The 110,958-nt window shown below is 65.2% G+C and carries 108 protein-coding genes and 3 tRNA genes (1 of these 111 only partly in view); 48 read left to right on the forward strand and 63 right to left on the reverse strand.

The features are described 5' to 3' along the window. Positions 1–190: 190 nt before the first annotated feature. The 3 genes from ACXAJV_RS01685 to ACXAJV_RS01695 form a co-directional block, all read right to left on the reverse strand. The gene (locus tag ACXAJV_RS01685) at positions 191–700 is read right to left on the reverse strand and encodes an invasion associated locus B family protein (protein WP_475081201.1); all 510 of its coding nucleotides are present in this window, start codon (positions 698–700) and stop codon (positions 191–193) included. Positions 701–805: 105 nt separating this feature from the next. Beyond that, positions 806–1,327 carry an RNA methyltransferase gene (locus tag ACXAJV_RS01690; protein ID WP_475081204.1) on the reverse strand — a complete coding sequence of 174 codons (522 nt, stop codon included), beginning with the start codon at positions 1,325–1,327 and terminating at the stop codon, positions 806–808. A 34-nt stretch (positions 1,328–1,361) separates the two neighbouring features. Further along, positions 1,362–2,225: an isoaspartyl peptidase/L-asparaginase family protein gene (locus ACXAJV_RS01695; RefSeq protein WP_475081207.1), complete on the reverse strand. Its 864-nt coding sequence runs from the start codon at positions 2,223–2,225 to the stop codon at positions 1,362–1,364. Between the two features lie 150 nt (positions 2,226–2,375). Here ACXAJV_RS01695 and ACXAJV_RS01700 point away from each other — a divergent pair, with 150 nt between their 5' ends. Beyond that, positions 2,376–3,158, forward strand: a complete 783-nt coding sequence (locus tag ACXAJV_RS01700; RefSeq protein ID WP_348508849.1) for an SDR family NAD(P)-dependent oxidoreductase — start codon at positions 2,376–2,378, stop codon at positions 3,156–3,158. A gap of 76 nt (positions 3,159–3,234) precedes the next feature. Here the strand turns inward: ACXAJV_RS01700 and ACXAJV_RS01705 are convergent, their stop codons facing one another. Continuing rightward, on the reverse strand, positions 3,235–3,762 hold the full coding sequence (locus ACXAJV_RS01705) for a CC0125/CC1285 family lipoprotein (protein ID WP_475081210.1): 528 nt from the start codon (positions 3,760–3,762) through the stop codon (positions 3,235–3,237). A 147-nt stretch (positions 3,763–3,909) separates the two neighbouring features. Here ACXAJV_RS01705 and ACXAJV_RS01710 point away from each other — a divergent pair, with 147 nt between their 5' ends. Then, the gene (locus tag ACXAJV_RS01710) at positions 3,910–4,263 is read left to right on the forward strand and encodes a hypothetical protein (protein WP_475081213.1); all 354 of its coding nucleotides are present in this window, start codon (positions 3,910–3,912) and stop codon (positions 4,261–4,263) included. 59 nt (positions 4,264–4,322) lie between these two features. Here ACXAJV_RS01710 and ACXAJV_RS01715 read toward each other — a convergent pair whose 3' ends face one another. Both ACXAJV_RS01715 and dapF read right to left on the reverse strand, forming a co-directional pair. After that, a complete protein-coding gene (locus tag ACXAJV_RS01715) occupies positions 4,323–5,624 on the reverse strand; it encodes a hypothetical protein (RefSeq protein ID WP_475081216.1) in 1,302 nt (433 codons plus the stop codon). A 141-nt stretch (positions 5,625–5,765) separates the two neighbouring features. Continuing rightward, entirely contained in the window at positions 5,766–6,590 is an 825-nt protein-coding gene (gene dapF, locus ACXAJV_RS01720) for a diaminopimelate epimerase (protein ID WP_475081219.1), read from the reverse strand. A gap of 86 nt (positions 6,591–6,676) precedes the next feature. On the opposite strand from dapF, the gene ACXAJV_RS01725 reads away from it, so the two are divergent. Further along, entirely contained in the window at positions 6,677–8,902 is a 2,226-nt protein-coding gene (locus ACXAJV_RS01725; RefSeq protein WP_475081222.1) for a prolyl oligopeptidase family serine peptidase, read from the forward strand. Between the two features lie 79 nt (positions 8,903–8,981). Here the strand turns inward: ACXAJV_RS01725 and ACXAJV_RS01730 are convergent, their stop codons facing one another. The 4 genes from ACXAJV_RS01730 to ACXAJV_RS01745 are packed head-to-tail and all read right to left on the reverse strand — an operon-like array spanning position 8,982 to position 12,422. Continuing rightward, entirely contained in the window at positions 8,982–9,485 is a 504-nt protein-coding gene (locus ACXAJV_RS01730; RefSeq protein WP_475081224.1) for a nuclear transport factor 2 family protein, read from the reverse strand. Between the two features lie 55 nt (positions 9,486–9,540). After that, positions 9,541–10,104 carry a DUF1254 domain-containing protein gene (locus tag ACXAJV_RS01735; RefSeq protein ID WP_475081227.1) on the reverse strand — a complete coding sequence of 188 codons (564 nt, stop codon included), beginning with the start codon at positions 10,102–10,104 and terminating at the stop codon, positions 9,541–9,543. Continuing rightward, positions 10,104–10,676: a DUF1214 domain-containing protein gene (locus ACXAJV_RS01740; protein ID WP_475081230.1), complete on the reverse strand. Its 573-nt coding sequence runs from the start codon at positions 10,674–10,676 to the stop codon at positions 10,104–10,106. Before ACXAJV_RS01740 ends, ACXAJV_RS01735 begins: the two co-directional genes overlap by 1 nt. A gap of 45 nt (positions 10,677–10,721) precedes the next feature. Beyond that, complete coding sequence (locus ACXAJV_RS01745; protein WP_475081233.1) at positions 10,722–12,422, reverse strand: hypothetical protein; 1,701 nt, start codon at positions 12,420–12,422, stop codon at positions 10,722–10,724. 169 nt (positions 12,423–12,591) lie between these two features. On the opposite strand from ACXAJV_RS01745, the gene ACXAJV_RS01750 reads away from it, so the two are divergent. The 4 genes from ACXAJV_RS01750 to ACXAJV_RS01765 all read left to right on the forward strand — a co-directional run bounded on the left by ACXAJV_RS01750 (position 12,592) and on the right by ACXAJV_RS01765 (position 15,681). After that, positions 12,592–13,302 (forward strand): response regulator transcription factor, encoded by a 711-nt coding sequence (locus ACXAJV_RS01750; RefSeq protein WP_271187482.1) that lies wholly within the window; start codon positions 12,592–12,594, stop codon positions 13,300–13,302. A 22-nt stretch (positions 13,303–13,324) separates the two neighbouring features. Continuing rightward, on the forward strand, positions 13,325–14,935 hold the full coding sequence (locus ACXAJV_RS01755; protein ID WP_475081237.1) for a stimulus-sensing domain-containing protein: 1,611 nt from the start codon (positions 13,325–13,327) through the stop codon (positions 14,933–14,935). Between the two features lie 66 nt (positions 14,936–15,001). Beyond that, positions 15,002–15,409, forward strand: coding sequence for a PTS sugar transporter subunit IIA (locus ACXAJV_RS01760; RefSeq protein WP_271187484.1), 408 nt, complete (start codon positions 15,002–15,004; stop codon positions 15,407–15,409). Further along, on the forward strand, positions 15,406–15,681 hold the full coding sequence (locus ACXAJV_RS01765; RefSeq protein ID WP_475081240.1) for an HPr family phosphocarrier protein: 276 nt from the start codon (positions 15,406–15,408) through the stop codon (positions 15,679–15,681). The genes ACXAJV_RS01760 and ACXAJV_RS01765 overlap by 4 nt, the downstream gene beginning before the upstream one ends. A gap of 77 nt (positions 15,682–15,758) precedes the next feature. Here ACXAJV_RS01765 and ACXAJV_RS01770 read toward each other — a convergent pair whose 3' ends face one another. Next, positions 15,759–17,765: a hypothetical protein gene (locus ACXAJV_RS01770; RefSeq protein ID WP_475081243.1), complete on the reverse strand. Its 2,007-nt coding sequence runs from the start codon at positions 17,763–17,765 to the stop codon at positions 15,759–15,761. 209 nt (positions 17,766–17,974) lie between these two features. Between ACXAJV_RS01770 and ACXAJV_RS01775 the strand changes: the two genes are divergently transcribed. The 3 genes from ACXAJV_RS01775 to ACXAJV_RS01785 all read left to right on the forward strand — a co-directional run bounded on the left by ACXAJV_RS01775 (position 17,975) and on the right by ACXAJV_RS01785 (position 21,558). Then, entirely contained in the window at positions 17,975–18,424 is a 450-nt protein-coding gene (locus ACXAJV_RS01775) for an energy transducer TonB (protein WP_475081246.1), read from the forward strand. Positions 18,425–18,557: 133 nt separating this feature from the next. Continuing rightward, positions 18,558–21,026: a sensor histidine kinase gene (locus tag ACXAJV_RS01780; protein WP_475081248.1), complete on the forward strand. Its 2,469-nt coding sequence runs from the start codon at positions 18,558–18,560 to the stop codon at positions 21,024–21,026. 10 nt (positions 21,027–21,036) lie between these two features. Next, positions 21,037–21,558: a hypothetical protein gene (locus tag ACXAJV_RS01785; protein WP_475081250.1), complete on the forward strand. Its 522-nt coding sequence runs from the start codon at positions 21,037–21,039 to the stop codon at positions 21,556–21,558. Here ACXAJV_RS01785 and ACXAJV_RS01790 read toward each other — a convergent pair. Next, a complete protein-coding gene (locus tag ACXAJV_RS01790; RefSeq protein WP_475081253.1) occupies positions 21,555–22,079 on the reverse strand; it encodes a MarR family winged helix-turn-helix transcriptional regulator in 525 nt (174 codons plus the stop codon). The two genes, ACXAJV_RS01785 and ACXAJV_RS01790, sit on opposite strands and share 4 nt — an antisense overlap. Before the next feature lie 68 nt (positions 22,080–22,147). Between ACXAJV_RS01790 and ACXAJV_RS01795 the strand changes: the two genes are divergently transcribed. Then, positions 22,148–22,504, forward strand: coding sequence for a DUF1801 domain-containing protein (locus tag ACXAJV_RS01795; protein ID WP_475081256.1), 357 nt, complete (start codon positions 22,148–22,150; stop codon positions 22,502–22,504). A 26-nt stretch (positions 22,505–22,530) separates the two neighbouring features. Continuing rightward, positions 22,531–22,941 (forward strand): DoxX family protein, encoded by a 411-nt coding sequence (locus ACXAJV_RS01800; RefSeq protein WP_475081258.1) that lies wholly within the window; start codon positions 22,531–22,533, stop codon positions 22,939–22,941. Positions 22,942–22,957: 16 nt separating this feature from the next. Here the strand turns inward: ACXAJV_RS01800 and ACXAJV_RS01805 are convergent, their stop codons facing one another. After that, complete coding sequence (locus tag ACXAJV_RS01805; RefSeq protein ID WP_475081260.1) at positions 22,958–23,278, reverse strand: 2Fe-2S iron-sulfur cluster-binding protein; 321 nt, start codon at positions 23,276–23,278, stop codon at positions 22,958–22,960. A gap of 103 nt (positions 23,279–23,381) precedes the next feature. On the opposite strand from ACXAJV_RS01805, the gene tsaE reads away from it, so the two are divergent. The 6 genes from tsaE to trxA all read left to right on the forward strand — a co-directional run bounded on the left by tsaE (position 23,382) and on the right by trxA (position 32,664). After that, positions 23,382–23,849, forward strand: a complete 468-nt coding sequence (tsaE, locus tag ACXAJV_RS01810) for a tRNA (adenosine(37)-N6)-threonylcarbamoyltransferase complex ATPase subunit type 1 TsaE (RefSeq protein WP_475081263.1) — start codon at positions 23,382–23,384, stop codon at positions 23,847–23,849. Then, positions 23,839–24,936, forward strand: coding sequence for an aminoglycoside phosphotransferase family protein (locus ACXAJV_RS01815; protein WP_475081265.1), 1,098 nt, complete (start codon positions 23,839–23,841; stop codon positions 24,934–24,936). The genes tsaE and ACXAJV_RS01815 overlap by 11 nt, the downstream gene beginning before the upstream one ends. Further along, complete coding sequence (locus ACXAJV_RS01820) at positions 24,933–25,646, forward strand: nucleotidyltransferase family protein (protein WP_475081268.1); 714 nt, start codon at positions 24,933–24,935, stop codon at positions 25,644–25,646. The genes ACXAJV_RS01815 and ACXAJV_RS01820 overlap by 4 nt, the downstream gene beginning before the upstream one ends. After that, complete coding sequence (gene addB, locus ACXAJV_RS01825; RefSeq protein ID WP_475081270.1) at positions 25,643–28,693, forward strand: double-strand break repair protein AddB; 3,051 nt, start codon at positions 25,643–25,645, stop codon at positions 28,691–28,693. Before ACXAJV_RS01820 ends, addB begins: the two co-directional genes overlap by 4 nt. Then, positions 28,690–32,250 carry a double-strand break repair helicase AddA gene (gene addA, locus ACXAJV_RS01830; RefSeq protein WP_475081273.1) on the forward strand — a complete coding sequence of 1,187 codons (3,561 nt, stop codon included), beginning with the start codon at positions 28,690–28,692 and terminating at the stop codon, positions 32,248–32,250. The genes addB and addA overlap by 4 nt, the downstream gene beginning before the upstream one ends. Positions 32,251–32,343: 93 nt before the next feature. Further along, complete coding sequence (gene trxA / locus ACXAJV_RS01835) at positions 32,344–32,664, forward strand: thioredoxin TrxA (RefSeq protein ID WP_475081275.1); 321 nt, start codon at positions 32,344–32,346, stop codon at positions 32,662–32,664. An 81-nt stretch (positions 32,665–32,745) separates the two neighbouring features. On the opposite strand, the gene ACXAJV_RS01840 is transcribed toward trxA, so the two are convergent. The 7 genes from ACXAJV_RS01840 to ACXAJV_RS01870 form a co-directional block, all read right to left on the reverse strand. Then, the gene (locus ACXAJV_RS01840) at positions 32,746–33,759 is read right to left on the reverse strand and encodes a S41 family peptidase (protein ID WP_475081278.1); all 1,014 of its coding nucleotides are present in this window, start codon (positions 33,757–33,759) and stop codon (positions 32,746–32,748) included. 80 nt (positions 33,760–33,839) lie between these two features. Then, on the reverse strand, positions 33,840–35,186 hold the full coding sequence (locus tag ACXAJV_RS01845) for a bifunctional folylpolyglutamate synthase/dihydrofolate synthase (RefSeq protein WP_475081281.1): 1,347 nt from the start codon (positions 35,184–35,186) through the stop codon (positions 33,840–33,842). Further along, positions 35,158–36,072: an acetyl-CoA carboxylase, carboxyltransferase subunit beta gene (gene accD, locus ACXAJV_RS01850; RefSeq protein ID WP_475083271.1), complete on the reverse strand. Its 915-nt coding sequence runs from the start codon at positions 36,070–36,072 to the stop codon at positions 35,158–35,160. The genes ACXAJV_RS01845 and accD overlap by 29 nt, the downstream gene beginning before the upstream one ends. A gap of 34 nt (positions 36,073–36,106) precedes the next feature. Next, positions 36,107–36,895 (reverse strand): tryptophan synthase subunit alpha, encoded by a 789-nt coding sequence (gene trpA / locus ACXAJV_RS01855; RefSeq protein ID WP_475081283.1) that lies wholly within the window; start codon positions 36,893–36,895, stop codon positions 36,107–36,109. Next, positions 36,896–38,128 carry a tryptophan synthase subunit beta gene (gene trpB, locus ACXAJV_RS01860; protein WP_475081286.1) on the reverse strand — a complete coding sequence of 411 codons (1,233 nt, stop codon included), beginning with the start codon at positions 38,126–38,128 and terminating at the stop codon, positions 36,896–36,898. It lies immediately after the preceding gene. A gap of 34 nt (positions 38,129–38,162) precedes the next feature. Further along, positions 38,163–38,795 (reverse strand): phosphoribosylanthranilate isomerase, encoded by a 633-nt coding sequence (locus tag ACXAJV_RS01865; protein ID WP_475081288.1) that lies wholly within the window; start codon positions 38,793–38,795, stop codon positions 38,163–38,165. Positions 38,796–38,849: 54 nt separating this feature from the next. Further along, complete coding sequence (locus ACXAJV_RS01870; protein ID WP_475081291.1) at positions 38,850–39,791, reverse strand: LysR substrate-binding domain-containing protein; 942 nt, start codon at positions 39,789–39,791, stop codon at positions 38,850–38,852. Positions 39,792–39,881: 90 nt separating this feature from the next. On the opposite strand from ACXAJV_RS01870, the gene ACXAJV_RS01875 reads away from it, so the two are divergent. Beyond that, positions 39,882–40,031: a hypothetical protein gene (locus ACXAJV_RS01875; RefSeq protein WP_475081293.1), complete on the forward strand. Its 150-nt coding sequence runs from the start codon at positions 39,882–39,884 to the stop codon at positions 40,029–40,031. 243 nt (positions 40,032–40,274) lie between these two features. On the opposite strand, the gene ACXAJV_RS01880 is transcribed toward ACXAJV_RS01875, so the two are convergent. The 4 genes from ACXAJV_RS01880 to aroA form a co-directional block, all read right to left on the reverse strand. Further along, positions 40,275–40,583 (reverse strand): integration host factor subunit beta, encoded by a 309-nt coding sequence (locus tag ACXAJV_RS01880; protein ID WP_271187504.1) that lies wholly within the window; start codon positions 40,581–40,583, stop codon positions 40,275–40,277. 121 nt (positions 40,584–40,704) lie between these two features. Next, positions 40,705–42,537: a 30S ribosomal protein S1 gene (gene rpsA, locus ACXAJV_RS01885; protein WP_475081296.1), complete on the reverse strand. Its 1,833-nt coding sequence runs from the start codon at positions 42,535–42,537 to the stop codon at positions 40,705–40,707. Positions 42,538–42,589: 52 nt separating this feature from the next. Next, a complete protein-coding gene (gene cmk / locus ACXAJV_RS01890) occupies positions 42,590–43,216 on the reverse strand; it encodes a (d)CMP kinase (protein WP_475081299.1) in 627 nt (208 codons plus the stop codon). A gap of 1 nt (position 43,217) precedes the next feature. Continuing rightward, positions 43,218–44,558, reverse strand: coding sequence for a 3-phosphoshikimate 1-carboxyvinyltransferase (aroA, locus tag ACXAJV_RS01895; RefSeq protein ID WP_475081301.1), 1,341 nt, complete (start codon positions 44,556–44,558; stop codon positions 43,218–43,220). Positions 44,559–44,669: 111 nt separating this feature from the next. On the opposite strand from aroA, the gene ACXAJV_RS01900 reads away from it, so the two are divergent. Next, positions 44,670–45,116, forward strand: coding sequence for a TIGR02300 family protein (locus ACXAJV_RS01900; RefSeq protein WP_475081303.1), 447 nt, complete (start codon positions 44,670–44,672; stop codon positions 45,114–45,116). A gap of 107 nt (positions 45,117–45,223) precedes the next feature. Next, positions 45,224–45,299: transfer RNA gene (locus tag ACXAJV_RS01905), tRNA-Ala, on the forward strand. A 238-nt stretch (positions 45,300–45,537) separates the two neighbouring features. Here the strand turns inward: ACXAJV_RS01905 and ptsN are convergent. The 9 genes from ptsN to ACXAJV_RS01950 all read right to left on the reverse strand — a co-directional run bounded on the left by ptsN (position 45,538) and on the right by ACXAJV_RS01950 (position 53,931). Beyond that, on the reverse strand, positions 45,538–46,002 hold the full coding sequence (ptsN, locus tag ACXAJV_RS01910; protein WP_475081306.1) for a PTS IIA-like nitrogen regulatory protein PtsN: 465 nt from the start codon (positions 46,000–46,002) through the stop codon (positions 45,538–45,540). A gap of 28 nt (positions 46,003–46,030) precedes the next feature. Beyond that, the gene (gene hpf, locus ACXAJV_RS01915; protein WP_475081308.1) at positions 46,031–46,660 is read right to left on the reverse strand and encodes a ribosome hibernation-promoting factor, HPF/YfiA family; all 630 of its coding nucleotides are present in this window, start codon (positions 46,658–46,660) and stop codon (positions 46,031–46,033) included. A gap of 186 nt (positions 46,661–46,846) precedes the next feature. Continuing rightward, a complete protein-coding gene (gene rpoN, locus ACXAJV_RS01920; RefSeq protein ID WP_475081311.1) occupies positions 46,847–48,358 on the reverse strand; it encodes an RNA polymerase factor sigma-54 in 1,512 nt (503 codons plus the stop codon). Between the two features lie 37 nt (positions 48,359–48,395). Then, the gene (gene lptB / locus ACXAJV_RS01925) at positions 48,396–49,163 is read right to left on the reverse strand and encodes an LPS export ABC transporter ATP-binding protein (protein ID WP_475081314.1); all 768 of its coding nucleotides are present in this window, start codon (positions 49,161–49,163) and stop codon (positions 48,396–48,398) included. A 7-nt stretch (positions 49,164–49,170) separates the two neighbouring features. Further along, on the reverse strand, positions 49,171–49,767 hold the full coding sequence (locus tag ACXAJV_RS01930; RefSeq protein ID WP_475081317.1) for an LptA/OstA family protein: 597 nt from the start codon (positions 49,765–49,767) through the stop codon (positions 49,171–49,173). Beyond that, positions 49,764–50,465 carry an LPS export ABC transporter periplasmic protein LptC gene (lptC, locus tag ACXAJV_RS01935; RefSeq protein ID WP_475081319.1) on the reverse strand — a complete coding sequence of 234 codons (702 nt, stop codon included), beginning with the start codon at positions 50,463–50,465 and terminating at the stop codon, positions 49,764–49,766. The genes ACXAJV_RS01930 and lptC overlap by 4 nt, the downstream gene beginning before the upstream one ends. An 89-nt stretch (positions 50,466–50,554) precedes the next feature. Then, entirely contained in the window at positions 50,555–51,169 is a 615-nt protein-coding gene (locus ACXAJV_RS01940) for a ribonuclease D (RefSeq protein ID WP_475081321.1), read from the reverse strand. A gap of 31 nt (positions 51,170–51,200) precedes the next feature. Further along, on the reverse strand, positions 51,201–52,469 hold the full coding sequence (locus ACXAJV_RS01945) for a hypothetical protein (protein WP_475081323.1): 1,269 nt from the start codon (positions 52,467–52,469) through the stop codon (positions 51,201–51,203). Between the two features lie 10 nt (positions 52,470–52,479). After that, positions 52,480–53,931 carry an MBOAT family O-acyltransferase gene (locus tag ACXAJV_RS01950; protein ID WP_475081325.1) on the reverse strand — a complete coding sequence of 484 codons (1,452 nt, stop codon included), beginning with the start codon at positions 53,929–53,931 and terminating at the stop codon, positions 52,480–52,482. A gap of 322 nt (positions 53,932–54,253) precedes the next feature. Between ACXAJV_RS01950 and ACXAJV_RS01955 the strand changes: the two genes are divergently transcribed. After that, a complete protein-coding gene (locus ACXAJV_RS01955) occupies positions 54,254–54,676 on the forward strand; it encodes a hypothetical protein (RefSeq protein WP_475081327.1) in 423 nt (140 codons plus the stop codon). 110 nt (positions 54,677–54,786) lie between these two features. On the opposite strand, the gene ACXAJV_RS01960 is transcribed toward ACXAJV_RS01955, so the two are convergent. From ACXAJV_RS01960 to ACXAJV_RS01985, 6 genes are all read right to left on the reverse strand, one after another. Then, entirely contained in the window at positions 54,787–56,814 is a 2,028-nt protein-coding gene (locus tag ACXAJV_RS01960) for a TonB-dependent receptor domain-containing protein (protein ID WP_475081329.1), read from the reverse strand. 108 nt (positions 56,815–56,922) lie between these two features. Then, positions 56,923–57,786, reverse strand: a complete 864-nt coding sequence (locus ACXAJV_RS01965; RefSeq protein ID WP_475081331.1) for an FAD:protein FMN transferase — start codon at positions 57,784–57,786, stop codon at positions 56,923–56,925. A 107-nt stretch (positions 57,787–57,893) separates the two neighbouring features. After that, positions 57,894–58,718: a DUF4198 domain-containing protein gene (locus ACXAJV_RS01970; protein WP_475081334.1), complete on the reverse strand. Its 825-nt coding sequence runs from the start codon at positions 58,716–58,718 to the stop codon at positions 57,894–57,896. Positions 58,719–58,733: 15 nt separating this feature from the next. Beyond that, positions 58,734–59,252: a DUF2271 domain-containing protein gene (locus ACXAJV_RS01975; RefSeq protein WP_475081337.1), complete on the reverse strand. Its 519-nt coding sequence runs from the start codon at positions 59,250–59,252 to the stop codon at positions 58,734–58,736. Positions 59,253–59,259: 7 nt separating this feature from the next. Beyond that, entirely contained in the window at positions 59,260–59,892 is a 633-nt protein-coding gene (locus ACXAJV_RS01980) for a PepSY-associated TM helix domain-containing protein (protein ID WP_475081339.1), read from the reverse strand. Between the two features lie 166 nt (positions 59,893–60,058). Next, positions 60,059–60,145, reverse strand: a tRNA-Leu gene (locus tag ACXAJV_RS01985). A gap of 297 nt (positions 60,146–60,442) precedes the next feature. On the opposite strand from ACXAJV_RS01985, the gene ACXAJV_RS01990 reads away from it, so the two are divergent. Continuing rightward, a complete protein-coding gene (locus tag ACXAJV_RS01990; protein WP_475081340.1) occupies positions 60,443–61,411 on the forward strand; it encodes a complex I NDUFA9 subunit family protein in 969 nt (322 codons plus the stop codon). A 4-nt stretch (positions 61,412–61,415) separates the two neighbouring features. On the opposite strand, the gene ACXAJV_RS01995 is transcribed toward ACXAJV_RS01990, so the two are convergent. Beyond that, positions 61,416–62,276, reverse strand: a complete 861-nt coding sequence (locus ACXAJV_RS01995; protein ID WP_475081343.1) for a CPBP family intramembrane glutamic endopeptidase — start codon at positions 62,274–62,276, stop codon at positions 61,416–61,418. Between the two features lie 41 nt (positions 62,277–62,317). Beyond that, complete coding sequence (locus ACXAJV_RS02000; protein WP_475081345.1) at positions 62,318–63,121, reverse strand: undecaprenyl-diphosphate phosphatase; 804 nt, start codon at positions 63,119–63,121, stop codon at positions 62,318–62,320. A gap of 136 nt (positions 63,122–63,257) precedes the next feature. On the opposite strand from ACXAJV_RS02000, the gene ACXAJV_RS02005 reads away from it, so the two are divergent. The 5 genes from ACXAJV_RS02005 (at position 63,258) to ACXAJV_RS02025 (ending at position 68,511) form a co-directional block, all read left to right on the forward strand. Beyond that, a complete protein-coding gene (locus ACXAJV_RS02005; RefSeq protein WP_475081347.1) occupies positions 63,258–64,235 on the forward strand; it encodes a cation diffusion facilitator family transporter in 978 nt (325 codons plus the stop codon). A gap of 31 nt (positions 64,236–64,266) precedes the next feature. Next, entirely contained in the window at positions 64,267–64,944 is a 678-nt protein-coding gene (gene fzlA, locus ACXAJV_RS02010) for an FtsZ-binding protein FzlA (protein ID WP_475081348.1), read from the forward strand. A gap of 217 nt (positions 64,945–65,161) precedes the next feature. Beyond that, on the forward strand, positions 65,162–66,193 hold the full coding sequence (locus ACXAJV_RS02015) for a serine hydrolase domain-containing protein (RefSeq protein WP_475081350.1): 1,032 nt from the start codon (positions 65,162–65,164) through the stop codon (positions 66,191–66,193). Positions 66,194–66,328: 135 nt separating this feature from the next. Beyond that, positions 66,329–67,453: a tRNA epoxyqueuosine(34) reductase QueG gene (gene queG / locus ACXAJV_RS02020; RefSeq protein WP_475081353.1), complete on the forward strand. Its 1,125-nt coding sequence runs from the start codon at positions 66,329–66,331 to the stop codon at positions 67,451–67,453. A gap of 71 nt (positions 67,454–67,524) precedes the next feature. After that, positions 67,525–68,511 carry a GGDEF domain-containing protein gene (locus ACXAJV_RS02025; protein WP_475081355.1) on the forward strand — a complete coding sequence of 329 codons (987 nt, stop codon included), beginning with the start codon at positions 67,525–67,527 and terminating at the stop codon, positions 68,509–68,511. A 3-nt stretch (positions 68,512–68,514) separates the two neighbouring features. On the opposite strand, the gene ACXAJV_RS02030 is transcribed toward ACXAJV_RS02025, so the two are convergent. The 3 genes from ACXAJV_RS02030 to ACXAJV_RS02040 all read right to left on the reverse strand — a co-directional run bounded on the left by ACXAJV_RS02030 (position 68,515) and on the right by ACXAJV_RS02040 (position 70,897). Continuing rightward, complete coding sequence (locus ACXAJV_RS02030; protein ID WP_475081358.1) at positions 68,515–69,186, reverse strand: tetratricopeptide repeat protein; 672 nt, start codon at positions 69,184–69,186, stop codon at positions 68,515–68,517. A gap of 81 nt (positions 69,187–69,267) precedes the next feature. Next, positions 69,268–70,101, reverse strand: coding sequence for an SAM-dependent methyltransferase (locus ACXAJV_RS02035; protein WP_475081360.1), 834 nt, complete (start codon positions 70,099–70,101; stop codon positions 69,268–69,270). Next, positions 70,091–70,897 (reverse strand): glycine/sarcosine N-methyltransferase, encoded by an 807-nt coding sequence (locus ACXAJV_RS02040; RefSeq protein ID WP_475081362.1) that lies wholly within the window; start codon positions 70,895–70,897, stop codon positions 70,091–70,093. Before ACXAJV_RS02040 ends, ACXAJV_RS02035 begins: the two co-directional genes overlap by 11 nt. 444 nt (positions 70,898–71,341) lie before the next feature. On the opposite strand from ACXAJV_RS02040, the gene ACXAJV_RS02045 reads away from it, so the two are divergent. The 3 genes from ACXAJV_RS02045 to infC all read left to right on the forward strand — a co-directional run bounded on the left by ACXAJV_RS02045 (position 71,342) and on the right by infC (position 74,248). Beyond that, positions 71,342–72,490, forward strand: a complete 1,149-nt coding sequence (locus ACXAJV_RS02045) for a glycosyltransferase family 4 protein (protein WP_475081365.1) — start codon at positions 71,342–71,344, stop codon at positions 72,488–72,490. Beyond that, the gene (locus ACXAJV_RS02050) at positions 72,487–73,470 is read left to right on the forward strand and encodes a glycosyltransferase family 9 protein (protein ID WP_475081368.1); all 984 of its coding nucleotides are present in this window, start codon (positions 72,487–72,489) and stop codon (positions 73,468–73,470) included. The genes ACXAJV_RS02045 and ACXAJV_RS02050 overlap by 4 nt, the downstream gene beginning before the upstream one ends. Before the next feature lie 157 nt (positions 73,471–73,627). Further along, positions 73,628–74,248, forward strand: a complete 621-nt coding sequence (infC, locus tag ACXAJV_RS02055) for a translation initiation factor IF-3 (protein WP_475081370.1) — start codon at positions 73,628–73,630, stop codon at positions 74,246–74,248. A 67-nt stretch (positions 74,249–74,315) separates the two neighbouring features. On the opposite strand, the gene ACXAJV_RS02060 is transcribed toward infC, so the two are convergent. Next, complete coding sequence (locus ACXAJV_RS02060; protein WP_475081373.1) at positions 74,316–75,647, reverse strand: MFS transporter; 1,332 nt, start codon at positions 75,645–75,647, stop codon at positions 74,316–74,318. Positions 75,648–75,843: 196 nt separating this feature from the next. Between ACXAJV_RS02060 and ACXAJV_RS02065 the strand changes: the two genes are divergently transcribed. The 10 genes from ACXAJV_RS02065 to ACXAJV_RS02110 all read left to right on the forward strand — a co-directional run bounded on the left by ACXAJV_RS02065 (position 75,844) and on the right by ACXAJV_RS02110 (position 86,221). Beyond that, the gene (locus ACXAJV_RS02065; protein ID WP_475081375.1) at positions 75,844–77,607 is read left to right on the forward strand and encodes a hypothetical protein; all 1,764 of its coding nucleotides are present in this window, start codon (positions 75,844–75,846) and stop codon (positions 77,605–77,607) included. A gap of 165 nt (positions 77,608–77,772) precedes the next feature. After that, positions 77,773–78,213 (forward strand): MerC domain-containing protein, encoded by a 441-nt coding sequence (locus ACXAJV_RS02070; protein ID WP_475081377.1) that lies wholly within the window; start codon positions 77,773–77,775, stop codon positions 78,211–78,213. Between the two features lie 144 nt (positions 78,214–78,357). After that, positions 78,358–78,558, forward strand: a complete 201-nt coding sequence (gene rpmI, locus ACXAJV_RS02075) for a 50S ribosomal protein L35 (protein WP_291887004.1) — start codon at positions 78,358–78,360, stop codon at positions 78,556–78,558. Between the two features lie 29 nt (positions 78,559–78,587). Beyond that, positions 78,588–78,944, forward strand: coding sequence for a 50S ribosomal protein L20 (gene rplT / locus ACXAJV_RS02080; RefSeq protein WP_271187543.1), 357 nt, complete (start codon positions 78,588–78,590; stop codon positions 78,942–78,944). A 289-nt stretch (positions 78,945–79,233) separates the two neighbouring features. Next, positions 79,234–80,316: a phenylalanine--tRNA ligase subunit alpha gene (gene pheS, locus ACXAJV_RS02085; protein ID WP_475081380.1), complete on the forward strand. Its 1,083-nt coding sequence runs from the start codon at positions 79,234–79,236 to the stop codon at positions 80,314–80,316. 7 nt (positions 80,317–80,323) lie between these two features. Next, positions 80,324–80,896, forward strand: a complete 573-nt coding sequence (locus ACXAJV_RS02090; protein WP_475081382.1) for a hypothetical protein — start codon at positions 80,324–80,326, stop codon at positions 80,894–80,896. Further along, positions 80,896–81,513 carry a hypothetical protein gene (locus ACXAJV_RS02095; protein WP_475081384.1) on the forward strand — a complete coding sequence of 206 codons (618 nt, stop codon included), beginning with the start codon at positions 80,896–80,898 and terminating at the stop codon, positions 81,511–81,513. The genes ACXAJV_RS02090 and ACXAJV_RS02095 overlap by 1 nt, the downstream gene beginning before the upstream one ends. A 26-nt stretch (positions 81,514–81,539) precedes the next feature. Further along, entirely contained in the window at positions 81,540–83,939 is a 2,400-nt protein-coding gene (pheT, locus tag ACXAJV_RS02100) for a phenylalanine--tRNA ligase subunit beta (protein ID WP_475081386.1), read from the forward strand. A gap of 201 nt (positions 83,940–84,140) precedes the next feature. Then, positions 84,141–85,556: a peptidoglycan-binding protein gene (locus ACXAJV_RS02105; RefSeq protein ID WP_475081389.1), complete on the forward strand. Its 1,416-nt coding sequence runs from the start codon at positions 84,141–84,143 to the stop codon at positions 85,554–85,556. Positions 85,557–85,591: 35 nt separating this feature from the next. Next, positions 85,592–86,221, forward strand: a complete 630-nt coding sequence (locus ACXAJV_RS02110; RefSeq protein ID WP_475081392.1) for a hypothetical protein — start codon at positions 85,592–85,594, stop codon at positions 86,219–86,221. A 77-nt stretch (positions 86,222–86,298) separates the two neighbouring features. Here the strand turns inward: ACXAJV_RS02110 and ACXAJV_RS02115 are convergent, their stop codons facing one another. After that, positions 86,299–86,934, reverse strand: coding sequence for a cation efflux transmembrane domain-containing protein (locus ACXAJV_RS02115; protein WP_475081395.1), 636 nt, complete (start codon positions 86,932–86,934; stop codon positions 86,299–86,301). Positions 86,935–87,005: 71 nt separating this feature from the next. Here ACXAJV_RS02115 and ACXAJV_RS02120 point away from each other — a divergent pair, with 71 nt between their 5' ends. Together ACXAJV_RS02120 and ACXAJV_RS02125 are read left to right on the forward strand one after the other, a co-directional pair. Further along, entirely contained in the window at positions 87,006–87,458 is a 453-nt protein-coding gene (locus ACXAJV_RS02120; RefSeq protein WP_475081396.1) for a MerR family transcriptional regulator, read from the forward strand. Between the two features lie 70 nt (positions 87,459–87,528). Next, positions 87,529–88,026, forward strand: coding sequence for a nuclear transport factor 2 family protein (locus ACXAJV_RS02125; protein ID WP_475081398.1), 498 nt, complete (start codon positions 87,529–87,531; stop codon positions 88,024–88,026). 6 nt (positions 88,027–88,032) lie between these two features. On the opposite strand, the gene ACXAJV_RS02130 is transcribed toward ACXAJV_RS02125, so the two are convergent. After that, positions 88,033–88,557: a GNAT family N-acetyltransferase gene (locus ACXAJV_RS02130; RefSeq protein ID WP_475081400.1), complete on the reverse strand. Its 525-nt coding sequence runs from the start codon at positions 88,555–88,557 to the stop codon at positions 88,033–88,035. 14 nt (positions 88,558–88,571) lie between these two features. Further along, positions 88,572–89,162: a DUF1134 domain-containing protein gene (locus ACXAJV_RS02135; RefSeq protein ID WP_475081402.1), complete on the reverse strand. Its 591-nt coding sequence runs from the start codon at positions 89,160–89,162 to the stop codon at positions 88,572–88,574. A gap of 233 nt (positions 89,163–89,395) precedes the next feature. Between ACXAJV_RS02135 and ACXAJV_RS02140 the strand changes: the two genes are divergently transcribed. Then, positions 89,396–91,621: a M3 family metallopeptidase gene (locus ACXAJV_RS02140; RefSeq protein ID WP_475081404.1), complete on the forward strand. Its 2,226-nt coding sequence runs from the start codon at positions 89,396–89,398 to the stop codon at positions 91,619–91,621. 774 nt (positions 91,622–92,395) lie between these two features. Here the strand turns inward: ACXAJV_RS02140 and ACXAJV_RS02145 are convergent. The 9 genes from ACXAJV_RS02145 to obgE form a co-directional block, all read right to left on the reverse strand. Further along, on the reverse strand, positions 92,396–92,902 hold the full coding sequence (locus ACXAJV_RS02145) for an RNA pyrophosphohydrolase (RefSeq protein WP_475081406.1): 507 nt from the start codon (positions 92,900–92,902) through the stop codon (positions 92,396–92,398). Continuing rightward, the gene (locus tag ACXAJV_RS02150) at positions 92,902–94,239 is read right to left on the reverse strand and encodes a divergent polysaccharide deacetylase family protein (protein ID WP_475081407.1); all 1,338 of its coding nucleotides are present in this window, start codon (positions 94,237–94,239) and stop codon (positions 92,902–92,904) included. The genes ACXAJV_RS02145 and ACXAJV_RS02150 overlap by 1 nt, the downstream gene beginning before the upstream one ends. Before the next feature lie 151 nt (positions 94,240–94,390). Further along, complete coding sequence (locus tag ACXAJV_RS02155) at positions 94,391–95,701, reverse strand: S41 family peptidase (protein WP_475081410.1); 1,311 nt, start codon at positions 95,699–95,701, stop codon at positions 94,391–94,393. Positions 95,702–95,745: 44 nt separating this feature from the next. After that, positions 95,746–96,957 (reverse strand): murein hydrolase activator EnvC family protein, encoded by a 1,212-nt coding sequence (locus ACXAJV_RS02160; RefSeq protein ID WP_475081412.1) that lies wholly within the window; start codon positions 96,955–96,957, stop codon positions 95,746–95,748. Between the two features lie 30 nt (positions 96,958–96,987). Next, on the reverse strand, positions 96,988–97,458 hold the full coding sequence (gene rlmH, locus ACXAJV_RS02165; protein WP_475081415.1) for a 23S rRNA (pseudouridine(1915)-N(3))-methyltransferase RlmH: 471 nt from the start codon (positions 97,456–97,458) through the stop codon (positions 96,988–96,990). Further along, the gene (gene rsfS / locus ACXAJV_RS02170; RefSeq protein ID WP_348508874.1) at positions 97,459–97,908 is read right to left on the reverse strand and encodes a ribosome silencing factor; all 450 of its coding nucleotides are present in this window, start codon (positions 97,906–97,908) and stop codon (positions 97,459–97,461) included. A 72-nt stretch (positions 97,909–97,980) separates the two neighbouring features. Further along, positions 97,981–98,586, reverse strand: coding sequence for a nicotinate-nucleotide adenylyltransferase (locus ACXAJV_RS02175; RefSeq protein WP_475081417.1), 606 nt, complete (start codon positions 98,584–98,586; stop codon positions 97,981–97,983). Continuing rightward, positions 98,583–99,701: a glutamate 5-kinase gene (proB, locus tag ACXAJV_RS02180; protein WP_475081419.1), complete on the reverse strand. Its 1,119-nt coding sequence runs from the start codon at positions 99,699–99,701 to the stop codon at positions 98,583–98,585. The genes ACXAJV_RS02175 and proB overlap by 4 nt, the downstream gene beginning before the upstream one ends. Further along, positions 99,698–100,744: a GTPase ObgE gene (gene obgE / locus ACXAJV_RS02185; protein ID WP_475081422.1), complete on the reverse strand. Its 1,047-nt coding sequence runs from the start codon at positions 100,742–100,744 to the stop codon at positions 99,698–99,700. The genes proB and obgE overlap by 4 nt, the downstream gene beginning before the upstream one ends. A gap of 227 nt (positions 100,745–100,971) precedes the next feature. Between obgE and ACXAJV_RS02190 the strand changes: the two genes are divergently transcribed. Continuing rightward, positions 100,972–101,529 carry an energy transducer TonB gene (locus tag ACXAJV_RS02190; RefSeq protein ID WP_475081424.1) on the forward strand — a complete coding sequence of 186 codons (558 nt, stop codon included), beginning with the start codon at positions 100,972–100,974 and terminating at the stop codon, positions 101,527–101,529. Positions 101,530–101,630: 101 nt separating this feature from the next. Next, a complete protein-coding gene (locus tag ACXAJV_RS02195) occupies positions 101,631–102,635 on the forward strand; it encodes an EF-hand domain-containing protein (RefSeq protein ID WP_475081427.1) in 1,005 nt (334 codons plus the stop codon). Positions 102,636–102,661: 26 nt separating this feature from the next. On the opposite strand, the gene ACXAJV_RS02200 is transcribed toward ACXAJV_RS02195, so the two are convergent. The 3 genes from ACXAJV_RS02200 to ACXAJV_RS02210 all read right to left on the reverse strand — a co-directional run bounded on the left by ACXAJV_RS02200 (position 102,662) and on the right by ACXAJV_RS02210 (position 104,293). Then, positions 102,662–103,189, reverse strand: a complete 528-nt coding sequence (locus ACXAJV_RS02200; RefSeq protein ID WP_475081429.1) for a GNAT family N-acetyltransferase — start codon at positions 103,187–103,189, stop codon at positions 102,662–102,664. A 118-nt stretch (positions 103,190–103,307) separates the two neighbouring features. Beyond that, positions 103,308–103,577, reverse strand: coding sequence for a 50S ribosomal protein L27 (rpmA, locus tag ACXAJV_RS02205; RefSeq protein ID WP_138510969.1), 270 nt, complete (start codon positions 103,575–103,577; stop codon positions 103,308–103,310). Between the two features lie 20 nt (positions 103,578–103,597). Then, a complete protein-coding gene (locus tag ACXAJV_RS02210) occupies positions 103,598–104,293 on the reverse strand; it encodes a 50S ribosomal protein L21 (protein WP_475081431.1) in 696 nt (231 codons plus the stop codon). 362 nt (positions 104,294–104,655) lie between these two features. Here ACXAJV_RS02210 and ACXAJV_RS02215 point away from each other — a divergent pair. Together ACXAJV_RS02215 and ACXAJV_RS02220 are read left to right on the forward strand one after the other, a co-directional pair. Then, positions 104,656–104,745, forward strand: a tRNA-Ser gene (locus tag ACXAJV_RS02215). 321 nt (positions 104,746–105,066) lie between these two features. Continuing rightward, positions 105,067–108,147, forward strand: a complete 3,081-nt coding sequence (locus tag ACXAJV_RS02220; protein WP_475081433.1) for a TonB-dependent receptor domain-containing protein — start codon at positions 105,067–105,069, stop codon at positions 108,145–108,147. A gap of 159 nt (positions 108,148–108,306) precedes the next feature. Here the strand turns inward: ACXAJV_RS02220 and ACXAJV_RS02225 are convergent, their stop codons facing one another. The 3 genes from ACXAJV_RS02225 to ACXAJV_RS02235 all read right to left on the reverse strand — a co-directional run. Further along, positions 108,307–110,055, reverse strand: coding sequence for an arylsulfatase (locus tag ACXAJV_RS02225; protein ID WP_475081434.1), 1,749 nt, complete (start codon positions 110,053–110,055; stop codon positions 108,307–108,309). Positions 110,056–110,135: 80 nt separating this feature from the next. Continuing rightward, positions 110,136–110,756, reverse strand: coding sequence for a TetR/AcrR family transcriptional regulator (locus tag ACXAJV_RS02230; protein WP_475081436.1), 621 nt, complete (start codon positions 110,754–110,756; stop codon positions 110,136–110,138). Beyond that, positions 110,753–110,958: the 3' portion of a hypothetical protein gene (locus tag ACXAJV_RS02235; protein WP_475081437.1), read on the reverse strand. 187 nt of this gene lie beyond the right edge of the window; only the last 206 of its 393 coding nucleotides appear in the window; its start codon lies beyond the right edge, outside the window; the stop codon is at positions 110,753–110,755. The genes ACXAJV_RS02230 and ACXAJV_RS02235 overlap by 4 nt, the downstream gene beginning before the upstream one ends.

Raw genomic sequence — 110,958 nt, forward strand, 5'->3', positions numbered from 1 at the left:
ATTTCCCTTGTCATCCCGGCTGAATGCCCCGCGCAGGCGGGGCGCAGAGCCGGGACCCGTACGCTCGCTTTTGGCCGGAAGCAGGCACGATATCGAGGCGGCTTTTCCAGCACTGCGATTATGGGTCCCGGACTTGCGCCCGGCCCAAGGCCGGGCCTCCATCCGGGATGACAATGTTTTGGGAAACGAGCTACCCGCAGAGCGCTTCGACGCGTTGCAGGGCCGCCGTCACGCCGGAGAGCGAGAACTCGTAGGCCGTGGCGACGCCGGCGGCGGTGGTGGCGGTCACGTTCATGGCCGAGCCGCGGCGCATCTGGCGCACCAGATCGCTCTCGTCCGACAGGTCGTCCAGGAAGGCTTCGCTGCCATCGGTGAAGGTGTCGAAACGCGACGAGCCGACCCGCACTTCCGGCGGGCTGGTGGGGCGCAGATCATAGCCGGTCAGCAGGTTGGGCTGTTCGTTGACGGCGCCGTTCTGCCAAGAGGCGACGATGAAATACACCGTGCCGTGGTCGAAGGTGCGCGGGGCGCTGTCGGTGGGCCGGCTGAGCGCATAGCAGACCAGCCCGGCCTCGGTCGGCCGGGTGAAGACGCGCCAGTCGGAATATTCGCCGCGGAATTCCGGCTCGTCCTGGGCGAGAGCCGGGGCGGCGCTGGCGAAGGTGAGGGTCAGGGCGGCAAGGCAGGGTCGCAGGAACACGGTTGAGGTCATCCTCTGTTCGGTAGCCAATCGGACTGTGCGCGTCGAAACCGGTAAGGCGGTGAGGGTTAAATCCCCCCTAATCTGGCATGCCTGTGGCCGCGATCAACGATGCATGCCGAACTTCTTTTCCGCATCGTCCGGTGCGGTCTGCGGACCGCCCGGCATCAGCGGCCGTTCGGGAAATCCGCCGAAGTTCAGCGTGCGGTCGTAGAGCGTGATCGCGCAAGCAACCGAAACATTGACGCAGAATTTCGTCGGGATCTTGACGATGTGCTGGCAGCGCGCCTGCATCTCCTCGGTCAGCGAGCCGCGCTCGCGTCCGAACACATAGGCGGCGCATAACGGGTGGCGGAAGGCCGGCAGGTCGACGGCCTCCTCGGTCAGTTCGACGCCGACCAGCTGGCAATTGTCCGGCAGGGTCATGGCATCGATATCGGCCCATTCATAATAGGGCACATGGCTGACGGATTTGGCGGTATCGGCCTGGTAGACATCGCGGACCCGGTGACTGGCATTCACCGAAAAGGCAAAACTGGCGCCGAAAGCGTGCGCCGTGCGCAGGATCGCGCCCATATTCATCGGTTTGGAAATGCCTTCCGCTCCGACCGCAAAATATCCGCGCATTCCCGCTCCTGCCCTGCTGCGTGATCCCTGTCGCTCAGTCGACCTCTACAGTGATCCGCCCATTGGGGTATACCGCGGCGCGCTTCATGCCGGGCGAGTTGAAGGGCTGGGCCAGATTGCCGTCGCGATCGACACAGATCACGCCGCCCTCGCCGCCCAGGCTGCCGACATCGCCGATCGCGCCAGCGGCGGCTTCGGCAAGCGTCTGGCGGCCATAGGCCATGCGGGCGGAGATATCCTTGGCGGTGGCTTGGCGCAGGAAGAACTCGCCCTGACCGGTACAGGAGACCGCGACATGGCCGTCCGCCCAGCAGCCGGCCCCGAGGATGGGGCTGTCGCCGACCCGGCCTTCCAGCTTGTTCAGCGTGCCGCCGGTCGAGGTCGCCGCGGCGAGGCGGCCGGACATATCCAGCGCCACGCAGCCCACCGTACCCGTCGCGATCTCGCGATCATCCGGAGCCGCGGCGGGGGTGTAGTAGTCGTTGACGCTTTCCACCCGCTCGAGGCCCTGCAGGCCGGCGAAGCGTTCCGCGCCGCGCCCGGCGAGCATGACATGCCGGGTCTCCTCCATCACGGCGCGGGCCGCATGAACCGGGCTGATGAAGCCGGTCAGGCCGGCGACCGACCCGGCGCGCCGGTCCGAACCGTCCATGATCGCGGCATCGAGCTCATAGCGGCCGGCCTGGTTCGGCGAGGCGCCTTTGCCCGCGACGTAGAGGCCGGAGGCCTCCAGGCGGCGCACGATCTCTGTCACCACGTCCAGCGCCGCGTCGCCGGCTTCCAGCATCGCCTTGCCGGCCTCGGCCAACTCGCGCATGTGGGTGCGTTCGGGATCATAGCTGCGCGGTGCAAGCACGCCGGCGCCGCCGTGCAGGAGAAGGGCGTAGGTCTGGCTCATCGGATCGTCCGTCGGTGGGGTTGCAGTGCCAGCTCTAGCACCGGGCAGGGGCTGCACCCAACCGGGATTTCCAGCCGCGACGATGCGGGCGATTTTCTTTTTTGCGCCGACGCGCTATGCCGCAGGGCAAGTCGATAAAGGGGAAGACACATGAAAATTGACAATTCCATCGCTGCAATCGTCACCGGCGGCGCTTCCGGTCTTGGCGAAGGCACAGCCCGCCGCCTGGCCGCCGATGGTGCCAAGGTCGCGATTTTCGACATGAATGCCGAGAAGGGCGAAGCGGTCGCCAAGGAGATCGGTGGCGTGTTCTGCCAGGTCAATGTGGCCGAGGAAGACAGCGTGGATGCGGGTTTCGCCAAGGCGCGCGAGGCCCATGGCCAGGAACGTGTACTGGTGAATTGCGCCGGTATCGGCTGGGCCGAGAAGACAGCACGCCGGTCCTCCTCGACCGGCGAGATCAGCCCCCACTCGGCCAAGGGTTTCCAGACCGTCATCGCGATCAACCTGGTCGGTTCCTTCCTGTGCGCTTCCAAGGCGGCGGCCGGCATGATGGCGCTCGACCCGGCCGGCGACAGCGGCCGCGGTGTGATCGTCAACACCGCTTCGGTGGCAGCGCAGGACGGTCAGATCGGCCAGCTGGCCTATTCGGCTTCCAAGGGCGGTATCTACGGCATGACCCTGCCGATGGCGCGCGACCTGGCCCGCGAAGGCATTCGCGTCAACACCATCCTGCCGGGCTTCTTCGAGACGCCGATCTATCAGCAGATGCCGCCGGAAGTGAAAACCTCCCTGGCCTCGCACCTGCAATTCCCGCAGCGCTTCGGCACCCCGGCCGAATATGCCGATCTGGTCGCCTTCATGGTGACCAATGACTACATCAACGCCGAATGCGTCCGCCTCGACGCCGGCGCCCGCATGCCTCCGAAATAGGCATCGGGAAACACCAGAACGGAAAAGGGCCGGCGCATGCGCCGGCCCTTTGTTTTTCTTGCATCTGTCGCGCCGGTCAGCCCGCTTCGGGCCGGACGATGTCGTCCGACAGGTTGGCGATCACGTCGCGGGCGTCGAACGCACTGGGATCGTCGGGCTTGGTGCCGCGCCCCAGGAATATCTCGGCGCTCGCCTCATAGCGGGTCGTTTCGCGATAGCGCGTGTCATCCCAGAACGGATCCCGCCAGCCATGCCAGCCCCAGCGGGGATGGTAGTAGGAATAGTGCACCGGGAAGGCGGAATAATGGGACGAACCAAAACCGCTCGCCGTGACGCGCGTGTCCTCGTCGGTCGCGCGGGTGACCACGGTGAAATAGTCATAACCCTGTTCCACCGTCAGTTCGGCGGCGCGGTAGAGCAGGTAGGTCTCCACGGTTTCGCGGTCGGTCAGCGAATTCCCTTCGAAGGAGAGCCGGAACCGGTTGGTCTCGATCTGCTGTTCTTCGAAGCCCCGGCGGCTGCCATCGGCGGCTTGATAGGGGGTGGGCGATGCACAGGCGGCCAGCATCGAAATGGCTGCCAGTGAAAATAGTACGCGCCTCATGTCGGGCTCCTTGGGACTCGTGTTACCCTCGCTGTTTGAATTATGACTCGTCTGTCCCCGGTTTAAAGGGGCATCGTCGCAATCGGGGCAAGATTTGATCGGCAGTATCGCGGAACAGCGAGCCGGTAGCACCGGGGGTGGAGCAGGATGACCGGTATCATGCAGGGGGCAGGACTGGTTGCAGCGCTGTTGTTGACGGCGCAATCCGGCCCGGACCCCGAGCCCGTTCGGGGGGCGCTGATCGAGGCCTGCGAGGCGGCTGGAGGATCGCCCGGCGCCTGTGCCTGTGTATCCCGCGAGGCCGGCTCGCGCTTCAATGAGCGCCAGATGCGCGTGATTGTGGCGGCTATGCCGGACATGCAACGGGTCGGCGAACCGCAGGCCCTGGCCGACGAACTCGGCTTTTCCTTCGACCAGATCCTCAATCTGCGCCAGCGCGCCCTGCGGGCCGATACCGTTATCCGCTCGGCCTGCGGCGCAGGGCTGTCGCGCGCCGACTGAGCCGGACCGTCCTCGCCGAGCGACACCTCAAAAGTCGCACATCGCAGGACAGACGGGCGTCAGGGCAGATCTATTTCCAGGATCACGGTGGCTGGCTGTTCGCCGTCCGGGGTTTCGCCCTCCGCCGGGAAACGCGGCCAGGCTGCGTTTGCGACCAGCCAGGCGCGGCCGTCTGCCGGGTCGATCAGCGTGGGTTCGGCCAGCTCGCCGGTCATCGCCGGATGGCCGCGCAGCAGGACTTCGGTGCTCGTCACGGCATGACCGTCTGCATCGAGATCGATCGCCATGACCTGGTGGGGCCGCGTGCCGTTGCGCACGGCCAGGATCCGGCCGTCGCGAGTCTGGCGCAGCCCGTCAATGCCGATCAGGCTTTCCGTCCCGCTGCGCACCAGCGAGACCGACCGGTCGCCCAGATCGATCCGCCACAGGCCCATCGCATAATCGGCGACGAAGAGCGCGCCCCGCGCCAGCGCGATCCCCTGCAGGCTGACAAAGCGCGGATCCTCTGCCAGGACTTCCAGTTCGCCGGAGACGCTGTCGAGCACATAGACCCGCGGCGCCTGGCTGTCGGAGGCATAGACAGTGCCGTCGCGCACGGTGAAGTCGGCAATCTGCACGGCGTCGTCGATCTGGTAGCGGCGATAGAGGTCGCCGGTAACCAGGTCGAAGGCGAACAGGGCGGTGCCCCCGGTCTCGCCGTCTTCCAGCGGTGTCTGTTCGATCGCCGCCGATCCGGCCCAGACGACGCGCGTGCGGTCATCGACCGCAAGGCCGAACACCGACCACAGCCCGTCTTCCCGGTCGGCAAAGACCTGGGGGGCGTTGCGGGCGAAGGGTTCAAGCAACAGGATTTCCCGCCCGGTGACCGAGGAGACAAAGAGGCGGTCTGTCTCGATATCGATCGCAACACCCTCGATCAGCGCGCCGGGCCGGTCGATTCGTGCGGCGATTTCCGCCTGTCCGACCTGGGCATTGTTGGCAGCGAGTTGCCCGGCGACCGCCTCGAAGCGCGCCGTGTTGGCCGTGCGCAGCAGATCTTCCAGGGGCTCCGGGTCAAAGGCGATGCCGGCCCGGGCCATGCGTTCCAGGGCCCGGAAACCGTCTTCGGGGTTTTCCGCCCTCAGGGCGACGATGGCGAGGCCGCGCAGGATGGCGGGGTGGGCGGGTTTGAGGTCGAGGGCGGCTTCCAGCAGGCGCCGCGCCGCTTCGTAATCCGCATTGCCGATGGCGGTGTTCGCCTCGGCGAACATCTGCTGGGCCAGCGCTTGCGGCGTGGTCGCGGTTTGCGAAGCGCCGGGCTGGGCCGCAGCCGGAGCAGCGAGCAGGGCAAGTGGCAGCGCAAGGCGCAGGATCGTGTTCATGGACATGTCCCCCAATCTGTCCCCCCCAACCGTGTCACGATCACGGCATCAAACGGATTATTATGGGAAATCTCACAGGCGAAAAGATGGCTTTGCGGTGCAAGGCGCCGGCGGTTCAAATCTGCGGATCAGATCTGCGGTTCAGATCTTCAGGGCGAGATCGACCTCGCCCTCGTCTTCCACGGGGCCGGTCAGGATCACGTGATCGTCGGCGATGCGCCATTCCACATGCAGTTCGCCGCCATCGGCCATGATCGAGGCCGAACGATCTGCCAGCCCGCGCCGGTGTGCGGCAACGAGCGCGGCGCAGGCGCCGGTCCCGCAGGCGGCGGTGATGCCGGCGCCGCGTTCCCAGACGCGCAGGCGGATATGGGTCTCGTCATGGATCTGGGCAAATCCGGCATTGACCCGTTCGGGAAACAGCGGGTCGAATTCCACTTCCGGCCCCAGCCGGGCGATCGGCAAAGCCTCAACCTCGCTGACGAAGAAGACGGCGTGAGGATTGCCCATGCTCACCGCGCCCGGGCGCTCGATGCGGATGCCACCCGCTTCGGCGACATAGTCCAGCGCGACCGTGTCCATGTCGCGCGCCAGCGGGATATCCTGCCAATCCAGCCGCGGTTTTCCCATGTCGACGCTGATGGTCAGCGCGCCGGCGCGCACCGCCCGCAGCAAGCCGCTGGCCGTGCCGATGCTCACCGCCGGCTGCCCGCTTTCCTCCATCAGGAACCAGCCTGCCGCCCGCGTTCCATTGCCGCAGGCACCGACCTCATCGCCATCGGCATTCCAGATCCGCATGAAGGCGTCGGCACTGTCGCTGTGTTCGAGCACGAGCAGCTGATCGAAATGCAGCTGGTCCGCCCAGTCCCGCACGGTATTGCGGGACAGGCCGAGGAAGCCGGCGTGCGCGCGCGCGTCCGCGAGGACGAACTTGTTGCCGGCACCATTCATCAGTCGGGCTTTCATGCTGTCCCGATAGCGCTGTGACGCCTTTACGTCCAGCACCAGTCCGGGCTTAACTGCGCGCGACACAAGTCAAAGGGGTGACTGACATGACGTTTAAGAAGCAGTTCTGGGCGTTGAGCGCAGGGGCGCTCGCGCTCGCCGCCTGCTCCCAGCCCGCGAGCGAAGAGAGCGATACCGTGACGACCCAGACACCGGACACCACCAGCGAGCGCCAGATCGTCCAGATCGATCCGGAAAACGATCCGCGCGTCTGGCTCGAAGAGGTCGAAGGTGAGCGGGCGCTGGAATGGGTCGAGGGCCAGAATGAGCGCACGTTCGACCGCCTGCGCGGCGATGCGCGCTATCAGGAACTCTACGACCAGGCGCTGGCCATTTATCAGAGCGAGGACCGGATCCCCTATGGCGCCTATTATGGCGGCTATGTCTGGAATTTCTGGCAGGACGCCGACAATACCCACGGCCTGTGGCGCCGCACCTCGCTGGCGAGCTATCTCTCCGAGGCGCCGGAATGGGATGTGATCCTCGATCTCGACGCGCTGTCCGAAGCGGAAGACCGCAACTGGGTCTGGCGCGGCGCCAACTGCCTGGCCCCGGATTATGACCGCTGCATGCTGACCCTGTCGGACGGCGGCTCCGACGCGGCGGTGCGCCGTGAGTTCGACGTCTCCGACCGCGCTTTCGTCGAGGGCGGTTTCGAAACCCCGAATGCCAAGGGCGGTGTCAGCTGGGTCGACGAGAACACGCTGCTGGTCGGTCTGGCCACCAGCGAGGAAGATTCCACCGACAGCGGCTATCCCTCGGTCTCCTACCGCTGGCAACGCGGCACCGACCTGTCCGAAGCGACCGAGGTCGTGCGCGGCGATCGCGAGGATGTCGGCCTGTTTGCGTTCCGCGCCGAGGACAGCGACGGCACCGTCTACATGATGGCCTCGGAAGCCGACACCTTCTACGACACGACCTGGTGGTACCTGCCGCTGGACAGCGATCCTGTGGCGCTGCCCATCCCGTCAAAATCGGACATCCAGGATCTGTACCAGGGCGAGCTGGTCTTTACGATCAACGAGGAATGGACGCCTGTCGAAGGCGGCGAGACCTATCCGCAGGGCGCGCTGCTTTCCTTCACCATGGCTGATTTCGTCGCCAGCGGCGAACTGCCCGAGGTGAAGACGGTCTATGTGCCGGGTGCACGTGAATCCATCGGCGGTGTTGGTGCCACGGCGTCGGCGCTCCTGGTGGCGATCGACGAGAATGTCGTCGGCGGTCTGGAAGCCTTCCACTACGAGAACGGAAACTGGAGCTCCGATACGGTTCCGGTGCCCGGCAATATGACCATCGGCCTGGGTTCGACGAATTCGAACGAGGATATTGCCTTCATGAATGCCGAAGGCTTCCTGACGCCGGACTCGCTCTACATGGTCAATGCGGCAGAGCTGACGGTCGAGCCGATCAAGTCCATCCCGGACCGGTTCGACACGGACGGTCTGATCGTCGAGCAGCACGAGGCCGCCTCGACCGATGGCACGATGATCCCCTATTTCGTCGTTCGCCGTGAAGATGTGCCCATGGACGGCACCACGCCGACGCTCCTGTATGCCTATGGCGGTTTCCAGGTCTCCATCCGTCCGAGCTATTCCGGCTCGCGCGGCCAGCTCTGGCTGGAAAACGGCGGCGCCTATGTCGTGGCGAATATCCGCGGCGGCGGCGAATTCGGTCCGGCCTGGCACCAGGCGGGTCTGAAGATGGATCGCCAGCGCATCTATGACGACCTGATCTCGGTTGCCGAGAATCTGCATGAACGCGGTCTCACCAGCCCGCGGCATCTGGGCGTCTATGGCGGTTCGAATGGCGGTCTGCTGACCGGTGTGATGTACACCCAGCGCCCCGACCTGTGGAACGCGGTCGTTTCGGCCGTGCCACTGCTCGACATGCTGCGCTTCAACCAACTGCTCGCCGGTGCGTCCTGGATGGGTGAATACGGCGATCCGTCCGATCCGGACGAGGGCGGTTTCCTGCGCTCGATCTCGCCCTATCACAATGTCGATGCGAACGGCGATTACCCGGAAATCTACCTCTTCACCTCCACCAAGGATGACCGCGTCCATCCGGGTCATGCCCGCAAGTTCGCGCATCTCCTGGAAGAGGCCGGCCACGATTATCTCTACTACGAGAACACGGCCGGCGGTCACTCGGCCGCGGCCAATCTGGAAGAGACGGCCCGCCGCGACGCGCTGCTCTACACCTTCCTGATGCAGAAGCTGATGGATGATGTGGACCCGCTCGACGCTCAGGACGAGGCGCCGGCAGAGGAATAGGCTCCGCCGGCCGGACGGCCACAGAAAAGCCCCCGGAGCCTGGCTCCGGGGGCTTTTTGCTGCACGCTGATCTGTCCGGTCAGTCGAACGCCGCCTCGACCGGCCAGTCCTCGTCGGCCGAGCGCCAGAGGAGGGAGGCGATCTTCCATTCGCCTTCGATCTTGAACAGGGTGATGAAATTCACGCCCGTCACGAAGACTTCTCCGGTCGCGCCGTTCATGCCCTCATAGGCCGAGCGTACATAGGCCAGCTCGCCATAGATCGTGGTCTCGCTGCGTGTGGGCCGTTCGGTGAAACCGTTCTCCACCAGCCAGGGACCGGAGCGTTCGATATAATCGTCCAGCGTGATAACACGGCCGCGGCCCTGCCCGTCCTCGCCCGGCGAGACGGCGCCCATGGCGGCGCCGGGCAGGAAGAGCTCGCGCATGGCATCGAAGTCGCGGGCCTGTCCGACGGGACCGGAAATCACGTCATACACCGCCTGGACGGTGGCCTCGACGTCGGCCCGGTCGTCGGCCTGGGCTGGCGCGATGACAATGGCGGCAGTGCTGGCGGCGAGGGCCGCGCGGATCAGATGTTTCATGAAACCTCCCCGGATTGATGGGGCAGAGTTTCACCGCTCCTGCCGCCAGGGCAAGTTACTCATCGGATAGGCGGGCGCAGGTGAAGCCCCGGCGTTCCGCCTCGGCGGTGGCCATATCCGTGTCCGCATCGATGACGCGGCGGTAGAGAATGAGCCCGCGTGAGGTCGGGGCGAGGACGAGCCTGTCCTGATCTGCATCATAGGAGCGAATAGTGACGGGAGTTGCCGCTCCTGAACCGTCGGACTGCAGCAGGATACGGCTGGATATTGCGGTGCCAGCATCCCGGTCGCTGAAGACGGCGAAATTATTGGTCCGGGCGTCATAGAAGCTCACCGAGGCGTAATTGCCGTCGGCGGGCCAGGGCGCCTCGACGATCACCGGTTGTTCCGAAACGTCATAGACGCAGATCGAATAGAGCATGTCCGGACTGGCGCGGACGATGGTCTGGTTGTCCTCGCGCAGGCGCGGCGCATGGCGGACATCGCCGGCCTCGCCGCCCAGTGCACCGATCCGGTCCATCGCCTTGCCCATGATCACGCCGGGAAAGGCGTTCAGTGCCAGCCAGAAACCGGCGATGGCGGCGACGACGAAGAGGCCGAGCGGAAGAAGCCAGCGCATCAGCTTGCCTCCCCGCAGCCGACCCGCTCGATCTCCGGCAGGTCGAGCGTTTCAGGGGCTTCCAGAACGACCGGGCCGGGATGATAGAGACGCAGTGTGATCGAGAAGGCGCCCGACCGGCGGGTCGACAGCCAGGGCGTGCCGGCAGGGCGCCGGGGACCGGCGATGAAGGTCCAGTCCCTGTCGCTCAGGTCGGTTTGGGTCAGGGCATGGGCTTCGTCGCCATTGACCGGCAGGAAGTTGTCCTCGCCGTACAGGGTGAAACTCCACCAGCGTGCCGGCAGGGCGCCGCCGCTCACGCGGTACTGGCAGGTCTCGCGAAGGCTCTGGCCGGCACTGTCCTCGAAAGCAGTGAAATAGACGGTCTCCGAGCGGTTGAGCGCGAGCAGGCCGCGGCGCGCGACGATGGCACGCGTCACCGGTCCGGCATCACTGGCACCGATCAGCGGATTGGTCGCCCAGGGACCGACGCGCATGCCCCCGATCTCGAGCGGGCCGAAGACCAGAAAAACCGCAAGCGCGGTCCCGGCGGCAAGGCCTGCAAGGACAGGAATGAGCGAACGCCAGATCATGGGCTCACTCTAGGGCGGCGTACCGGGCTTTGGAAGCGGTTCGCGTCAGGCGGCCTTGTCAGCCTGGGTGGCGAGTTGCTGCAACAGGCCGTGAATGGCTTTCAGCTTGGGGCGGCCGTCTTCGGTCTGCGCCTCGCTGAGCCCGGCCGCCGACTTGATCTGACGCAGTGCGCGGGCCTGCGCGTCGGTGGAACACCGGCCGAGCGGCAGTGCTCCGCCGGTTGCCAGGCGCAGGAAGGCCGACGCCTTGTCCAGGGCCGGACGATCGCCGGCCTCGACCATGTTCAGAATCTTGCTCTGGTCGATGATCTTGACGCCGAGCTCGTCGAACTTGGCCGACAATTCCTGCTTGGCATCCTTGGGATAGGTACCCTTGAGCACTTTTTTCTGGTGCGCCGCCAGCCGCGCCAGCCGTTCCAGCGGCTGCCCACCGCCCCGGACATAATAGCCGTCCGCCTGGGACGAGCCGATGGTCGCACGGACATAGCCGGCAAGCTTGCTCTTGTTGGCTTCGCCAACGAGGTTTTCTTCGAGCATGAGCAGGCGGCTGACCTCTTCATCGATATCGGCCGAGTGCTTGAGCAGTTCGTCGATGACTTCCGGCTGCAGAAGGCGGGCCGAGCGCGCCGCGAACGTCTTGATCAGACCGTCAGCTGGGAGCAACGAGTCCGAGGAAATCACCAGGCGGCTCGCCAGATCCCGCGCCAGCCGCACCTCTTCGCGCACGCTCGTCGGGCGCAGGCGGGCCGGGCGTTCCAGCTCCTTGAGCAGACATTGCGCGATCACTGCCCTGCAATTGTCGAACTCGCGTGAATGAGTCCATTTCGCCAGACGGCGGGCACAGTTCGGCGCCATACGCAGCGCGTCGGCCTTGCCGTCACCATCGAACAGGCAGGTCAGACGCTCGATGGTCTCGCCGAGATCCTTGCACTTGCCCAGCAGGGCCTCGCGCCCGGCATCGAAGCTGATGACTTCAGAGATATAGCTGTCCACCTCGCCCAGGGCGAAGGCGCGCGCATCCTCGGCCCCGGGCAGCGTGTCCGCCATGTCGAGCAGGGCTTCCAGCTTGTCGGCGAACTTGCGCTCGTGACGCAGGCGATCGGCCATCGCGGCGCGCAGCGTGTAGGCGCGCTTGTCGCCGGCAAAGATGCCATCCGCGATATCGGCAAACTTCGCTTTCCTGGGATATTCCGGCAGCTTGGCGTCGCGGGCATCCTTGTAGATGCGGCCCAGCGCTTTCTGCACCAGCTCGTTGAGCTGCTTGACCAGGGTCTGGACATTGGCGTCCTGATCGCGCGCGCTGGCAACAGCCACTTTCTGCACCGCATGTTGCAGCTCGGTGCCCGAGGCTTCCAGGCTCTCCACGAGATCGGCGCGGTGCAGAAGCTCCATGGGCAGGGCCTGCATGCGTTCCAGCCAGCCGGTCAGCACCCGCTTGATCGTGTGCCGGGCGTGCGGCTTGGACAGGTCGTCCGGGGTCAGGCACGGCAATTGCGCTTCACTGGTCTTTTCTTTGATGGCGCCGTAGGTCTCTGCCCCGCCCTCGAAAACTGTCACCGAGCGGAATTTGCGCGCCTCCTGGCAGAAGGTTTCCTTGCTGACCCGTGCAGAACCATCCTTGTTCTTGGCCAGCAGTGTATGGGCGAGCTTCAGCGCGGCATCACGGCTGTTGTTCGCCTCGGCCAGGGCCCAGCCTGCCTTCCGGTTCTTCTTGAAAAAAACCTCGTAGTGGATGTCGCCCGGCATGTACCCAGTCCCTTTGAACAGGGGGAATACTGTCGCAAGAGACTTAAAACCCGGTGAACCATGGGGATAATCGGCGCTCGATGCTTGGCGTGATGTGCAGTGCGTGTCTATTGTCGCCACAAATTCAGGTTTCCATGACGGCCTGGAGATAACCGAGCCCGGAGACAGCATGGCTACGATTGCACTGGTCGACGACGACGAAAACATCATCACGTCGGTTTCCATCTTCCTCGAAGGCGAGGGCTATCATGTGCGCACGTACAATGATGGTGCGTCGGCGCTGACAGCCCTGGCGGAAGATCCGCCGGATCTGGGTATTTTCGATATCAAGATGCCGCGCATGGACGGTCTGGAGCTTCTGCGCCGCCTGCGTCAGTCCTCGAATATCCCGGTCATTTTCCTGACCTCCAAGGATGACGAGTTCGACGAGGCTCTGGGCCTCAATCTCGGTGCTGACGACTATATCACCAAACCCTTCTCCCAGCGCTTGCTGGGTGAGCGTGTGAAGGCGGTGTTGCGCCGCGCCCGCGGGCAGGATGCGCCGGTTGGCAGCGGTCCGCTGGAGCCGGGAGACAGCAAGCCGCTGGAACGTGGCAGCCTGGTGCTCGATCCCAATCGTCACGCTTGTTCCTGGGGCGGTGAGCCGGTGCGCCTGACCGTCACGGAATTCCTGATCCTGCAGGCCCTTGCGACACGCCCGGGCTATGTGAAAAGCCGCGACAACCTGATGGACGCGGCCTATGACGATCAGGTCTATGTCGATGACCGGACGATCGACAGCCACATCAAGCGCATTCGCAAGAAGTTCCGCGAAGTCGACAAGTCCTTCGACGCCATCGAGACCCTCTACGGGGTGGGTTACCGCTATAAGGAAGACTGATACGGCATCCTGGCGAAGCGGATTGCACCGGGCCGGCACGGTCCTGCGCAATCTGACGCCGCGGCCCAGCTCGCGGCTGGCCCAGCTGATCCTTGTCGCCAATTTCGTGGCGCTGGGGGTGCTGGTTGCCGGCATGCTGGCACTGACCGAGACCCGCCGCGGCCTGGTCAATGCCAAGCTGGATTCGCTGCGGGCCCAGGGTGAGCTGATCGCCAATGTCCTCGCCGAGGGCGCGTCCGACGGGGCGCCGGCGCCGGTGCTGCGCAATGACGATGCGCGGGCGATCCTGCGCCAGCTCTATGTGCCAGAAGAATCGCGTGTGCTGGTTTTCGACAAGGGCGGGCAGATCGTTGCCGACAGCCATTTGCTGGCCGATGTCTTCGAGGAAACAGTGCTGCCGCCGCCCGGCCAGCCGCGCCCGGATCTGGCTAATACGGCGCGCAGCCTGCCCAGCCGCATTCTCGATACGGTGTCCAACCTGTTGCGCTCGCCCGAGGAGCGCGCTGCGCTCGACCGGGATCTGGGAGACGAGGTGCTGCAGGTCATCAATGGCGAGATCGTCGCCGGCGTGCGGCGCGAAGCCGATGGCCGCCGTGTCGTGTCGGTGTCCATCCCGATCCAGCCCGTCCGCGCGGTCGTGGGCGTCGTCACGATCGAGAGCTATGACCTGGACCGTCTGATCGAGGCGGAACGGCGCGCGCTCCTGCCCTTCGTGCTGATCGCCGCCCTGGTAACGACGATGTCATCGCTCGCACTGACGGTCTTCATCGCACGGCCGGTACGGCGCCTGGCCCGCGCTGCGCGCGAAGCCCGGCGGGCCGGCGGCCGCCGGGTGAAAATGCCCGATCTGCGCTCGCGCAATGACGAGATCGGCGAGCTTGGCGTTGCGCTCTCCGACATGACCGAGGCGCTCTATGACCGGCTCGATGCGATCGAGAGCTTCGCCGCCGACGTGTCGCACGAGCTGAAGAACCCGCTGACCTCGATCCGCTCGGCTGCCGAAGTCCTGCCCAATGCGCGCGATGCGGAACGCCGCGACAAGCTGCTGGCCGTCATTCTTGCCGATGTGCGGCGGCTGGACCGGTTGATCTCGGACATTTCGCGGGCCTCGCGCGTCGATGCGGAACTGGCGCGCGAGGATGTCGGCCGGTTCGATCTGTCCGGCCTGCTGTCCGAGCTGGCGGATACCTATAACGCGATGGATAACCGGCGGGCCGAGATCCTGGTCGAGAGCAAGGTGCGCAACGGGCTGGTGCTGGGCCGTGACGGACCGCTGGGTCAGGTTTTCCGCAATCTGCTGGACAATGCGATGACCTTCAGTCCCGAAGGCGGCAAGGTGTGCGTGCAGCTGGTACGGGGGCATCGCAATGGCCGGCCCAGCCTTCTGGTGCAGGTCGATGATGAGGGTCCGGGTATTCCGGAAGCCAATCTGGAGACCGTCTTCCAGCGCTTCTATACCGAGCGCCCGCGTGGTGCGGCCTTCGGGACGCACTCCGGCCTGGGTCTGGCGATTGCACGCCAGATTGTCGAAGCGCATGGCGGCCGGATCACGGCCTCGAACCGCAAGGTCGAGGGGGGCGGGGTCGCCGGTGCACGCTTCACTGTGGAGCTTCCCGCAGCGTCACCGGACTGACAAATTGATCCGACCGTTGCAAAAAGACGCTTTCCCGCCGTTCAAAGGCGCGGTTAGATATCCGTCATGATCGGAGTTGTCGTAGTCTCTCACGGCCGTCTGGCTGATGAATTCGTGGCCGCCACAGAACACGTGGTGGGGCCCATGGATGCGCTTCTGGCTGTCTGCATCGGGCCGGATGACGACATGGAAAAGCGCCGTGCCGATATTCGCGAGGCGATTGCCGACGCGGATCGCGGCGAAGGCGTGCTTGTGCTGACCGACATGTTCGGCGGCACACCGTCCAATCTTGCCATCTCGCTGCTGGATCCGGGCAAGGTCGAGGTCATCGCCGGGGTCAACCTGCCGATGCTGATCAAGCTCGCCGAGGCCCGCTCACGGGCCGATCTGGACAGCCTGGCCCGCATGGGCGAGGACGCTGGCAAGCGCTATATCGCGATTGCCTCGAATGTTCTGGAAGGGGCCGGCAAGTGACCCAGATTGCCCGGCGGGCCGTGATCCGCAATGCCCGCGGCCTGCACGCGCGGGCGGCTGCCAAATTCGTGGAGATGGCCCAGGGCTTCGACGCCGAGATCCACGTCTCGCGCGATGGCGAGCGGGTGAATGCCGACTCCATCATGGAATTGCTGATGCTGGCGGCGGGCAAGGGCTCCGAGATCGGTATCGAGACGTCCGGTCCGGATGCGGAGAGGGCGGCCGCTTCCCTGACCGAGCTGGTCGAGGCCGGTTTCCACGAGGAAGACTGATCCCGTCTCAGCCAAGCTGTGCGCATGAAAAAGGCCCGCACAATGTGCGGGCCTTCTCGTGTCAGATCGGGGCACCGTCAGGAGGTGGTCGTCTCCGCGTCGCTGCGCTCGACATCCAGGTCCGGCGTGCCGGGGGCTGTGTCGCCCGCCTGGCGGGCCGGCAGCATCGGGTCATTCCCGTCATCGTCGAACAGCGGGTCGTCGACTGGCGCCGCCGCGGGCGGTGTGGCACTGCCTGCCGCTTCCACGGCTGCGGCCACGCGCGACTCGACTTCATCGAGCGCCGGTGAGGCCGGCGTGGCTGCGGGGTCTGCAGGCGCCGTGTCGACGGCCTCGTCCGATGCCGCGGCCTGAACGGCTGCCTGGTCGGAAGCCGGCATCGGCGGCGGTGATGCGAGCGGCATGGTCCGCTCATCCTCCACCGACGCGGTGTCTTCTGCTTCACCGGCATCAGTTGCCGGTGTGCCATCGTCCGAGCCTTGCTCGGCCGCATTCAGCGCGGCAGCAGCGGCAACGGCGTCGAGGCTGGGAAGATCGTCATCTTCTTCCGGGGCTCCCTCGGCTTCGGCCGGGGCATTGGTTTCCGGCTCAACTGCGTCAGAGGGCTGTTCGGCGGGCTCGGCAGCGCCGGCCTGCGGTTCGGTCCCTTCGGTTTCGGGCCCCGCGTCGTTGGCGGCAGCGTCATCGTCAGACGCGACAGTCGGCTCCGCCTCAGTCGCGGCCGGCGGTTCTGTGCCATCCTCGGCAGACGGCTCGACCGCAGCGATCTCGGCCGGCAGCACGGCTTCAACCGGGACCGGGGGCGTGTCGCCGCCTTCCGGCTCGGTCTCGGCCGTCACAGGCGTATCGTCCGCTACTGCCGGAAGGGGGGCAGCCTCGGCGTCCGGGACAATTTCATCGCCGGCGCTTTCCGCCGCGTCGTCCGTTTCAGCATCGGCTGCAGCTGCACTGGCGGTTTCGCTTTCAGCATGCACGGCTTCGACTTCGCCGGCGTCGTCGGGGCGGGCGCTGGTTTCGGCTGTCGGGCTGGGATCGCCGTCAGCCGCGGCGGGCGGCAGTTCCAGCTCAGGCCCGGCTTCTGCTTCACCATTCGCGGCATCATCGGCGGGCTCTGCCGCTTCCGCGTCGTCCGTGGCCGCTTCCGTATCGTCCTCCGGTTCGGTGCCGGTGTCGGCGAGTGTCGTGGCCGCGACCGCAGCCGTGGCGGCTGCAGCTGCGGCGGCGCCGGCGTCGTTGCCGCGGACGCTTTCTTGCGGCGGATTGCGCAGCACGTGTCCGGCCAGGCGTTCGACGCGCGCATTGAAACGCCCGGCATCGCGGACCCGGTTGAAGAAGCCGGCCGCAAGGAAGAGAAGAACAGTGCCGCCGATCAAGGCGAGTGTTGCCCCGACGCCGCCGACGATGACACCGGCCATGACGGCGAATGCGGCAAAGGCGGGCACGTAGAGCAGGCGCCAGGAGCGCGCGAGGTAGGCGATGAGCGCGAGTGCGCCACCGCCCAGTGCGATACCCCATTCGGTCAGCTGATCCATCGGTATGAAGCCGAGGCTTGCGATCGCGTCGCGCAGGCCGGCGGGCAGCGCGGCCTCCAGCCGCCAGCCGGCCAGGCCGGGCGCGAAGGCCAGCGATTCGTCCATGATGCTGAAGGCGGGAATGCCGACCATCATGCCGCCATTCATTTCCGTCAGGAAAGCGTGCAGCAACGGCCACACGGCAGCGAGCGCCGTCAGCGCCAGCAACAGGACCGAAAGCCACCAGTTGAAGCCGCGTGTCACGCCGGAGCGGGCCAGCAGCGTCGTTGCGTCCGGTGTCGTGCGCACCCAGGTCTCGCGGGTGTGGTTGATCAGGGCGGCCGGGCGGGAGCGGCGGTTCGGGCCGGCCTGCACGCGCAGGATGGTGGCGCTGTCGCCCGGCGTCAGGGCGTTTGACGCCTCGGTCAGCCGGACATCGTGATCCATGCCGTCATCGTCACGCAATTGTCCGGACGCACCGTCGGCCTGTCTGATTTCTCCGGAAATCGTGAAGAAGTCGATCCGGCGGGCACCATAGGCCTGCCCGGCATGCGCGGTTGGTAACAAAGACATAGTTCAACGCACCTCTGACATCAGGTCATACACCGGGTACGCGTACCGGAATGGTTCAAATCGGCGCGCCCCTCACCCAATTGGTGGAGAACCCTACAAGTTCGGGGCCGGAAATTGAACGCCTTAATCCTCGCTTAACAAAATGTTCGTCTCGCCGGGCCGTGAGAAACCGGCTTGAGTGACCGGTATAAAGCGATAGCTTGCCGGTCATGCGCGCAATCCTGATCCCTTTCCTGCTTGTTCTTTCTTCCTGCACCGCTGTGCCGCAGGCGATACCGCTACCCGGAACGGGCGCGACGCGCGGCCCCTTCATTCCGCGCGACGAATTCCCGGTTCCGCCCAATGTCGAGCGCCTGATCGGTCCGGAAGACTGCCGCGGCTCCACGCTCGCCGCCGCTTCGGCCGACATCCCCGACTATCCGGTGCGTGCCTGGTCGCTGGGGCGGCAGGGCTGGGTCGTGGTGCGGTTTGACGTCGAGTCCAATGGCGATGTCGATAATGTCCGTATAGCGAGGGCCGTGCCGGACGGCCCGTTCAACCGGGAAAGCCGGCAGGCGGTCAGGGCCTGGCAATTCCGGCCGCTCGACAATGGCGTGGACCGGTTGGACAATTGCGTGGTCATGTTCGAATTCCGCGCCGGCGAAGTCGCGCTGCGCTAGACGCGTGCCCTTGGGGCTGTAGCGTTAATTATTTTTGCGGCCTCAGGCATCGCCCCGGCCTTGCGCGCCCGGTATCATGCTGATTCGCGCGGACCCGACACGGGTGGGCAAAGGGCCGCGCCCAGGACAGCTTATGACGGGACAGACATTTCAGATCGTGACGCTCATTGTCACCGTCGGCGCGATGGCTTTCGCCGTCGCCGTCGGGCTGTGGGCCTACCGTCTCACGGCCGGCGCCCGCACGGCCCAGCTGGTCTGGCGCCGCAAGCTGTCCGAGCTGGAAGACCGTCTTGCCCGCGCCGACAGCGTGTTCGGCGCTCACCCCGGTCTGGTGCTTGTCTGGGACGACGCCACGTTCGACGAAAGCGATACGGGGTGGGGCCAGCCGCGCATCTTCGGCTCCTCCGTTGCCCTCTCCTCACTGCTGCGCTTCGCCGAAGCCACCGACGGCCCCAATCCGGCCGGCATCCTGATGGAAGGTCTGGCGGATTATGAGGCGCGCTCCGCAGGCGGTGACGAAACCACGCTGCGCCGGCGTTTCAACGAGCTTGCGCAGAAAGGCCAGCCTTTCTCGTTGACCATTCTCGGGCCGTCCGGCCGCTTCCTGGAAGCCGACGGCCGCGCAGCGGGAACCCAGTTGGTGGTCTGGTTGTCCGACACGACCATACGCGGGTTGGAGGAATCCAATGCCCGCGGCCGGATGGAGGAGGCGCGCCGGCTTGTCTCGAAGGATCCGATGGCCTTCCTCGACATGCTGGGCCGCGCCCCGGTTCCGGCTTGGCGGATGAATGTGTCCGGCCGTCTGGAATGGGTGAACCTGGCCTATGTTGCCGCCGTCGAGGGCAAGGACCTCGATACGGTGCTCCAGAAGCAGACAGCACTGGATGCGGGCATGTCCGACCAGGCTGTGCAGGCCGCCGAGCAGGGCGAGCCGGTGTCGGAAACCCGCACGGTTGTCATCGAAGGGCGTCGCCGCTCGATGCAGTTTCTCGTTTTCCCGGTGTCTGGCGGCGCAGCCGGCTTTGCGATTGATTCGACCGAGGCCGAGGAAGCCAAGTCCGATCTGGCGCGCTTCCGCCGGGCCCATGACGAAACCCTGAACCACATGGCCGAGGCTGTGGTGGTGTTTGACCGCTCCAAGCGCCTCAACTTCTACAACACAGCCTTTTCGCGCTTGTTCAAGCTGGATGATGCCTGGCTGAACGAGCGCCCGGGTCATGGCCAGTTCCTCGACCGGATGCGCGAAAAGCGCCTGCTGCCGGAACAGGCGGACTATTCCGGATGGAGGACCGACGAGCTGGCCCGCTACGACCTGCCGCCGACCGACGAGACGCCGGACGAGCTGTGGCCTCTGCCGGATGGACGCACCCTGCGCGTTGCCCGCCAGCGTCACCCGCTGGGCGGTCTGATGCTGATTTTCGAGGACAAGACCGACGAACTCGCGCTGCGCGCCCGCTACAACACCTTGATCAATGTCCAGCGCGCCACCCTGGACAAGCTCCACGAAGCGGTTGCCGTGTTCGGCGCGAATGGCCGCCTGCAGCTGCACAACAATGCCTTCGAGGATATCTGGGGCTTCGAAGCCGAAGAGCTGGACGGCCAGCCGGAGTTCGACCAGGTCGCCGAGACCTGCGCCGCCCTGTTTGCCGACGACCGGGTGTGGAACGACATCAAGGCACGCGTCACCGATCCCAGCCCGCAGGCCCGCAAACAGGTGACCGGCGAGATGCGCCGGTCCGACGATCGCGTGCTGACCTATCTCACCCGTCCTCTGCCCGATGGTGCGACGCTGATCTGCTGGGATGATGTCACCGATAGCCGCCGCATCGAGGAAGCCTTGCGCGAGCGTGCCGAGGCGCTGGAAACCTCCGAGCGCATCAAGACCGAATTCGTTGAGCATGTGAGCTATCAGCTGCGTACGCCGCTCACCACGATCAACGGCTATGCCGACATGCTCGCCCAGGGATTTGCCGGTGCCCTGAGCGATCGTCAGAAGGAGCCGATGGCGGCGATCCAGACGGCGGCCGAGCATCTGGCCAAGCTGGTCGACGATATTCTCGATGTCGCGGCGATCGATGCCGGTCAGCTCGAGCTGGATCTGGGCGATGTCGATGTGGGCGACGTGGCGCGCGAGGCCGCCGAGCTGATCCAGGCGCGCGCCGACCATCAGTCGATCAAGCTGGGTATCGATGTCGAGGGTGCGTCCGGCCTGATCCGCGCCGACCGGAACCGCATCAAGCAGGTTGCGATGAACCTCCTGTCCAACGCGATCCGGCATGTCCAGACCGGTGGTGAAGTGACAATCGGGGTCAGCCGCTCGAAAGACCAGCTGACGCTCTGGGTGGCCGATGACGGTGAAGGCATCGCGCCGGAGAAACAGGCGACCGTGTTTGAGCGCTTCTCACGCGGCGAGCGCGGCGGCGCCGGCCTTGGCCTGTCGCTGGTGAAGGAAATCGCCCAGCTGCACGGCGGCTGGGTAGAGCTGCAATCCGAGCCGGCCAAGGGCACCAAAGTGTCCTGCCACTTCCCGTCCGAGCCGCATGGCAATGCCGTTCCGCCGGAACTCGACCTGGCCCGCCGTCCGGCGTCGGGCCGCGCCTGAGGCAGGGGCTATGTGGCCCTTCCGGCGCACCTCCCGGCTGATCGAGCTCGACGATATCCCCGAATGCGATTTCGGTGCGCCCTACCCGATGCTGGCGGCGCTCGAGGGCGGGCTCAGTCTCGTCTACCTGATGCCGGACGCGGATCCCGACTGGGACGGAGAGACGGCCCGCATCGTCGGTTTCGACACGGCCGATCTGCCGGTTGCCGCTATTCGCTTCGTGCGGCCCCATACTCACAAGGCCGGTCCGCCGGATGAGGAAACGCTTGCAGGACACCCACTGGCGTCCCGGGGGCTCTATCCCTGCGGTGCGTTTGAAGTGCGCCGGTCGGACTGGATCGATGACCTGCGGCAGTTGGACAGCATTCACCCGTCGCGAAACGGTGAGCGCTTCCGCCAGCTGCGGCACTTCATCTTCACCTTCCGCGAATCCACGGTGGAGGTAGCGGCCGACGGGTACGAGGTCGCGCTCCTGGGACCGCTGTCCATCCGCGAGGCGCTGCAACTGGAAGCAGGACGCCTGGCGCGTTAGCCCTCGTCGGGAGACGGCAAGCTCAGCGCCAGCTTTCTCAGCAAGCCCGCCAGCTGGTCGCGGTCTTCCTCGGACAGCGCTTCGAGCAAGCTCTTCTCGACGGTCATGTCTTCGCGAAAGGCGCGTTCGGCGAGCGTGCGGCCTGCCGGTGTCAGTTCGACCGGCAGGCTGCGCTTGTCCCCATCCGTTGCCGGCCGGCAGATCAGGCCCGCGCGTTCCAGACGCTTGAGCCGGTCTGTCATCCCGCCCGACGAGACCATCAGCGAGCGGTAGAGTTCGGTCGGGCGCAGCCGGTATGGCGCACCTGCACGCAGCAGCGTGGACAGCACGTCGAACTCGCCGGTGTCGAGACCGTGCTGCGCGAAGACTGCTTCGATTTGCGGCCGGACCCTCAGCGTGATCCAGCGGGCCCGGCCCAGAATAGCCATTCCAACCGTGTCGATATCGGGCAGTTCCGCATCCCATTGCTTGCGCCGGGTATCGATATGGTCCGGCGGCGCGTCCGGAAATTGTCTTGACATCAAGATATCTCGCGATTTATCTCGACATCAAGATAACTGGATAACTTCAAGCATCAAGGGTAGCGCTCATGGATCAGAAGGCTCAGGCCTATTTCGACGGGCTGGCAGATATTCCACGGCCGGTTGCCATGCGGTTGCGCGACGCCGTACTGGCGACGCAGCAGGTGACGGAGGCCTTCAAATGGGGGCATCCCGTCTACCAGGCGGATGGTCTGGTATGCCTGATCAAGGCAGCCAGCCGGCATGTCACCTTCGGCTTCTGGCAAGGCCGTGCGCTGACCGGGCTCGAGCCGCGCCTGGAGCCGTCCGGCGGCGCGGACATGGCGATGATGAAACTCGTCGACCCAGGAGACGTCGATGCCGACAGTATCGCGCGCCTTGTGGCCGCGGCGGTCGATCTGGACCGTGCGCAGGCCCGGTCGTGAAACCCGTGATGGAAAAGGAAACCGAAATGACCGGAACCGAAACGCCCCGCTCCGGGCTGCATTCCGCCCTCACATGGACCGGAAGGGTCCTCAGCGGACTGCTGATCGCCTTCCTCCTCTTCGACGCGGTCATCAAGCTGATGGCGCTGCCGGTGGTCGGAGAAACGCTCCAGGCCATGGGGTATGCGCCGGACCTGGCCCGCGGGCTGGGTGTCCTCACCCTTGTCGGTGCCGTGCTATATGCCGTACCGCGCACATCCGTGCTGGGTGCCATTCTGCTCACCGGCCTCTTTGGCGGTGCCATGGCCTCGCATCTGCGCATCGACAGCCCGTTGTTCAGCCATACCCTGTTCGGCCTTTATCTCGGCCTGATGGCATGGGGCGGTCTTTTTCTCAGAAATCCGCGCGTGCGCAGCATGCTCCCGATCCAGCGCTAGAGCCAGTGCCAGGGCGTCAGCCTTGGTGCTCCGGCATCCGGACGATCAGGCCGTCCAGTGCGTCGCTCACCGTGATCTGGCAGGACAGGCGCGAGGTCTCCTGGACGTCTTCGGCGAAGTCCAGCATCGATTCTTCCATCGGTTCACGCGAGCCGGTCTTGTCGGCCCAGGCCGGGTCGACATAGACGTGGCATGTCGCGCAGGCGCAGGCACCGCCGCAATCGGCGTCGATACCGGGGACAAGGTTGCGCACCGCGCCTTCCATGACCGACAGGCCGCTGGGGACGTCGATCTCGTGCTCGGTACCGTTGTGCTCGATATAGGTGATCTTCGGCATGCGTAACTCCGTGAACCGCCATGGACATGAACAGCGTTCACAGCAGAGTCAAGATACAGCCTCACCGCTTGCCGGTACGCGCGGGCTTCGCTAATCGCATGGCATGGGGTCTTCACGCACGCATCATCTCGATGGACTGGAAGCCACACATAGCCTCGGCGCCCGCCTGGCAGCGGTACTAGCGCCCGGCGATGTCGTGCTTCTGACCGGCGATCTGGGGGCGGGCAAGACCACGCTCGCTCGCGCCGTGATCGCGCAATTGTGTGGCATCGAGGATGCGCCCAGCCCGACCTATACGCTCGTCCAAGTCTATGACACGGATACGGGCGAGGAGGTCTGGCACGCCGATCTCTACCGCATCGAGGATCCGTCCGAGCTTGACGAGCTGGGACTGGACGACGCGTTCGACACGGCGATCTGTCTTGTGGAATGGCCGGACCGCCTGGGCGACAGGCTGCCGCGGGACCGGCTGGAAATCCTGTTGAGCGGTGAAAACACCGACTTGGAGTCAGGCCGCAAAGCCCGGATAACGGGGTATGGCCGGTGGGAGGAGAGACTTGATGACATCTGATCGCGATCGCGCCCTCGACGCGTTTCTCGACCGTGCCGGCTGGGCCGCGGCCGAACGCCATCCTCTCGCCGGCGATGCCTCGACGCGCCGCTATGTTCGCCTCGTAGACGGCGCGCGGACAGCCATGCTGATGGATGCGCCGTCGGGCGCCGAGGCGCCGGCCTGTCCGCCTGATGCCAGCCCTGAAGAGCGCAAGGTGCTGGGCTATAATGCCGAGGCGCGCCTGGCCGGGCCGAACCTGACGGCTTTCGCCGGCCTGTCGGATGCGCTGTGCGAGCGCGGCTTTTCTGCGCCCTCTGTCCTGGCGAGCGATCTGGAGCACGGTTTCCTCCTGCTGGAAGATCTGGGCGACGCGCTGTTCGCGCGGCTGCTGCCCGACCAGATGCATGAGGGCTCGCTCTATGCCGCCGCCGTCGACACGCTGGCGGCGATCTATCGCTCCAGCTTCCCCGATGCAGTCGAGGCCGGCGGGCAGAGCTGGCCGTTGCAGAGCTATGATGCGACGGCGTTGATGGCCGAGGCCGATCTCTTCGTCGAGTGGTTCCTGCGCCGGCATGCGGGGGTGACCCTGTCCGAGGCGGCGCTGGACGAATGGCGCGCGATCTGGGCGCGGGCTTTCGGGCGGCTGGAAAACTGCCCGCCCGGCCTTGTGCTGCGCGATTATCACGCGGAAAACCTGATCTATCTGCCTGAGCGCGAGGGCGAGGCCTCGGTCGGCCTGCTCGATTTCCAGGACGCGCTGATCGGCCATCCGGCTTATGATCTGGTCTCGTTGCTGGAAGACGCCCGCCGCAATGTCGACCGCAAGCTTGCCGTGCCGCTGAAAGCCCGCTTCGTCGAGCGCGCCGGCCTGCGTGATGCGGCCGGGTTCGATGCGGCCTATGCCGTTCTCGGGGCCCAGCGCAATGCCAAGATCCTCGGTATTTTCGTGCGGCTCGCCGTGCGCGACGGCAAGGTGCGCTATCTCGACATGCTGCCGCGTGTCGCCCGCCACTTCGCCGGCGATATCCAGCATCCCGCGCTGATGGAGTTGAATCTGTGGATCAAGGCGCATGCCGGCGCCGTATTGCTGGAAGCGCACAAATGACCCGGATTACCCGCGGCATGGCCCTGGCCGCCGGGCTGGGCACACGGATGCGGCCGATCACGAATGACCGGCCCAAGGCACTGGTCGAGGTGGGCGGCAAGGCGCTCGTCGACTGGGCGCTGGACCGGTTCTCCGCGGCGGGTGTCGAGGCGTGTGTCGTCAACATCCATCACTTCCCGCAGCTGATGCGCGACCATCTTGAGCGCCATACCGGTATGCCGGACGTCACCATCTCCGATGAAACCGGCGAAGTGCTCGAGACCGGTGGCGGCGTGGTGAAGGCACTGCCTGCCTTGGGCGATGAACCCTTCTTCGTCTCCAACATCGACGCGGTCTGGATTGATGAAGGCGCGCGCGAACTCGACCGCATGCAGGCGGCCTGGGATCCGGAGCGGATGGATGTGCTCCTCCTGCTCGCGCCGATGGAGCGCACGCTCGGCTTTGACGGTGCCGGCGATGTCTTTCTCGAACCGGACGGGCAGGTGCGGTTCCGAGGCGCGGCTGCATCGGCGCCGTATGCCTTTGCCGGTGTCCATATCGTCCATCCGCGCATTCTTGCCGGCCGCAAGGCCGAACGCTTCTCCATGATGGAGATCTGGAAGTCGCTGGAGCCGGAGGGGCGCGTCCACGGCATCGCCATGGAGAGTTTCTGGATGCATGTCGGCGATCCGGGCACCCTGCAAGAGGCCGGGGCGCGGCTGAAAGGGTGAGCGCGCGGATCTTCGATACGCCGGCCCCGCGCCTCTTCACCCTGCCGCCGCAGGACGATTTCCTTCGCACCGTTGCCCGCACCTTGCGCGCCGAATTCGATGCGGCGGGCAATCCGGACGCCCTGACCCGTATCCTGATCCTCACACCGACCCGCCGGGCGGCCAAGGCGCTGGGCGACATCTTTGCCGAGGAAGCCGGCACCGGCGTCGCGCTTCTGCCACTGATCCGGCCGATCGGCGATGTCGATGTTGACGATCCGCCCTTCGAGCCGGGCGAGCTGGCCGGCATCGCTCCGCCGCCCGTTTCGCCAGCCCGCCGCCGGTTCGAACTGGCGCGTCTGATCCTCGCCAAGGAAGCGGCCCTGGGCCGGCCGATCGGGATTGGCGGCGCGCTGGCGCTCGCCGAACCGCTGGCCGCGCTGATGGACGATCTGGCAACCGAAGAGGTCGAGGACCTCTCCGCCATTGACGAGGCGATGCGCGATCATCTGCCCGCCGACCGGCGCGAGGCCGTCGAGTTTATCGATATCGTCCAGCGTGTCTGGCCAGCCCGCCTGGCCGAGCTGGGCCTCAACGACGCCGCCGCACGGCGCTCGCTCGTCCTGCGCAAGCTGATCGAGCGCTGGCAGACCAGCCCACCCGATCATCCCGTTCTCGCCATCGGTTCGACAGGGTCGATCCCGGCAGCCCGCGACCTGATGCAGGTGATCGCCGGCCTGCCGCAGGGTGCGGTCGTGCTGCCCGGTTTCGACTGGGATGCCGATGACACCGCCTGGGCTGCTGTCGATGACGTGCATCCGCAATGGGCGATGAAGGAGTTCGTGGCTCGATGCGGGGTGACGCGGTCCGATGTTCGCGCCTGGCCGGGGGCCGCCGAGGCGCGTCCGGCCGAGATGCGCCGCCGCCTGATCGCCGAGGCACTCAGACCTGCCGGCACCACGGATGAGTGGATGTCGCGTATCGAGCATCTGCGCGGGCGTTTTGGCGAGAACTTTTTCGAGCGGGCATTGTCGGGCCTTGCACTGATCGAGTCACCGGATCCGATCAGTGAGGCGCGAGCCTGCGCGCTGATGCTGCGCGAGACGCTGGAGACGCCCGATCGGACAGCCATCCTGGTCACACCGGACCGCGCGCTGGCGCGGCGTGTCTCCGCCGAGATGACCCGGTTCGGCGTCAGGCTGGACGATTCCGGCGGGGCTTCGCTGGCCGAGACACCGGCCGGGGCCTTCCTGACCCGCCTGCTCGATGTCGCCGAAGACCCCGGCAGCGTTGTCGCCCTGTCAGCGCTGTGGAGCTCGCCCCTGTTCAGTGCCGGTTATCCGCGCGGGACGGTCCATACCGTCCTCGCCAAGTTCGAGGCCGAGGCTCTGCGTGGTGCGCGGCCCGGGCATGATTTTGCCGCCGTGCGCCAGCGGCTGGACGGCAAATATGTCGAGCTGTTCGATGATGACAAGGCGCTGCTCCGGACACTGCTCGACGTTGTGGAACAAGCCTTCGCGCCGTTGATCGATGGCGAGAGGCGCAGCGCTGCCGCCTGGGCGGAAGCGCATGCCCGTGCCGCGGAGGCCCTGTCCGCGACACCGCAGGGCGAGGGCGCGCTGTGGGGCGGGGAAGGCGGTGAGGCGGCGGCCGGACTGGTCCGTTCGCTGCTGGAAGAGAGCGACAGCCTGCCGGAAATGTCGCTGGCTGACTATGCCGCCGCCGTGCGCGAACTGATCGGCGCACGGCGCGTGCCGCCCAAGCTGGGCGTGCACCCGCGCCTGCAGGTCCTGGGTCCGCTGGAGGCACGCCTGATCTCGGCCGATCGGGTGATCCTCGCCGGGCTGAATGAAGGCGTCTGGCCGGCGGGGCTGGGCGCGGACCCCTGGCTTTCTCGCGGCATGCGGATCGCGGCGGAACTCGGCGCGCCGGAGCGGCGCTATGGTCTGGCCGCACATGATTTCGCCCAGCTCGCGGCCGCACCCGATGTGATCCTGACCCGGGCCGGCAAGGCCGATGGTGCGCCCACCGTCGCCTCGCGCTGGGTCTGGCGTCTGAAGACGCTGACCCGTGGCGCGCTGGGCGAAACCGGGGCCGAAGCCGCGCTGGCGCCGAAGACGGACTATCTCGCCCTCGCGCGCGTGCTCGACGAAACAGGCATTGCGCCTGTGCCGGCGCCGAGACCCGCCCCGTCTCCGCCTGTTGCCGAACGGCCGCGCAAGCTGTCGATCACGGAAATCCGCACCTGGGTGCGCGATCCCTATTCGATCTTCGCGCGCCATGTTCTCGGCTTGCGCCGGCTCGATCCTGCCGACATGCCGCCAGGCGCGCGCGAACGCGGAACGGCTTTGCATGCCGCGCTGCAGGATGTGGTGCCGCTCTGGCGCGCCGCCGTGCCCGCGGATGCGGAGGACCAGCTCGTCGCGGCTGCGGAACCCTACCTGCTTGAATGGGGATTTCAGCCGGGCGAGATGGCGGTGGAGCTGGCCCGCTTCCGCCGGGCTGCGGCCTGGCTGGTCGCCTGGGAACAGAGCCGGCGCGATCTCGGCATCACGGTCGATGAGGTGGAGATCCGGGGCGAGCGGCGACTGGACGGGCCGGCCGGCGATTTCGTGCTTTACGGGCGGGCTGACCGGTTCGACCGTCATCCCGATGGCCGGATCGATGTGATCGACTACAAGACCGGCTCCAGCGCCTCGCCCAAGGAAGTCGCGGCCGGGTTCGATCCGCAATTGCCGCTGACGGCGGCGATCGCGGCGACCGGGAACGGCTTTCCCGATCTGGCGGCTGCGCCCGTGGCGGGGCTCTACTATCTGGCTTTGCCCGGCAATGCGAAGGGCGGCGAGGAGCGGCGTGTGGACAGTGGCCGCAACCAGCCAGACGCCATGGAGATGGCGGAGAAGGCGCTGGAGGATCTCACCGGCTGGATCGCCCGTTTCGATGACGAAACGGTGCCGTATGAAAGCCAGACGCGCGCCAAGTACACCAATGATTACGGCGATTTCGACCATCTCGCCCGCCGCGGGGAATGGGCGAGTGCGCCGGACGGGTCGGAGGGTGATACATGACCGCGCCCGGTTTCGACGATACGATCCGCGCGGCCGCCTCCGACGCCCAGAAGCGGGCGGCGCATCACGGCGTCAGCGTCTTCGTGGAAGCCAATGCCGGCTCAGGCAAGACCCGCGTCCTGGTCGACCGCGTGGTGAACATCCTGCTCCAGGGCGTCGCGCCGGAGGAAATCCTCTGCGTCACCTACACCAAGGCCGCCGCGGCGGAGATGAAGGATCGTCTCTTTACCCGTCTGGGCCGCTGGTCGGTCGCGGGGGCGGAGGAGCTCGGGCGTGATCTGAAGGAACAGCTGGGTCATGACGATCTGCCGGTCGGGCAGATCGAGGATGCGCGTCGCCTGTTTGCCCGTGCCCTGGAAACGCCCGGCGGCCTGAAGATCCAGACCATCCACGCCTTCTGCGAAAACCTGCTGCGGCGCTTTCCGCTGGAAGCCGGCGCACCGCCCGGCTTCGACACGCTCGACGAGGCCGAGGCGGCCCGGCGGATTGATGCGGCGCGCCAGCGCGTGCTGTGTGCCCTGCCGCCGGAAACGGTCGATCTGGTCCTGCGCACTGGCGGGCCCGACGCCTTTGCCTCCATCATGGGCTGGGCCCGTGGCCGCCGGCATGATTTCCGCGATGCGCTGGACCGGGCGGGCGGTCCGCACGGGCTGGTCGACACGCTCTATGCGACGCTCGGTCTGGAGGCCGGTGCAACGGCGGATGCGCTGAAGACTGAAGCCTGGGCGCAGGCGCCGCGCGATCGTCTGGAAGAGACGGTCATCGTCCAGCGCAATCATGGCAGCAAGACCGATGTGGGGCGCGCCGATCTGATCGAGCAGGCCCTGAAATCCGACCGGGCCGAAGGCGCGTTCGATCTCTACGTCCAGGTTTTCTTCACCGACAAGGGGCGCGGAACACCGGCCAAATCGCTGATCACGGCAGGCTGTGACAAGGTCGCGCCGGGTGTGAAGCCGATGCTGGAGCGCGAGTGTGCCCGGCTGGAAAAGGTCCGCGACCAGGTCCGGGCGGCGGCGGTTGCGGAAGCGAGCGCGGTGGCGATCGATATCGCGGCGCGCTTTGTCGAAGCCTATGAGGACGAGTTGCAACGCCGCCGGGCGCTTGATTTCGACGACCTTGTCCGGCTGGCCGGCAACCTCCTTCGGCCTGAGAACGCGTTTTCCGGCTGGGTCGGCTACAAGCTCGACGGCACGCTGTCGCATGCACTGATCGACGAGGCCCAGGACACCGCGCCACGGCAGTGGGACATGATCCGCGGTCTGACGGCGGAATTCTTCGCCGGTGCAGGCGCGCGCGAAAGCGGGCGGACCCTCTTCATCGTGGGCGATGAAAAACAGTCGATCTATTCCTTCCAGGGCGCCGAGCCGGCGCGCTTCATGGAAGAGGGCGACCGCCTGGCCGCGGCCGCCAGCGCCGCCGAGCTGGGCTTTGAACGCCCCGGCCTGGATGTGTCCTTCCGCTCGGCACCGGAGATCCTTGCAGCGGTGGACCAGGCCTTCGCGCCGGAAGCGGCTGCCTTCATGGCGCCGGAGACGAAATTCCAGGCGTCGGACCGCCCCTTCGCCCGCTATCAGAGCCATCGGGCCGCGCGCATGAACACGCCCGGCTGTGTCGAGTTCTGGCCTGCCGTGCCCAAGCCGGAAAGCGTCGAGGAAGCCTCGATCTTCGACCCGGTCGATGCGAGCGCGCGCGGTTCGGCGCGGGATATCTTGGCCGAGACCGTCGCCGAGGAGATCCGCGCCATGCTGGCGCGTGGTGACGGGATCTGGGAAGAGGCGCGCGGCGCGTTCAGCCAGCGCCCCGTCCGGCCCGGCGATATCGCCATCCTGGTCTGGCGCCGCACGGGCGGCTTCTTCGAGGAAGTGATCCGTCAGCTCAAGCTGAAGGGCGTGCCCGTGGCGGGTGCCGACCGCATGGTGCTCAAGGAGCAGACGGCGGTGAAGGACATGCTGGCGCTGGCGCGTTTCGCGATCACGCCGGGTGACGATCTGGCGCTGGCCGAACTGCTCAAGTCGCCCTTCTTCGATCCTGCAGACGGCAGTCCGCCGGCGATTGACGATGATGTGCTCCTCGATCTGGCCCGCCGCCGCACCTCCACGCGCCGCGGCACGCTGTGGAGCGCGCTCTTCACCAGCGACGATCCGCGCCTGTCCGAAGCGCGCGACGCCCTGAAGGCCGTGCGCGATGCCGCTGACAGCGACCGGCTCTACGATCTCTTCGCGGGTTTTCTCAATGCGCGTACGCCGACCGGCGAGACACGCTGGGCGCGGGTCAATGCACGCCTGGGCGAGGAAGCGCGTGATCCGCTGGAGGAGTTCCTGGCGCGGGCGCTGGATCATGAGCGCGAGGGCGGCGGGGCGCTGTCCTCCTTCCTTGCGGCGATCGGGACCGAGGATACCCAGCTCAAGCGCGAGATGAGCCATGACCGGGACGAGGTCCAGGTGATGACGGTACACGCCTCCAAGGGGCTGGAGCGGCCGGTCATCATCTTGCCTGATACGACGCGTTCTCCGCTCACCGGCAAGGGCGATGCGATCCTGCCTCATCCCGAAGCCGGCCTGATCTGGTCGCAGCGCAAGGCCGAGGATCCGCCGGCCGTGGCCGAACTGCGTGAAACCGCCGCCAATCGGCTGAAGGCCGAGCATGGCCGCCTGCTCTATGTGGCCCTGACCCGCGCGCGGGACCGGCTGATCGTGTGCGGCTGGCGTCAGGGTGCCGGCGCGCTGGGCCAGATCTCCGAAGACAGCTGGTATGCGCGCTTGGCCGAGCACTGGGGCGGCGAGGGCTGGGACGAGATCGAGACGCCGCTGTCTGCCCGTATCGAGGATATCGGCAGCGGCTTGCGTTTCGGGCCTGCACCGGTGGCGCTGGGTGCGGCCGAACGGACCCGCCGTGCGGTCATCGACATCCCGGACTGGGCGCGCATTCCGGCCCGCAGCGAACAATCCGGCGTACGTGGCGTAGCACCGTCGAGCTTTCTGGGTGGGGATGAGGCGGATTTCGAGCCGCCGGTTCTCTCGCCGCTGGCGGATCCGGGCGCGCACCGTTTCCGGCGCGGCGATGTGATCCACAAACTCCTGCAGACCCTGCCGGACCTCGCCCGCGAGCGCCGGCGCGAGGCGGCCGAACGCTTCGTAGCGGCCCAGCCCGATTTCTCCGATGCCGACCGGAAGGTGATGATCGAGGAAACGCTGGGCATTCTCGATGATCCGGACTTTGCCCCCCTGTTTGGTCCGGGCAGCCGGGCGGAAGTGTCGCTCGTCGGCCGGGCACCGGATCTTCCCGGAAATGTGATCGTGCGCGGTCAGGTCGACCGGCTGGTGGTGACGGACAGCGAAGTGCTGATCGTCGACTACAAGACCAATCGCCCGCCGCCGGAAGACGTTGCTGCAGTGGCGAAAGTGTATATCGGCCAGCTGGCGACCTATCGCGCCCTGCTTCGCGCGGTTCATCCCGGAAAAACGGTACGTTGCGCCCTGCTCTGGACGGATGCAGCACGGCTCATGGAAGTGGCAGATGACCTCATGGACGCGGTTCTGGACGGGGCGACGGCTTGACGGCGGCGGCGGGTCTCCTTACCTCACGCGCCATCCATCGTGTCCGGACCTTCGGGCACATGTTCTTTTAAGGCCCGAAAAAAGGAGTTTCCCATGGCGACCAAGGCGGTCAGCGATGAATCCTTCGAAAGCGACGTTCTCAATGCACCCGGTCCGGTCCTCGTGGACTTCTGGGCCGAATGGTGCGGGCCGTGCAAACAGATCGCCCCGGCTCTCGAGGAAATCTCCGAGGAACTGTCAGGCGAGCTGACCATCGCCAAGGTAAATATCGACGATCACCCGATGACGCCCGGCAAGTATGGCGTGCGCGGCATCCCGACCATGATGATCTTCAAGGACGGCCAGGTCGTCTCCACCAAGATCGGCGCCATGGCCAAGGGCAAGATCTCCGAATGGGTGAAGGAAAGCCTTTAGCCTTCCCGACGCTTTTCGAATGCTGAAACGGGCGCCCCACCGGGGCGCCCGTTTTCGTTTCGGCTGGCCGGGGAACGCTGGTCAGTCCCGCGCAAGCGCAGCCAGGGCGGTGTCCATCGCCGCGTCTGCGGGCACGGCGATATGGGGAGACACACCGGCACCTTCGATCCGGCCATTGGCAAACGAGTAATAGTCGGCGATCGGCAGAGCGAGGTGCAGATTGCCCGGCAGCTCGTACATCGTTTGTGACAGCATCTGTCCGGCCGTGGTTTCACCGACAAGCCGCGCCCGATCCGAGGCCTTGAGCGCATCGGCGGCCATTTCCGCAGCGCTGGCGGTGCGTGCGCTGGTCAGGACATAGACCGGGCCGTCGAACTGCGCCTCGTCCGGCACAAAGCGGATACGGGTAATCTCCGCGGTCTGGACATGCTCCCAAAAGGAGCGCACCGACCAGCCCTCCCAGGGGGAGATGCCGTCGACATCGTCCAGCCCGGGTGCCCGTTCCATCCGGGCATTCCACGGCTGAGACACGAACGCTCCGGCGTCCAGAGGCTCGGTCAGGACATGTTCGACCAGCGGCTTCACCGCAAAGGCTCCGCCGGCGTTCTCGCGCAGGTCGATAATCAGGCCGCGCGCGCTGTGCGCGGCAATTGTGTCATAGGCGGCATCGATCTCCTCGATCGTGTCCTGGCCCATCATCGTGTTGACCGTCAGTACCGCGATGTCGTCCCGCCAGCTCAGGACGGCACCCCCGCCGCCCACGCGCATCGTATCGATATAGGTAATCATCTGCTCCAGCGGCATGGGGGCTTCGCTGAGCTGGACATGGGAGAACGGGCCACTGCGCCAGATATCGCGGAAACCGGTGATGAATGCCTCCCGGCTTTCTGCGGTTTGCGCCAGATGCTCAACCTGTTCCGATACGCGGGCATAGGCCGGCGACGACAAGGCCTCCGGATCATAGACATGATCGCGCAAGAGCCGGTCGATATCGTCGGCCAGCGCTGGCAGGTCGAGCGGCGCATCGGTTTCCTGTGCGAGGACAGGCAGAGAGAGGAGAAGGCTTGCGGCGAGGCCGCTGATCAAAAGTCTCATGAAAACTCCGGGCAGTGTGGATATGTCCGGTAGATGCTGCGACCGGACGCGCCGGATGCAGGTCTCACAGCTTCGTGATCTCAGCCCGGCGTCCGATGCGGCGGGGCGTCACCGAGGGCGAGGGCTTCGCCGGCGAGGTAAAGCGATCCGCCGATCAGGATGCGCGGTGCGGGGTGTTCCTTGGCGGCATTCTTCATGGCCGGGATCAACCCGCTGGCGATCTCCGCCTTCACGCCGCCGGCCTGGCAGGCCGCGACCACATCGTGTGCGGACTGCGAGCCGCCGCGGCCGGACTTGAATTCCACCGCTATGAGGCGCCGGGCCAGGCCGGAGAACTGGCTGCACCAGGCGGTGACATCCTTGTTGGGCGAGAAACCGGCAATGATGACCAGCGGACGCTCGTCACGCTCGTCCATGTCGGCGAGGGCGTGGGAGAGGGCCTTGGCGGCGGCTTCATTATGGCCACCATCGAGCCAGAGCTCGGCACCGGCCTTGCGCGCGATCTCGCCGAGCGGACCCCGGGTGATGCTCTGCAGGCGGGCCGGCCAGGCTGCATTGGCAATACCGGCGGCTGCAGCGCTCTCGGGCCATTGCAGCACGGCGGCGGCGGCGGCTGCGGCACCGGCATTGAGGATCTGGTGCGGGCCCAGCAGGCCAGGAGCCGGCAGGTCCCAGACACGGCTTTCATCCTCGTAGGTCAGCCGGCCGTGCTGGATATAGGCGTTGTAGTCGCGGCCCCAGACAAAGGCCGGAGCGCCCACCTTGGCGGCCTCGTCCAGAATGGCGGCTTCGGCGTCGTCGGCCTGGTTGCCGACCACGACCGGAACGCCGAACTTGCAGATGCCGGCCTTCTCGCGGGCGATCTGGCGCAGGTCAGTGCCCAGGAATTCCTGGTGATCGAGACTGACCGGTGTGATCACGCTCAGGGCCGGCCGGGCGATAACATTGGTGGCGTCGAAACGGCCGCCCAGACCGACTTCCAGGATCAGCCGGTCGGCGGGATGTTCGGAGAAGAGCAGCAGGGCCGCCGCCGTGGTGATCTCGAAGAAGGTGATCGGTTCACCGAAATTCGCCGCCTCGCAGCGGGCAAAGGCCTCGATCAACGTCTTGTCGTCGACCGGGGCCGAGTCGAGCAGGATGCGCTCGTTGAAATTTACCAGGTGGGGCGATGTGTAGACATGCACCCGCTCGCCCTTGGTGCGGGCCATCTCGGCCAGATAGGCACAGGTCGAGCCCTTGCCGTTCGTTCCGGCAACATGGACGGTCGGCGGCAGATGGTCCTGGGGATTGCCCAGCGCTGTCAGAAGGCGCTGCAGGCGTCCGAGGGAAAGATCGATTTTCTGCGGGTGCAGGCCGGCGAGGCGCACCAGCGCGTCATCAAGATCCTGACGGCGCGTGCTAATGGCTGCCCCCGTCGCTGGCCACATGGTCGGCCGGCGGCGGTGTGAGAGACGCCGGCATCGACGTTCCGGGGCGCTTCATCATGACCCTCAGCATGCGCGCCAGTGTACCCGGAATGTCCCGGCGATGCACGACTTTGTCGACCATGCCCTTTTCCAGCAGGTATTCGGCGCGCTGGAAGCCTTCCGGCAGTTTTTCGCGGATCGTCTGCTCGATGACGCGTGGTCCGGCAAAGCCGATCAGGGCGCCCGGCTCGGCGATGTGAACATCGCCCAGCATGGCGTAGGACGCGGTCACCCCGCCCGTGGTCGGATCGGTCAGCACCACGATATAGGGCAGGCCGGCATCCTTGAGCATTTCCACGGCAATCGTGGTGCGCGGCATCTGCATCAGGGAGAGCGTACCCTCCTGCATGCGCGCACCGCCGGCGGCCGTGTAGACGATCAGTGGTGCCTTGCGGGCGATCGCCTCCTCGGCCGCCTTGATGAAGCTCTCACCGGCCGCCATGCCGAGCGAGCCGCCCATGAAGGCGAAATTCTGCACCAGGACGACGCTTTCCAGCCCGCCGATACGGCCGACCGCAATCGCCATTGCGTCGTCGCGCCCGGTCTTCTTGCGGGCAGCGGTCAAGCGCGACGTATAGGGCTTGTCGTCCTTGAACTTCAGCGGGTCGCGAGGAACTTCCGGCGTGTCCAGCTCGGTATACTCGCCATCGAAGGTGAACTGAAAGCGCCAGGCCGGGCCGATGCGCATGTGATGCCCGGCGGGCGTCACGAACAGGCCGGCTTCCAGATCCTTGTGGAACACCATCTCGCCCGACTTGGGACATTTGATCCACAAATTGTCCGGCGTGTCCCGCTTGGAGAAGATTTTCGACATGCCCGGCGGGGTAATCTTGGACAGCCAGTTCATTCCCGTATCCTGATCGCTCATCGGCTTGTCTTCCTCAGCGGCGTGCAGCGTGCACAGCGGACGACAGGCGCTTTACCAACTCTTGTGCTCCGGCAACACCGCCTGAATGCATTGCATCGACGATGGCCGAGCCCACCACGACCGCGTCGGCCGTGCGGGCAATGGCGGCGGCCTGGTCCGGTTCCTTCACGCCGAAGCCGACTGCAACGGGCAATCCGCTGGCGCGCTGGACGCGGGCAACCGCCTCGCCGACTTCGGTTGCCGCGCCGGACCCGGCACCGGTCACCCCTGTCGTGGAAACGTAATAAACGAAGCCCGACGTGTTGGCGACAACGGTCGCCAGACGCTTGTCGTCGGTGGTCGGGGTCGCCAGGCGGATCAGGGCGATGGAGTATTTGCCCAGCGCCGCGCGCAGCTCGTCGTCTTCTTCCGGCGGTATGTCGACGCAAATCAGACCGTCAACGCCGGCCTTGGCCGCCGCCTTGGCAAACGCCTCCCAGCCCATGTGATGGATCGGGTTGGCATAGCCCATCAGGACGATCGGCGTGTCTTTGTCCTGTTTGCGGAAGACGGCGGCCTGGGCCAGCGTGCCCTTCAACGTCATGCCGGCGTCCAGCGCCCGCAAAGCGGAGGCCTGGATCGCCGGCCCGTCGGCCATCGGATCGGTGAAGGGCATGCCCAGTTCGATCACATCGGCGCCGGCTGCAGGCAAAGCGTTCAGAAGCGCCTGGCTGTCGCCGTCCCCGGCCATCATGTAGGCGACGAAGCCGGATCGGTTATAGGCGGACAGTTCGGCAAAACGGGTGGTGAGACGATCAGTCATCTAGAGCTCCACCCCCAGCACGCGCGCCACCTGGGGCACGTCCTTGTCGCCGCGGCCGCACATATTCATCAGGATGACGCCGTCCTTGCCGAGTTCCTTTGCCAGATCGCGCACACGGGCCAGGGCGTGGGCGGGTTCAAGGGCCGGGATGATGCCTTCCAGCCTGGTGCAGATCTGGAACATCTCGAGGGCTTCCTGGTCGGTGGCGGAGACGTATTCCGCGCGTTTCATGTCGTGCAGGAAAGCGTGTTCCGGGCCAATGCCGGGATAGTCGAGACCGGCCGAGATCGAGTGCGCGTCGATGATCTGGCCGTCATCATCCTGCAGGAGATAGGTCTTGTTGCCGTGCAGGATGCCCGGCTTGCCGCCTTTCAGCGAGGCCGCATGCTTGCCGGTTTCCACGCCCTTGCCTGCCGCCTCGACGCCGATCAGGCGAACCTCCTCGTCCTCGATGAAGGGGTGGAAGAGGCCCATCGCGTTCGACCCGCCGCCGATACAGGCGACGCAGGCATCGGGCAGGCGGCCCAGGCGTGCCTTCATCTGGGCGCGCGCCTCGCGGCCGATGATCGACTGGAAGTCGCGCACCATGGCCGGATAGGGGTGCGGGCCCGCGACCGTGCCGATGACGTAGAAGGTGTCGTGCACATTCGTCACCCAGTCGCGCAGGGCCTCGTTCATGGCGTCCTTCAGCGTGCCCGTGCCCGAGGTGACCGGCACGACCTCTGCGCCCAGCAGCTTCATGCGGAAGACGTTCGGTGCCTGGCGTTCCACATCCGTGGCGCCCATGAAGACGGTGCAGGGAATGCCGAAGCGTGCCGCAACGGTGGCCGTCGCCACGCCGTGCTGGCCGGCGCCGGTCTCGGCGATGATGCGCGTCTTGCCCATGCGGCGGGCCAGCAGGACCTGGCCGAGGCAGTTATTGATCTTGTGGCTGCCGGTGTGGTTCAGCTCGTCGCGCTTGAACCAGATCTGGGCGCCGCCGAATTCCTCGGTCAGGCGTTCGGCGAAATAGATCGGGCTGGGCTTGCCGACATAATCCTTCAGGAAGAGGTCCATCTCCTCGCGGAAGGCCGGGTCGGCCTTGGCCGCCTCATAGGCTTCCTCGAGTTCCAGAATGTTCGGCATCAATGTTTCGGCGACGAAACGACCGCCATAATCGCCAAACCGGCCACGCGCATCCGGCCAGGCCGAGAGCGCATTGGGACGTGTATCGGCGGACACGGGTTCGCTCATGGCTCGGCTCCTTGGTTGGTGCGCATTGGCGCGGTCAGACCGCCAGGGCGGCGGCAAAGGCTTGCATCTTCGCGGCGTCCTTGACGCCCGGTGCGCTCTCTATGCCGGAAGACACATCGACCGCGCCGGCGCCGGCAGCCGCGACAGCGGCGCAGACATTGGTTGCATCCAGCCCGCCGGACAAGAGCCAGGGCACGGAAATCTGCAGCGATTTCAGCAGAGCATAATCATAGCCCGCACCGTGACCGCCCGGGCGGTCGGCGCCCTTCGGCGGTTTCGCGTCGAACAGGATCATGTCGGCGATCCGGTCAAAGGCTTTGACGGCGTCCAGATCGGCCGTTTCGGCGACGGGCAAGGCCTTGATAACGCCGCGCTTTGCATAGGCCCGGGCCTGTACGACGCGCTGCGGCGTCTCGGCGCCGTGCAGCTGGATCCAGTCCGGATGCATGGCGTCGCGGATGCGGGCGAGCAGATCGTCGTCCGGATTGACGGTTACGGCGACCGTCTCGCTGGTCTTCGCCAGATGCGCCAGTTCGCCGGCCAGCGACGGGCTGACATGGCGCGGGCTTTTCTCGAAAAAGACATAGCCGGTCCAGCGTGCACCGACCTGCTCGGCAGCCGCCACATCCCGCCCGGTCTTCAATCCGCAGAACTTCATATCCGTCATGCCAGACCGGTTAACCTGTCCGGGGCGGCTTGGGAAGCGCGATACAGTGTTGCGCTACACGGTCTCTCCCGCTTCCGGGAAGGCCGGGACGGGCTGGTTGAGGCAAAAGGCCATTGGCTGGAACAGCATCCACTCAACAAAGGACCGGATTTTCGGTTCCCGCGAGCGGTTGCGGTCATAGACGAGGTAGTGGGCCACCTTGTGGTCGAGTTCGGACTCGAAGGGGCGGACCAGTATTCCGGCGGCGATCTGTTCGGCAAAATAGAGCGGTGACACGGCCACAGCGGCGTCGCCGGCGGCAATGGCCGCGGCGATCTCCATGGACTGCGTTTCCAGCTCGAGCGCGGCACGCTCGGGCAGACCGGACGGGTCGGCACCGGCATTGTCGAACCAGTCGCGCCACCAGGACATCGGCCCGAACAGGCGCAGCTTCAGGAGGTCGGCGGGCGTTTCGATCGGGCCGAGCCGCTCGACCGCACGCGCCGGAACCAGCGGGGTGATCGTGTCGGCGAACAGGAAGCGCGCCTCCAGCCCATCCCAGCGGCCATGACCCAGACGGATGCCGATATCGGCGTCGCCGCCGGCGATGTCGACCACTTCGGAGCGGCTGTCGATACGCACAGCGAATTCGGGATGGGCAATCTGGAAATTGCCGATCCGGGGGACGAGCCAGTTCGAGCAGAAGGTCGGCAGGGCTGTGATGGTCAGCACGCTGTCGCGATCCTCCCGGACATCGCGGAAGGTGCGCTCGAGCATGCGGAAGGCGTCCGACGTGCCCTGTGCCAGCTGGCGGCCGCGTGCCGTCAGCTCGACATGCCGGGCCTTGCGCTCGAACAGGGCGAAGCCCAGCCGGTCTTCCAGCAGCTTGATCTGGTAGCTGACCGCAGCCTGGGTCATGCCGAGGGCCTCGCCGGTCCGGGTGAAGTTTCCCAGCCGGGCGGCGGCCTCGAACACGCGGACGGCGTGAATGGGCGGGAGCGGGTGAGTATCAGTCATAAGCTGTCTTTATAAAAGACCCTCGAGATCGCGTTGGTCAAGGCGGTTCTGGCCTCTTAAATCATGGTCATGCTTATGACGGAGATGGTCATGACCCTCGCTGAACTGATGATTGAACACACCCCGCCCCGGATTGTGGGCAGCACCGGGGAGCGCCGTTACTACGGCGATTGGACAGGTTGGCTGGTCCGCCGGTTCGACTGGCTTGACGGCCATGCGGACTGGAACCGCAAGATCTGACGGCTTGCCGGTGGCCCGATGCCGATGGGCTGCCGGCCGGGCGGCGGGATCCGGACTTTCGTGATGCCGATGACGAAGGGCCGGTGTTCTGCCCGGACACCGGAAGACCGGACCCGCCGCCAAATCCTCCCGACCCTGAAAGCTTTATTCCCTCCGAAGGGTTTCCTTCCCCCGAAGCGTTTCCCGCCAACGACAAAGGGCCCGGCAATGCCGGGCCCTTTGTTCATGCAATCGGATTGTCGTTTATTCGGCGAGTTCGGGATGGGTCTCCCGGGACGCATCCACCCGCTCGCGCAGCTCCTTGCCGGTCTTGAAGAAGGGTACGTGCTTCTCCTTCACGGCAACGCTTTCACCGGTCCGCGGATTGCGGCCGACACGGGCCGGTCTGCGGCGAACCGAAAACGCACCGAAACCACGCAGCTCGACACGGTCGCCTTCGGCGAGCGCGTCCGTGATCCCGTCAAGGATCGTATTGACCACGCGCTCGACATCGCGGTGGTAAAGATGGGGGTTGGCTTCGGCTAGTTTGTCGATCAATTCCGATTTGATCATTGAGCACCTCCGCACCAGAAAATCCGATCCTTGCGCCTGCGGCCCCGGCCGTCAATGCGCAGGTATAAAAAAACGGCCGGAGCGAGAGGCTCCGGCCGTTCTTCTGTCCGGGTCAGGGTGACTAGTTGTCGCCCTGCTCGCCCTCTTTCTCGCGCAGCGCGGCGCCGAGAATGTCGCCGAGCGAAGCGCCGGCGTCAGAGGAACCGTACTGTTCGACGGCTTCACGCTCTTCGGAGATCTCCAGTGCCTTGATGGACAGGGAGATGCGGCGCGAGGCCTTGTCGATGTTGGTGATGCGGGCATCGACCTTGTCACCGACGGCGAAGCGCTCCGGACGCTGTTCCGCACGATCACGGGACAGGTCGGACTTGCGGATGAAGGACTTCATCGAGGTGTCGTCACCGAAGGACACTTCGATACCGCCCGAGGTGATCTCGGTGACCGTGCAGGTCACGGTATCGCCGCGGGACACGCCGGAGCTGTCCATCGGGTCGCCGCCGAGCTGCTTGATGCCCAGGGAGACGCGTTCCTTCTCGACGTCGACATCGAGCACCTTGGCTTCGACGACGTCACCCTTCTTGAAGCTCTCGATGGCTTGCTCGCCGGACTGCTCCCAGGAGATGTCCGACAGGTGAACCATGCCGTCGATGTCGCCTTCCAGGCCGACGAACAGACCGAATTCGGTGATGTTCTTGATCTCGCCCTTGATGGCCGTGCCGGACGGGTGCGTTTCCGCGAAGACTTCCCACGGATTGCGCTGCGTCTGCTTCACGCCCAGGGAGATACGGCGCTTCTCGGCGTCCACGTCGAGCACCATGACCTGAACCTCCTGCGAGGTGGACAGGATCTTGCCCGGATGGACGTTCTTCTTGGTCCAGGACATCTCGGAGACGTGGACGAGGCCTTCGACGCCCTCTTCCAGTTCCACGAAGGCACCGTATTCGGCGATGTTCGTGACGCGGCCTTCGAACACAGCACCGACCGGGTATTTGGCGGCAACGCCTTCCCACGGGTCGGACATCAGCTGCTTCATGCCGAGCGAGATGCGCTGGGTTTCCTTGTTGATCTTGATGATCTGGACTTTGACGGTCTGACCGACTTCCACCACTTCGGACGGATGGCCGACGCGGCTCCAGGACATGTCGGTGACGTGCAGCAGGCCGTCAATGCCGCCAAGGTCAACGAAGGCACCGTAATCGGTGATGTTCTTGACCACGCCGTCGCGGGCTTCGCCCTCGGCCAGCTGGCCGACGAGTTCGGCGCGCTGTTCAGCACGGCTTTCTTCCAGCACGGCGCGGCGCGAGACCACGATATTGCCGCGCGGACGGTCCATCTTCAGGATCGCGAAGGGCTGTTCCTGGTTCATCAGCGGGCCGACATCGCGCACGGGGCGGATATCCACCTGCGAGCCCGGCAGGAAGGCCGAAGCGCCGCCCAGGTCGACGGTGAAGCCGCCCTTGACGCGGCCGACAATGGCGCCGTTGACCGGCTCTTTCTTGTCGAAGGACTTTTCCAGACGATCCCAGCTTTCTTCGCGGCGGGCTTTGTCGCGCGACAGAATGGCATCGCCGAGCGCGTTTTCGATGCGCTCCAGGTAAACTTCGACTTCGTCACCCGCCTTGGGGGCTTCCGAGCCCGGGCCCGTGAATTCGCGCAGCGGGATACGGCCTTCGGTCTTCAGGCCGACATCGACCACCACGAAATCGTTTTCAATCGCGGTCACGTTGCCTTTGACGACCTGGCCTTCCGCGAGATCGCGGCCGGCGAGGCTCGCCTCAAGCATTGCGGCGAAATCGTCGGTCGTCGGGGTGAGGGATTCTGTAGACATGTTAAAGGGTTGCTCCGATGCAGCGACAGTATTGCGTGTGTCTGTCCTGTCGCCGCTTGCCGTTTCCGGCCGGTTGGACGTTATAAAAAAGGCGCCAGATCGAACCGCCACAACGATCGTCGTCACGGAAATCGCGTCTGGAACACCCGGCTATTTTGTTGCGCTAGCGGAGGAAGCGTCACGCCTTTTGGCGCTTTTCCACAATACGGATCGCTGTTGCAACGGCCGCGTCTATACTCAAGGAAGACGTATCAAGCAAGGTCGCGTCGTCGGCGGGCTTCATCGGCGCGTCAGTGCGCTCGGCATCGCGGGCATCGCGCTCGCGGGTCTGTTCGAGCATCGTCTCGAAGCTCAGCGTCTCGCCCTTGGCCCGCAACTCCTCCCAGCGCCGCCGCGCGCGGGTCTCGGCATCGGCCGTCACGAACAGTTTCACCTCGGCATCCGGACAGATCACCGTGCCGATATCGCGCCCGTCCAGGATCGCCCCGCCGGGCTGTTGGGCAAAGGCACGCTGCAGGTCGAACAGCGCCTCGCGTACCTGCGGGATCGCGGCGATGCGGGAGGCCATGGCGCCGGCCTCGGCCGTGCGGATCCGGTCTTCGTCGATCGCGGACAGGTCCAGCAGCGCCGCCAGCCGGGCACAGGCCCCGGCGTCGGCCGGATCGACCCCGGCCTCGATGACAGCCAGACCCGTCGCCCGGTAGAGCGAGCCGGTATCCAGATGCGGCAGGCCGAAACGATCCGCCAGCGCCCTGGCGATCGTGCCCTTGCCCGAGGCGAGCGGTCCGTCGACGGCGATGATCATGTCACGCCGGCTCCAGCTGCACGCCCAGCTCGGCCATGTGCGCAAAGAAATCGGGATAGCTCGTGGCGATCATGGCGATATCGTCAACCGACGCGCCCTCGCGTGAGGCCAGGCCGAGCACGAGCCCGCTCATCGCCAGGCGGTGGTCGTGATGCGTGACCGTGCGGCCGCCCCCCTCGACACCGCCCAGACCCGCGCCATGAACGGTCAGACTGTCCTCACCCGTCTCGACGTCGACGCCGCTGGCACGCAGCAGCTCTGCCGTCCCGGAGAGGCGGTCGCTTTCCTTGGCGCGCAGTTCGGCCAGGCCCGGCATGAAGGTCGTGCCTTCGGCGAAGGCGGCGGCTACGGCGAGGATGGGATATTCGTCGATCATCGCCGGCGCGCGTTCGGCCGGCACCTCGATGCCGCGCAGCGTGCTCGCACGGGCCGTCACCGTCATGGTCCGTTCGCCGGCCATGTCTGGGCCCGGCTCGACCGTCAGCTCGGCCCCCATTTCGCGCAGCGTCTCGATCAGGCCGGTCCGGGCCGGATTGTCCATGACACCGGTCAGCGTCACCTCCGAGCCGGGTGTGACGAGGGCCGCCACGATCGCAAAGGCCGAGGAAGACGGGTCGCCGGGGACATCGATGTTGCAGGCGATCAGCCTCTGCGGGCCGGCAAGACGGATGGTCGAGGCCGGTCCGTCGCGCTGCACGTCGATTTCAGCGCCAAAGGCGGCGAGCATGGTTTCCGTGTGGTCGCGGGTGATCTGCGGTTCGTGCACGCAGGTTTCGCCGTCGGCGCCCAGCCCGGCCAGAAGAATGGCCGACTTCACCTGGGCCGAGGCGACCGGCGGCGTGTAATCGATCCCGTGCAGCTGGCCGGGCGAAAGACGGGCCGGCAGGCGGCCGTCACTGGTCTCGAACAAGGCGCCCATTGCTTCCAGCGGATCGGTCACCCGGCGCATGGGGCGCGAGGACAGGCTTTCATCGCCGACGAACTCCGCTGCCACACCAGTGCCGGCAACGGCGCCCATCACGAGGCGCACACCGGTGCCGGAATTGCCGAAATCGAGCGGTGCGTCGGGCGGCGCAAGGCGGCCGCTGGTGCCCAGAACGGTCCAGGCACCCGGGCCTGTGCGCTCGACGCCGGCGCCGAGTGCCGCCATGGCCTTGGCCGTGTTCAGCACGTCTTCGCTTTCAAGCAGGCCGGTAATCCGGGTTTCACCGCGGGCGAGCGCGCCGAGGATCAGGGCACGGTGCGATACGGACTTGTCGCCAGGGGCCTTCAGGCGACCGGACAGCGCTTGTGCAGGCAAGGCCCTGAAAGGCCCGCTTCGGCGGGACGGAATTTCGCTCATGAAAGGAAAAACTGGGTTTGAGGTGACAAGACGGCGATCAGGTTTTGACAGAGCGCGATGATCGTGGCAACGGGTCCCGCCGAAATTGAAATCTGGTTGTGAAGGGAAGTCATGGCCAAGCCAGAACTGGGAAGTAAGCGCGCCTGCCCGAGCTGCGGCGCCAAATTCTACGATCTGGGCCGCCGGCCGGCCCGTTGCCCGAAGTGCGGGACCGAGTTCGATCCCGAACTCGAGGACCCGCGGCTGAAGGCTGCGCCGGCCCCTGCGCCGGAAGAAGACGAGACGCCGGTCAAGAAGGCGCCTGCCGAAGATGACGGCTATGGTGACGAGGACGACGACACGCCGGAAGTCGACGCCGAAGCCGATCGCATCCCCGATGATGATGACGAGGATGACGACGAGAACGGTTCGGGGCTGAGCGACGATCTACCGGACGATTTCGAGGATGACGATGTCAGTGACGACGATAGTGACGACGACTCGACCAAAGTCCTGATCGACGAGGAAGACGACGAGGATTTCGCCGGCTTCTCGATCGAGGATGAAGAGGACATCTAGGTCGTTCCGGTCATCTGCATTTGACACGCACAAGAGGCTTGATCCCGGGGAAAACCGGGACTAGTTTCCGCGCTCCTCGCCGGGACCCAATCCGGCGGACAGGATAAGGGGCCATAGCTCAGTTGGGAGAGCGCTTGAATGGCATTCAAGAGGTCGGCGGTTCGATTCCGCCTGGCTCCACCACCCTTCGCCCTGCTGGCTTCGGGTGGTAAACCACCCGCAGCGCGCACTTGGGGCGAAGCGGTGTCCCCCGAAGCCTCGGCGAAGGGGGACTGTCGAGGACAGGCTCTGCGGCCGCACCATCAAACCCCGCCCTCTGGCGGGGTTTTTGCTTTTGCGGTTGAATTTAAACAGATCGCGTTGGCGAACAGCCAGAAGGGCCTGAGAGCCCGGACGGAGTGAACTCCGTCCGGGCCGGTTATCAGGCTGCGTCGGTCGCCGGCTCGCCGGCGAGGACGGCGTGGATTGCCTCGTTGTCCGGTGCCGCGCGAAGCCGCTGACGCACATCCTCGCGGCGCAGGAGCCGGGAAACCCGGGCCAGCGCCTTGAGGTGTTCCGCGCCGGCGTCTTCCGGCGCGATCAGCATGAAGATGAGATCCGCGGGGCGGCCGTCGATCGACTCGAAATCGACCGGCGTGCGCAAGCGCGCGAAAATGCCGACCACGGAATCAATGCCGGCCAGACGGGCGTGCGGGATCGCAACGCCCTGGCCGACACCGGTCGAGCCGAGCCGTTCGCGCTGGAGGACAGCGTCGAAAATCGCGCGCGCCGGCTGACCCGTCAGGTCGGCCGCCAGGTCGGACATGGCCTGCAGGGCCTGTTTCCGGCTGGACGCACCCAGATCGACATGCACCCCCCCGCTGGGGATCAAATCAGCTAACGCCATACTTCGCTTCTCGTTGCTGGGCCGGTTGCTACTCGGCCGGCTCCGGTCGGTCAACTCGGGAGGGGTCAACCCAGCCGATATGCCCGTCAGGGCGGCGATACACGATGTTCAGACCGCCATTGGCCGCGTTGCGGAACATCAGGAAGGGCGAATCCGCCGCATCCAGTTCCAGCGAGGCCATGCCGACGGTGAGTGTCCGCACCTCGCCCGGCCGCTCCGCGATCACGATGGGCTCCGGAGTACCGCTTGCGGGGGCTCCGTGATCCTCGTCATCGTCGAAATCGTCTTCGTTCCAGGTATCGGGACTGCCCTTGAGCACGACAATCTGAAGCGACTCGGCCGGCAGTTCGGCCTTGTTCGCATTGTGGTGGTTCTTCAGTTTCCGCTTGTAGCGGCGGAGGCGCTTCTCCAGGCGCTCCATCGTGTTTTCCGCTGCCTTGTAGGCGTCGTCGGCTTCGCCGTGAGCCTGCAGCATGGCGCCCGAGGGCAGATGCACCGAACAGTCGACGCGAAAGCCGATGCCTTCGCGCGAAATCGATACATAGGCTTCGCCCGGACGGTTGAAGTATTTGGATACGCCGTCTTCAACCCGCGACAGGATCTGTTCCCGCAGCGCGTCGCTGACGTCGATACCCTTGCTGACCACCTGTATTTGCATGCGCTCCTTCCCGCTGGCCATACACCAGCACGTGAGGCGTTGACATCACGGTGCCGCCCCTCCCCGGAAAGCGGGCGGAACCTAGTCGCGGGGTAGGCCGGGAGTCAATGCGTGTGTGCTCCGGGCAGCCGACGAACCGCGACGGCGGCGGATGGGGGTCCGCCGGGGCGCTCGTTCAGGCCTTCCCTAGCCAGCACGTTTCAAAATTCGACGACGCTGGACCGAGGAGGGGATGTTGAGCGCCTCCCGGTATTTGGCCACAGTCCGGCGTGCGATTTCAATCCCTTCGTCACGCAAATGTTCGACAAGCTTGTCGTCGGACAGCACATCTTCCGCAGTTTCATGGTTGATCATGGTCTTGATCCGGAAGCGGACGGCTTCGGCAGAGTGGGCGTCCCCGCCTGCGGCCGACGGGATGGCGGAGGTGAAGAAATACTTCATCTCGAACATACCGCGCGGTGTGGCGACATATTTGTTCGAGGTGACCCGGCTGACGGTCGATTCGTGCATGCCGATCGCGTCGGCCACGGTCTTCAGGTTCAGCGGACGCAGATAGGCAACGCCATGGGCCAGGAACATGTCCTGCTGGCGCACGATCTCGCTGGCGACCTTGAGGATGGTGCGGGCGCGCTGGTCGAGGCTCTTCACCAGCCAGCTGGCATTCTGCGAGCACTCGGTGATGAAGGTCTTGTCCGACTCCGAGCGGGCGACCGCCGTGATCTCGTTGAAATAGCGGTTGTTCACCAGGACGCGCGGCAGGGTGTCGGAATTCAGCTCGACCTGCCAGCTGCCGTCCGGCGACTGGCGGATGAACACGTCCGGTTCGACGGCGCGGGTTGTGTCCGAGGTAAAGGCGAGGCCCGGCTTTGGCGTGAGGTCGCGGATTTCCGCGATCATCTCGTCCAGATCTTCATTATCGACGCCGCACAGGGATTTCAGGGCGGCATAATCGTGCTTGGCCAGGCGTTCGAGATTGTCCAGCAGCGTGGCCATGGCCGGATCGAGCCGGTTCTTGTCCTTCAGCTGCAGGGCCAGGCACTCGGTCAGGTCGCGGGCCATCACACCGACCGGGTCGAAACCCTGGGTCAGTTCGAGGACCCGTTCGATGCGGGCGCGCTCGACGCCGAGCTGTGAAGCGATCTCGTCGAGATCCGCGCGCATATAGCCGTCATCATCAGCCAGATCGATCAGATGAGCACCGATCAGCTTGTTGACCGGATCCGCCGTGGCGGTCGCCAGCTGGGCGTGCAGGTGTTCGGACAGGGACAGTTCACGCGAGGAATTGGCGATTGCGTCATAGTCTTCGCCGGCGGCACCGCCGCCGCTGCCCGTGGGCGACCAGTTTCCGGCCCCCAGCGCATCGCCGGTGCTGGAAGCGCTGTCGACACCGGACAGGTCGGATTTCGAATCGTCACCATGAATGACGTCCGAATCGGCATCGATGGAATCATTGGCATCGGCAGACGGGGCGGACAGTTCCAGCTCGCGCGGCTCGCCTTCGCCTTCCTCGCGCAGCGATTCGCTCGAGCTTTCGCTTTCGTCGCGTTCGAGCAGCGGATTGCGTTCCAGTTCGCCTTCGACGAACTCGGCCAGCTCGATATTCGAGAGCTGCAACAGCTTGATGGCTTGTTGGAGCTGGGGCGTCATCACCAGGGACTGGCCCTGGCGCATGTCCAGCTTCTGCATCAATCCAGCCATGTGAACCTCTGTTTGGTACGTTTCCTGCAGAGGTTAATCAGGCAAAACTTTCTCCGAGATAAACGCGGCGCACGTCCGGGTCGGCCCGGATCTCCGCCGGCGAGCCCTCGAACAGCACTTCACCCTCGTGGATGATCGTCGCCCTGTCAGTGATTTCAAGGGTTTCGCGGACGTTGTGGTCGGTAATCAGAATGCCGATTCCGCGCTCGCGCAAAAAGCGGATCAGGTCGCGGATATCGGTGATTGCAAGCGGGTCGATACCTGCAAAGGGCTCGTCGAGCAGCATGAAGGAGGGGCGAGTCGCCAGGGCGCGGGCGATTTCCACCCGCCGTCTTTCACCGCCCGACAGCGAGGGCGCCGGGGCGTCGCGCAGGTGGGCGATGCGCAGCTCCTCCAGCAGCTGGTTCACCAGTTCGTGGCGTGCATCCCGATCCTTTTCAACGACTTCCGCGACGGCCAGCACATTCTGCTCGACTGTCATGCCGTGAAAGATCGACTTTTCCTGGGGCAGGTATCCGATGCCCAGACGGGCCCGCTGATACATCGGCAGGCGGGTGATATCCTCACCGTCCAGGAGGATGCGGCCGTAATCCGCCTCCACCAGCCCGGTAATCATATAAAAGCACGTGGTCTTGCCGGCGCCGTTCGGCCCGAGCAGTCCGGCGACCTCGCCGCGCTCAAGCGAAACCGACACGCCTTTCACGACCGGGCGCTTGCCATAGGCCTTGCCGATCTTCTCGACAACGAGGCCGTTACCGGTCGCGGTTTCGGGCGCGGGGGCCGGATGGAATTCGCTGAAGGCCATGCCGGTTCTATCCATCCGTCTCTTCGGTGCCGCCGCCGGCATTGTCTTCACCCTCGTCCGTGGCGGCGGTCTCTTCATTGCCGCGCGGATGGATGACCATGCGCACGCGCGCGCCGTCGCCGGCTTCGCCGAAGGAGGAGTTTCCGGTCACCAGATCGGTCACGAACCGCGTCGCGGTGAACACGTCCTCGCCCTGGGTGATGACGACATCGCCGGTCAGGGTGATGGTTTCCTCGGCCAGAAGATAGACGCCGCGATCGCCGCGCGCCCGCTGTTCCGGCGTAGTGTAAAAGACATTCCCGGTCGCCACGATGCGCTCGATATTGCCCAGATTTCCGGTCGGGCCCGAGCCGGTGCTCTGACCGTCGAAAAACACCTCGATCCGGTCGGCACGCAGGCTGCTGGTCCCCTGCACGGCGTTGACATTGCCCGTCCAAATGGCCCGGTTCTCCGGGTTCAAGAGCTCGGAATGGTCGGCCTCGATGTCCAATGGCAGGCGGGAATCGCCGATCTGTGCCAGGCTGGCCGATGTCAGGGCTGTCGGGGCCAGGACGAGAGCGACCAGTACGGCGGCGCAGGCCCGGAGTGCTGTCAGTCGCATCATTCGCTTCCTTCTTCTTGCGCGGCGCGCGACAGGTCGGTGCGCTCCTGAACGAGAGTCATGCGGACATTTCCGTCAAAAATCAAAAGATCACCGCCTTCGCGGATTTCATAGCTGTCGGCGCGGATCGTGCCCATCGGTCCGGAGCCCTCGACGGGAAGCTCGCCAACCACCCGCGCCTCGCGCAGGAAAATCCGCGCATGCTCGGAGGCAAAGCTGTAGCCGTCATCGGTGTCCAGATTGACGTCGGAATAGAGGTCCAGCACGCGGTTATTGGCGTCGTACCGGCCGGTCTGTGCCAGCACGCTGGAGGCGTCTGTCTCCAGGAAGTCATAGTCCAGGCGCGGGCGTTCCAGATCGGTGATGTCCGGTGCCCCGCCCCGCTGGCGGATCGCAGCGTCGGCCGTCAGCACATAGGGGATCAGCGCGTCGTCACGGCCCACAAAGCGCGGATTGACCATGCGGCTGTCCGCGCTGACCATTTCGGTCTCGCCGGCGACGCTGCCCTGGCTGCCCATGACCAGTTGCACGACCAGCAGGACGGCAATCGCCGCTGCGGCGATCATGAAGCCCAGGCGCAGCCGCCGCACGAACGCCGTGCGCCGCCGGGCAACGCCGAGCGCCAGCGCGCGGCGCGGTTCCCAGCTACCGTGATGGGGGGGCTGAAAGGCCTCGAGGCCGGGGTTGGCAGTCACGCTCATGAGCCGTCAATGGTTGGCGGCGTCCGGCGCAGTGCCGGGCGCGGCAGTAGAAAGACCAGTCTTTGCAGGCCTTTTCAAGGCAATCCGGTTCAGGTGTGCGCGAAAATGTCGGTTTCCGGCCAGCCGGCCAGATCGAGCCTTGCGCGCGTCGGCAGGAAGTCGAAACACGCTTTGGCGAGCGCCATGCGATCCTCGCGTTCCAGCATCAGGGTCAGCCGGTCGCGCAGGGCGTGCAGGTGCAGCACGTCGGAGGCGGCATATTCCAGCTGCGCCGGGCTCAGCTCGTCCGCGCCCCAGTCCGAGCTCTGCTGCTGCTTGTTCATGTCGACGCCGACAAGTTCGCGCGTCACGTCCTTCAAACCGTGACGGTCGGTATATGTACGGCACAGTTTTGAGGCAATTTTGGTGCAGAAAACGGGTGCCAATGTCACACCAAGGTAGCGCTCGACCATCGCCACATCAAAGCGGGCGAAGTGCAGGATCTTCTCGGTGCCCGGGTCTGACAGCAGCGCCTTCAGGTTCGGGCAATCATAGGTCTTGCGGTCCATCTGCACGACATGCGCGTCGCCATCGCCGGCCGACAATTGCACCACGCACAGCATGTCCCGAGTCAGCGACAGACCCATCGTCTCGGTGTCGACGGCAACGGCCGGGCCGAGGTCGAGGCCGGCGGGCAGGTCGCCCTTGTGGTAGTGCACGGTCATGATCGGATTTCCTTGCTCGTGAAGACCGGTCCTAGCGCCGCGACGCCGCCGGCGCAATGCGCTCGAGCTTGTCGTCCAGGCTGCGCCGGTCGTCGCGGTTCAGGAATTGCGGGGGCGACACCTCGGGCTCCGGCCGGGTCAGCTCCAGATCGTCGAACAGAGCGGTTGCCGCTTGCCCGTCCGGCCGTTCCAGCCAGGCCTGTCGCCGCTCGCGCAAGGCATCGGCTGTTGAGGCGGCGGCGTGGGGTGTCAGTCGCACGCCGAACGGTAGTGTGCCCGACGGGGCTTCCATCCGTTCCAGGCGCATGCGTTCCAGCATCGCCTGGCCGACATGCGGCAGATAGTGCGAGGGCTCGTAGAAGGCCGGGTGCGCGCCGGTCTGTTGCGGTCCCGGCGCCGGTTGGCGGGCAAATGGCTGGAAGCCGGAAAAGTCCCACAATACGGCGCCGCCGCCCGGAACACAGGCCTCGACGGGTTCGCGGTCGGCATAGGCCTCGAAGGTTTCCGCCAGCAATTGCCGGAAGGCCAGATACTCGTCCAGCTCGCCGGAGCGGACCAGTGCTTCCTCGCGCCAGGCGTGCAGCGGATGGATGAAGCCCGTCACCTGGACACCCGAGGCGGTCAATGCATCGAGCACGTCCTGGAACATCGTCAGGCGTTCCGGGTCGAAGGTGTAGCCCTGGTACCAGGAATAGATGCCGCGCGCGCCGCTTTCATAGCGTTCGCGCTGGGCGCCGGCCGGGTAGGTATCGGCCCAGGGCACGCGCGGTTCGCCGCCGGTCAGATTGTCGGCGATCAGCTGCAGGGAAGCGCCGAATGTGTTGGGCGACAGCGAGACGCGGGCAAGCGACAGCCAGCGACGACCGTCGGTCAGAGCCGACAGCCAGTAGGTCGCCTTGGCCTTGGAGTGAACGCCGAACTCGTCGAGATCGAGCCCGATCACCACGCAGCGCAGTTCTTCATTCCGCGCGGCCAGGGCGGCTGCCTGGGACAGTTCGAAGATATTCGTGCCGCGCATGCCGGCATTATAGATTCCGCCGGGCCAGTGCTCCGGCTCGTGCGGGAAACCGTCCACCGTGCGCGAAGAGCCCAGCAGGATGGCCCGGTCACCACCGCGCGCCAGCCGGTCGGCAACATGCACCCGTCCGCCATCTTCCAGCAGGCGCGTGTCTCGCGCCGTCAGGCCGGGAATGTCCGGTGCGCCGGTGATGCCGAATGGATCAACAAGCGCATTGAACCCGCCGAACAGGGCCAGGCCGGCGAAAAGGGCGATCAGCAATGTCGAGGCGTAGCGCGTCATCCCTGTCCCCTCAGAATGTGTAATAGATGAATTCGGACGTCTTCCAGGCGTTCAGCACGGACAGGAAGAGCAGCGCTGCTGCAGCGATTGCCGTGCCGCGCGAGAATTTCCAGCGCGGACCGGGCTTGGGCCGGATCTCCGCATCCTTCATCGTCTGCTCATCGATCACGTCGGTGAAGACTTCCGGCGTATCCGGCAGTGACCAGACAATGCCAAGGCCCAGCACGATCCAGGCAATCGCCTCGACGGTGACGCCCTCCAGCCCCAGACCGGAAAAGCCGAACATTCCGGCCAGGATTCGGCCCGCGCCGGACCAGCTTTCGGCCCGGAAGAAGACCCAGGCAATCGTTGTAAACGCAAAGGTCAGACCGATCGCCATCACCTTGCGCCGGCCGGCAAACCAGTTCTTCGGGCCCCATTTCGCCCAGAAGTGGTTCACTGTCAGACCCAGCCCGTGCAGTCCGCCCCATATGACAAATGTCCAGGCAGCGCCGTGCCAGAGCCCGCCCAGAAGCATGGTGGCAAACAGATTCACATAGCGGCGCACCTCGCCCTTCCGGTTACCGCCGAGCGGGATGTAGAGATGGTCGCGCAGGAAATGGCTGAGCGTGATGTGCCAGCGCCGCCAGAACTCCACCACCGAGGCCGACTTGTAAGGCCCGTTGAAATTCACCGGCAGGCGGTAACCGAGGCAGCGGGCGAGGCCCAGCGCCATGTCGGAATAGCCCGAGAAGTCGAAGAAGATCTGCAGCGCATAGGCCACCGCGCCGATCCAGGCGGCGATCAGGCCCGGTTCCCCGCCGCGCTCGGCCATTGCGAACAGCGAGGACGCGAAGGGCTCTATATTCTCCGCGATCAGCACTTTCTTCGCCAGACCGATCGAGAAGATGGTCAGGCCGATGCCCAGATTGGCAGACAGGTCGTCCTTGCGCGTGTCGTCGGCAAACTGCGCCGCGATCTGGTGGTGTTGCACCAGCGGGCCGGCGACGATGTGCGGGAAGAAGCTGACGAAGAGTGTGTGCGAGAAGATGTGGCCGGGCGCCGTCTTCTTGCGGGCGATATCGACCAGGAAGGAGATCTGCTGGAAGGAGAAGAAGGAGATCGCCAGCGGCAGGCCGACATTGAGCAGGGGCAGTTCCAGCGGGGTTAGCGCGTTGACATTGCCGATCAGGAAGTCGGCGTATTTGAAGAAACCCAGCAGGGCCAGGTTGAAGATGATGCCGATCGCGAGGAAGGGCTGGTTGCCCCATCGGGCCATGGCGCGCGCGACGATGTGGTTCATCGCCACCGAGAACAACAGCAGCGGCAGGTTCCGAACATCCCACCAGGCATAGAAGACCAGCGAGGCGAGGTTCAGGATGAACAGCGCGGCCAGATGGCTCAGATAGCGCCGCGCCAGATAGTAGGCCGCCAGCACGCCGGGCAGGAAAAGAAACAGGAATTCGAACGAATTGAAGAGCATGTCGCGGCCCGGCCCCCGAGGTCCGGGGACGCTAACGGCCCGGGCCCCGTGCGGCAAGACAGGCCTGCACGGTAGCAGGGGATGCGGGGGAGGTGTCCACCAGTCTCAATTTTGTGACGTTTACGTGTCGAACTTGCAAAAATCACAGAGTTAATGCACCGTAAATTCACGAAATGATTGTCTTATAATCGTTAAAATTAAGCGCATGCAGGGGTTTGCGTGAAAGTTCGTATGATCCGTATACGGACTTTACAGGGGCTGTGAGTTCTGTAACATAAGCGTCATGAAAACGCAGTTTCAGATTCTCACAGGAGGAGAAGTCATGAAAAAGACAAGCATGATGATCGCTGCTTCCCTCGCTGGCGCGCTCGCCCTGGCCGGACAGGTCACGGCTCAACGCGCCCCGGTCCAGGGTGAAGCCTTTGTTCTCGAAATGCTCGGTCAGCGCAGTTGGGAAGTATCCTGCCGCCTGACCCAGGGTGATGGCGATGCCATCGAGGCCCGTGATCGTGGCCGGGGCCTGCACGATAATGGCCGCTTCGCCATCGGCGATGTGACCGGTGGTCTGTGCTCCTATTCCGTGCCTGAGCGCGGCGAGTTGCGCCTGACGATGAATGTCGAGCACACAGGTTTCAACTGCCCGTTCACGGTGACCGAGGCCGGCTTCTGCCGCGCTTACCTTCAGCCGGGCGACCATGGCAGCTTCCAGATCACCCGCAGCCAGATGGCGACGACCGGTTCGTAAGCACCGGCAACACAGTCCCCCAACCTGTACGAAGCACTTACAGGTCAGTGAAACGCCCGGCAGGTTCACCTGCCGGGCGTTTTGCGTCTGACCGGGTGCTGCCGGGATGGCTAGAAGGTCTGGGCGATCGTCACCTTGATGTTCCGGCCCGGTTCGTAATCGTCCAGGTGCAGATTGCCGAACACCGGGTGGAACGTGTCGCCGCTGCGCGAGGCGTGCGAGGTGTAGAACTCGTCGAACAGGTTATCGACACCCAGATTGAGCGACAGGCCTGCGACGTCGAACGGCTGGTTCCACTGAGCCGACACATTGTGGATCGTATAGCCCGGCTTCACCTGACCGGTCTGGGTCGTCAGCTCCTGAACATTCTGCACCGCCCAGTTCACCAGAAGGTCAACCTGTTCGAACTGATAGGTGACATCGAAGGTCGCGGTGTCGCCGGCTTCGCGGAAGTCCGCATCATCCGGCGTCAGCCCGGCGGACAGGGCGGAGGCGTCCATGTCCCAGCCGGAATAGGTTGCCAACAGGTCCCAGTTGCCGTGCACGAGGTTGGCGCTGAGCTCGAACCCGTCGATCACGGCCTCGCCGAAATTATCGTCCCAGCGCTCGCCGGTCGTGGTGCCGGGCACGGCAACTTCCAGCATGTAGTCGTCAAGCGTCGTTTCGAACACGTTCGCGCCGATGTGAAGATGGGCGTCCCCGATGCGTGTCGTCCAGCGCAGTCCTGCTTCCAGGTGCTGCCCGGTCTCCGCATCGAGATCGGGATTGATGACTTTCGTCGCCCCGCCACCCGTGAAGGGCTCGGCCGGTTCGGGGCCCCGGAACAGCGTGGAATAGCTGGCCAGCAGGACCAGGTCTTCCGTCACATCCCATTCACCCGCGAGTGCGTAGGTGAACTCGTCGAATGAGTCTCTCTCGGACAGCGAGTGATAGCTGATGTCGTAGGTGTTGTAGCGCACACCCGGGCGGATGCGGACGGGGCCGAAATCGATCTCGTCTTCAATGAAGTATGCGGTCGACTCTGCCGCTTGCTCGACGATGCCTGCCGATCCGCCGATCAGGTCGCCGTCGAAAGACAGGTTTTGGTCGAAATACTGCACGCCATATCGAAGCGTGTGCGAGAGTGGCGCTGTTTCAAGGCGCGAAACGGCAAGCACGTTCACGCCCTGATTGTCCGAGGTGGCTTCCTTCACGAAACCACCGCCGCGGATCGGCGCCCGCTCGTCGCGCCACAGACGCATGTCATTGGTAAAATAGGTGGCTTCCAGCGTCATCGCGTCACCCAGATCGAGCTGGTAGGACAGATTGATCGACTCGCGGCTGTATTCTGTGGGCAGCAGGATGTCGGCAGTGATCGCTTCATTGGTGCGCACGCCCATATCGGGCCGCTGGATGTAGTCACCGGCGTCTTCCAGCAGATCATAGCTCAGTTCGACGCGCTGGTTGGCGGTCATGTCGAGGCCGAGCTTGAACAGCACATTTTCAGTGGTGCCGTCGGAGCCGATCGTGCCGATGCCCTCGCCGTCGTCGAAATTGCCGCGGTCGACATTGTGATAATAGGCCAGGACATCGAAACGGTCACCCAACTGGCCATAGCCGGTGAGCGAATAGCTCGTCTGCGCATTGCTGTGATGTGAGGCCATGAGGCGGCCGCCGAAATCATTGCCGGTCGCATCGAGAAGATCGGCTGCGTCGCGGGTCTCGAAGCGTGCGACGCCGCCGCGTCCGCCGGCGATGACAGAGTTGTTGCCGAGCTGGATGTCCGCCGAGCGCAGGATATCCGGATTGATCAGCAGATTGCCCATGTGGTGGTAGAGATAGTTGGTCTGCAGGGCGCCATCGACATAGACGTCGAGGTCACGATCGGAAATGCCACGGAAGCTGATCCGCGTGTTCACCGAGTGCGTGCCGCCAATCTCGACGCCGGGCAGCGCGCGCAGCAGGTCGGACAGGTGGTCGGCCTGCTTAAGCTGCAGATCCTGTTCACCCAGATAGAGCGAGCTTGACTGCACCGCTGTCCCCCACACCGTGATCTCGTCGGCAATATCGTCCTGGGCCAGCGCGGCGCCTGTCAGGAGTGCGATGGCCGAGACTCCGGTGGTAAGCCGCGCGAGGATGCGTGTCTGATAAGCCTTCATGGGGTTTGTCCTGTCCTTCTTGCAAATGCGTTGCGGCTGCGATTACGAAGGCGCGGCCGGACAGTCAATGCTTTTGCGAAGCGTTTGCAGAAAATGTGACAGTGTGTCTCAGATGTTCGGGAAGCGTGCCTGTAGCGGCCGGCTCGGCAGAACGGTGCCATCGTGACCGAGTGCGAGCGCGCAGATCCCGAAGGTCTCGGTCAGATGGCCCGCCTTTGCTGCGCCGGCCGCACAAAGAGCCGTCGCCCAGCCGTCAGCCATCATGCAGGTGTCGGCAACAACCCAACATGCCGGCCAGGCGGTTGCAGTCCCTGTCCCGCCGTCGCTGTCCAGTATGTGAACACCGCCGGGACATCCAGCGCGTGCCCGCGCCGATCCGGCAAGGGCCTGGTCGACCAGCGCCAGCCGGGCCACAACCCCGTCGCCCTCAGGGGCTAGGTCGACCCACCAGGGTGTCAGATCGTGACGTATGCCGCGGGCAATGAACTCGCCGCCGATCTCCAGCAGGAAGGATGACAGGCCGAGCGCGCCCAGCACGCCGGCAGCCCTGTCCAGGGCATAGCCCTTGGCGATTGCGGACAGGTCCAGCAGGCCTTGATCAGGCCTTCGGGCGCGCACGGAGGCCGTGTCGATCTGGAGTTTCCGGCCGTCCCCCCGTGGCCCGTCGGTCAGACCAGCGCCGGGCAGCGGATCGAAGGCGAAGGCCGCCGTCTCTGCGCCGAGAAGCGGATTGAAGGCGCCGCCGCTGTCGATGGCAAGTGTTCGCGCAGCCTGCAGCACTGTCAGGAAGTCCGCAGAAACGCCGGCCCAGCTGTCAGGCGCCAGCGCGTTGAAGTGTGACAGTTCGGACGCGGCATCCCACTGGCTGAACGTCGCGACGGTCTGCGCAAAGACCGCAAGCAGACCGTCTTGCAAACGGGTCTCGTCCAATCCGGCCGGCCGGTAGCCTGTCAGGCGCCAGACCGTGCCCATTGTTTCGCCCCGCAGGGCAAACGGGCGCTCGCCGGGGGGCGGAGCGGCAGGCAGGGCGCGCCCGTCCAGGTCCGGGACCAGAACAAGCAGCTCCCCGCCGCCGGCCGTCAAAACGGCAGCGCCTCGACCGTCGCGGTGTATGAGGAAACCTGCACGATGCCATCGGCGCCCGGCCCGGGACGCGTCCCATCGCCGCGGCCGGCCGAGATCCAGTAGCGGCCGGCCTCGTCTGGCGTGAAGGAGAAACGGCCGTCTGCATCCGTGACAGCGTGAACAGCACCGGCGTCATCCCGATAGCGGTCGTTGCCGCGCACGATTTCCACTACGGCACCCTCGGCAGGGCTGCCGTTCAGGAAAATGCGAAATTCCGCGGCTTCCCCGGCATAGACGTCATTGGGGTGGGTCACCGGTTGCAGCTCATAGCCATTGCCGTCGAGTTCGAAGGCCCCGGTCGTCGGCGCGCCCAGCGTGACGAATGTCTCGACCCGCCGGGTGGCGTGCATCAGGCTGACCCCGTCGATCGCGGTGATACCCTCGGTTTCGAAGCTCTCCAGCGTTCCGCGGCGGCGCTGGGTTTCGCCCCCGGCGTCGGTCCAGGATGCGAAATAGAGACCGCCGGTCTCGGAGATTCGGTACGTGCCTTGCTGCGTCAGCTCGACGTCAAAGGTCGAGCGGAAACGCCCCGTCGCGCCATTGTGCAGCGGCACGGCCTCTCCGTCCGGTGCCGTGACACGGATGTCCTCCAGTGGCAGGGCGACATGATTGGGGAAGAACAGGTCGTTGGAAATGGCGCCGTCTACCGTGATCCATTGCGTGTCGCCGGACAGGGTGAAGGTCGAAGGCAGCAGCCACATTCGGTGAGCGTTGGCTGCGCTCGTCGCTGCCGCCGCCATTGCCGTGGCGCAGAGCATGCCGGTGATGAGCTTTTTCATTCCTCTGTCTCCTTGTCAGTTCGCGGTCAATCGCAGGGTGACACGGCCGAGCTCGGTCTCGCCCTCGATCATGGCCTCCGAGGACGCATCCGGCGCCCATTCGAAAGGGACTTCCAGCAGTTCGCGGCCGCCGACCTCTCGGCTGGCCTCGACGAAAAGGGAATACCGTCCCGGTTCTAGATCGACGAGGCGCGGGTCGTCCTGCGGGATCTCGAGCGTGTGGGTGGCCGGCGGACGGGTCGGCCCGGACACGCCGTCGACGGGCATGTCGAGTGTGCGCCCGATGCGGCGCCACCACATGCGGATATCTTTCAGCCAGGTCTTGCCGTCACCCTCGGGGCCGGTGGTCAGCTGGTACCAGACAGCCAGGTTCGCCGCGACGCTCTGGTCTTCGCGCGCAATCCAGATGGCAACATAGGGACGGTGATATTCCGCGACACGCAGACGGGGAATCTCCAGCTCGATCTCCATGTCCGAAGCGGACGCGGGGGTGGCGAACAGGGCCGTTCCGGCCAGGCTGAGAAGGGCGCGCATATCGACCTCACAAGTGTACGAAAAGAATGACGAGCAGGACCGGAAGGGCCGTGCCGCCGGCGACAAGCGGCCAGGTGATGGCGCGCTTGCCGGCATGGATCTGCAGCAGCCAGAGCCCGGTCAGGCAGAACAGGATGGTCGCAACGGAAAAGATGTCGAGAAACCAGGCCCAGACCGTCCCGGTGTGGCGGCCCTTGTGCAGATCGTTCAGCAGGGCGATCGCGCCGCGTGAGGTCTCCTCGTAGAGAACCTCGCCGCTGTCGAAATCGATACTTATCCAGGCATCGCCGCCAGGCCGGGGCAGGCTGACATAGACGTCGACAGGCGACCATTCCAGCATTCCCCGGTTCGGCCACACGCCAAGCTCCCGGCGGATCAGGACAGCCAGGTCCCGCGGCAGGCGTTCGGCCGTGCCGTCTTCGGCCAGGCTCGCCAGTCCGCTTCTCGCTGTCTCGGGCAGTTCGAAAGTCAGGCTGCGTGTCTGCGGGTCGGCCTCGATCTGGCCGGCGTGATTGAGGGTTATGCCGGTTGCCGCAAACAGCAGCATGCCGGTCAGGCAGATCGCACCGGATATCCAGTGCCAGATCCGCGCCTGACGTTTCCAGAATTGCGCTTTGGATTTACGGGGCTTGGGCGGCATGGCTGGGCGCGTACGAGAAAGAAGCTAAACAACTGCTTCCTAGCCGCTTCCAGTGCTTTTGCAAATCATTCTTACTCGCGCAACCTGGGGAATGACAGCGCGCGCACGCTCAAACCCGACCACTGGCCAGGCCAAAGGGCACTGTTTCGCGTTGTTCCGGAGAAGATGGTGCCCAGGAGAAGACTCGAACTTCCACTCCCTAACGGGAACTGGCACCTGAAGCCAGCGCGTCTACCAATTCCGCCACCTGGGCAGGTGTCGAGGCGCGGTTCCTAAAGCCGCCATGCAGCCAAGTCAACGGGGCATGCGCAATTTGACGGCGCTTTTTGCAGCCTGCGCCGAGGCTCGCAGGATCGTGTCTTGAACGCTGCCTGCGTCCGCGCCAGAAAATGCTGGTCAGGACCGCCGAGCGTTCCGGAAACGGGTCAGAAATTCCGCAAGAGGCGATGGTCGGGGTGAGGGCCGGGTGCCGTTCAGGCGCAATGCCGCATGGACAGGCGGGCGGTTTTTTGGTCTATCCGCACCAAGCCCATTTTTGCGGGGGACAGCCATGCTGCGAGACGAAATCATCACCGTGTTCGGCGGATCCGGCTTTGTCGGACGCCATGTGGTCCGGGCTCTGGCCCGTGAAGGCTATCGGGTCCGCGTCGCATCGCGGCGGCCGCATATCGCCCAGGACCTGCGTGTGATGGGTGTTGTGGGACAGGTGCAGCTGGTCCAGGCCAATCTGCGCGTTCCCGCCTCGGTCGAGCGTGCGCTGGAAGGGGCCAGCGGTGTGGTGAACCTCGTGGGCGTGCTCAACGAGAATGGCCGTCAGACCTTCACCCGTCTTCATGCCCAGGGCGCCAAAACGGTGGCCGAAGCTGCTGCGGCTGCGGGCATCGAGCGGATGGTGCATGTTTCGGCCATCGGCGCGGATGCCGAAAGTGCATCGCGCTATGCCCGCACCAAGGCCGAAGGCGAAGCCGCCGTGCGCAAGGCGCTGCCGGGCGCGACGGTGCTGCGGCCCTCCATCGTCTTCGGAACGGATGACGGCTTCTTCAACCGTTTCGGCGCCATGGCGCGCTTTGTACCGGCCCTGCCGCTGTTCGGTGGTGGCAAGACCCGTTTCCAGCCGGTCTTCGCAGGCGATGTCGCGGCCGCGGTGGTCAAGTCGCTGCAGAGCGACACGGCTCGTGGCGAAACCTTCGAGCTTGGCGGTCCGGGCGTTTACACGTTCGAACAGCTGATGCGCTTCATCCTCGACGAGATCGACCGGCCGCGCCTGCTGCTGCCGCTGCCGTGGGCAGCCGGTCAGATAATCGCCTTGCTGTCCGAGATGGCGGCGATCCTGCCCTTCGTGCAGCCGGTCATCACCCGCGACCAGCTCACCCAGCTCAAGCGCGACAATGTCGTCGCCGACGGTGCGAAAACGCTGGCGGATCTGGGCATCGAGCCGGAAACCGTGGACGCGATCGTGCCCTCCTATCTGGTGCGCTACCGTCGCTACGGCCAGTTCCACGAGCGCCAGGCCAGCTGATCCGTCAGGCGACCTTGCGCGCCTGCCGGTAGAGGGCGATCAGCACAAGACCGGCCGCGAGCACCGTAAAGCCGCCCAGGCCCAGAAGTCCGTTCCAGGGCCAGTTCTGCTCCGGCAGGAAGATGAGCCCGACGCCGGCGACCGCATTGATGGAGCCGTGAAAGGCGCCGGCGGCATAGACACCGCCGCCCCGCTCGCGCGCCAGTGCGAGATAGGGCGTCAGCAGGACGGTGAAGAGCGTCATCGCGGCCACGCCGCCCCAACCCAGTCCCGGATAATTGTATCCCATCAGTATGAGCGGCGCGTGCCAGACGCCCCAGATCACGCCGATCACCAGCGACTGCACCCAGAAGCCCAGACCCGACAGGCGCGGTTGCAGCCAGCCGCGCCAGCCCAGCTCCTCGCTGATGGTCAGCAGAACAGTATTGATCAGGACGCCGACCGGCAGGCCGATGGCCAGCTGCAGGACAAGGAGCATTTCCGGCGACATCGGAACGTCCTGGCCCGAGGCTTCGACCACTGCGGCCAGGGCCGCTGCGGCATCGGCCGGCTCGGACCGGGTCAGCACCAGGGTCACGATCGAGGCGAGCGCTACCAGCGCGACAGGAACGAGCCAGCCCCAGATCGTCCAGACGATCACCGGGCCGGCGCGGCCGGGCTTGAAGCCCAGAGCGGTCAGGGCGCGGCTGCGGTCGAACAGGAGGGTGGCCACGATCGCGCCGATGGCCGGACCGAACATGAAGCCCGTCATGTAGAGCGTCGCGAAGGCGCCGGCGCCCGCAAGCCCGCCCTCACTGTACAGCCAGGCCGCAATCGCCCAGCTGACACCGAAACTTACAGCCAGAAAAACACCGATTGCCCGCATGACATCCTCCGGAGCGTGTCAGCGGCACAGTGCCCGCGAAGCTAGAGGTTAATCAAGCCAATCAGAACGAGGCCGAGGGCCAGCCGATAAAGGACGAAGGGCAGGAAACCGATCCGGTCGACCAGTTTCATCATCACGGCGATCGAGGCCCAGGCCGCAAAGAAGGACAGCACCGCCACGATCAGGCCGGCTTCCAGAGAGGCGCCGGCATCCTCCGCGCCCGCGAGGTCGATCACGGACACCAGGGCGAAGGCGGCAATCACGGGGATCGCCATCAGCATGGAGAAGCGCGCGCTTTCCGAGCGCTTCAGGCCAAGCGCCCGGCCTGCCGTCATGGTGACGCCGGAGCGGGACGCGCCGGGAATAAGGGCAAAAAGCTGGGCGACGCCGATCAGGGCCGCATCCCTGAAGCCGAGCGTTTCCAGCGTGCCGGTCTGCTTGCCATAGCGGTCGGCGAGCCAGAGTGGCAGGGCAAAGACCAGCGTGGCGCCGGCAATGACGGCCGGCGAGCGCAGCGCGTCGACCAGGTCGAAGGCATAGAGCGCGCCGGCAAAGATGAAGACTGGCGGCATGGAGGCGGCCACCAGCAGCGCGACCCGCCCGCCCGGTGTGATCCGCCCGGTCAAAAGCGCCAGCTTGCCGCGCGCCACCTCGAATATGTCGCGCCAGAAATAGACCAGGACCGCAACCAGCGAACCTGCATGCGCCATCACATCGATCAACGGGCCCTGGTCCTCCACACCCAGCGCACCGGGTGCCAGGATGAGGTGGGCCGAGGAAGAGACCGGCAGGAACTCGGTCAGCCCCTGGACGAGTGCGAGAACAATCAGATGTATGAGCAGCATGCCGTCTCCCCCAAGCGGACCGGCGCCATACTCCGCCAGTTCAGGGCAGTTGGCCAGAGCCCGGCTGCGGGGCGGCGGGCCGTCATTGACGGTGCAGCACCGGGCGCCCTAAACCGGTTCTGGAAGGATCGCGCGCATGCCCCATGATCATGTCGGTTCGCCGGGTGGACCCGGACGCCTGGAGCCCCGGGAAGCGCTAAGCCATACAGGCCGCGCGACGGCCGCGTCCGTTGCCGTGGCGCTGGTCCTGACGATCACCAAGGGCATTGTCTGGTACCTGTCCGGTTCGGTCGCTCTGCTGGCCTCTGCCGCTGACAGCTTGCTCGACCTGACCGCCTCCCTCACCGTGTATTTCTCCGTGCGCTATGCTGCAGAGCCCGCCGATGCGGAACACAGGTTCGGGCACGGCAAGGCGGAAGCCTTTGCCGGCATCCTGCAGGCGATCCTGGTGGCGGTTTCTGCCGCGCTCCTGGTGCGCGAAGGTCTCGCCCACCTGTTAAACCCGCAGCCGATCGAGGCGAGCGGCTGGGCGCTGGGGGTTATGGGGCTGTCGATCGCGCTGACCCTGGTTCTGCTGGCCATCCAGACCCGGGCCCTGGAAAAGACCGGCTCGATCGCCGTGGAAGGCGACCGGGCGCACTATTTCTCCGACCTCGGTTCGAACATTGCCGTGATCGCGGGTATTGCGGGAGCCACGCTGCTCGGCTGGCTCTGGCTCGATGCGGTGGCAGCGCTCGGCGTGGCAGCCTGGCTGGGCTGGACGGCCTGGAGCGTCGCCCGCGGGGCCGGTAATCAGCTGATGGACCGGGAGCTGCCCGAGGAAGAGCGCGACCGCATCATGCACATCGCGGCTGAAGATCCGCGCATCATCAATATCCATCAATTGCGCACCCGCGCAGCCGGCCCGCTCCTGCACATCCAGTTTCACATGGCGCTGAAGCCGGACATGAGCCTGCGGGACGCCCACCACATCCTGGTGGATTGCGAACGGCGCATCATGAAGGCCTACCCGGCCGCTGATATCATCATTCACGCCGACCCCCACGGGGCGGCCGAGCCGCATGGCGCTGAATTCTTCAAGGGCGACGATCCGGTCGAAGCATATGATCCTTAGACCGCGCCCCGAAACAGGCTAGCCTTGCATCATGCGCATTCTGCATTTCTGGCCACTCGATCCGTTTTCCCGCCAGGTCCGGCTGGCGCTCGAGGAGAAATCCCTGCAGCACGACCTGCAGCTGGAGGTCCCCTGGGAGCGTCCGGACGATCTCGTCTCGCTCAATCCGGCGGGCACGACCCCGGTACTGATCGACGAGTCCGGCGGCGGGCGCCGGGTGATCGTGGAGAGCCGCGCCATCCTGGAATACCTGGAAGAAACGACGCCGACGCCTTGCCTCCTGCCTGGTGGTCCGGCCGAGCGCGCCGAGGCGCGGCGGCTCGTCGACTGGTTCGACCGCAAGTATGATGGCGAGGTCAACGCCTACCTCCTGCACGAAAAGCTGGAGAAGCGGGCCCAGGGGCTGGGTTCTCCGGACCCGGCTGCACTGCGGGCCGGCCGCGATCATCTGCGCTGGCATCTCGACTATATGGCCTGGCTTCTGGAAAGCCGCGACGGTCTGGCCGGCCCGCGCTATACGCTGGCCGATATCGCCGCTGCGGCCCACCTGTCCTGTGCCGACTATCTCGGCGATGTACCGTGGGACGCGTTCGAGCCGGTGAAACACTGGTATCAGCGCGTCAAATGCCGCCCGGCCTTCCGCGGCCTCCTGACCGACAAACTGCCGGGCACGCCGCCTTCGGCACATTACGCGGATCTGGATTTCTAAAAAGGAAGGTTTTCGTCCCGGGTTTTCGTCCGGCGGTAGCGACCGACCGGCGAGCGGTAGTGATGGGCTTCTCCGGATCAGGTACGCCTGCGCTACAACTGCGGCGCAGCCCGTCGCGACAGCATGGAAAGACCTATCGATGAATCGAATCGTGATCCCCGCTCTCCTCGCGGCACTCGGAACGTGTTCTGCCCAAGCCGGAACGCCACTGCCGCCAATGGCCCAGCTTAACGTGCTCGGTGCTACGACCCGTGAATGGGCCCGGGAACACGATTTCAACGGGGTCATTATGGCCAGCGCTCCGGGCCGTCAGCCCTACGAACTGACACGGGGAATAGCTGGGCCGGAAACGGAACGGACTCTTGCACCGGACACGCGATTCCAGACGGGTTCGGTCGAAAAATACTTCGCGGCGGTCGCCGTCTTCGCACTGATCGACGAGGGTGTGCTGGAGCTCGACACACCGATTTCTGCGTATCTTCCCCACTACCGGAGCGATATTGGGGATCGACTGACCTTGCGCCATCTTTTGAGCAACCAGTCCGGGCTTCCCAACGATATTCTCCAGGCTTTCCGGCGCGCCGCGAATGGCGAGCGGGAGGCCGTTGACGCGATCGGAGTTGCCGAAGCCGTTTCGCTCTTTGCCAGCGGCGATCTGGGTTTTGAACCCGGTAGCCAGTTCGACTACGTCCTGTCGAACTGGCTTCTTGTCCAGCACCTGCTGGAAACCGTGACGGGCATATCCTACCCGCAGGTCCGGGCCCGCTATGTTTTCGAACCGGCGGGAATGATCGGCAGCGGCGGCTATATTCACGACCTGTACGAGACCGATCCCCCGGTCGACAACGTTGCGATCGGGTTCGATCCGCGCGATCCGGAGGGGCGCGGCGACTACTGGTCGCCCCGCTTTTTCAAGGGCAGTTATACGACTGCTGCGGACATGATCGCACTGGAGCGCGCTCTCGACGAGGGTCGTGTGCTAAGCGAACCGAGCCTCGACCTGTTCCGTACGCTGCAGGCGCCCGGCAACGCCTATGCCTTTGGCGGACGCTACAGCGATTGGGATGTGTGCGGCGAAAGCCACTACATCTCGACACAATCGGGATCCAATGGCGCCACCACGATAACATCGGCCTTCGACACTCAGACCGGTTACGCTGTGGCCATAATGAGCAATGCCGACGAAAGCCAGGGCGAGATGTTCGCCCTGTCAGAACAACTGATCGAGACAATGGCGGGCTGCCGCTGACAGTGGTCTTGCGGCGCGAAAGCGGGGATAGGGAAGATGGGGGCTGGCCGTAGTTGTGGCCGCCCGGTTTGTCCGGTATCCGGCCCCTGACCCTCCAACTATCCCCTGCACCCCTCTCTCCGCTAACATCCCCCCATGCACACCGCCGCCCTGAAAGCCGAAGCCCTCTCACTCGGCTTCACCGACGTCCGCATCTGCCGGGCCGATGAGGCCTGGGAGGCGGGGGAGCGGCTGGCGCAGTTTGTCGGCGAAGGGCTGCACGGCTCGATGGCGTGGATGGAAGACACGCTGGAGCGGCGCAAGCACCCCACCGCCATGTGGAATGCGGCGAAATCGGCTGTTGTCGTGGCGATGAATTACGGCCCCGGTTTTGACCCCCTGCCGCTGTTGGAGCGGCGGTCGGAGGGCGTGATCTCGGTCTATGCCCGCAATGCCGACTATCACGATGTGATGAAAAAGCGCCTGAAGCATCTGGCGCGGGCCTTTGCGCAGGACACCGGCGAGGATGTGAAAGTCTTCGTCGATACCGCCCCGCTGATGGAAAAGCCGCTGGCCGGCAAGGCGGGCATGGGCTGGCAGGGCAAGCATACCAATCTGGTCAGCCGCGAGCACGGCTCCTGGCTGTTTCTGGGCGTCATGCTGACCACGGCCGATCTGCAGCCCGATGCCGCCGAGACGGATCATTGCGGCTCGTGCCGGGCGTGTCTCGACATCTGTCCGACCAACGCCTTTCCGGCCCCCTACCGGCTCGATGCACGGCGCTGCATTTCCTATCTCACGATCGAGCACAAAGGACCGATTCCGGAGGAGTTCCGGGAGCCGATGGGCAATCGTATCTATGGTTGCGACGACTGTCTGGCGGTCTGCCCGTGGAACAAGTTCGCGGCCGTCGCCGAGGAGACCGCCTTCCATCCGCGGCCCGAGCTGAAAGGGCCCCTGCTGGCCGAGCTGGCAGCGCTGGATGATGCCGAATTCCGGCAGGTCTTCACCGCCTCGCCGGTGAAACGGATCGGACGCAACCGGTTTTTGCGTAACGTGCTTATAGCGATTGGCAATTCCGGTGATGCGGCGCTCATTCCTGTCGTGCTGGACCGCCTTGGGGATGCAGCACCCGAGGTGCGGGGCATGGCCGTCTGGGCTCTTGGTCGGCTGGATCCGGAACTCGCTCTCAGTGCGGCTGACCAGCGCTCGGAAAGCGAGACCGATCCGCATGTCCGTGAAGAATGGGCGCGCGTGAATAAGAAACTTACCTCGGGTTGAGAGCTTGTTAGTTTTTGGGGTCTAAGGCTCCGCCCCTTGGAGGGGCTGACGCACGGGGAGCGTCTGACACAATGCAGGTCGACAGGCCGAGTGGGGACTCGCATCTGGCAGGACAGGTTTTCTCGAACCGGACATCCGTTCTGGTGTGCGAGAACAGCCAGGTGCAATTGCGTATACTGAGCGAAGCCGTGCGCGATGCCGGCTATGAAGTGCACACGGCAAGCAATGCCGATGACGCGCTGACGCTGCTTAATCTGATGCCGGTCGATATCTTTCTGACGGGGATCGAGGTCGGCGCGACCAGCGGGCTGGAAGCCTGCTGGCTGCTCAAGTCCAATCCGGAAACCGAGACTGTCTACACCATCGTCGTGACGGCATCCGGTCAGGAAAAACGCCTTGAGGAATCGCTGGATGCCGGGGCGGATGATTTCATCCGCAAACCCGTCAACATGACCGAGTTGCGGGCCCGCCTGCGGGCGGCGACGCGCCTGGTGCGGATGCAGAAACAATTCCGCCATATGGCCGAGACCGATGCGCTGACCGGCGCCGCCAATCGCCGCGCCTTTATGCAGTATCTGGACACGCTGGTGGATCGCGCCCGGCGCCAGGATGCGCCGCTGGCCGCCATCATGGTCGATCTCGATCACTTCAAGCGCACGAACGACACTTATGGACATGCCGTCGGCGACAAGGTGCTGGTCCAGACGGTGCGCCAGGTGCAGTCCTGTCTGCGCGATTGCGACATGCTGGGCCGGCTGGGTGGAGAAGAGTTCGCCGTGGTCCTGCCCGGCGCTACGGCTGCGTCTGGCGTGGCCGCAGCGGAACGTATCCGCGAAGCCATCGCGGCGGTGGATGTTCGCGTGGACAATGGGGACCGGATCCCGGTCACGGCCAGTCTCGGTGTCGCGGTGCTGGAAGGCGACAAGATGATGGAGACGGCCGAAGGCCTGCTGCATGCGGCCGACGAGGCGCTCTATGCTGCCAAGGCAGGCGGCCGCAATCGTGTGGCCGGGGCTGTTTGCCGCCGCAATGAAACGCCGGTGCGCGCGGTCGGCTAGAAATCAGCCGCCGCTGGCAGCCAGCCGGCGTGCCTCATTGATCTGTCCGCGCAGCACCAGAACCTCGATACGTTCGGGCGCGCGTTCCCGAGCCGCTTCGATGTCGGTGGCTGCGTCATCCAGATCGCCGGTGTTCAGGTGGAAGGCGGCGCGCAGATACCAGCCTTCGGCGCTTTCCGGCACCAGATCGACCAAGCTCTGCGCGTCCCGGGCGAGACCGCCCCAGTTTTCCTCGGCCAGATACAGGCGTCCCCGGCCGGACAGGGTGAGGATGGAATAGGGGGCCAGCTCGAGCGCGGCGGCATAATTGTCTAGGGCGGCGTCTGTATTGCCATTGCGGGCGCGGGTTTCGCCGGCGAGCGTCAGGAAGTCGACCCGTTCGGCATCGACCATGCCGGCGCGTCTTTCCGATGCCAGCTCCTCGAGGATCCCGGCTGCCACGTCGAAATCGCCGAGCGCGATATAGGCGTGCGCCTCGCACACTTCGGCCGGCCAGCCGCCGCCCTCGATGCGCCAGATCTGGGCTTCTTCCAGCGCCTCGGCCGGATCGTCGCCGCTCATCGCGATACAGGTTTGATAGCGCATGCGTTCGGCGTTGCGGGCCTCGCTCTGTGCGGCCGATGCGGAGGTACACAAGGCGAGCAGGACAAGACCCGTTGTAAGACGCGTGAACATGCACAAATCCTGTGGTGACAGACGCCGCCACGCTAGGGCGTGCGCGCGGCGGCGTCCATCGGCTTGCGCGTTACAAGGCTGTCAGGCCTTGGCGAAGTGCAGGACGCCCCAGTTGAGATAGCCCTTGTCGGCGCCGTCGACCCAGTGTTTCAGCCCGTCGATCATGCCGTCGACATACTCCGCGCCGGATAGCCGGGTGAGCTCCTCGCGGCGATCCAGCAGAACCTCGCGCACCCGGTTGTAGTGCGTGCGCAAATTCATCGGCGTCTCGTCGAGATCGAGCGCTTCGAAACCGCGCTTCTCCAGCGCGTGCCGGTAGAAGGCGACCGAGCCGAAGGTCTGCAGGTGGATGCGGCGCAGGATGTGGTCCAGCACACCGTCGGGACAATCATCCGCCTGCATCGGGTCAGTGAAGATCAGCTCGCCGCCCGGGCGGGTTATGCGGGCAATCTCGTCCATCACCTTCAGCCGCTCGCCCGAATGCAGAAAGGAATCCTGCGACCAGACGATGTCATAGCTGTCATCGGGATCGTCGAGCGCTTCGAAGGAGCCGTAGACCACATCGATCTTGTCGTTCATGCCGGCCTTGGCCGTCAGCTCCCGGTTGAAGGCGTTCTGGGTCTCCGACAGGTTCAGACAGGTGACGTGACAGCCGAAACGGTCGGCGAGATAGCGCGCCGAACCGCCGAAGCCGGCGCCCAGATCGATCACCTTGCTGTCCGGCCCGATCGTTTTCAGGCGGTCGGCCATCGTGGTTACGGTGCGGCGGCTGGCCCGGGCGATATCCTCGTCCGGTGTCGCATACATCCCGACATGGATGTCCTCGCCGCCCCACACAGCGCGGTAGAAGGCATCGGCGGGTGCACTGTCGTAGTAGGTTTCCGCCTCGAGGACGGCCTGTGACTTACTGCTCATCTGCCAGTTTCTCCGCAACGTGGACGAAAAAGTCCGGATCGTTTTCCTGGTAGGTCTCCTGGAAATCGCCGTAGGTTTTCACCTTCTTGAACCCGACATCGGTCAGCAGTTTGCGCGTATAGGCCTTGCGCAGCGGGAACATGTTGAGGTGATAGACGGCCCCGTCCGGAAAGGCGTAGCGAAAGCGCGCCAGCCCGTCATCGACGTGTTCCGGTTCGGCCACGACCTGGTCGCCGCAGTAATAATATTTGTGCTTGGTCGAGAAATCGCCGTCGAGGATCGAGTCGTAATTGCGCTGATCGATGATCAGAATGCCGTCCCATTTCAGGGCCGCATAGAATTCCGCGAGGGCGCGGCGGCGATCGTGTTCGTCGAACAGGTGGGTAAAGGAATTTCCCAGGCAGATGATGGCGTCGAACTTGCCGTGAACATCCTTGTTCAGCCAGCGCCAGTCGGCGTGCACTGTGTTGAGAACGAGATTGCGCCGGCGGCCGTTTTCAAAGGCCTTGCCCAGCATTTCCGCACTGCCATCGACGGTCGTGACATCGAAGCCGGCCTTGAGCAGCTGGATCGAGTGGAAGCCTGTGCCCGCAGCGGCATCGAGGACTTTCTTCTTGTCGCGGGCTTTGAGGATGTCGATGAAGAATCGTCCCTCGCTATCCGCGCGGGCATCCCAGTCGATCAACTCGTCCCACTTGTCGACAAAGCCCTCGATATACTCTTTTTGGTAGTGGTCCGTTTCGCGGGTGGCGATGGGATCCGTCCCGAAATCCTGAACCAGCGTGCCGTCAGTCATTCACATCTGCGCCGGACTGCAGGCACAGCTCGCCCGCAGCTCCCCAGCGTCCCTGTTTGAGCGTTTTCGCCCGCACGCATACCGGCCGCGTGCAGATACACGGCGGGCGAACTATCGTCTTGATCGGTTTCGGCGGTTACGGGGGCTGGGGGATCTGGTCTCCCCGGCCGCACCCGCAGGCGCGTTTGTCATTTTTGTGTGCGTGGCTCCCGGTCACAGACCGGACCGGAAAGATCACGCTGCACCCACCGCTCAGGCTAGCCACACCGCAGCCGTTGGCCGTCGGAAGCCTGCCTTGCTCAACCGGCCTAACAAACTTCCGGTAGAGCTGCAACAGCTGCCGGGGTGCCACAATCTTTGCGGGCCAGCCCCCCGGCGTTTGTTTTCGGTGCCAAGGTGTGAAAGAAGAGGGGGAATTCAGGTCCGGCCCGGTTTCCCGCTCCCATGATCGTTCTCCAGGTTATTCCCGAACTCGATGCCGGCGGCGCCGAGCGGACAACGATCGAGATCGCCGAGGCCGTGATTGCCGAGGGCGGGCGGGCGCTGGTCGCATCGGCCGGCGGGCGGCTGGAGGATGAGCTGGCGTCGGTGGGCGGAGAACTCATCCGCATGCCGGCGGCCTCCAAGAATCCGCTCGACCTCTGGCGCAACATGCACAGACTCGTGGCGACGATCCGCAGCGAGACGGTTGATATCGTCCACGCCCGCTCACGTGCACCGGCCTGGAGCGCAAAATGGGCCTGCGACCGTACAGACGCTCATTTCATCACCACCTATCACGGCACCTACAATGCGCGCTCAGCGTTGAAGCGGCGGTACAACTCCGTCATGGCACGGGGCGAGCGGGTGATCGCGAACTCGGAATTCATCCGCGACCACATTACCACCGAGCACCCTTTCGCGACGTCGCGAATACGCGTCATCCCGCGCGGCGTCGACCTGGTGCGTTTCGATCCCGAAGCGGTCGGGGAAGACCGGGTTGCTGCCCTGCGGCAGGCCTGGGCGCTGGACCCGCAGGATCAAAGCCCGCTCCTGCTCCTGCCGGCCCGCCTGACCGGCTGGAAGGGACAGCGCGAAGCGATCCGGGCGCTGGGGCGCCTGCACGACGATCCGGAAGTGGAAACGCCGCGCCTGGTGCTGGCCGGCGACGCCCAGGGGCGCCAGACCTATGTCGAGGAGCTGCAGGCGCTGGCCGCGTCGGAACATGTCGCCGAGCGGGTTTCCATCGTCGGGCATTGCAGCGACATGCCGGCCGCGATGGCGCTCAGCGATCTGGTGCTGACCCCGTCCAATGAACCCGAAGCATTTGGCCGGACAGCAGCCGAGGCCGGGGCGATGCTGAAGCCGGTGATCGCAGCCGATCATGGCGGCGCCCGCGAAGTGGTTCTGCATGGTGAAACCGGCTGGCGCGTGTCGCCAGGCGATCCTGCGGCGCTCGCGGCAGCTGTCGCCGGCGCGCTTGCGCTGGCACCGGAAGACCGTGAAACGGTGGGTCAACGGGCCCGCGCGCATGTCATTGCGGAATTTTCTACCGCCAGCCTGCAAGCTTCGACTTTGCGCGTCTATCACGAGGTCCTAAACTCACCGTCATGAGCGAACCGCAGCGCGACATCACCTATATCCTGCACTGGGGCGATTTGGCCTCGACCGTCCGGATGCTGGCGGCAGCCCGGCTGTTGCGCGACGTGCACAAGCGCGACCGCATCATCCTGCTGACCAAGCCGGACTTCGAGAGCTTCCTCAAGCATTGCCCGTATTTCAACCTGATCGAGACGGACGCGCTGCCGGATGCACGGCCGATGGCCGGCTTGCGTGACAAGCGGATCAAGCTGAACAAGCCGGTCCGCGTCTACGATCTTGTGGGCGATGCCGACAGCCGCAAGCTGAAGCGCCTGTTTCGCTTTTCCAAATGCCGCTGGACCGAGGTCGCGGCGGACCCGCGAACGGGCGAGCACCCGGTGGACGCTGTCGCCGGCCGTCTCAATGCGGCGCTGGGTCTGACACCGGAACACTTCCCGCTCGGCGCCGCGCCGCCGCCGGATACCAGCTGGGTCGACTATCTCGCCAAGCAGTCCCGCATGCTCGACCCGGAATATTTCGGCCTCAACGGGCGTTTCGCCCTGCTGGCGCCGTCGGGCGATACGGTGAAGCCGGCCCTGCGCTGGCCGCAGGAACGCTGGGCCGCACTCTCGCACGAATTGCTGCAAGCCGGTGTGACTCCGGCTCTGATCGGCGGTCCGGACACCCGCGAAGTCGGCCGGTATGTGGCGCATGTTGCGCCGGGCGCCCGTGATCTGACGGGCAAGGCCAAGCTGGCGCAGCTGGCCGGTCTCGCCCGTCATGCCCGCTTCGTGTTCAGCGAGGACACACCACTTCTGCATCTGCTTGTGGCATCCGGCCCGCCGGCGCTGGCGCTCTACGGCGATGTGGGCGATCCGGCGCTGATCGCGCCGCGCGGTCCGAGCCCCGTCATCCTCATGCACGCGCCCACGCTGGCCCAGGTGACGCCGGAGGAAGCGGTTGCCGCGATGCGCTTTGCCGGCGGGTTTGATCGCGAGCCTGAAGCCGCCTGACTGGTTGAAACCGCGCCTGCCTTCCCCATATACGCCGCTCGCGCAGCGCCATTTCGGGAACTTTCCCGGCTCGCCGGGGTTTCCGACAGTGCGCCGTGCTTGCCAAATGTGATCATTTGACCATAGTGCGCCGCTCCCGTCCGGACAGGCGCCTGTTATGCCCACTTTGGGCTTGATCCGGTCCTGCCGCCGGGAGATTACTAAGTTTCAGTACGTGGGCCACAAGGGAGAAGAGGCCATAGCCCGTAGACCGCACGCCGCGCAACCGCCCAAAAAGGAAGGGCCGCGCACCAACAGGGATATCCGCGTTCCGCGGGTTCTCTTGATCGACGAACACGGCGAAAAACAGGGCATCATGCCTGTTGAAGCTGCTCTGGAAGCCGCTGAGGAAGCGGGACTCGACCTTGTCGAGGTGTCTCCCAATGCCGATCCGCCCGTTTGCAAGATCGTCGACTACGGCAAGCTGAAATACCAGGAACAGAAGAAAAAGGCCGAGGCGAAGAAGAAGCAGAAGATCGTCGAGATCAAAGAGATCAAGATGCGTCCGAACATCGATGTGCACGACTATCAGGTGAAAACCAAGGCGATGCACCGCTTCTTCGAGGCTGGCGACAAGGTGAAGGTCACGCTGCGCTTCCGTGGCCGCGAGATGGCCCACCAGGATCGCGGCATGGATATCATGAACCGCGTCAAGGAAGACTTCGCCGAAGTGGCCAAGGTCGAATTCGAGCCGAAGCTTGAAGGCCGCCTGATGGTCATGGTGATGGCGCCGCGCTGACGGCGACGACATTGGCAAACATGCAAAACGGCGTCCTTCGGGGCGCCGTTTTGTTTTGTGCGGCCGGCTAGGCCGTGTCCGGGCCTTTGCCGGGCGCGAGCGATGCGGGTGCCGGCACGGCTTCCTCTTCAACCTCGTCCAGCGCGTCGGTCTTCGCCAGTTGCGGGAAGAGGCGGAACCAGGCGGCAGCCGTCACCAGCGCCATCACACCACCCAGCAGGACGGCACCAACCGGGCCGAGGAAGCGCGCGGCGACGCCGGACTCGAATTCGCCCAGCTCGTTCGACGCCGAAATGAAGATGAACTCCACCGAAGAGACGCGCCCGCGCATCGCGGTCGGCGTTGCCAGCTGGATGATCGACTGGCGGATAAAGACCGAGATCATGTCGGCTGCGCCGGTTATCGCCAGGGCGATCAGCGACAGGAGCAGGAGTTTGGACAGCGCGAACCCCAGCATCGCCACGCCATAGACGGCGATGGCGCCGAGCATCCAGGCGCCGATGCGCCGGGTCAGCGGCCGTGTGGCCAGCATGAAGGCGATGATGGCGGCACCGATGGCCGGCGCCGTGCGCAACAGGCCGAGCCCCACAGTGTCGGTATGCAGCACGTCGCGCGCGAAGACTGGCAGTAGCGCGGTTACGCCGCCGAACAGCACGACGACGAGGTCGAGCGAGATCGCCCCCAGAACGACCTTGTTGTGCCGCACATAGCGCAGCCCCTCGACCGCCATGCGCCAGCCGGACTGGCCGTGCACCTTCTCGTGCGCCGGCGTGCGGGCGGTGGCGATGGCCAGGGTGGCGAAGACCAGCAGGGCGGCGCTGGTCAGATAGACCGCTTCCGGACCGGCGATGTAGAGCAATCCCCCAACGGCCGGACCGCCGATTGCCGCGCCCTGGAAGCCCAGCGAGTTCCAGGCGATCGCCTGGCGCAGATCGGCCCGCGGCACGATGCGGGGCAGCAGCGCGCTCGCGGCTGCGGGCGAGAAGGCGTGCATGCAGCCCAGAATAATCGCCGCCGTGAACACGATCCACAGCTGCACCGGGCCGGAGAAGAACGGGCTCGCCGCCAGGGCCAGGGCGCAGATCACGCGGACCACATTCGTCACGATGAGTATCAGGCGCCGGTCGAGCCGGTCGGCTGCCTGCCCGCCGACGAGCGAGAGCAGGAAAACCGGTGCGAACTGGGCGAGGCCGACGAAGCCCAACATCAGCGCGCTTTCCTCGATCGAGCGGGTCTCGCGGGCCACGTCATAGACCTGCCAGCCGATCGCGACCGCCTGCATCTGCCGCGCAGCGGAGATCGATTGCCGCATCGCCCAGTAGTGGCGGTAGGGCTGGTGGCGGAAGATGTCGAGAGACGGTGTCAGCACGCGCGGGAGAGATAAGCGGGTTCGTGGCACCGGGCAATCCGCCGCATCGGACGCGCCGCAAAGATGCCGCATGCCGGGCAGATTGCGGGCTACCCTGTTCAGGCGATATTCAGCGGCTAGGATTTGTGATGAAATCACTTGAAACTCATGGATGTGTTCGCGCGCCGCTCCGCAGGGGCCTCTGCGCCGGATACGGTCGAACAGTCCGACAGACAGGGGGAATGACATGAACAGCAAGCTTCTGGCCGGTGTGGCGCTCGCGGCGCTGATTGCGAGCGGTATGGCCCAGGCCCAGGATCCGGCGTTGCCGCCGGCCTATGGTTCGGTGCGCCTGTCCTCGGGCTTCGAGCCCGATCCGGCATCGGTCGGCGTCCGCGCCGGTGGTGCGATCTATGCGGGCAATGCTTCCGATTTCTGCTCGGGCTATATCACGCCGCAGGCGTCCTACGCCTTCGACTATGACGCTGGCAGCTATGATCTCTTTGTGTCGGCCGCGTCCGATGTCGACGCGACCCTCCTGGTCCGCGCACCGGATGGCAGCTGGCACTGCAATGATGATGGCGAGGGGATCGGCCTCAATCCGGGCCTGCGCTTCGACAATCCGCAGTCCGGGGACTACCAGGTCTGGGTCGGCACGCTGAGCCCTGGCGTCGGTTACGAGCCGGCCATGCTGCACATTTCCGAGATCGGCTTTTCGTCGGCGAATGCCTATTCGCGGGCGCCGAATCCCAATCTGGCGCCGGAATCCGGTTCGCTCGACCTGCGCGCAGGCTTCGCCGACGATCCGCGCACGGTGCGGGTGACGGCCGGTGGTGAAATCGGGGCTGACCGCGGGACTTCGCCGATGTGCCGCGGGCACGTGAATTCCGCGCCGGACCTCTGGGTCAACTACACCGGCTCAAGCGAATTCGACCTCTATCTGTCGATGGAGGCCGACAGCGACACCACGCTGCTCGTTCAGGACCCGAACGGCAACTGGCTGTGTGACGACGACACCGCCGAGAATCTCAATCCGGGCCTGCGGATCGAGGCCCCCGCCGCCGGACGCTATGCCGTCTGGGCCGGCCGTTTCTCGCGCGGGCCTGACGTGCCGGCGACGATCTATGTGTCGGAGCTCGGCTTCCTGGGGAATATCGATACCCCGGCCGAACTCGACTATTCGCTGCCGTCCAATTACGGCTCGGCCGAGCTGGTGTCCGGCTTCACGCCCGATCCCTACACGGTCAACCTGATGGCCGGCGGTGATGTCGATGTGAACGAGGCGGTGGGACAGAATTGCCGCGGCTATGCCACGACGGCGCCCGACTTCGACATCACCTATGACGCCGACAATCTGAACCTCTACATCTCCGCCACATCGGATGGCGATGCGACCCTCGTCGTCAATGCGCCGGACGGGACCTGGTGGTGTGACGACGACAGCGCGGGCAGCCTCAATCCGGGCATCCGTTTCGACAATCCGCTGGATGGCCGCTACGACATCTGGGTCGGCACCTACAGCGAAGGCGCGGCCGAGCCGGCGACGCTGCACATTTCCGAACTCGGCTTCGGCGACGAATTCGTGGGCGGCAGCTCCTCGCTTGATTTCTCGCTGGAGGCCAATTTCGGTTCGGTGAGCCTGGAAGGCGGATTCTCGCCCGATCCCTACACGGTCGACCTCATCGCCGGCGGTCCGGTCGATGCGGGCGAGGCGGCGGACCCGTTCTGCCGCGGCCATGTTACGGAAGCGCCTGACTTCGAACTGACGTTCGCGCCTGATGTGCTGGATCTTTTTATCTCGGTCCTGTCAGACGCCGATACGACGCTGGTGATCAATGACCCGTCAGGTCGCTGGATCTGCGACGATGACGGTGCGGGCAGCCTCAACCCCGGCATCCATATCGAGGACCCCGCCGCTGGCGTCTATGATATCTGGGTCGGCACCTACTGGTCCGGCGACAGTCAGCCGGCACGCCTTGGTATTTCCGAGCTCGGCTTCCAGGAAGACTAGCCGCGCATCAGGGAGCTGAATTGCCAAGGGGCGGCTCATCGGGGTCGCCCCTTCGCATGTCTTATGAGTGGCTTGCGTATCCGATATGCAGGATTCACTCTTTCGTCGCGGCGGGTGTTACACTATATCATCGTGCGATGGCCGACCCGCAGGTGCCCGATGAAAATGACCGCCAACAGGCATAGATCCCTCGACGCGACGGGCGTCAGCCTTTCGGTGGTCTGTATCCTGCATTGCCTGCTTGTTCCCGCAGCGGCCTCGGCTGCGCCCCTGTTTTCGCCGGAGCTGGGCTCGCTGTTCGGTCTCAGCCATGACTGGCACATCGTGATGCTCGCCCTGGCGGCACCGGTCTCGCTGGTGGCGCTGGGCTGGGGCATGAAGTCGGTGGAAGCCGGCTGGCGGATCTTTGCGGCGGGCCTGTTCGGCCTCGTGCTGATGGCAATCGGTGCCTCGCACGTCTTCGGCCCGCTGGCCGAAACCGTGCTGACCCTGACCGGTGTGACCGTGCTGGCCGGCGCCCACTTGGTGAACTGGCGCGCCCGGGCCCGGGCCGGCCATGTCCATCGCCGCGATTGCGGCCTGTGCGAGCACGAGCCGCACGCCTGAGGCGGAGTCAGCTGCGCCCTTGCAATAGCGCCGTTTCCGCGTATAAGACCCCGCTTCCAACTCCAGCCTGACGGGCCCGTTCGACATGCCCGCTGGCTGCAACATCCACAAGACCGCTCCGGCGGTCCTGCAAAGGAGATGAAAATGTCGAAGATGAAGACGAAGAGCGGCGCCAAGAAGCGCTTCAAGCTCACTGCCACGGGCAAGGTGAAGGCCGGTCAGGCCGGCAAGCGCCACGGCATGATCAAGCGGACCAACAAGCAGATCCGCAATAAGCGCGGCCTGACGACCCTGTCGCCCCAGGACGCGCGGATCGTGAAAAAATACATCCCGAACGGCCTGTAAGCCGCGGCAGCTGAGTTAGGAGCACACCCATGTCTCGAGTTACGTCCGGACCGGCGACCGCCAAGCGCCACAAGAAAGTTATCAAAGCGGCCAAGGGCTATTACGGCCGCCGCAAGAACACCTTCCGCGCCGCCGTGCAGGCTGTGGAAAAGGCTGGCCAGTACGCCTATCGCGACCGCCGTGCCAAAAAGCGCAATTTCCGCGGTCTCTGGATCCAGCGCATCAATGCCGGTGCCCGCGAGCACGGCATGACCTATTCGGTCTTCATGAACGGTTTGAACAAGGCCGGCATCGAAGTCGACCGCAAGGTCCTGTCCGACATCGCGATCCGCGAACCGGAAGCCTTCAAGGCGCTCGTCGATCAGGCGCGCGCTGCGCTGGGCTAAACCCGGTCAAACCGACCCGATTGAAAAGGCCCGCCAGCGCACCGCCGGCGGGCCTTTTTCTTTTGGCCCTTCGGGCTGCCCCTCATCCGGGCTCCGCCCACCTTCTCCCCGGTCGGGGAGAAGGCAATGGCAGCCCTGTCACGCTCCCCCTCTCCCCCGCCGGGGAGGGGGATCAAGGGTGAGGGGCGCGCGGCGGAGCCGCCCAAGAGAGACGAGTGCCGCCACTCCCTGTCGACACTGCATAATCCAGCCGCTAAACCCACCTCGACCGCGAGGGACTGAGAACACCATGACCGACACATCCAATCTCGACACGCTGGAAGCCGAGGTCCGCAGCCAGATCGATGGCGCGGCCGACGAGGCGGCGCTGGACGCCGTGCGCGTGTCTGCCCTGGGCAAGAAGGGCTCGGTTTCGCTGATGATGCGCGAGCTGGGCAGGATGAGCCCGGAAGAGCGCCAGGTGATGGGGCCGGCGCTCAACGGTCTCAAGACCCGCCTCAACGACGCCCTGGAAGCGCGCAAGGCCGATCTGGAAGCGAAGGCGCTGGACGCGGCGTTGGCTTCGGAGACGGTCGACATCACCCTGCCGGTGCGCCCGGAACCGCAGGGTTCGCTGCACCCGATCACCCAGGTGATGGAAGAACTGGCGGTGATCTTCGCCGATATGGGGTTCGAGGTCGCCGAAGGGCCGGATGTCGAGGACGACTTCCACAATTTCACCGCGCTCAACTTTCCGCCCGGCCACCCGGCGCGCGACACCCAGGACACCTTCTTCATGCAGCCGGACGAGAACGGCGAGCGCAAGGTGCTGCGCACCCACACCTCGCCGGTACAGATCCGCACCATGCTGACGGGCAAGACGCCGATCCGCATCATCGTACCGGGCCGCGTCTATCGTTGCGACTGGGACCAGACCCACACGCCGATGTTCCACCAGGTCGAAGGCCTGGTGATCGATCGCGAGGCGAATATGGGTCACCTCAAGGGTACGCTTCTGGACTTCATCGCGGCCTTCTTCGAGACCGACCAGGTGGAAGCCCGTTTCCGCCCGCACCACTTCCCCTTCACCGAGCCGAGCGCCGAGATGGATGTGCGCTATGAGCGTGTCGGCGATGCGGTGAAAGTGGGCTCGGGCGACAAGTGGATGGAAATCCTCGGCTGCGGCATGGTGCACCCGAATGTGATCCGCAATTGCGGTTTGGACCCGGACGAGTTCCAGGGCTTCGCCTGGGGCATGGGTGTGGACCGTCTCGCCATGCTGAAATACGGCGCGCCGGATCTGCGCGACTTCTTCAATTCCGACAAGCGCTGGCTGAACCATTACGGCTTCACACCGCTGCTGCAGGCCAATCTGGCTACGGGGCTGAGCTGATCCGATCATGTGGCGCTGGCTGAAATCCAACATCCAGTCACTGGGTTCCCTCGCGGCAATCACCGTCTCGGTGGTGGCGCTCTACGTCGCATGGGATCAATCACGGGTGATGCGGGCGCAGCAGCATGCCGATGTCTGGCCAGCACTGCAGATCAGCACGCAATACATCACGACTGATGATTATCTGACCATCGAACTCGGTGTGGAGAATGACGGGATCGGTCCGGCCCTCGTCGAGTACGTCTCCGCACGCATCGACGGACAGGACCTGGAAAACTGGGAAGAGGTTGCCGGGTTTCGCCCCGAAGGCTTGTCACGCCCCGGCATGTGGACCGGGGCAGTTTTCGGCGAAATACTGGCACCGGGTGAGGACTACACTCTGGCCCGGCTGTTCTGGCAGAACCTGCCGGAGACCCGGTCTGGTGTGGACGGTTTCCGCCAGGTGGCGTCATCTCTGGAAGTCGAAATCTGTTACTGTTCAGTCTATGGCCGGTGCTGGACGGTAACGCTGGACCGCGATAGTAGCCGTCCGGCCGATACCGACACCTGCCCGGCGCAAGCGAATGGAAGCGCTCTGTGATGTGGCGCTGGCTCTCCCATAACCACCAGACGCTGACGGCGGTCGGCGCGATGCTCGTGGGCGTCGCGGCACTGTTTGTTGCCTGGGACCAGGGGCGGGTGATGCGGGCGCAGCAGCATGGCTCGGTCGTGCCGGTGCTGCAGATCGACGGTTTCATCCGGTCCACACCGGATGCGCGCCATCTGGGTTTGCGGATTGTCAATCATGGTGTCGGCCCGGCCATGATCGAGCGGGTCACCTTGGTACGTGACGGCGTTGAGCAGACTGATTTTGCCGGCCTCATCGAACTCATGCCGGAAGGCTTCGACCGCTCCTGGTCCAGCGTTAATGGCCGCGCTCTGGCTCCGGGCAGCGAGGTTGAGCCGGCAATGTTCTCATGGAGCCGGGGCGATCTGGATGACGCCGCTCTGAATGCTCTGCTGATGGAGTGGAGCCATTGGGGCGTTGAGGTCTGCTATTGCTCCGTCTTTGACCGGTGCTGGCTTTCCACCTTCGTCAATGAGGAGCGAGAGCCCGTGCCTGAGTGTACGCCCGGTGACCGCTACGATGTCTTCGAGCGCTTGGGCGCCGCTGACCGCCCCGAAGCGCACGACGACCCGCAAAACGATACCAACTGAAACGCATTTGACGGCAGGAGCCGACAATGAAATTCCCGCTTTCCTGGCTGAAATACCATCTCGAGACCGACGCTTCCCTGGAGGAGATCGCCGAGGCCATGACCATGGCCGGGCTGGAGATCGAGGACATCGATAATCCGCTGGAAAAGTTCGCGGATTTCTCGATCTGCCATGTCATCGAGGCGGTGCAGCATCCCGATGCCGACAAGCTGCGGGTCTGCCGTGTGGCGACGAAGGACGGCGAAAAGCAGATCGTCTGCGGCGCGCCGAATGCCCGCACCGGCATGTATGCCGTCTATGCGCCGCTGGGGGCGTACATTCCGGGGCTCGACTTCGCGCTGGACAAGAAGCCGCGCAAGATCCGCGGCGTGGAAAGCCATGGCATGATGTGTTCGGCCCGCGAGCTGGAGCTGGGCGAGGACCATGACGGCATCATCGATCTGCCCGAGCCTTTCGAGGTCGGCACGCCGGCCGTGGTGGCGCTGGGCATGGCCGACCCGGTCATCGATTTCGAAGTGACGCCGAACCGGCCGGACTGGCTGGGTGTGCGCGGCATTGCCCGCGACCTTGCGGCCACCGGCCTGGGCACGCTGAAAACGCATGACATCGACAATATCCCCGGCAACTTCCCCTGCCCGGTGACGGTCGAGCTCGACTGGCCTGAGGTTTGTCCGGTCTATGCCGGCCGCGTGATCCGCGGCGTGAAGAATGGCGAGAGCCCGGACTGGTTGAAAAAGGCGCTGACGGCGATCGGCCTGCGTCCGATCAACTTCCTGGCCGATATCACCAATATGATCTCCTACGATCGTTGCCGGCCTTTGCACGTCTATGACCTTGCCAAGCTGGACGGCCCGATCCGGGCGCGTCGCGGCAAGGGCGAGGCCGACCGGTTCGAGGCGCTGGACAACAAGGAATACGTGCCGGGCGAAGACCAGTGTGTCATCGCCGATGACACGCATTGCCTGGGCTTCGGTGGTGTCATCGGCGGCACCTATTCGGGCGTGTCCGAAGAGACCACGGATGTCTTCATCGAAAGCGCCTGGTTCGATCCGCAGACGACCCGCGCGACCGGCAAGGCGACGGGCATCGACTCGGACGCAAAATACCGTTTCGAGCGCGGCGTCGATCCGGCCTCGCCGCAGGCCGGTATCGAGCAGGCCACAGAACTGGTGCTGAAATACTGTGGCGGCGAGGCGTCCGAGACGATCGTCGTTGGCGAGACCCCCGCGCCGCCGGCCGATATCGAATTTCCGCTGGCCGAGGTGAAGCGCCTGACCGGGCTCGACCTGTCGCGCGAAGAGATCGTGCGCATCCTGGAAGCGCTCGGCTTTGTGCCGGAGGGCGAAGGCGATGTGCTGGCGGTGGGCGTGCCTTCCTGGCGCATGGACTGCACCCAAAAGGCCGATCTGGTTGAAGAGGTCGCGCGTATTCACGGTTTCGACAAGCTAGACGCGGTGTCCCTGCCGCGCCCGCCCGTGCGCCGTGAAGCGCCGGCGACCGTGATGCAGCTGCGTGCGCGCTATGCTCGCCGGGCGCTGGCAGGCCGCGGCTATTCGGAAACCGTCACCTGGTCCTTCTGTGAAACGAAGCAGGCGGCCCTGTTCGGCGGCCATGGCGAGGGGCTGGCACTGGAAAACCCGATCTCGTCGGAGCTCGATGTGATGCGGCCGACGGCGCTGATCCATTTGCTCACCGCGCTGCAGGCCAATGCTGATCGCGGGCAGGCCGATCCGCGCCTGTTCGAGGTGGGGCCGGTCTATCTTACCGACAAGCCGGACGGGCAGCGTCTCGTGGCGACCGGTGTGCGGCGTGTCGAGACCGGCCGTCACTGGGCCGGGACCCGTATGCCCGACGTGTTCGATGCCAAGGCCGATGCGCTGGCCGCGCTGGCTGCTGCCGGTGCTCCGGCCGACAGTCTCCAGGTCGCGGCCGAGGCGCGGGAGTGGTGGCACCCGGGCCGGTCCGGCGTCCTGCGCCTTGGGCCGAAGAATGTGCTCGCTGAATTTGGCGAGATCCATCCCGGCATCCTCAAGGCGCTCGACATCGACGGACGCGTGCTGGCCTTCGAGATCGTGCTCGACAACATCCCGCAGCCCAAGAAGGCTTCCGGCCTCAAGGCCCGTGGCCAGTTGAACCGGGCCGAGCTTCTGCCGGTGCATCGCGACTTCGCCTTCCTCGTCGGCAAGGACGTGCCCGCCGATACGCTTATTCGGGCGGCGAAGGGCGCGGACAAGGCCCTGATCTCCGACGTCACCATGTTCGACGTCTATGACGGCAAGGGTGTGCCGGAAGGCCAGGTCTCGCTGGCTCTCGAGGTCACCCTGCAGCCGCGCGAGAAGACGCTGACCGACGAGGAGATCGACGCTGTCGCCGCCGCGATCGTGTCCAAGGTCGAGAAGGCGTCCGGAGGCATGCTGCGCGGCTGAGCAGTTCAAGCTCCCCCCTCAGGGGAGTGCCCGGGCGTTATTTCCCCCGTTAGGGGAAAGTGACGTCTTCGTGCTCCGCGAGACCAGAAAAAACAAAAATCGCGCCTCAGGCGTATGGCCGCGGAACGCTGCAGCCGCTAGTATGGTTAATGAAATCTTGCTAGCGGCAGAGGCGGTGGGGGCCTCGGAGAGGCGGACCGAATGCTTGAAAGAGTGACGGCCCTGCTGGCCCAGTCGGCGGCGACGCTCCTTGTCGTCATCGGGCTCGTGGCCATTCTCGGCTTTACCCATTCGCGGGCCTACCGGGCCGGCTATTGCGCAACCCAGTACTGTTCCGACGAAGGCCGCAGCTGGTGGCCATTCGGTCGTGATCGAGACCGTGACCGCTACTACAGCGGCCCGACCCGTGTGACAGCCGCCCCGCCGTCCAGCACGTCGCCGTCTGCCTCTCATCCTCCGGCCTATACGGACACGTCCGGCACTTCCTACACGGCCAACCCGTCGACCCCCTACGCGGAGAGTCCAGCCTATCCCTATGGCGATACCGGCCCGACGGGCTTGCCGCTCTCCACAAGCGTGACGGGCACCGGGGTGGTGGCAGGCACGCCGCGGTATCGCTATGGCGGGCCGGGCTTCGGCTTCCGCCCGGGCCGGCAGATCTGTTCAGCACGCGGTCCGGAAATCGAGGACGCCGACATTGCCCGTTGCTGGCTGCGTGTTGGCGATGCCTATCAGGCCGTCGGTCAGATCGAGCGCGCCCGGGAAGCCTGGGATGAAGCCTTGCTGGTCGGCTCCTCCGTTGGTGGCGCCCAGGCATCGCTGGTTGCCCACCGCCGCTTGCAGGCCGCTATCCTGGAGCGCTCCTGCCCGACCAGTCAGCGCAGCCTGGAACGTATCGCCTACGGTTTCAGCCAGACCGAGGATTCCGGCGATATCGTCGATCTTGACCTGCGCCAGCGGGCCCTGTCGGCGCTGGGCTATTACAATGGCGTGATCGACGGCACCTATGGGCCGATGACCCGCCGTTCGGTGCGCGACTTCCAGGGCGATATGGGATTTGACCAGACCGGCGCCCTGACGCCGGCCCAGACTGTGACGCTGGCCTGCCATGCCGCGCTGACCGCACGCGACACCCACGCCCAGAACCTGGTGGGCATCATGTTCGCGACCGGGCTGGGGCTGGAACAGAACATCGATACGGCGCTGGAATGGCTGGAAGAGGCCGCCGAACGCGGTCATGGCGGTGCCAATTTCAACCTCGCCCTGATCTACGGCACCGGTACGGTGCAGGGCAGCTACCGGCTGTGCGGCATCGTTGAAAGCCCCGAACGGGCCGACAGCTATCTGCGCCGTGCGGCCGATCTCGGCCATGACCGGGCGATTGCTCTGCGGCGTTTTGCCGGCCGGTCCGAAGCGCCCGCCGAGCGCTGGTCGCGGATATCCGACCAGCTGCTGCGCGAGGCCGAGCGCAATGGCGATCGCTTTTATCTGGCCTGGCAGAGGCGGGTCGACGAAATGCGCCGTGCCAACGGCCAGCAACTCGACCAGCCCGGCTGTTACCAGGCCGCACTCGATGGCACCCGCACCGCCCAGGGCGGCAGCGGCACCCGGCGCTGAGGCCGGGCACGCGAAATGACGAGAGGAAAAGTGCAATGAAAAAGGCGGCAGTCCTGCTCCTCGCGGCCACGGCCCTTTCGGCCTGTGGTCACGGCTATTCCGGACATCACGGCCCGTCGGCGCCCTATATTCCGCCGCCGCCCAGTCACCCGCCGTATCACCACATCCGGCCGGTCGACACGGTCAGCCCCGCCATCGCCATGTGCGAGGTCGACACGCTGGCGGAACAGCGCTTGGCGATGCTGGAGGAAGTGCATGGTTATCGCGAGGCGATCCGGGCCGAGCCGGGGCGCCGTTCCGACATGGCCGATACCGAGACACAGGAAATCATCGCCGCCTTCGAGACCGATCTGGATGCCTCCTACCGTTTCGCCACTGCTTCCTGCCGCACTTATAATCGCTGCCTGGAAGAGAACCGGTTTGCCGAGGCTGCCTGCCAGGATTCCGCGACAATGTGGCATGATGGCCAGGATCGGTTCCACGACCTGTCCGAACGCCTGTCAGTCGTGCGCGAGCGTATCGCCTCGGACTGCAATGACTGCCGCCCGGAGCACTGGCGCGACCGTGATCGTCATGGACGCCGCGATCACGGGCAGCGCCGGGATCATCGCCGCCATGACCGCGACGATCTGATGGGCTCGGTCTTCTCGACAGGTAATCACTGAGAATCCAAGCATTTCCAGGGAAAGTGGGGACCGGTTTCGCGGTTCGAAAATGCGCCCTCAAAGGCCGCGGCAGTAGGCTATTCGCCCGGCGCCGCATGCGCGGCAGCGTGGCGCCGTTCCGCCAATGCCCGGGACAGGATCTGCATCGCTGACCACACGAACAGCCCCGCCATGCCGGCCGCGACAATCACGTCGGGCCAATGCGTGCCGGTGAAGGCGACCAGGCCCGCGGATCCGAACACGGCGACATTGCCGATCGCATCATTGCGCGAGCACAGCCAGACGGATCGGACATTGGCGTCACCTTCGCGCCAGCGCATCAGGATCACCACACTCGCCAGATTGGCAGCCAGTGCGAGAATGGCGATCGAGCCCATCAATGTAGCGTCCGGCTCGGTCTCGAAAAAAGCGCGATAAAGCGCCAGTGCCAGGATGAAGCCGCCCATCACGAACAGGCTGCCCGCCTTCACCAGCGCCGCATTGGCCCGCCACATCAGCGGCTTGCCAATGACCCAGAGTGACAGGCCATAGGTCGCGGCATCGCCGATAAAGTCCAGCGCGTCGGCCTTCAGAGCCTGCGAGTGGGCCGCGGCGCCGGCCAGCATCTCGACAGCGAACATCCCGGCATTGATCGCAATGACGATCCACAGCGCGCGGCGGAAAGCGCGCGACGTACCGTCGAATTCCTCATTGTGGCAGCATCCCGCCGACATGGGTATCTCCTGACTTGTCACCTGACGATTCGAACCCTAATTGCTATAGCGACTAGAGGTTCAAGGTGAAAATGACAGATCTCTCCATCGGCCGTCTGGCAAGGCTCTCGGGCGTCAAGGTACCGACAATCCGCTACTATGAATCCATCGGTATGCTCGACGCACCGCCGCGCTCGCCGGGTGGGCAGCGCCGTTATGGCGACGATCATCTGGAACAATTGCGCTTCATCCGTCACGGACGCGAACTGGGCTTCGGGCTGGATGATCTGCGGGCGTTGCAGGACCTGTCCGCGCGGCCCGGCCGCTCCTGCGAGGAGGCCGACAGTATCGCCCGCAAGCAGCTGGCCGAGGTCGAGCGCCGGATTGCCGGGCTGGAAGCGGTGCGCCGCGAGCTTGAGCGCATGGTGGAGCGCTGTTCGCATGGCGTGGTCGACGAGTGCCGGGTGATCCAGACCCTGTCCGACCATCATCTGTGCGCCGGCGATCATGCGCCGGACCATCAGAGCGTGCCACGGGACACGTGACGCCGCGTTCCCGCTGTCGCGCATAGCGCAGGCATGGCCTCCTGCCGCACGAAAACGGGAGGATGCATCCATGAAACATCTCGCTGCCGGCCTGGCGCTGTTTGCGCTGGCCGTACCGCCGCTCGCTGCCCAGTCCGGCGATACAGGCGATCTTGAAACCGTCTTCGACACGCTCGACCGGCGCCTGTTCGATATCGGCTTCAACACCTGCAATCTGGACGAGTCGGCATCGCTGGTCGCCGAAGACCTCGAATTCTACCACGACCAGGGCGGCGTGACGCACGGCCGCGATGCCTTCATCGCCACGATGGAGCAGAATATCTGCAACGGGCGGCAGACCGTCCGGCGCGAGCGTGTGGACGGCAGTTTCCGGCTTGAGCCGCTCCACGAAAACGGCACGCTCTACGGCGTCATCCAGTTCGGATCCCACCGCTTCCTGATCGTCGACGATACCGGCCATGCCGAGCCGACCGGCCTGGCCGAGTTCGCGCATCTCTGGCTGCTCACCGATGATGGCGCGTGGGAATTGTCGCGCGTCCTGTCCTACGCGCACCGGCCACCCGAATAAGACGGCTCAGACCGTATCGAAAGCCGGATGATAGTGGACCCGGCAGGGCCCGGCGGCGGGATCGGCCGGGCGGTCGCCCAGGGCGAGGCGCTGAAAGGCGTCGGCGTACTCGCCTTCAGGATCTCCACTCCAGTACCAGTCCTTTTGCGCCGCGGGCTCGAAACCGAAGCGGCTGTAATAGCCCGGATCGCCCAGCACCACGCACCAGGGAACGCCCAGCGTGCGCAGATAATCCAGCCCGGCATTGATCAGCGCCTCGCCAATGCCGCGCTTTTGGTGTTCCGGCGTCACCGCAACCGGTGCCAGCCCGACCCCATGGGCCTGCGACCCGTTCGCCGCGATCGCGGTGACCGGCGAGAACATCACCGTGCCCACGACGCGTCCGTGATCCTCGGCGACGAGCTCCAGCGTGTCGGCATCGGCGGCACGCAGGCTGACAACGAGCCGGGCTTCGGCAGGCGTCGGGAAGGCTGCTTTCAGAATGGCATCGACCCCGGCGTGATCATCGGGGTCGCAGCTGCGGATCTGCATCGTGCCGCCGCTCCCTAGAAGGGCAGCCAGGCCCGGCGGCGCGAATAGGCCAGATAGCCCACATTCGCACCGGCGCGCAGGCCGACACCCGACCGGATCGGGGCAAGGGTGACATTGTCGGCGCGCTGATAGTTCACGCCCATGCCGGCGACCAGATAGGCCGAACCCTCGACGCCGGGATAGCGTTGGAAGAGACGATCCGGATCGTCCAGATTATAGACCAGAACGAAAACCCGGCTGGCATTGCCGCCGGTGTCGAAGCCGATCGACGGGCCGCGCCAGTAGACCTTCTCGCGCACGCCGTTCTTCATCGTCAGATAGCCCTCGCCATAGCGCAGGCCCACACCGACAGCGCCGGCGATCTCTTCACCGGCGACATAGCCGACCGGACGGCCCAGATCCGAAAAGACGCGCTCCAGCACGCTGGCGGCCGCTTCGGCGGTGACGCCGAAAAAGTCTGACACGGCATCGACGAGCTCGTCCTGGGAATAGGTTTCGACGGGTTCGGAATACTGGCTCGGCTGTCCGTAGTCCGGATCCTGGGCCAGAGCCGGGCCGGCAACACCGAGGGCGAGGCTGGTGGCAATCGTCAACAGGGCACGCATGGGTATCTCCGTTCAGACCTGCGGTCCCGCCAAATGTGGTGACCGATTGGGGCGAGACAGCGGCGAAACGCTTTACGTCCGGTTAAGTTGCACAGGATTGCCAGCAATGCAGACGTCAGATCGCGTCCGGCACCAGGGCTGCGGCAGCGTTGCAAGATGGTGAATTCTTCATTTTTACGAAAGGCGCGCACCCGTTAGGCTGCCGGCTGAATTTCTTCTTGGGGAGACCAGACATGCGCAAGATTCTCATGCTTACGGCCAGCGCGGCGGCAATTTTCGTTGCCGCCTGCGCGCCGCAGGGTGCCGACAGCGAAACCGAGACCACGGCGAGCGGGCAGGTCCCGGCGGAGACTGCCGCCAACGCGGCTGCGGAAACCGAAACGGCTGCGGCCGACAACCCGCTCCTGGCGGAATGGACCGGCCCCTATGGCGGCGTGCCGGACTTCCAGTCAGCCAGCCTGGACGATCTGATCCCGGCGCTCGAGGCGGGCATGGCGCAGAATCTCGCCGAGATCGATGCCATCACGGCCAATCCGGAACCGGCGACCTTCGAGAACACGATCGTGGCGATGGAGCGGTCCGGTGACGCGCTCGGCCGTGTCTTCTCCTATTGGGGCATCTGGTCGTCCAACATGTCCTCGCCGGAATTCCGCGCGATCCAGGCCGAGATGGCCCCGCGCCTGTCGGCCTTCTCCTCGCAGATCACGCAGAACCAGGAATTGTTCGCCCGCGTCCGCGCCGTCTATGAAGGTGAGGAAATGGCGAGCCTGCGCCCGGACCAGCAGCGTGTCGTGCAGCTGACCTATGACAGTTTCGCCCGCAATGGTGCCACGCTGGAAGGCGAGGCCGCCGAGCGCTATGCCGCGATCAACCAGCGCCTGGCCGAACTGCATACGGCCTTCTCCAACAATGTGCTGCACGACGAGGAAAACTACGTCACCTATCTCAGCGCTGACCAGCTGTCCGGCCTCCCGCAGGGTTTCATCGATGCTGCCGCTGCGGCCGCGACCTCGCGCGATCATGACGGCGAGTACGCCATCACCAATACGCGCTCCTCGATGGATCCCTTCCTGACCTTTTCCGACGAGCGCGAATTGCGTGAACAGGTCTGGCGGAACTATTACAGCCGCGGTGACAATGGCGGCGAGTACGACAACAACGCCATCATCATGGAAATCCTCGAACTGCGCGACGAGCGCGTCGAGCTCCTCGGCTACGACAATTACGCCCAGTGGCGCCTGGAAGACCGCATGGCGGGCAATCCGGAAAACGCCATGGCCCTGATGGTTCCGGTCTGGCAGGCAGCTGTCGGCCGGATCGAGGAAGAAGTCGCCGACATGCAGGCGCTCGCGGACGAGCGCGGCGACGACATCACCATCCAGCCTTGGGATTACCGCTATTATGCCGAGAAGGTCCGTCAGGCCCGCTACGAGCTCGACAGCGACGAGGTGAAGCAATACCTGCAGCTGGATAATCTGCGCGAGGGCATGTTCTACGTCGCCGGTGAGCTGTTCGGCTTCGAATTCCGGGCCCTGCCGGAAGGCGAGGTCTCGGTCTGGCATCCCACCGTGCGCGTGTGGGAAGTGACCGACCGCGAGAGCGGCGAGAATATCGGCCTGTGGTATCTCGACCCCTATGCCCGCCAGGGCAAGCGTTCAGGTGCCTGGGCGAATTCCTTCCGCTCGCACACCACGTTCGATGGCGAGGAAAACGTGCTCGCCACGAACAACTCGAACTTCATCGAACCGGCGCCGGGCCAGCCGGTTCTGGTGTCCTGGGACGATGCGACGACCTTCTTCCACGAATTCGGTCACGCCCTGCACTACCTCTCCTCGAACGTCGCCTATCCGACGCTCAATGGCGGTGTGCGCGACTACACCGAATTCCAGTCGCAGCTGCTCGAGCGCTGGCTGATGACCGATCCGGTGATCGAGAATTATCTGGTGCATGTGGAGACCGGCGAGCCGATCCCGCAGGAACTGATCGAGCGCATCCGCGCGGCGGCCAATTTCAACCAGGGCTTCTCGACCGGCGAGTATCTGGCCTCGGCGCTGATGGACATGGTCTATCACACCACGCCGCCGGCCGAGATCGGCGATCCGGACACGTTCGAGCGCGAGACCCTGGCCGAGCTGGGCATGCCCGACGAGATCGTCATGCGTCACCGTTCGCCGCATTTCGGTCACGTCTTCTCCGGCGAAGGCTATTCGGCCGGCTATTACGGCTATATGTGGGCCGACGTGCTGACCTCTGACGCCGCAGAAGCCTTCGAGGATGCTCCGGGCGGTTACTATGACGCGGAAATGGCCGGCCGTCTGGTCGACTATCTCTTTGCGCCGCGCAACGCCATCGACCCGGCCGACGCCTACCGCCAGTTCCGTGGCCGCGACGCCGACCCGGCCGCCCTCATGCGCGACCGCGGCTTCCCGGTCCCCGAAGGCATGGGCGACACCGAATAGGCCCCCGCCTGTTCAATGCACGACAAACGGCCGGCGGAACCCTCTGCCGGCCGTTTTTGTTCGTTCCCTCGTCCTGCTTGGGGAGAAAATGGAGACTGTTGCGGCGGCAACATCCACCGTCACCCTGACACCCGCTTTCGCGGGCGCAGGCTTCGGTCAGGGCCCAGTTCACAGGGCTGGGTAGTCGCGAATACGCACTTATCCCGCACATCGCCGGCATTCGATCCGAGCCCGCCTGGTGAAAATCTCCCTTTACGATCTGGGTCCTGACTTTCGTCAGGATGACGGTTTGTGGGGACGGATATCGCAAACTTATCCCCACCCTCTCATTTGCCCTTACCATCGCAGACGGTTTCCGGGATGGGAGGCATGAGCTCAGTCCCTTGTGCCCGGGAGCGTGCGGAGCTCGTCCGCGCCTGGTGGGTGACAGCATCAGGCTCCGGCGTGGCCATCTGCGGGGACACCGGCAAAAAGCTCGACCGGCCCGTGCCTGCAGGTTTCGAGACGGTCCCGCAAGGGACCGGGTAAATCTCCGCGTGCGGGATGCCTCGGGCATCACCACCAAACCTTCAAATGCGGACACGATGTCCGCTGTGCATCCCGCACCCCTCTCATCGCTCCAGGGCGCAAGCCCGTGGAGGGTTTCGTGCTGGGGGCCATCACCAGACACCGCTTTCCCCGGATTCATTCCGGGGTCTGGCGGCGTTTCAGGCGGAGGCTCAACCGGGCCCCGGCACGGGCGCCGGGTGAAGTGGCGCGAGGGGAAAAGGCGTATCAGCGCACGGGCGTGGCAAACTTCGCGAAGGCGGTGGCGACCTGTTCGTAGACGTCGCGTTTCCAGGGGATGATCAGGCCGGGGATTTCGTCGAGGGCCCCCCAGCGCCAGGCGTCGAACTCGACCTCGCCGTGCTGTTCCAGGTCGATGTCGCTGTCCGAACCGGCAAAGCGCAGGGCGAACCAGCGCTGTTTCTGGCCGAGATGGCGCTTCTTGTGAAACTTCGGATCCTCGCGCACTTCGGGCGGATAGTCATAGGCCAGCCAGCCGGGGATCTCGCCGATTATGGCGACGCTGGCGGCTGCAATGCCGGTTTCTTCCTCCAGCTCGCGCAGGGCAGCTGTCTGGGCATCTTCGCCCGGGTCTATCCCGCCTTGCGGCAATTGCCAGTTCCAGGGCGGCGGTGTGCCTTCGCGGCGGCCCAGCCAGACCTGGCCGGCGGTATTGAACAGGGCCACGCCGACATTGGCGCGGTGATGGGGCCAGATATCCTCTGCGCCGGCCATCAGTGATGGCCGCTGGAGGCAGCCGGCGCGTGATCGTCGGCGCTTGCCGTACGGCGGGGGGCGGCCGATGACGGCGAGGTTTCCGGCTGGGCCTCGGCGGCCAGCCGGGCTTCCAGGCGCCGCCGCGCCATCACGGCAGAGGGCGGTGCGAGCTGATAGCCGCGCAGGTCCAGATTGGCAGCCCAGTCGCGCAATTGCTCGACGGTGGCCGGATAGGCGAAACCGGTACCCAGGGCGGCGCCGTTCTGGATCGCCAGGGCCTCAAGCGCGAGCAGGCGCTCGTCGATCGAGGCCGGGCTGGGGTCCTCGTCAAGAATGCGGTCTGCAATGGCATACTCGATGTCGGTCGCGTTGGCGGCGGCCTCGATCGTCGAACGGCGGCCGGCACCGTCATGCAGGAAGGCGACGCCGCGCTGTTCCAGCGTGCCGAAGACCTGGCGCAGGGCGTCCTGGGAGGCCGAGAAGCGGGCGCCGAGATAATTGGTCACGCCGAAATAACCCGTCGTGCGGCTGAGCAGCCAGGCCAGGCGGCGGCCGTTTTCCTCCGCCGCGCCGTCGGCCAGAAGGGTGTGCGGGCCGGGGTCATTGTTGGGATAATCGAACGGCTCCATCGGCGCCTCGATCAGCACTTCATGACCGGCGGCGCGGGCCCGGTCGATCCAGGCCTGGAGGTTTTCGGTATAGGGCGCAAAGCTGAGCGCGACTTCGGGCGGCAGCTCGTCGATCGCAGCCTGGGTGACGGTGCGGTTCAGCCCCATGCCGCCGATAACGATGGCGATGGTCGGGGCGGCCGGATCGCCGTGGAAGGGCCGGGCATAGGCGCGTGAGGGGCGGGTGCCGTCGGGGCCGATCACCGGCAGCAGTCCGCCCGGCCCCGGCTCGGTCAGCCCGGCAATCGGCGCGGCACGAAGGGCATTCGGATTGCCCTGCCCGGTCGATGCAGCGTGACGGGCCTCCGCATCGCCCGGATCGGATCCGGCGGGTGCGGACGGGGTGGCGTGGCCGGGGGGCGAAGCGTTGTTCGGGGAGCCACCGAAGCCGTCACGCACGCCGGCGAGGCTCGCATCGGCGTGATCTTCCGGTTCCAGGAAGCGGATCGGGCGGTCGTCAGCGCGACGATCAGTACGCAAGCCGTCAGAGCCGGCCTCGGCCGCTTGCTGGGGCAGGGTGACCGGCTCGAAACCGCCACGGGCGGCGGGTGGTGCCGTATTGGCCTCGCCGAACAGGGCGACACCGGCAATGACGAGCGAGAACAGACCGGCCGTCGCGAGCCCGGCGATCACGGGCGCGCGGATGGTCAGCAGCGGCTGGGCGTGGCGAAGAACGGCGCTCGTCATGGCTTCGGGCCTGTCAGGCAATTCCACAAGCGTCCGGCAGGGTGCGGACGCATTCACTGCCTATGTGATCGATTCGGCCGTAAAAAACGGTTAACGGCGCCCCCTTCGGAAGGCGCCGCCAACAATTTTGCCTTGGCAGGCGGCAGGACCGCTATTGCAGCGAGGCCTGCTGGCTTTCCATCGTGCCGCGCAGGATCTCCAGCGCTCGGTGGAGCTGATAGTCTTCGTCTTCGGACCAGTCGGCCGGCGGCTGTTCGACGGAGGCGATATCGGTCTCGGCCCGATGATCGCCATTCTCGTTCTCCAGCGCACCCGGCAGGTCGGCTTCCGAAGCGATTTCCGGCACGTCATGCTCTTCGTCTTCTTCCAGCGCCCAGGCCGAAATCTGTGTGTCCGGAATGATGCCGGTGGCCTGGATGGAACGGCCGGCCGGCGTGTAATAGCGGCCCGTGGTGAGGCGCAGGGCGCCGTCGCGGCCGCCGCGCAGCGGGATGATGGTCTGCACCGAGCCCTTGCCGAAACTGGTCATGCCGACGAGTTCGGCGCGTTCACGGTCCTGCAGGGCGCCGGCGACGATTTCCGCTGCACTGGCCGACCCTTCATTGATCAGCACCACGATCGGGGCGCCGTTCAGCCGGTCGCCCGGGCGGGCATTATAGCGCTGGGTGTCACGCGGATCGCGGGTACGGGTGGAGACCACTTCGCCGCCATCCAGGAAGACATCGGTCACGCCGATCGCCTGGTCCAGCAAGCCGCCCGGATTATACCGCATGTCCAGGATCAGGCCCGGCAGCGGTGCACCGTATTCGTCCTCAAGCTCGGAGATGCCTTCCTGTACCATTTCGGTCGTGCGCTCGTTGAAGCCGGCGATGCGCATATAGGGCGTGCCCTCTTCCAGCCGGGTCGCGACCGTGCGCAGCGGAATGGTGTCGCGCACCAGGGTCACGTCGAACGGGTCATCGTCCTCGCGCGATACGGTGATGGTGACCGGCTCGCCGACAGCGCCGCGCATCAGGGCGACCGCATCGTCGACCGAGATGCCGACAATGCTTTCGCCGTCGACGGCGATGATCTTGTCATTGGTGCGCAGGCCGGCGCGCTCGGCCGGGGTGTCGGAGATCGGCGAGACGATGGTGATGAAGTCGTCGCGGCGCGTCACTTCCATACCCAGCCCGCCGTACTCGCCGCGGGTGGAAACACGCAGGTCTTCATAGCTGTCGGGGTTGTGATAGGTGGAGTGCGGGTCGAGCGAGGTCAGCATGCCTTCGATGGCGGCCTCGATCAGCTGGGCCTGGTCGGTGTCGGAAACATAGTCCGACTCCACCCGGCTGAGCACATCGCCGAAGAGCTCCAGCTGGCGGAAAGTTTCCGTCCGATTGTCCTGGCTGCCCTCGGCCGAGACCGCAATGGCCACCGCGCCTACCGCGAAGGCAACCATTGAAGCGAAGACATTGATACGCATGCGAGCTCGCGTCCTTTGAGCGCGATAGTCCTGTGCTGACGAGGTCACCGGCTCCGTAGCCACGGGGCCGGATCGATCGCCACTCCGTCACGTCGCAGCTCCAGATACAAATCCGGTGCCGGTTGGGACTGGTCGGGCATTGCGCCGACGGGTTCACCCGCCAGGACACTCTGGCCCACGCTGGCATAGGTCACCGCCATGCCAGCCAGTACGATATAGTAGTCATCGCCGACATTGAGTATCAAGAGACCGCCGTATGTGTTGAACGGTCCCGCGAACTCGACACGGGCATCGAAGGGCGAGATTACCTGCGCCCGCGGCCGGGTCCGAATGAAAATTCCTTCAGAAGCTGTGCCATCTTCGCTCACCTGGCCGAAGCCGCGTTCGATCTCGCCGGCAGCCGGCGGCCGCAACCGGCCCCGCGCATCGGCAAAGCGCAGTGTTTCCAGCGGCGTTACCGGAACCCGGGCCGAGACGAGTTCACGCGGTGGCCGGATGCGTGGCTCGGGCACAGCGTTCTCGATTTCGCGGCGGCGCGGGCTGACTGTGGGAACCACCTCCGCCATGCTTGACAGCTCGCCGATCAGGCTGCGGATCGAGCGGGCACGCGCGCCGGCGGAGCTTGAGGCTTCCAGCAGGGCCACGGCCTCATTGCGGCGCCGCGCTTCCAGCGCGCGGCGTTCGGCGATCAGGGCCTGCAGTTCGAGACGCTGGCCGGCCAGCGTATCTTCGCTCAGGGCAAGGGCGGTCTGCTCGCTCTCGATATCCTCACGAAGGACGCGCAATGCCTCCAGCTGGATGGACAGTGTGTCAGCCCGTTCCTGAAGAGCCGGCGCGACGTCCGCCATCAACGCCGCTGCCCGGGCAGCATCGGCTGCATCGCCGGGGGCGGCCAGCACGGCCGGCGGGGTCTGGGTCTCGATGCGCTGGATCGCTGCCAGCAGGCCGATCAGCGCTTCGCGGTTCTCTCCGAGTCGGGCCAGAAGATCTGTCTCGCGGGATTGCAGATCGTCGAGCGATGCCTGCGCTTCCAGGGCAGCCTGCTCGCTGGCCCCGACACGCTGGCCCAGTTCGACCAGTTGACGCTGCATCAGGGCCACTTCGGCGGCCAGTTCCTCGGCCTGTCTCTGCATCGCTTCGGCCCGGGCCGCCGCCTCGCGCTCCTCTTCCTCAAGGCGCGCGGCTTCCTCCGGATCCGGCGGCACGTCGCCGGTCTGGGTCTGCATCAGGACAAGGGCAGCGATAAAGCTCAGCATGATGCCGCACGCGGGTCAGGGGCCATCGGTTCAGTCGCGGTGATAGGGCGTCCCGGCCAGGATCGAGACAGCCCGGTAGATCTGTTCGGCCAGCATCACACGGACCAGCTTGTGCGGCCAGACGGCAGGTCCGAAAGCGAGCATCAGATCGGGCTGGGGCAATTGCGTGCGGTCATGACCGTCTGCACCGCCGATGCAGAACACGGCTTCGCGCACGCCTTCATCGCGCCAACGGGCCAACGTGCGGGCGAAATCGCGCGAGGTTATCGCCTTGCCGCGCTCGTCCATCAGCACGAGCTTGCAGCCGGCGGGCAGGGCCGCAGCCAGCGCACGGCTTTCGTCGCCGGCCGATGTCAGGGACCGGTTGTCGATTTCCTGTTCGCCTGCGGGGCCCAGGCCGATCGCCCGGCCGGTCGAGCTCGCCCGCTCGATATAGGTATCGACGAGTTCGCGTTCGGGCCCGGCCTTCATGCGGCCGAGCGCTGCGATAGTGAGCTTCACCTACTGGGCCGTAGCTTCCGGCGATGCGGTGGCGTCGGGTTCGACGGACCACATCTTTTCAAGATTGTAGAAGCTGCGCACTTCCGGCCGGAACAAGTGGACGATGACGTCTCCCGCATCGATGAGCACCCAGTCACAGGTCTGCAGACCCTCGACCCGGGCCTTGCCCTGACCGTGCTCCTTGAGCTTTCGCACAAGGTGATCGGCCAGCGCGCTGACATGCCGCGCCGACCGCCCGGAGGCGACGATCATGATATCGGTGACGGAAGATTTGCCACGCAGGTCAATAGCCACGACCTCTTCGGCCTTGTCGTCTTCCAGCGAGTCGAGAATGAGTGTCTCGAGTTCCTCGACATGCGCGTCGTCGCCGGTGACGCGAACTGCAGCGGCCGTTTCTTGCTCTTTACGGCGCGATAATTCCGTAGACAGGGCTGGTGTCCTCTCTGACATCCAAAAACAAACACGTCTTCCATAGCACGCTTTGCCGTGGCGTTCGAGACGCCAATCCGCGCTGAATCAGACCTACCGCGTGCTCCGGTGCCGCAGCGCGGTGGAGGAGTGCGGATGGTAGGGCTCGGTCAGATAGGTCCAGGCCGGCGCTGCACAGCCGGCCAGGTGCCGGGCCTGGTCCTCATTGAGCCGGTCGCGGGCATGGATCTGCGCCGCCGGCGACAGGCGGGCGCGAACCGCGTCGGTCGGGCGGGACACGACGGCGATCGGATAGCTGGCGAAAATCTCGCGCCAATGGCCCCAACGGTGGATGCTGGACAGGTTGTCGGCACCCATGATCCAGACGAAACGGACGCCTGGATGCCGGACCTTCAGTGCGCGCATCAGGTCGACGGTGCGATTGATCCCGAGCCGGGCCTCGATATCGCTGACCACCATGCGCGGTTCGTTGGCCAGCTCCGCGACGGCATCCATCCTTCGGGCGAGATCGCCGGCCTGGCGCTGCTTCAGCGGATTCTGCGGCGAGACCAGCCACCAGACGCGATGCAGGTCGAGACGGCGCATGGCGGTGCGCGCCACATGCAGGTGGCCGGCATGGGGCGGGTCGAACGTGCCGCCGAACAGGCCGATACGCATGCCCGGGGCCAGAAGTTCGGATTTCAGGGGCGCAGAGGTCATGGCGTCCCCCGCTCGAGCACCAGATCGTCGACATGAATAAGCGCGGCCGCCCGGCGATAACCCAGCCGGGTCTCGATCTCTTCGGTACGGCAACCGGCAATAAGCCGTGCGTCTGCCGCGCTGTAGGCGCACACGCCACGGCCGACCAACGCGCCCTGCGGGCCGAGGATGCGCACCGTCTCGCCACGCTCGAACCGTCCGGCAACAGCGGTGACGCCGACTGGCAATAATGACTTACCTGCCCGCAGCGCGGCCGCGGCACCGGCATCGACATGGATTTCGCCGGTCGGGCTTTCCGCGCCGGCGATCCAGCTTTCGCGGGCGCTCGATGCCGTCCGGGCCGGATGGAACCAGCTGCCATGCGCGGCGTCGCGCAGGCTGACCAGCGGATGCGGTGCCGTGCCCAGCGCGATGGCGGTGGCGCAACCCGAGCGGCCCGCCAGCTCGGCGGCAAGGATTTTCGTGCGCATGCCGCCTGTCCCCACAGCGGCCTGGGCATTCGCCTCGCCCGCCATCGCGCGGATGCGATCGTCGATCACGGGAATATCGTGCAGGCAGGCGGCTTCGGGGTGCTTGCGCGGATCGGCCTCGTACAGACCGTCGATATCGGACAGGAGGACCAGTAGGTCCGCGCCGATCAGCTGGGCGACACGGGCGGCCAGACGGTCATTATCGCCATAGCGGATCTCGTCGGTCGCGATCGTGTCATTCTCGTTGACCACCGGCACCGCGTTCAGTTCGACCAGCGTGTTCAGCGTCGCCCGGGCATTGAGCCAGGAGCGCCGGTTTTCGGTGACGTCCAGCGTCATCAGAGCCTGGGCAGCCGTCAGCCCGTGCGGCTCCAGTGCGGCGTCCCAGGCAGCCAGCAAGCGGGGTTGCCCGGCCGCGGCAGCGGCCTGTTTCTGCTCAAGCGACAGGACGGGCTGGGTGAGGCCGAGGCGTGACCGGCCCAGCGCGACAGCGCCGGACGACACGATCACCACGCGGCAGCCCTTGGCATGCAATCGAGCGAAGTCGTCTGCGATCGCGGTCAGGACGGCAGGCCCGCCCTGCAGCAATGAAGAGCCGACCTTGACGACCAGCGTGCCGACAGCGTCGAAAGCGGGCCGTGTCACGGCGTCCAGCCGTCCTCGCCGGCTTGGGCTTCGCGGGCGGCCTCGATGCGGCGGTCTTCCAGGACAACATCCCACGCCTTGCCGCAAATCTCCTTGATGCCCGTCCCGGCCACGCCGGAAATCCGCATCACCTTGCTGCCGCTGACCGCTTCGAGCGCGGCGACCTTCTCCGCGATATCGTCCTCGCTCATCGCGTCGATCTTGTTGAGCGCCAGGATTTCCGTCTTCGTGTCGAGCCCCGCACCATAGGCTTCCAGCTCGCCGCGCACCGTTGTGTAGGCCGCCGCGACATCCTCCTGGGTGCCGTCGACCAGATGGATCAGCGAGGCGCAGCGCTCGATATGGCCCAGGAAACGGTCGCCGATGCCGGCGCCTTCATGGGCGCCCTCGATCAGGCCGGGAATGTCGGCGACGATAAAGCGCGAGCCCGGACCCAGATCAACCACGCCCAGATGCGGATAGAGCGTGGTGAAGGGATAGGCCGCGATCTTGGGATGGGCGCGGGACACAACAGACAGGAAAGTCGACTTGCCGGCATTGGGCAGGCCGACCAGGCCGACATCGGCGATCAGCTTCAGCCGCAGCCAGACCCAGCGCTCCTCGCCGGGAAAGCCCGGCGTCGATTTGCGCGGCGCCTGGTTGGTCGAGGATTTGTAACGGCTATTGCCCTTGCCGCCATCGCCGCCGCGCGCCAGCAGAACGCGCTGTCCCACTTCTGTCATATCGGCGAGAATTTCGTCCTTGTCCTCGTCGAGGATCTGGGTGCCGGCCGGCACTTGCAGCACCACGTCCTCGCCGCCGGCGCCGGTGCGGTTCTTGCCCATGCCGTGCTGACCGGTATCGGCCTTGAAGTGCTGCTTGTAGCGGTAGTCGATCAGCGTGTTCAGACCGTCCACGGCCTCCACCCACACATCGCCGCCCTTGCCGCCATCGCCGCCATCGGGACCGCCATATTCCACATAGGCCTCGCGCCGGAAGGACACGCATCCCGCGCCCCCGTTTCCGGAGCGGACATAGACTTTGGCCTGGTCGAGGAATTTCATGATGAGGGCTTCTTGGCTGCAGCGTCAGTGTGAACCGGATGTCCATATAGGAAAACCCGGCGAAGATCAGTGGCCTTGTGCGGCAATTTTTGATGTCCGGACACGGCTTTTCTTGCACCTGTCTCCTGCACACGCTCAAATCGCAATGTCCGGACACGAAAGGCGGGCCGTATGCGCGCGATATCCCTGGCTCTGTCCGGCGCTGGTGTCACGGTCGGAGCATGACAATGCAGCCGAAAAAGCGGCCTCCGAAAAAGACGGCAATGCTCGAAGTGCGAGTGTCGCCCGAGGACAAGGCGGATTTTCTGTCGGCCTGTCAGGAGAGCGGTCAGTCGGCCAGCGCTGTTATCCGCAAGGCGATGCGCACCCATGCGCGCCGCATCCGGGAACGACCAGGGAGACTGAAAATGATGATGACCATGATGGTGATGCTGCCCTTTTTGGGCATGATCGGCCCGGCCCAGCCGGTGTCGCAGACAGGGCCCGTGACCACCGAGCCGCCGGTTTGCAACGGCGAGACCATCCGCCGGGCGCCGATCTGGCCGGTCGGGGCGGCGGGGGGCGATTTGGAGCTGCCGGAGGATGGGATCGAGTTCATGCTGCGTTTCGACAGAGCCGCGGATGGCAGGGCGACGAATATCCGGCCAGTGGCGCCGCAAGGGCATGATGCCTTCGTTACCGCGGCCGTCGCGGCGCTGCGGGAGTGGTGCTTTCCCGTTGGGGTGCCTCTGGCGGATCAGGAGGTCAGCTTTGAGTTCAGTGAGACGACGACCGTGACCGAATAGGCAGTCCCGCGCACCGAAAAGTGTGCCCGGACACGATTTTCCTGGGCCCGGGCACGCTTTTTCTGGTGGACTTCAAGACAGTCGGAATTCTTGGGGAACGCATGAGCCAGTCTGAACGGAAAGCCAAACGCAGGTCGAAGAAGACCGAAGCTCTGGAAATCCGCCTGTCTCCCGAGGAGAAGACGGCCTTTCTGGACGCCTGCGGGCGGGCCGGGCGGACGGCGAGTGCGGTTATTCGCGATGCGATGCGCGCCTACGCCCAGTTCGGTCCCATGGCGCGCCTGCCAGGGAGTCCTATCATGATTGCATCCGCCTTTATCGGCGCCTCTGCCGGCGCCTTTCTCCTCGTCCAGGCAACACAGCCTGCTGAGGGCAGCGAGGAGGCCCGTCTGTACGGATACCGGACCTTCTCCAGCTATGCCGGTTCCGGCCCGTATGACAGTGAGCTGACGCTGGACGAGTATCTGCAGCGATCCTATTCGGTCCGCGAAACTTTCGATCAGCTGACGATGTGGGAGGCCGATCCATCGCGGCTGGACCCGCGTGACCGGGAGACATTGCCGGGCCGCGCCGGGCGGATTTTCGGCCTGCTTTTCATTCCCTCAAACCTGGATCCGGACGCGTTCAGTACGCAGCCGGAGCGGGTCAGCGCGAGCTGTTGGGCGGCGATGGATGCGGTGCGCCGGGAGGCGCTGACGCGCGTGTTTTCCGGCTGGGACGCTGACGGCAACGGTGCCGTGACGGCGCGTGAATACAGCGACAGCGCGGTGGCCCGGTCGCAGCACGCTTTCGACAGCCTCGATGTGTCGGGTGACGGGATGCTGACAGTCGCCGATTTCGATCCCGCACAGATGCAGGCGGCGCACAGCCGGGACACGGAAGCGGGCGAAGCGCAGCCGCCGCGTCTGCGTCTCTCCGTAACGGCGTGTCAGGACGAGCGGGGCTGGGCGGCACGGGCCGCCCGCGATCCCGCGGCCTCCGTTCGCGCCGGGGAGGACCGCAACCCGCCCCCCTACAATTCGGCAGAGGGGACGATCCGGGCGTTCGACCTGGACGGGAGCGGTGCGGTCAGCTTCGCCGAATATCTCGCAGCATCCGGTCTGTAGCCGGCTTCGACCCGGGGGCGGGGCGGCTAGACTGCCGCCTCGCGCACCATGTTCAGACTGTTCGCCTTGCCCATGCGGGCCATGGCGAAAAGGTGCTCCGCCTTGCCTGTATAAGCAAAGCCCAGCTTTTCCAGCACGCGGCCCGAAGCCGGGTTGTCGTCATAATGGCCGGCAATGAGGCGGGATGCGCCCAGCGTCTGCGTGCCCAGCTCGACCAGGGCCTCGCCGATCTCGGTGGCGAATCCCTGACCCCACCAGGGTCGGCCGATCCAGTAGCCGATCTCCCAGTCGGCGTTCCGCGTGCGCCGGAACACGCCGCCGCCGCCGATGACGTCACCCTCATGCTCCACCGTGAGCGACTGATTGCCCTGCGGCGTCCAGGCTGCACGGGTGATCAGCACCCACATCTCGGCGCCCAGCGACGGGTAGGGATGGGGAATGCGGGCGGTGTTCTTGGCCACATCATACTCGCCGCAATAGCGGGATATGGCGGGGGCATCGTCCAGCTCGGGCAGTCTGAGCAGACATCTGGCCGTTTCGATCCGGGGTCCCATGGCCGGCGTCTCCGGGGGAAAAGAAAAAGGGGAGGCGGTGGCCCGTCTCCCCTTTTTGCGCGTCTGGCGCTTCCGGACCCCGCTTTACGCGGTCGGTCCGGCTATGTCCCGGACCGCCTTACTCGGCTGCGTCGGCAATCGGTTCAACCGATACGAAAGCCTTGCCGCCGGATTTCTTGGCGAACTTCACGCGGCCTTCGGTAAGGGCGAAAAGGGTGTGGTCCTTGCCCATGCCGACATTGGCACCCGGATTCACCTTGGTGCCGCGCTGGCGCACGATGATGTTGCCCGGAATGACCGTCTGGCCGCCGAACTTCTTGACGCCAAGGCGCCGGCCTTCTGAGTCGCGACCGTTACGGGACGAGCCGCCTGCCTTTTTGTGAGCCATGGAATAGCCCTCCTATAACGTTACGCGAGCGACTTTGCCGCTTCGATCCAGTTGTTAGCTTCAGCCTTGGCCTTCAGACCGGAGACGGTCTCGTTCAGGCTGTCCAGGTCGGCTTCGGTCCACGCCGCGATCTGGGCGAAGGACGTCACACCGGCTTCGTTGAGCTTCTTGGCGAAAGCCGGGCCGACACCGTCCAGCTGGGTCAGGTCGTCATTGCCGGCCTTGGCAGCCGCCTTCTTCGGAGCCGCCTTCGGCGCTTCGGTCTTGGCTTCAGCCTTCGGAGCCGCAGCTTTCTTGGCTTCGGTCTTCTTCGGCGCAGCTTTGGCTTTCGGAGCCGCTTCGGCCTTGTCGGCCGTCTTCGGCGCAGCCGTGGTCGACTTCAGCTTCGTCTTGGCGGTTTCGCCCGGTGCCACGATTTCCGCGATGCGCACGAGCGAGCCCCACTGACGGTGGCCCTTGGTGCGGCGGTAGTTCTGGCGGCGGCGCTTCTTGAAGACGAGAACCTTGCGGGCACGATTGGTGTCCAGCAGCTCGCCGATCACCTGGGCACCGTCGACGAGCGGCGCACCGACCGTGACACCCGAGTCCGAGCCGAGCATCAGCACATCGCCCAGCGCCATCGTGTCGCCGGCAGCGCCGTCGATCTTCTCGATGCGAATTTCGTCTCCGGCGGCGACGCGGTACTGCTTACCGCCGGTCTTGATCACTGCAAACATGATCTCTCGATCCTTTTCTGCGACACGTCCGGCCCTTGTCTGGCGGGTCCGGCGGGTCCTTTTTCTTCACTCCGTATGCCCGGAGCGTTGTTCACTGTTTATGGGCCCGCACAGACGGGTCCGTGCGAGCAGGAGCGGGCGTTATACGCATGCGCAGCCAAGAGTCAATGAAATGAGCAGTCACAGCATGCGCACCGCCGTACTGCGGGCCCGCAGTACGGCCCCTTGATTTTGTTCGACCACTCAGTCAAAACGCCGCTCCCTGTGCGGAGAGGTGCCGGAGTGGTCGCCCTCGCGCTGGCATTTGCCAGCGCTCTCCTCTTGATTTTGTTCGACCACTCAGTCACAACCCGCATCCCCGCGGAGAGGTGCCGGAGTGGTCGAACGGGGCGGTCTCGAAAACCGTTGTGCCTTTACGGGTACCGAGGGTTCGAATCCCTCCCTCTCCGCCAGCTTTCCCTGTTCTCACTTAATGATGAACGCCCTGGCGTTGGCTGCGGCCCGGCCGCGGTGCGCCGGTAACGGCTGTGCTTGTGGTTGTCAGCCTGGATGCTGGTCCGACCCCGGTTTCTTGCGGGTTTCGCAGGCTTCAGCGCGATGAGGCGTCAACGCCGCTGGTGCGCAATTTGGTATTCTCGAGAAACAAGGGGCGAGCCGCTCCCCGTATGCCCTTTCCAGTTATCGTATGAAATTTGAACCGGGTGTATATTTTCTTGTTGACAGTGTTCAGCGCGATTGCTCTCGTCGTTTGTATAAAGAACGGGAGGCAAGGAATGTCGTTCAGGGGAATCTTAAGGTCGGGAATCGCGCTGGGTGCGCTGGCAAGCGGGGGGGGCGCGCTCGCTCAGGACGCTGTGCCGTCCCAGGACGAGGATGTGATCGTCGTAACGGGTACCAACATCCAGGGCGCGCGGATCAATGAAGCGCTGCCGGTGACAATCATCGGCGAGGCGGATATTGCCGCGATCGGGGGCGTGGATGGTGAGGATTTGATCCGCGCCCTGCCGGCCCAGGGCAGTGTGCAGTTCCGTACGGACAACAACACCACCAATAATAATGCGCGCGGCGACGTCGCGTCGATCAACCTGCGCTCGATCGGTTCAAGCGGCACGCTGGTGCTGCTGAACGGCCGCCGCGTGGTCAATCACCCGTCCACCCAGGCGGAACTGTCGACCCCGGTCACAACAACGAATGTGAACGCGCTTCCGGTTGCCGGCATTTCGCGGGTTGAAGTGCTGAATGACGGCGCATCGGCCATCTACGGCACCGACGCAGTGGCGGGTGTGTTCAACACCATTCTCGATGACGACTATGAGGGGCTCTATGTCCGGGCGCGGCATCTGTTCGCGACCGGCAACGGTCTCGACGAGCAGACGCTGACCGTCAAGGCCGGCGACAACTTCAATGAGGGCCGGACCAATATCTCCATCTCGGCGGAATATTCGCGCCGTGACGGCCTGTTCGCGTCGGAGGTGCCTCTGGCGGCCAGCGAGGACACGCGGCCCTTCCTGGTGGGAACGAGCTTTGAGGGCGACGCCTCGTTCAACAACCGCGCGACGCAATCCCCGTGGGGCCAGTGGACGCTCAACACGACGTCCAGCAACCGGGTCCGTCAGAACGGTACGACTCTGACATCAACCGCGGGTGTATTCCACTTCCAGCCAACCAGCTTTGCCGGCTGCCGCGCCGATACCGCCGGGGCCCTGTCGGTTGCCGATCTCTGCATTGATGATGGCAGCCTTGATAGTGATCTGCGGTTTGACGGTGCCTATGAGCGCTCGATCATTTCAGACCGGGACCGTTTCAACGGCTTCGCCTTCGTCAATCACGATCTGGACAATGGTGTGCGCCTGTATGCCGAGTTCGGTTACTACTATGCTGAAACCCGGTCGACCAACGAACCGCGCAACGGTATCGCGGCGACGGAAATCTCCGTGCCGGCGAACTACTATTACAACCCGTTCGGCCCGGTCACTTTCTCGGACGGTTCGATCAACCCGAACCGCCTGCCGGGCCTGACGAACGTGCCCGTCGAAGGCCTGCCTGTCTTCACCGATGGCGGCCGCTATCGCTTTGTCGATGTCGGCTTCCGGGACATTGTCGTGGTCAACACGCAGTGGCGCGCCCTTGGCGGTGCCCGCGGCGAGTTTTCCAATGGCTGGGACTGGGACAGCGCGCTGCTCTATAACCGCGGCTATGCGGAAGACACGGCGAACAACTCGGTCTCGCGGACCCTGTTCCAGCAGGCGCTCTTCAACGAAACGCCCAATGTCTACAATATCTTCAATGGCGGCGATCCGAACAATCCGTCGATCGGCGACGCAACGGCCAACTCTCGCGACCTGATCGAACCCTTCCTGGTTGATGTGGTTCGCGAGAGCACGACCGAGCTCGCTCTGATCGACTTCAAGGTCTCCAATGGCGACGTTTTCTCGCTGCCGGGCGGTGCGATCGGCATCGCGGCCGGTGTCGAGGCACGCTACGAGGCCTATGACGAGAACCGGGATGATCGGCTCGACGGCACGATAACCTTCACCGACATGGTGACAGGCGAGGTCAGTGAAACCGACATCTACGGCACCAGCCCGACCCCGGACTCCAGCGGTTCGCGCGACGTGCTCGGCGCCTTCATGGAAGCGTCTATCCCGCTGGTCAGCCCGGACATGAACATCCCGCTGGTGGACACGTTCGACGTCCAGATCGCGGCGCGGATCGAGGACTATTCCGACTTCGGCAGCAGCGGCGTGAAGCCGCGTATCGCTGCCGCATGGCGGCCGTTCGAGGGTCTGATGTTCCGCGGCGCGTACTCGGAAGGCTTCCGGGCACCCAACCTGGTCGTCATCAATGAAGGCGTCGACCGGTCGAATGCCCGCGAAGACAGTTATTTCTGTGAAGCCGGTGTGCGCAACGGCACCTTTGCGACTTTCGCCGATTGCACGGGCTTCTCGGTCGGCCGTACGGAACGCCGCTCGGTGGCTGACGATATCGGTCCGGAAGACGACACCAATGTCACCTTCGGCCTGGTTCTGGAGCCGCGCGGTCTGAGCGGCCCGATGAGCTTCCTGAATGCGCTGACGGTCACCGTCGACCGCTGGGAAATCGAGCGTGAAGGCGTGGTCGGTGTGTTTGGCGCAGAAAACCACATCAGCCTGGACTACCTGCTCCGCTTGCAGGGCTCGTCCAATCCCAATGTCGTACGGGACGCGCCCGACCAGGATGACATCGACTACTTCACGGCGGCTGGCCTCGACCCGGTTGGCGAAATCCTCTTCATCCTGGACACCTACGACAACAATGAAGAGATCGAGGTCGCGGGTATGGACTACGCGCTCTACTACGATCTGGAAGACACCCGTTACGGTGACTTCAATCTGAAGATCAACGCGTCCTATCTCGACACTTACTTCATCGCCCTGTCGCCGGGTGCCCAGCAGATCCGGGATGCCGTCGACAGCGGTCTGATTGCCGACGAGATCACCGTTTCCCAGGAAGGCGACATCATCATGCAGGACGGCCAGCCGGAATGGCGGGTCGGTGCCAGCCTGAGCTGGTCGCATCCGAACGGTCTGGGGGCCGGTATCCGCGCTGATTATACCAGCGAGTTCATCGATACCGGGGCTGGTCTGAACCCGGATGGTGATCCGTTCATCGTGGAAGCCTGGACCCAGACCAACGCCTATGTGGAGTACGAGTTCGACCGCCAGGGGCCGCTCGACAATCTTCGCATCCGCGTCGGTGCCAACAATATCTTCGATGAAGACCCGCCGCTTGCCGACGAGACCAATGGCTATGATGCCGCCTATCACAGCATCCGTGGCCGTCAGGTCTATTTCGACATCCGCAAGGTCTTCTAGGGAAGGGGTTTATGGGGGGCGCTGTCCTGCGGCGGCGCCCCATGCCCCCTGTATTCTGTGCGGCCCGCCATGTTGCACACCTGGTTGATTACACCACGCTTTAGACACCATAAGCGGTACATAAGGACGACATAGAAGCGGCATTGAGCGCCGTTATTCCTATGTTGCGCCCCGGTGTCTGCGGCAGAGGACCAAGCCGGTTCCCCCGGCCAGGATCAGTGCAAGACCGGCCAGCCAGGGCCAGTAGAAGCTCAGCTGGCGGCGGATCGCATTGCGAAAAATCTGCCGGTGCACGCTGTAGCCCTCAGGCATGGGCAGGACGCCGGCAGCCTGCGCCCAGTCATTATACGATGCAATCATGCGGGCGAGGATAAGGGGCTCGCTATCCCCCATATCGGTGGTCTCGCCGGGATCGGCCTCGATATCGAATAATTGCCACTCGCCATTGCCCCAGGGCGCCAGATTGCGCACGAGTTTCCAGCGCCCCTGCACGAAGGCGGCATTGCCGGAGACCTCGAACCCGATACTGCGTTCGGTGAAACCCGCGTCCGGCGCTCCGGCGAGCAGGCCGGCCAGCGAGCGTCCGGCGAAGCGCGCCGGATCGGTGTCGAGCCCGGCGGCGTCGGCGAGGGTGGGGGCGATATCGGCGACACTGGTCGCGGCATCGACACGCCCGCCCTGTGCAATACCCGGTCCGGCCATCACCAGCGGCACGCGCAGCCCGCCTTCCGAGGCGTAGAATTTGAACAGGTTGAAGGGCGACGCGGCAGCGAAGGCCCATTCCGGCCCGATAAAGGCGGTCGTGCCCGGCTCGCCCAGCGTCTCCACATCCCAGCTGATACCGTTGCGGGCCATCCAAAGGCGGAAGCCCGGCTCGCCGACCGGATGGCTGGGTTCGGGGCCGTTGTCGGAGGTGATGACGATCAGCGTATTGTCCAGCGCGCCGGTTGCGTCGAGATGATCGATCAGCCGGCCCAGATGGGCGTCCATCGCCTCCAGCATGCCGGCATTCACGGCCATGGAGCGGGTGTAGAGGGTGCGTTGCTCGCCGGTCAGACTGTTCCAGGGGCGCAGCCTGCCGGGTGTTTCCGCCAGCGCCGTGTCCGGTGCGACGAGGCCGAGATCGATGGCGCGTTGCAACCGGTCCCCGCGCAGCGCGTCCCAGCCGCCGGCATAGGTGTCGATGTAAGCCTCGGTATAGGCCGGGGCGACCTGCAGCGGGATGTGGATGGCCTGGAAGGCGACATAGGCAAAGAAGGGCCTGCCATCGCGTTCCGGCGCTTCGAGATAGTCGATCATGCGGTCGACGATGAAGCGCGAGGAATAGAAGTCCTCGGGCAGCGTCGCCGGTTGCCCGTCCTCGAACCAGGGCGCGCCGCGATAATAGGGCATGTAGGACTTCTGTTCCCAGTTGTCGGCGCCGGAGGCGTCGAGTGCAAAGGAACGGTCGAAGCCCTGGGCGTCCGGCGTCTCTCCTGCGCCATGGCCCAGATGCCACTTGCCGGTCATCGCCGTGAAATAGCCGGCCTCCTGAAGGCTTTCCGCGATCGTGGCGACGGCCGGATCCAGCGACAGGCGATAGCCCGGCGCGCCGCGATGTTCCGGCGGGATCACTTCGGGAATGGTGCCGACGCCGGCCCGGTGTGCGTCCAGACCGGTCAGCAGCATGGCCCGCGAGGGCGCGCAAAGGGGTGTCGAGCGGTGGGCGGTGAACAGCATGCCGCGCCGGGCGAGGGCGTCGATGGCCGGTGTGCGGGCCTCCCCGCCATAGGCACCGAAATCCATGAAGGCCGCGTCGTCCACCACCACGACCAGCATATTGGGGCGCAGGGGTTCGCCGGCGCGAGGGACGTCTGCTGCAGCAGCGGCGCCTTGTCCTGCAACCAGGCCTGTGACCAGCGCAAGCAAGGCGCCAAGCCGGAGCCTCCGGGCCCCTGATTGCGGCGGCGTGACGAGCGGAGTATGCGCCAGACCCCGCGCCACCGGGTTCATCGTACCCCGCCCTCATCCTCGACCGGCGGAATGCGGTCCAGCGTGTCAAGGATGGCGCAGGCCGACATCTCCATCACACGGGCAGCCCCGGCCCGGGTCAGATTCAGATCGAAGCGCAGGCGGCGCCAATAGCCGAAGCCGGTGACGGCGGTCAGTGCATCGAAAAGCTCAGCGGACAGCACGCCGTCCGGATTGATGGCGATCTCCAGGCGCTCGCATTCCTTGGCGATCAGGAAATGGTAGTCGTCCTCGAAAGTCTCGTAGCGGTCGCGATAGTTTTCGGCGGCCAGGCGATAGGGCTCCATCTCGCCGAACATCATCACACGGTTGGCCACGAGGCGTTTCAGGCGCTCCATCCGGTCGGCGGTGTTGAGATCCAGTACGGCGCGCGGCAGGAATTCGGCGCGCACGGCCGCGGAGAGTTCCTGGTAGAGCGCTTCCATGTCCTCGAAACAGCGGAAAACGGTGCGTACGCTGACACTGGCGCGTTCGGCGACGGACTGGGCGCTGGGTTCATTCACCCCTTCGCGGACGAATTCCAGGAAGGCGCGCGTGATCTTCTCGCGGCTGGCATGGCGGCGGGCATGACGTCCGTCGGTGGAAGCCGGCCGGGTCATGCGGCCGCTCCGGCCGGGCGCAGCCAAAGACGGGCGGGCATTATCAGCGCGAAGAGAAGCAGACCTGGCGCGAGGGCGGTGGCGTGCGCCATGGCGCCGGCATCCAGCACCAGTCCGACCAGGCGTCCCACGATCACGAGGCCGGCCCAGGCAAGCGGAATGTCCAGACGCCGGCCATCGCCCACCAGCGCGGCGCGCAGGA

The organism is Maricaulis sp. ABE4_448, assembly GCF_056160825.1.

What these genes read in the sequence shown, in the direction of transcription:
- ACXAJV_RS01690 (WP_475081204.1), bottom strand. Translation starts at nt 1,327, where the DNA reads ATGCGCGGATATTTTGCGGTCGGAGCGGAAGGCATTTCCAAACCGATG.
- ACXAJV_RS01695 (WP_475081207.1), bottom strand. Translation starts at nt 2,225, where the DNA reads ATGAGCCAGACCTACGCCCTTCTCCTGCACGGCGGCGCCGGCGTGCTT.
- ACXAJV_RS01700 (WP_348508849.1), top strand. Translation starts at nt 2,376, where the DNA reads ATGAAAATTGACAATTCCATCGCTGCAATCGTCACCGGCGGCGCTTCC.
- ACXAJV_RS01705 (WP_475081210.1), bottom strand. Translation starts at nt 3,762, where the DNA reads ATGAGGCGCGTACTATTTTCACTGGCAGCCATTTCGATGCTGGCCGCC.
- ACXAJV_RS01710 (WP_475081213.1), top strand. Translation starts at nt 3,910, where the DNA reads ATGACCGGTATCATGCAGGGGGCAGGACTGGTTGCAGCGCTGTTGTTG.
- ACXAJV_RS01715 (WP_475081216.1), bottom strand. Translation starts at nt 5,624, where the DNA reads ATGAACACGATCCTGCGCCTTGCGCTGCCACTTGCCCTGCTCGCTGCT.
- dapF (WP_475081219.1), bottom strand. Translation starts at nt 6,590, where the DNA reads ATGAAAGCCCGACTGATGAATGGTGCCGGCAACAAGTTCGTCCTCGCG.
- ACXAJV_RS01725 (WP_475081222.1), top strand. Translation starts at nt 6,677, where the DNA reads ATGACGTTTAAGAAGCAGTTCTGGGCGTTGAGCGCAGGGGCGCTCGCG.
- ACXAJV_RS01730 (WP_475081224.1), bottom strand. Translation starts at nt 9,485, where the DNA reads ATGAAACATCTGATCCGCGCGGCCCTCGCCGCCAGCACTGCCGCCATT.
- ACXAJV_RS01735 (WP_475081227.1), bottom strand. Translation starts at nt 10,104, where the DNA reads ATGCGCTGGCTTCTTCCGCTCGGCCTCTTCGTCGTCGCCGCCATCGCC.
- ACXAJV_RS01740 (WP_475081230.1), bottom strand. Translation starts at nt 10,676, where the DNA reads ATGATCTGGCGTTCGCTCATTCCTGTCCTTGCAGGCCTTGCCGCCGGG.
- ACXAJV_RS01745 (WP_475081233.1), bottom strand. Translation starts at nt 12,422, where the DNA reads ATGCCGGGCGACATCCACTACGAGGTTTTTTTCAAGAAGAACCGGAAG.
- ACXAJV_RS01750 (WP_271187482.1), top strand. Translation starts at nt 12,592, where the DNA reads ATGGCTACGATTGCACTGGTCGACGACGACGAAAACATCATCACGTCG.
- ACXAJV_RS01760 (WP_271187484.1), top strand. Translation starts at nt 15,002, where the DNA reads ATGATCGGAGTTGTCGTAGTCTCTCACGGCCGTCTGGCTGATGAATTC.
- ACXAJV_RS01770 (WP_475081243.1), bottom strand. Translation starts at nt 17,765, where the DNA reads ATGTCTTTGTTACCAACCGCGCATGCCGGGCAGGCCTATGGTGCCCGC.
- ACXAJV_RS01775 (WP_475081246.1), top strand. Translation starts at nt 17,975, where the DNA reads ATGCGCGCAATCCTGATCCCTTTCCTGCTTGTTCTTTCTTCCTGCACC.
- ACXAJV_RS01780 (WP_475081248.1), top strand. Translation starts at nt 18,558, where the DNA reads ATGACGGGACAGACATTTCAGATCGTGACGCTCATTGTCACCGTCGGC.
- ACXAJV_RS01785 (WP_475081250.1), top strand. Translation starts at nt 21,037, where the DNA reads ATGTGGCCCTTCCGGCGCACCTCCCGGCTGATCGAGCTCGACGATATC.
- ACXAJV_RS01790 (WP_475081253.1), bottom strand. Translation starts at nt 22,079, where the DNA reads ATGTCAAGACAATTTCCGGACGCGCCGCCGGACCATATCGATACCCGG.
- ACXAJV_RS01795 (WP_475081256.1), top strand. Translation starts at nt 22,148, where the DNA reads ATGGATCAGAAGGCTCAGGCCTATTTCGACGGGCTGGCAGATATTCCA.
- ACXAJV_RS01800 (WP_475081258.1), top strand. Translation starts at nt 22,531, where the DNA reads ATGACCGGAACCGAAACGCCCCGCTCCGGGCTGCATTCCGCCCTCACA.
- ACXAJV_RS01805 (WP_475081260.1), bottom strand. Translation starts at nt 23,278, where the DNA reads ATGCCGAAGATCACCTATATCGAGCACAACGGTACCGAGCACGAGATC.
- tsaE (WP_475081263.1), top strand. Translation starts at nt 23,382, where the DNA reads ATGGGGTCTTCACGCACGCATCATCTCGATGGACTGGAAGCCACACAT.
- ACXAJV_RS01815 (WP_475081265.1), top strand. Translation starts at nt 23,839, where the DNA reads ATGACATCTGATCGCGATCGCGCCCTCGACGCGTTTCTCGACCGTGCC.
- ACXAJV_RS01820 (WP_475081268.1), top strand. Translation starts at nt 24,933, where the DNA reads ATGACCCGGATTACCCGCGGCATGGCCCTGGCCGCCGGGCTGGGCACA.
- addA (WP_475081273.1), top strand. Translation starts at nt 28,690, where the DNA reads ATGACCGCGCCCGGTTTCGACGATACGATCCGCGCGGCCGCCTCCGAC.
- trxA (WP_475081275.1), top strand. Translation starts at nt 32,344, where the DNA reads ATGGCGACCAAGGCGGTCAGCGATGAATCCTTCGAAAGCGACGTTCTC.
- ACXAJV_RS01840 (WP_475081278.1), bottom strand. Translation starts at nt 33,759, where the DNA reads ATGAGACTTTTGATCAGCGGCCTCGCCGCAAGCCTTCTCCTCTCTCTG.
- ACXAJV_RS01845 (WP_475081281.1), bottom strand. Translation starts at nt 35,186, where the DNA reads ATGTGGCCAGCGACGGGGGCAGCCATTAGCACGCGCCGTCAGGATCTT.
- accD (WP_475083271.1), bottom strand. Translation starts at nt 36,072, where the DNA reads ATGAACTGGCTGTCCAAGATTACCCCGCCGGGCATGTCGAAAATCTTC.
- trpA (WP_475081283.1), bottom strand. Translation starts at nt 36,895, where the DNA reads ATGACTGATCGTCTCACCACCCGTTTTGCCGAACTGTCCGCCTATAAC.
- trpB (WP_475081286.1), bottom strand. Translation starts at nt 38,128, where the DNA reads ATGAGCGAACCCGTGTCCGCCGATACACGTCCCAATGCGCTCTCGGCC.
- ACXAJV_RS01865 (WP_475081288.1), bottom strand. Translation starts at nt 38,795, where the DNA reads ATGACGGATATGAAGTTCTGCGGATTGAAGACCGGGCGGGATGTGGCG.
- ACXAJV_RS01870 (WP_475081291.1), bottom strand. Translation starts at nt 39,791, where the DNA reads ATGACTGATACTCACCCGCTCCCGCCCATTCACGCCGTCCGCGTGTTC.
- ACXAJV_RS01875 (WP_475081293.1), top strand. Translation starts at nt 39,882, where the DNA reads ATGACCCTCGCTGAACTGATGATTGAACACACCCCGCCCCGGATTGTG.
- ACXAJV_RS01880 (WP_271187504.1), bottom strand. Translation starts at nt 40,583, where the DNA reads ATGATCAAATCGGAATTGATCGACAAACTAGCCGAAGCCAACCCCCAT.
- cmk (WP_475081299.1), bottom strand. Translation starts at nt 43,216, where the DNA reads ATGATCATCGCCGTCGACGGACCGCTCGCCTCGGGCAAGGGCACGATC.
- aroA (WP_475081301.1), bottom strand. Translation starts at nt 44,558, where the DNA reads ATGAGCGAAATTCCGTCCCGCCGAAGCGGGCCTTTCAGGGCCTTGCCT.
- ACXAJV_RS01900 (WP_475081303.1), top strand. Translation starts at nt 44,670, where the DNA reads ATGGCCAAGCCAGAACTGGGAAGTAAGCGCGCCTGCCCGAGCTGCGGC.
- ptsN (WP_475081306.1), bottom strand. Translation starts at nt 46,002, where the DNA reads ATGGCGTTAGCTGATTTGATCCCCAGCGGGGGGGTGCATGTCGATCTG.
- hpf (WP_475081308.1), bottom strand. Translation starts at nt 46,660, where the DNA reads ATGCAAATACAGGTGGTCAGCAAGGGTATCGACGTCAGCGACGCGCTG.
- rpoN (WP_475081311.1), bottom strand. Translation starts at nt 48,358, where the DNA reads ATGGCTGGATTGATGCAGAAGCTGGACATGCGCCAGGGCCAGTCCCTG.
- lptB (WP_475081314.1), bottom strand. Translation starts at nt 49,163, where the DNA reads ATGGCCTTCAGCGAATTCCATCCGGCCCCCGCGCCCGAAACCGCGACC.
- ACXAJV_RS01930 (WP_475081317.1), bottom strand. Translation starts at nt 49,767, where the DNA reads ATGATGCGACTGACAGCACTCCGGGCCTGCGCCGCCGTACTGGTCGCT.
- lptC (WP_475081319.1), bottom strand. Translation starts at nt 50,465, where the DNA reads ATGAGCGTGACTGCCAACCCCGGCCTCGAGGCCTTTCAGCCCCCCCAT.
- ACXAJV_RS01940 (WP_475081321.1), bottom strand. Translation starts at nt 51,169, where the DNA reads ATGACCGTGCACTACCACAAGGGCGACCTGCCCGCCGGCCTCGACCTC.
- ACXAJV_RS01945 (WP_475081323.1), bottom strand. Translation starts at nt 52,469, where the DNA reads ATGACGCGCTACGCCTCGACATTGCTGATCGCCCTTTTCGCCGGCCTG.
- ACXAJV_RS01950 (WP_475081325.1), bottom strand. Translation starts at nt 53,931, where the DNA reads ATGCTCTTCAATTCGTTCGAATTCCTGTTTCTTTTCCTGCCCGGCGTG.
- ACXAJV_RS01955 (WP_475081327.1), top strand. Translation starts at nt 54,254, where the DNA reads ATGAAAAAGACAAGCATGATGATCGCTGCTTCCCTCGCTGGCGCGCTC.
- ACXAJV_RS01960 (WP_475081329.1), bottom strand. Translation starts at nt 56,814, where the DNA reads ATGAAGGCTTATCAGACACGCATCCTCGCGCGGCTTACCACCGGAGTC.
- ACXAJV_RS01965 (WP_475081331.1), bottom strand. Translation starts at nt 57,786, where the DNA reads ATGGGCACGGTCTGGCGCCTGACAGGCTACCGGCCGGCCGGATTGGAC.
- ACXAJV_RS01970 (WP_475081334.1), bottom strand. Translation starts at nt 58,718, where the DNA reads ATGAAAAAGCTCATCACCGGCATGCTCTGCGCCACGGCAATGGCGGCG.
- ACXAJV_RS01975 (WP_475081337.1), bottom strand. Translation starts at nt 59,252, where the DNA reads ATGCGCGCCCTTCTCAGCCTGGCCGGAACGGCCCTGTTCGCCACCCCC.
- ACXAJV_RS01980 (WP_475081339.1), bottom strand. Translation starts at nt 59,892, where the DNA reads ATGCCGCCCAAGCCCCGTAAATCCAAAGCGCAATTCTGGAAACGTCAG.
- ACXAJV_RS01990 (WP_475081340.1), top strand. Translation starts at nt 60,443, where the DNA reads ATGCTGCGAGACGAAATCATCACCGTGTTCGGCGGATCCGGCTTTGTC.
- ACXAJV_RS01995 (WP_475081343.1), bottom strand. Translation starts at nt 62,276, where the DNA reads ATGCGGGCAATCGGTGTTTTTCTGGCTGTAAGTTTCGGTGTCAGCTGG.
- ACXAJV_RS02000 (WP_475081345.1), bottom strand. Translation starts at nt 63,121, where the DNA reads ATGCTGCTCATACATCTGATTGTTCTCGCACTCGTCCAGGGGCTGACC.
- ACXAJV_RS02005 (WP_475081347.1), top strand. Translation starts at nt 63,258, where the DNA reads ATGCCCCATGATCATGTCGGTTCGCCGGGTGGACCCGGACGCCTGGAG.
- fzlA (WP_475081348.1), top strand. Translation starts at nt 64,267, where the DNA reads ATGCGCATTCTGCATTTCTGGCCACTCGATCCGTTTTCCCGCCAGGTC.
- ACXAJV_RS02015 (WP_475081350.1), top strand. Translation starts at nt 65,162, where the DNA reads ATGGCCCAGCTTAACGTGCTCGGTGCTACGACCCGTGAATGGGCCCGG.
- queG (WP_475081353.1), top strand. Translation starts at nt 66,329, where the DNA reads ATGCACACCGCCGCCCTGAAAGCCGAAGCCCTCTCACTCGGCTTCACC.
- ACXAJV_RS02025 (WP_475081355.1), top strand. Translation starts at nt 67,525, where the DNA reads ATGCAGGTCGACAGGCCGAGTGGGGACTCGCATCTGGCAGGACAGGTT.
- ACXAJV_RS02030 (WP_475081358.1), bottom strand. Translation starts at nt 69,186, where the DNA reads ATGTTCACGCGTCTTACAACGGGTCTTGTCCTGCTCGCCTTGTGTACC.
- ACXAJV_RS02035 (WP_475081360.1), bottom strand. Translation starts at nt 70,101, where the DNA reads ATGAGCAGTAAGTCACAGGCCGTCCTCGAGGCGGAAACCTACTACGAC.
- ACXAJV_RS02040 (WP_475081362.1), bottom strand. Translation starts at nt 70,897, where the DNA reads ATGACTGACGGCACGCTGGTTCAGGATTTCGGGACGGATCCCATCGCC.
- ACXAJV_RS02045 (WP_475081365.1), top strand. Translation starts at nt 71,342, where the DNA reads ATGATCGTTCTCCAGGTTATTCCCGAACTCGATGCCGGCGGCGCCGAG.
- ACXAJV_RS02050 (WP_475081368.1), top strand. Translation starts at nt 72,487, where the DNA reads ATGAGCGAACCGCAGCGCGACATCACCTATATCCTGCACTGGGGCGAT.
- infC (WP_475081370.1), top strand. Translation starts at nt 73,628, where the DNA reads ATGCCCACTTTGGGCTTGATCCGGTCCTGCCGCCGGGAGATTACTAAG.
- ACXAJV_RS02065 (WP_475081375.1), top strand. Translation starts at nt 75,844, where the DNA reads ATGAACAGCAAGCTTCTGGCCGGTGTGGCGCTCGCGGCGCTGATTGCG.
- ACXAJV_RS02070 (WP_475081377.1), top strand. Translation starts at nt 77,773, where the DNA reads ATGACCGCCAACAGGCATAGATCCCTCGACGCGACGGGCGTCAGCCTT.
- rpmI (WP_291887004.1), top strand. Translation starts at nt 78,358, where the DNA reads ATGTCGAAGATGAAGACGAAGAGCGGCGCCAAGAAGCGCTTCAAGCTC.
- rplT (WP_271187543.1), top strand. Translation starts at nt 78,588, where the DNA reads ATGTCTCGAGTTACGTCCGGACCGGCGACCGCCAAGCGCCACAAGAAA.
- pheS (WP_475081380.1), top strand. Translation starts at nt 79,234, where the DNA reads ATGACCGACACATCCAATCTCGACACGCTGGAAGCCGAGGTCCGCAGC.
- ACXAJV_RS02090 (WP_475081382.1), top strand. Translation starts at nt 80,324, where the DNA reads ATGTGGCGCTGGCTGAAATCCAACATCCAGTCACTGGGTTCCCTCGCG.
- ACXAJV_RS02095 (WP_475081384.1), top strand. Translation starts at nt 80,896, where the DNA reads ATGTGGCGCTGGCTCTCCCATAACCACCAGACGCTGACGGCGGTCGGC.
- pheT (WP_475081386.1), top strand. Translation starts at nt 81,540, where the DNA reads ATGAAATTCCCGCTTTCCTGGCTGAAATACCATCTCGAGACCGACGCT.
- ACXAJV_RS02105 (WP_475081389.1), top strand. Translation starts at nt 84,141, where the DNA reads ATGCTTGAAAGAGTGACGGCCCTGCTGGCCCAGTCGGCGGCGACGCTC.
- ACXAJV_RS02110 (WP_475081392.1), top strand. Translation starts at nt 85,592, where the DNA reads ATGAAAAAGGCGGCAGTCCTGCTCCTCGCGGCCACGGCCCTTTCGGCC.
- ACXAJV_RS02115 (WP_475081395.1), bottom strand. Translation starts at nt 86,934, where the DNA reads ATGTCGGCGGGATGCTGCCACAATGAGGAATTCGACGGTACGTCGCGC.
- ACXAJV_RS02120 (WP_475081396.1), top strand. Translation starts at nt 87,006, where the DNA reads ATGACAGATCTCTCCATCGGCCGTCTGGCAAGGCTCTCGGGCGTCAAG.
- ACXAJV_RS02125 (WP_475081398.1), top strand. Translation starts at nt 87,529, where the DNA reads ATGAAACATCTCGCTGCCGGCCTGGCGCTGTTTGCGCTGGCCGTACCG.
- ACXAJV_RS02130 (WP_475081400.1), bottom strand. Translation starts at nt 88,557, where the DNA reads ATGCAGATCCGCAGCTGCGACCCCGATGATCACGCCGGGGTCGATGCC.
- ACXAJV_RS02135 (WP_475081402.1), bottom strand. Translation starts at nt 89,162, where the DNA reads ATGCGTGCCCTGTTGACGATTGCCACCAGCCTCGCCCTCGGTGTTGCC.
- ACXAJV_RS02140 (WP_475081404.1), top strand. Translation starts at nt 89,396, where the DNA reads ATGCGCAAGATTCTCATGCTTACGGCCAGCGCGGCGGCAATTTTCGTT.
- ACXAJV_RS02145 (WP_475081406.1), bottom strand. Translation starts at nt 92,902, where the DNA reads ATGGCCGGCGCAGAGGATATCTGGCCCCATCACCGCGCCAATGTCGGC.
- ACXAJV_RS02150 (WP_475081407.1), bottom strand. Translation starts at nt 94,239, where the DNA reads ATGACGAGCGCCGTTCTTCGCCACGCCCAGCCGCTGCTGACCATCCGC.
- ACXAJV_RS02155 (WP_475081410.1), bottom strand. Translation starts at nt 95,701, where the DNA reads ATGCGTATCAATGTCTTCGCTTCAATGGTTGCCTTCGCGGTAGGCGCG.
- ACXAJV_RS02160 (WP_475081412.1), bottom strand. Translation starts at nt 96,957, where the DNA reads ATGCTGAGCTTTATCGCTGCCCTTGTCCTGATGCAGACCCAGACCGGC.
- rsfS (WP_348508874.1), bottom strand. Translation starts at nt 97,908, where the DNA reads ATGTCAGAGAGGACACCAGCCCTGTCTACGGAATTATCGCGCCGTAAA.
- ACXAJV_RS02175 (WP_475081417.1), bottom strand. Translation starts at nt 98,586, where the DNA reads ATGACCTCTGCGCCCCTGAAATCCGAACTTCTGGCCCCGGGCATGCGT.
- obgE (WP_475081422.1), bottom strand. Translation starts at nt 100,744, where the DNA reads ATGAAATTCCTCGACCAGGCCAAAGTCTATGTCCGCTCCGGAAACGGG.
- ACXAJV_RS02190 (WP_475081424.1), top strand. Translation starts at nt 100,972, where the DNA reads ATGCAGCCGAAAAAGCGGCCTCCGAAAAAGACGGCAATGCTCGAAGTG.
- ACXAJV_RS02195 (WP_475081427.1), top strand. Translation starts at nt 101,631, where the DNA reads ATGAGCCAGTCTGAACGGAAAGCCAAACGCAGGTCGAAGAAGACCGAA.
- ACXAJV_RS02200 (WP_475081429.1), bottom strand. Translation starts at nt 103,189, where the DNA reads ATGGGACCCCGGATCGAAACGGCCAGATGTCTGCTCAGACTGCCCGAG.
- rpmA (WP_138510969.1), bottom strand. Translation starts at nt 103,577, where the DNA reads ATGGCTCACAAAAAGGCAGGCGGCTCGTCCCGTAACGGTCGCGACTCA.
- ACXAJV_RS02210 (WP_475081431.1), bottom strand. Translation starts at nt 104,293, where the DNA reads ATGTTTGCAGTGATCAAGACCGGCGGTAAGCAGTACCGCGTCGCCGCC.
- ACXAJV_RS02220 (WP_475081433.1), top strand. Translation starts at nt 105,067, where the DNA reads ATGTCGTTCAGGGGAATCTTAAGGTCGGGAATCGCGCTGGGTGCGCTG.
- ACXAJV_RS02230 (WP_475081436.1), bottom strand. Translation starts at nt 110,756, where the DNA reads ATGACCCGGCCGGCTTCCACCGACGGACGTCATGCCCGCCGCCATGCC.